Annotated in this window: 104 protein-coding genes, 1 tRNA gene and 1 pseudogene (1 of these 106 running past the window's edge); 53 read left to right on the top strand and 53 right to left on the bottom strand. The window is 66.3% G+C overall.

The features are described 5' to 3' along the window. The 3 genes from Q0Q02_RS08240 to Q0Q02_RS08230 form a co-directional block, all read left to right on the top strand. Positions 1-747, top strand: partial view of an efflux RND transporter periplasmic adaptor subunit gene (locus Q0Q02_RS08240; RefSeq protein WP_293808395.1) — the 3' portion only. Its footprint begins 447 nt before the window's first position; 747 of the gene's 1,194 nt are visible here — the last part of the coding sequence; its start codon lies beyond the left edge, outside the window; its stop codon occupies positions 745-747. Continuing rightward, positions 744-3,878 carry an efflux RND transporter permease subunit gene (locus Q0Q02_RS08235; protein WP_293808394.1) on the top strand — a complete coding sequence of 1,045 codons (3,135 nt, stop codon included), beginning with the start codon at positions 744-746 and terminating at the stop codon, positions 3,876-3,878. Before Q0Q02_RS08240 ends, Q0Q02_RS08235 begins: the two co-directional genes overlap by 4 nt. A 152-nt stretch (positions 3,879-4,030) precedes the next feature. Beyond that, positions 4,031-4,312, top strand: coding sequence for a hypothetical protein (locus Q0Q02_RS08230; protein ID WP_293808393.1), 282 nt, complete (start codon positions 4,031-4,033; stop codon positions 4,310-4,312). 169 nt (positions 4,313-4,481) lie between these two features. On the opposite strand, the gene Q0Q02_RS08225 is transcribed toward Q0Q02_RS08230, so the two are convergent. Continuing rightward, positions 4,482-5,720, bottom strand: coding sequence for an aspartate kinase (locus Q0Q02_RS08225; RefSeq protein ID WP_293808392.1), 1,239 nt, complete (start codon positions 5,718-5,720; stop codon positions 4,482-4,484). A 135-nt stretch (positions 5,721-5,855) separates the two neighbouring features. On the opposite strand from Q0Q02_RS08225, the gene ubiG reads away from it, so the two are divergent. Beyond that, positions 5,856-6,617 carry a bifunctional 2-polyprenyl-6-hydroxyphenol methylase/3-demethylubiquinol 3-O-methyltransferase UbiG gene (gene ubiG, locus Q0Q02_RS08220; protein WP_293808391.1) on the top strand — a complete coding sequence of 254 codons (762 nt, stop codon included), beginning with the start codon at positions 5,856-5,858 and terminating at the stop codon, positions 6,615-6,617. A 210-nt stretch (positions 6,618-6,827) separates the two neighbouring features. Here ubiG and Q0Q02_RS08215 read toward each other — a convergent pair whose 3' ends face one another. After that, positions 6,828-7,265, bottom strand: a complete 438-nt coding sequence (locus Q0Q02_RS08215; protein WP_293808390.1) for a MarR family winged helix-turn-helix transcriptional regulator — start codon at positions 7,263-7,265, stop codon at positions 6,828-6,830. An 86-nt stretch (positions 7,266-7,351) separates the two neighbouring features. On the opposite strand from Q0Q02_RS08215, the gene Q0Q02_RS08210 reads away from it, so the two are divergent. Continuing rightward, on the top strand, positions 7,352-8,284 hold the full coding sequence (locus tag Q0Q02_RS08210) for a cysteine synthase family protein (protein ID WP_293808389.1): 933 nt from the start codon (positions 7,352-7,354) through the stop codon (positions 8,282-8,284). 3 nt (positions 8,285-8,287) lie between these two features. Here the strand turns inward: Q0Q02_RS08210 and Q0Q02_RS08205 are convergent, their stop codons facing one another. After that, positions 8,288-8,590 (bottom strand): hypothetical protein, encoded by a 303-nt coding sequence (locus tag Q0Q02_RS08205; protein ID WP_293808388.1) that lies wholly within the window; start codon positions 8,588-8,590, stop codon positions 8,288-8,290. 200 nt (positions 8,591-8,790) lie between these two features. On the opposite strand from Q0Q02_RS08205, the gene ccrA reads away from it, so the two are divergent. Then, a complete protein-coding gene (gene ccrA / locus Q0Q02_RS08200; RefSeq protein WP_293808387.1) occupies positions 8,791-10,062 on the top strand; it encodes a crotonyl-CoA carboxylase/reductase in 1,272 nt (423 codons plus the stop codon). On the opposite strand, the gene Q0Q02_RS08195 is transcribed toward ccrA, so the two are convergent. Next, positions 10,029-11,615, bottom strand: coding sequence for a methyl-accepting chemotaxis protein (locus Q0Q02_RS08195; protein ID WP_293808386.1), 1,587 nt, complete (start codon positions 11,613-11,615; stop codon positions 10,029-10,031). The genes ccrA and Q0Q02_RS08195 overlap by 34 nt on opposite strands. Before the next feature lie 220 nt (positions 11,616-11,835). Between Q0Q02_RS08195 and Q0Q02_RS08190 the strand changes: the two genes are divergently transcribed. The 3 genes from Q0Q02_RS08190 to Q0Q02_RS08180 all read left to right on the top strand — a co-directional run bounded on the left by Q0Q02_RS08190 (position 11,836) and on the right by Q0Q02_RS08180 (position 15,249). Then, entirely contained in the window at positions 11,836-12,495 is a 660-nt protein-coding gene (locus Q0Q02_RS08190) for a glutathione S-transferase family protein (protein ID WP_293808385.1), read from the top strand. Between the two features lie 103 nt (positions 12,496-12,598). Further along, the gene (locus Q0Q02_RS08185; protein ID WP_293808384.1) at positions 12,599-13,480 is read left to right on the top strand and encodes a DMT family transporter; all 882 of its coding nucleotides are present in this window, start codon (positions 12,599-12,601) and stop codon (positions 13,478-13,480) included. An 80-nt stretch (positions 13,481-13,560) separates the two neighbouring features. Continuing rightward, entirely contained in the window at positions 13,561-15,249 is a 1,689-nt protein-coding gene (locus Q0Q02_RS08180) for an acyl-CoA dehydrogenase family protein (RefSeq protein ID WP_293808383.1), read from the top strand. Positions 15,250-15,251: 2 nt separating this feature from the next. Here the strand turns inward: Q0Q02_RS08180 and Q0Q02_RS08175 are convergent, their stop codons facing one another. Then, complete coding sequence (locus Q0Q02_RS08175) at positions 15,252-15,656, bottom strand: hypothetical protein (protein WP_293808382.1); 405 nt, start codon at positions 15,654-15,656, stop codon at positions 15,252-15,254. A gap of 78 nt (positions 15,657-15,734) precedes the next feature. Here Q0Q02_RS08175 and Q0Q02_RS08170 point away from each other — a divergent pair, with 78 nt between their 5' ends. Beyond that, entirely contained in the window at positions 15,735-16,472 is a 738-nt protein-coding gene (locus Q0Q02_RS08170) for an SIMPL domain-containing protein (RefSeq protein WP_293808381.1), read from the top strand. A 9-nt stretch (positions 16,473-16,481) separates the two neighbouring features. Here the strand turns inward: Q0Q02_RS08170 and Q0Q02_RS08165 are convergent, their stop codons facing one another. The 4 genes from Q0Q02_RS08165 to Q0Q02_RS08150 all read right to left on the bottom strand — a co-directional run bounded on the left by Q0Q02_RS08165 (position 16,482) and on the right by Q0Q02_RS08150 (position 22,505). After that, positions 16,482-17,387, bottom strand: coding sequence for a hypothetical protein (locus Q0Q02_RS08165; protein ID WP_293808380.1), 906 nt, complete (start codon positions 17,385-17,387; stop codon positions 16,482-16,484). Continuing rightward, positions 17,384-18,424, bottom strand: a complete 1,041-nt coding sequence (locus tag Q0Q02_RS08160; RefSeq protein WP_293808379.1) for a hypothetical protein — start codon at positions 18,422-18,424, stop codon at positions 17,384-17,386. The genes Q0Q02_RS08165 and Q0Q02_RS08160 overlap by 4 nt, the downstream gene beginning before the upstream one ends. A gap of 50 nt (positions 18,425-18,474) precedes the next feature. After that, complete coding sequence (locus Q0Q02_RS08155) at positions 18,475-20,415, bottom strand: bifunctional diguanylate cyclase/phosphodiesterase (protein WP_293808378.1); 1,941 nt, start codon at positions 20,413-20,415, stop codon at positions 18,475-18,477. A gap of 134 nt (positions 20,416-20,549) precedes the next feature. Beyond that, positions 20,550-22,505, bottom strand: coding sequence for a bifunctional 2',3'-cyclic-nucleotide 2'-phosphodiesterase/3'-nucleotidase (locus Q0Q02_RS08150; protein ID WP_293808377.1), 1,956 nt, complete (start codon positions 22,503-22,505; stop codon positions 20,550-20,552). 113 nt (positions 22,506-22,618) lie between these two features. On the opposite strand from Q0Q02_RS08150, the gene Q0Q02_RS08145 reads away from it, so the two are divergent. Beyond that, positions 22,619-23,245, top strand: a complete 627-nt coding sequence (locus tag Q0Q02_RS08145; RefSeq protein ID WP_293808376.1) for a glutathione S-transferase N-terminal domain-containing protein — start codon at positions 22,619-22,621, stop codon at positions 23,243-23,245. Between the two features lie 174 nt (positions 23,246-23,419). Here the strand turns inward: Q0Q02_RS08145 and Q0Q02_RS08140 are convergent, their stop codons facing one another. From Q0Q02_RS08140 to Q0Q02_RS08105, 8 genes are all read right to left on the bottom strand, one after another. After that, positions 23,420-24,274 (bottom strand): MaoC family dehydratase N-terminal domain-containing protein, encoded by an 855-nt coding sequence (locus tag Q0Q02_RS08140; protein ID WP_293808375.1) that lies wholly within the window; start codon positions 24,272-24,274, stop codon positions 23,420-23,422. Positions 24,275-24,299: 25 nt separating this feature from the next. After that, positions 24,300-25,445: a CaiB/BaiF CoA-transferase family protein gene (locus Q0Q02_RS08135; RefSeq protein ID WP_293808374.1), complete on the bottom strand. Its 1,146-nt coding sequence runs from the start codon at positions 25,443-25,445 to the stop codon at positions 24,300-24,302. A 371-nt stretch (positions 25,446-25,816) separates the two neighbouring features. Next, positions 25,817-26,941 (bottom strand): zinc-dependent alcohol dehydrogenase family protein, encoded by a 1,125-nt coding sequence (locus Q0Q02_RS08130; RefSeq protein ID WP_293808373.1) that lies wholly within the window; start codon positions 26,939-26,941, stop codon positions 25,817-25,819. A gap of 197 nt (positions 26,942-27,138) precedes the next feature. Next, positions 27,139-27,876, bottom strand: coding sequence for an ABC transporter ATP-binding protein (locus Q0Q02_RS08125; RefSeq protein WP_293808372.1), 738 nt, complete (start codon positions 27,874-27,876; stop codon positions 27,139-27,141). Between the two features lie 121 nt (positions 27,877-27,997). Continuing rightward, positions 27,998-28,741 (bottom strand): ABC transporter ATP-binding protein, encoded by a 744-nt coding sequence (locus Q0Q02_RS08120; protein WP_293808371.1) that lies wholly within the window; start codon positions 28,739-28,741, stop codon positions 27,998-28,000. Next, on the bottom strand, positions 28,738-29,742 hold the full coding sequence (locus Q0Q02_RS08115; RefSeq protein ID WP_293808370.1) for a branched-chain amino acid ABC transporter permease: 1,005 nt from the start codon (positions 29,740-29,742) through the stop codon (positions 28,738-28,740). Before Q0Q02_RS08115 ends, Q0Q02_RS08120 begins: the two co-directional genes overlap by 4 nt. Continuing rightward, on the bottom strand, positions 29,739-30,617 hold the full coding sequence (locus Q0Q02_RS08110; protein WP_293808369.1) for a branched-chain amino acid ABC transporter permease: 879 nt from the start codon (positions 30,615-30,617) through the stop codon (positions 29,739-29,741). Before Q0Q02_RS08110 ends, Q0Q02_RS08115 begins: the two co-directional genes overlap by 4 nt. 163 nt (positions 30,618-30,780) lie before the next feature. Beyond that, a complete protein-coding gene (locus Q0Q02_RS08105; RefSeq protein ID WP_293808368.1) occupies positions 30,781-31,917 on the bottom strand; it encodes an ABC transporter substrate-binding protein in 1,137 nt (378 codons plus the stop codon). A gap of 247 nt (positions 31,918-32,164) precedes the next feature. On the opposite strand from Q0Q02_RS08105, the gene Q0Q02_RS08100 reads away from it, so the two are divergent. Continuing rightward, positions 32,165-33,430 carry an alkyl sulfatase dimerization domain-containing protein gene (locus Q0Q02_RS08100; protein ID WP_293808367.1) on the top strand — a complete coding sequence of 422 codons (1,266 nt, stop codon included), beginning with the start codon at positions 32,165-32,167 and terminating at the stop codon, positions 33,428-33,430. A gap of 169 nt (positions 33,431-33,599) precedes the next feature. Here Q0Q02_RS08100 and Q0Q02_RS08095 read toward each other — a convergent pair whose 3' ends face one another. Continuing rightward, positions 33,600-34,121 carry a DUF4142 domain-containing protein gene (locus tag Q0Q02_RS08095; protein ID WP_293808366.1) on the bottom strand — a complete coding sequence of 174 codons (522 nt, stop codon included), beginning with the start codon at positions 34,119-34,121 and terminating at the stop codon, positions 33,600-33,602. A 139-nt stretch (positions 34,122-34,260) separates the two neighbouring features. Between Q0Q02_RS08095 and Q0Q02_RS08090 the strand changes: the two genes are divergently transcribed. The 6 genes from Q0Q02_RS08090 to Q0Q02_RS08065 all read left to right on the top strand — a co-directional run bounded on the left by Q0Q02_RS08090 (position 34,261) and on the right by Q0Q02_RS08065 (position 46,553). Then, entirely contained in the window at positions 34,261-35,016 is a 756-nt protein-coding gene (locus tag Q0Q02_RS08090) for a hypothetical protein (protein WP_293808365.1), read from the top strand. Between the two features lie 101 nt (positions 35,017-35,117). Further along, positions 35,118-37,130 carry an autotransporter assembly complex family protein gene (locus Q0Q02_RS08085; protein ID WP_293808364.1) on the top strand — a complete coding sequence of 671 codons (2,013 nt, stop codon included), beginning with the start codon at positions 35,118-35,120 and terminating at the stop codon, positions 37,128-37,130. Beyond that, positions 37,130-41,446, top strand: coding sequence for a translocation/assembly module TamB domain-containing protein (locus tag Q0Q02_RS08080; protein ID WP_293808363.1), 4,317 nt, complete (start codon positions 37,130-37,132; stop codon positions 41,444-41,446). Before Q0Q02_RS08085 ends, Q0Q02_RS08080 begins: the two co-directional genes overlap by 1 nt. Positions 41,447-41,852: 406 nt before the next feature. Beyond that, positions 41,853-43,172: a porin gene (locus tag Q0Q02_RS08075; protein WP_293808362.1), complete on the top strand. Its 1,320-nt coding sequence runs from the start codon at positions 41,853-41,855 to the stop codon at positions 43,170-43,172. 270 nt (positions 43,173-43,442) lie between these two features. Further along, positions 43,443-45,785: an OmpA family protein gene (locus tag Q0Q02_RS08070; RefSeq protein ID WP_293808361.1), complete on the top strand. Its 2,343-nt coding sequence runs from the start codon at positions 43,443-43,445 to the stop codon at positions 45,783-45,785. Between the two features lie 9 nt (positions 45,786-45,794). Beyond that, a complete protein-coding gene (locus tag Q0Q02_RS08065; RefSeq protein ID WP_293808360.1) occupies positions 45,795-46,553 on the top strand; it encodes a hypothetical protein in 759 nt (252 codons plus the stop codon). 6 nt (positions 46,554-46,559) lie between these two features. Here Q0Q02_RS08065 and Q0Q02_RS08060 read toward each other — a convergent pair whose 3' ends face one another. The 5 genes from Q0Q02_RS08060 to Q0Q02_RS08040 all read right to left on the bottom strand — a co-directional run bounded on the left by Q0Q02_RS08060 (position 46,560) and on the right by Q0Q02_RS08040 (position 52,814). Then, on the bottom strand, positions 46,560-47,453 hold the full coding sequence (locus tag Q0Q02_RS08060; protein WP_293808359.1) for an alpha/beta hydrolase: 894 nt from the start codon (positions 47,451-47,453) through the stop codon (positions 46,560-46,562). A gap of 75 nt (positions 47,454-47,528) precedes the next feature. Continuing rightward, positions 47,529-47,954 carry a MarR family winged helix-turn-helix transcriptional regulator gene (locus Q0Q02_RS08055; RefSeq protein WP_293808358.1) on the bottom strand — a complete coding sequence of 142 codons (426 nt, stop codon included), beginning with the start codon at positions 47,952-47,954 and terminating at the stop codon, positions 47,529-47,531. Between the two features lie 13 nt (positions 47,955-47,967). Further along, positions 47,968-49,263 carry an MFS transporter gene (locus Q0Q02_RS08050; RefSeq protein WP_293808357.1) on the bottom strand — a complete coding sequence of 432 codons (1,296 nt, stop codon included), beginning with the start codon at positions 49,261-49,263 and terminating at the stop codon, positions 47,968-47,970. Continuing rightward, positions 49,260-50,414: an amidohydrolase gene (locus Q0Q02_RS08045; RefSeq protein WP_293808356.1), complete on the bottom strand. Its 1,155-nt coding sequence runs from the start codon at positions 50,412-50,414 to the stop codon at positions 49,260-49,262. The genes Q0Q02_RS08050 and Q0Q02_RS08045 overlap by 4 nt, the downstream gene beginning before the upstream one ends. Positions 50,415-50,735: 321 nt before the next feature. Continuing rightward, entirely contained in the window at positions 50,736-52,814 is a 2,079-nt protein-coding gene (locus tag Q0Q02_RS08040) for a lytic transglycosylase domain-containing protein (protein WP_293808355.1), read from the bottom strand. A 266-nt stretch (positions 52,815-53,080) separates the two neighbouring features. Here Q0Q02_RS08040 and dapA point away from each other — a divergent pair, with 266 nt between their 5' ends. Together dapA and smpB are read left to right on the top strand one after the other, a co-directional pair. Continuing rightward, positions 53,081-53,974, top strand: a complete 894-nt coding sequence (gene dapA, locus Q0Q02_RS08035; protein WP_293808354.1) for a 4-hydroxy-tetrahydrodipicolinate synthase — start codon at positions 53,081-53,083, stop codon at positions 53,972-53,974. Positions 53,975-54,136: 162 nt separating this feature from the next. Beyond that, entirely contained in the window at positions 54,137-54,610 is a 474-nt protein-coding gene (smpB, locus tag Q0Q02_RS08030) for an SsrA-binding protein SmpB (protein ID WP_047580144.1), read from the top strand. 108 nt (positions 54,611-54,718) lie between these two features. Here the strand turns inward: smpB and Q0Q02_RS08025 are convergent, their stop codons facing one another. The 5 genes from Q0Q02_RS08025 to lepB all read right to left on the bottom strand — a co-directional run bounded on the left by Q0Q02_RS08025 (position 54,719) and on the right by lepB (position 58,612). Continuing rightward, on the bottom strand, positions 54,719-55,354 hold the full coding sequence (locus tag Q0Q02_RS08025) for an NYN domain-containing protein (protein ID WP_293808353.1): 636 nt from the start codon (positions 55,352-55,354) through the stop codon (positions 54,719-54,721). Positions 55,355-55,494: 140 nt separating this feature from the next. Beyond that, on the bottom strand, positions 55,495-56,040 hold the full coding sequence (locus tag Q0Q02_RS08020; RefSeq protein ID WP_293808352.1) for a sugar O-acetyltransferase: 546 nt from the start codon (positions 56,038-56,040) through the stop codon (positions 55,495-55,497). 172 nt (positions 56,041-56,212) lie between these two features. Continuing rightward, a complete protein-coding gene (gene era / locus Q0Q02_RS08015; protein WP_293808351.1) occupies positions 56,213-57,124 on the bottom strand; it encodes a GTPase Era in 912 nt (303 codons plus the stop codon). Then, on the bottom strand, positions 57,117-57,848 hold the full coding sequence (rnc, locus tag Q0Q02_RS08010) for a ribonuclease III (RefSeq protein WP_293808349.1): 732 nt from the start codon (positions 57,846-57,848) through the stop codon (positions 57,117-57,119). Before rnc ends, era begins: the two co-directional genes overlap by 8 nt. Further along, positions 57,845-58,612: a signal peptidase I gene (gene lepB, locus Q0Q02_RS08005; RefSeq protein ID WP_293808348.1), complete on the bottom strand. Its 768-nt coding sequence runs from the start codon at positions 58,610-58,612 to the stop codon at positions 57,845-57,847. Before lepB ends, rnc begins: the two co-directional genes overlap by 4 nt. A 230-nt stretch (positions 58,613-58,842) precedes the next feature. Here lepB and aqpZ point away from each other — a divergent pair, with 230 nt between their 5' ends. Next, positions 58,843-59,556, top strand: coding sequence for an aquaporin Z (gene aqpZ / locus Q0Q02_RS08000; protein WP_293808347.1), 714 nt, complete (start codon positions 58,843-58,845; stop codon positions 59,554-59,556). A gap of 101 nt (positions 59,557-59,657) precedes the next feature. Here aqpZ and acpS read toward each other — a convergent pair whose 3' ends face one another. Both acpS and Q0Q02_RS07990 read right to left on the bottom strand, forming a co-directional pair. Continuing rightward, positions 59,658-60,059 carry a holo-ACP synthase gene (gene acpS, locus Q0Q02_RS07995; protein ID WP_293808346.1) on the bottom strand — a complete coding sequence of 134 codons (402 nt, stop codon included), beginning with the start codon at positions 60,057-60,059 and terminating at the stop codon, positions 59,658-59,660. 81 nt (positions 60,060-60,140) lie between these two features. After that, positions 60,141-60,890: a pyridoxine 5'-phosphate synthase gene (locus Q0Q02_RS07990; protein WP_293808345.1), complete on the bottom strand. Its 750-nt coding sequence runs from the start codon at positions 60,888-60,890 to the stop codon at positions 60,141-60,143. A 237-nt stretch (positions 60,891-61,127) separates the two neighbouring features. Between Q0Q02_RS07990 and Q0Q02_RS07985 the strand changes: the two genes are divergently transcribed. The 3 genes from Q0Q02_RS07985 (at position 61,128) to Q0Q02_RS07975 (ending at position 65,803) form a co-directional block, all read left to right on the top strand. Continuing rightward, positions 61,128-62,840 carry an ATP-binding protein gene (locus Q0Q02_RS07985; protein WP_293808344.1) on the top strand — a complete coding sequence of 571 codons (1,713 nt, stop codon included), beginning with the start codon at positions 61,128-61,130 and terminating at the stop codon, positions 62,838-62,840. A gap of 105 nt (positions 62,841-62,945) precedes the next feature. After that, positions 62,946-63,335 (top strand): DNA-directed RNA polymerase subunit omega, encoded by a 390-nt coding sequence (gene rpoZ, locus Q0Q02_RS07980; protein WP_199092769.1) that lies wholly within the window; start codon positions 62,946-62,948, stop codon positions 63,333-63,335. 257 nt (positions 63,336-63,592) lie between these two features. Next, positions 63,593-65,803 (top strand): bifunctional (p)ppGpp synthetase/guanosine-3',5'-bis(diphosphate) 3'-pyrophosphohydrolase, encoded by a 2,211-nt coding sequence (locus Q0Q02_RS07975; RefSeq protein WP_293808343.1) that lies wholly within the window; start codon positions 63,593-63,595, stop codon positions 65,801-65,803. A gap of 119 nt (positions 65,804-65,922) precedes the next feature. On the opposite strand, the gene Q0Q02_RS07970 is transcribed toward Q0Q02_RS07975, so the two are convergent. Continuing rightward, a complete protein-coding gene (locus Q0Q02_RS07970; RefSeq protein ID WP_293808342.1) occupies positions 65,923-66,762 on the bottom strand; it encodes a LysR family transcriptional regulator in 840 nt (279 codons plus the stop codon). 112 nt (positions 66,763-66,874) lie between these two features. On the opposite strand from Q0Q02_RS07970, the gene Q0Q02_RS07965 reads away from it, so the two are divergent. The 3 genes from Q0Q02_RS07965 to parC all read left to right on the top strand — a co-directional run bounded on the left by Q0Q02_RS07965 (position 66,875) and on the right by parC (position 70,572). Further along, entirely contained in the window at positions 66,875-67,258 is a 384-nt protein-coding gene (locus Q0Q02_RS07965) for a tautomerase family protein (RefSeq protein WP_293808341.1), read from the top strand. A gap of 183 nt (positions 67,259-67,441) precedes the next feature. Beyond that, on the top strand, positions 67,442-68,203 hold the full coding sequence (gene recO, locus Q0Q02_RS07960; protein ID WP_293808340.1) for a DNA repair protein RecO: 762 nt from the start codon (positions 67,442-67,444) through the stop codon (positions 68,201-68,203). Between the two features lie 122 nt (positions 68,204-68,325). Next, a complete protein-coding gene (gene parC, locus Q0Q02_RS07955) occupies positions 68,326-70,572 on the top strand; it encodes a DNA topoisomerase IV subunit A (RefSeq protein ID WP_293808339.1) in 2,247 nt (748 codons plus the stop codon). Positions 70,573-70,726: 154 nt separating this feature from the next. On the opposite strand, the gene Q0Q02_RS07950 is transcribed toward parC, so the two are convergent. From Q0Q02_RS07950 to hemB, 12 genes are all read right to left on the bottom strand, one after another. Continuing rightward, positions 70,727-71,326, bottom strand: coding sequence for a hypothetical protein (locus tag Q0Q02_RS07950; protein WP_293808338.1), 600 nt, complete (start codon positions 71,324-71,326; stop codon positions 70,727-70,729). A 258-nt stretch (positions 71,327-71,584) separates the two neighbouring features. Continuing rightward, entirely contained in the window at positions 71,585-72,607 is a 1,023-nt protein-coding gene (locus Q0Q02_RS07945) for a DUF2336 domain-containing protein (RefSeq protein WP_293808337.1), read from the bottom strand. 155 nt (positions 72,608-72,762) lie between these two features. Further along, positions 72,763-74,124: a PepSY domain-containing protein gene (locus Q0Q02_RS07940; protein ID WP_293808336.1), complete on the bottom strand. Its 1,362-nt coding sequence runs from the start codon at positions 74,122-74,124 to the stop codon at positions 72,763-72,765. 36 nt (positions 74,125-74,160) lie between these two features. Then, the gene (locus tag Q0Q02_RS07935) at positions 74,161-74,529 is read right to left on the bottom strand and encodes a hypothetical protein (protein ID WP_293808335.1); all 369 of its coding nucleotides are present in this window, start codon (positions 74,527-74,529) and stop codon (positions 74,161-74,163) included. Positions 74,530-74,608: 79 nt separating this feature from the next. Then, positions 74,609-75,808: a UxaA family hydrolase gene (locus Q0Q02_RS07930; RefSeq protein ID WP_293808334.1), complete on the bottom strand. Its 1,200-nt coding sequence runs from the start codon at positions 75,806-75,808 to the stop codon at positions 74,609-74,611. Continuing rightward, on the bottom strand, positions 75,805-76,119 hold the full coding sequence (locus tag Q0Q02_RS07925; protein ID WP_293808333.1) for a UxaA family hydrolase: 315 nt from the start codon (positions 76,117-76,119) through the stop codon (positions 75,805-75,807). The genes Q0Q02_RS07930 and Q0Q02_RS07925 overlap by 4 nt, the downstream gene beginning before the upstream one ends. Positions 76,120-76,272: 153 nt before the next feature. Next, complete coding sequence (locus Q0Q02_RS07920; protein WP_293808332.1) at positions 76,273-76,920, bottom strand: RraA family protein; 648 nt, start codon at positions 76,918-76,920, stop codon at positions 76,273-76,275. A 110-nt stretch (positions 76,921-77,030) separates the two neighbouring features. Beyond that, a complete protein-coding gene (locus Q0Q02_RS07915; RefSeq protein ID WP_293808331.1) occupies positions 77,031-77,795 on the bottom strand; it encodes an arginyltransferase in 765 nt (254 codons plus the stop codon). A gap of 115 nt (positions 77,796-77,910) precedes the next feature. Next, positions 77,911-78,384: an RDD family protein gene (locus Q0Q02_RS07910; protein ID WP_293808330.1), complete on the bottom strand. Its 474-nt coding sequence runs from the start codon at positions 78,382-78,384 to the stop codon at positions 77,911-77,913. Between the two features lie 56 nt (positions 78,385-78,440). Then, entirely contained in the window at positions 78,441-79,685 is a 1,245-nt protein-coding gene (locus Q0Q02_RS07905) for a threonine ammonia-lyase (protein WP_293808329.1), read from the bottom strand. 40 nt (positions 79,686-79,725) lie between these two features. Continuing rightward, positions 79,726-81,066: a branched-chain amino acid ABC transporter permease gene (locus Q0Q02_RS07900; protein WP_293808328.1), complete on the bottom strand. Its 1,341-nt coding sequence runs from the start codon at positions 81,064-81,066 to the stop codon at positions 79,726-79,728. A gap of 171 nt (positions 81,067-81,237) precedes the next feature. Next, positions 81,238-82,287, bottom strand: coding sequence for a porphobilinogen synthase (hemB, locus tag Q0Q02_RS07895; protein ID WP_293808327.1), 1,050 nt, complete (start codon positions 82,285-82,287; stop codon positions 81,238-81,240). A 620-nt stretch (positions 82,288-82,907) separates the two neighbouring features. Between hemB and Q0Q02_RS07890 the strand changes: the two genes are divergently transcribed. The 4 genes from Q0Q02_RS07890 to Q0Q02_RS07875 all read left to right on the top strand — a co-directional run bounded on the left by Q0Q02_RS07890 (position 82,908) and on the right by Q0Q02_RS07875 (position 86,846). After that, positions 82,908-83,963, top strand: a complete 1,056-nt coding sequence (locus Q0Q02_RS07890; RefSeq protein WP_293808326.1) for an enoyl-CoA hydratase/isomerase family protein — start codon at positions 82,908-82,910, stop codon at positions 83,961-83,963. Between the two features lie 2 nt (positions 83,964-83,965). After that, complete coding sequence (locus Q0Q02_RS07885) at positions 83,966-84,406, top strand: DUF6163 family protein (protein WP_293808325.1); 441 nt, start codon at positions 83,966-83,968, stop codon at positions 84,404-84,406. A gap of 378 nt (positions 84,407-84,784) precedes the next feature. Further along, the gene (locus Q0Q02_RS07880) at positions 84,785-85,297 is read left to right on the top strand and encodes a winged helix DNA-binding protein (protein ID WP_293808324.1); all 513 of its coding nucleotides are present in this window, start codon (positions 84,785-84,787) and stop codon (positions 85,295-85,297) included. A gap of 304 nt (positions 85,298-85,601) precedes the next feature. Continuing rightward, positions 85,602-86,846, top strand: a complete 1,245-nt coding sequence (locus Q0Q02_RS07875; protein WP_293808323.1) for a L,D-transpeptidase family protein — start codon at positions 85,602-85,604, stop codon at positions 86,844-86,846. Between the two features lie 78 nt (positions 86,847-86,924). Here the strand turns inward: Q0Q02_RS07875 and Q0Q02_RS07870 are convergent, their stop codons facing one another. After that, entirely contained in the window at positions 86,925-87,275 is a 351-nt protein-coding gene (locus tag Q0Q02_RS07870; protein ID WP_293808322.1) for a hypothetical protein, read from the bottom strand. A gap of 158 nt (positions 87,276-87,433) precedes the next feature. After that, positions 87,434-88,645 (bottom strand): MFS transporter, encoded by a 1,212-nt coding sequence (locus Q0Q02_RS07865; RefSeq protein WP_293808321.1) that lies wholly within the window; start codon positions 88,643-88,645, stop codon positions 87,434-87,436. A gap of 68 nt (positions 88,646-88,713) precedes the next feature. On the opposite strand from Q0Q02_RS07865, the gene Q0Q02_RS07860 reads away from it, so the two are divergent. The 12 genes from Q0Q02_RS07860 (at position 88,714) to Q0Q02_RS07805 (ending at position 100,522) form a co-directional block, all read left to right on the top strand. Beyond that, positions 88,714-89,178 carry a helix-turn-helix domain-containing protein gene (locus Q0Q02_RS07860; protein ID WP_293808320.1) on the top strand — a complete coding sequence of 155 codons (465 nt, stop codon included), beginning with the start codon at positions 88,714-88,716 and terminating at the stop codon, positions 89,176-89,178. 122 nt (positions 89,179-89,300) lie between these two features. Beyond that, on the top strand, positions 89,301-90,599 hold the full coding sequence (gene glyA, locus Q0Q02_RS07855) for a serine hydroxymethyltransferase (protein WP_293808319.1): 1,299 nt from the start codon (positions 89,301-89,303) through the stop codon (positions 90,597-90,599). A gap of 41 nt (positions 90,600-90,640) precedes the next feature. After that, complete coding sequence (gene nrdR / locus Q0Q02_RS07850; protein ID WP_293808318.1) at positions 90,641-91,135, top strand: transcriptional regulator NrdR; 495 nt, start codon at positions 90,641-90,643, stop codon at positions 91,133-91,135. Further along, positions 91,128-92,297 (top strand): bifunctional diaminohydroxyphosphoribosylaminopyrimidine deaminase/5-amino-6-(5-phosphoribosylamino)uracil reductase RibD, encoded by a 1,170-nt coding sequence (gene ribD / locus Q0Q02_RS07845; protein WP_293808317.1) that lies wholly within the window; start codon positions 91,128-91,130, stop codon positions 92,295-92,297. The genes nrdR and ribD overlap by 8 nt, the downstream gene beginning before the upstream one ends. After that, positions 92,297-92,944, top strand: coding sequence for a riboflavin synthase (locus Q0Q02_RS07840; RefSeq protein ID WP_293808316.1), 648 nt, complete (start codon positions 92,297-92,299; stop codon positions 92,942-92,944). The genes ribD and Q0Q02_RS07840 overlap by 1 nt, the downstream gene beginning before the upstream one ends. A gap of 34 nt (positions 92,945-92,978) precedes the next feature. Further along, positions 92,979-93,488 (top strand): 6,7-dimethyl-8-ribityllumazine synthase, encoded by a 510-nt coding sequence (gene ribH, locus Q0Q02_RS07835; protein ID WP_293808315.1) that lies wholly within the window; start codon positions 92,979-92,981, stop codon positions 93,486-93,488. Next, positions 93,485-93,952: a transcription antitermination factor NusB gene (gene nusB / locus Q0Q02_RS07830; RefSeq protein ID WP_293808314.1), complete on the top strand. Its 468-nt coding sequence runs from the start codon at positions 93,485-93,487 to the stop codon at positions 93,950-93,952. Before ribH ends, nusB begins: the two co-directional genes overlap by 4 nt. Then, the gene (gene thiL / locus Q0Q02_RS07825) at positions 93,952-94,947 is read left to right on the top strand and encodes a thiamine-phosphate kinase (RefSeq protein ID WP_293808313.1); all 996 of its coding nucleotides are present in this window, start codon (positions 93,952-93,954) and stop codon (positions 94,945-94,947) included. Before nusB ends, thiL begins: the two co-directional genes overlap by 1 nt. 36 nt (positions 94,948-94,983) lie before the next feature. After that, positions 94,984-96,186: an MFS transporter gene (locus Q0Q02_RS07820; protein ID WP_293808312.1), complete on the top strand. Its 1,203-nt coding sequence runs from the start codon at positions 94,984-94,986 to the stop codon at positions 96,184-96,186. Positions 96,187-96,223: 37 nt separating this feature from the next. Then, the gene (gene allE, locus Q0Q02_RS07815; RefSeq protein WP_293808311.1) at positions 96,224-97,024 is read left to right on the top strand and encodes a (S)-ureidoglycine aminohydrolase; all 801 of its coding nucleotides are present in this window, start codon (positions 96,224-96,226) and stop codon (positions 97,022-97,024) included. Positions 97,025-97,237: 213 nt separating this feature from the next. Next, entirely contained in the window at positions 97,238-99,394 is a 2,157-nt protein-coding gene (locus Q0Q02_RS07810) for a sodium-translocating pyrophosphatase (RefSeq protein ID WP_293808310.1), read from the top strand. Positions 99,395-99,592: 198 nt separating this feature from the next. Beyond that, positions 99,593-100,522, top strand: coding sequence for an EamA family transporter (locus Q0Q02_RS07805; protein ID WP_293808309.1), 930 nt, complete (start codon positions 99,593-99,595; stop codon positions 100,520-100,522). Between the two features lie 72 nt (positions 100,523-100,594). Here Q0Q02_RS07805 and Q0Q02_RS07800 read toward each other — a convergent pair whose 3' ends face one another. Beyond that, positions 100,595-101,089, bottom strand: a complete 495-nt coding sequence (locus Q0Q02_RS07800) for an outer membrane protein assembly factor BamE (protein ID WP_293808308.1) — start codon at positions 101,087-101,089, stop codon at positions 100,595-100,597. 137 nt (positions 101,090-101,226) lie between these two features. On the opposite strand from Q0Q02_RS07800, the gene Q0Q02_RS07795 reads away from it, so the two are divergent. The 6 genes from Q0Q02_RS07795 to Q0Q02_RS07770 all read left to right on the top strand — a co-directional run bounded on the left by Q0Q02_RS07795 (position 101,227) and on the right by Q0Q02_RS07770 (position 105,523). After that, positions 101,227-101,772 carry a ubiquinol-cytochrome C chaperone family protein gene (locus tag Q0Q02_RS07795; protein WP_293808307.1) on the top strand — a complete coding sequence of 182 codons (546 nt, stop codon included), beginning with the start codon at positions 101,227-101,229 and terminating at the stop codon, positions 101,770-101,772. Beyond that, positions 101,762-102,319 carry a DUF177 domain-containing protein gene (locus tag Q0Q02_RS07790; protein ID WP_293808305.1) on the top strand — a complete coding sequence of 186 codons (558 nt, stop codon included), beginning with the start codon at positions 101,762-101,764 and terminating at the stop codon, positions 102,317-102,319. The genes Q0Q02_RS07795 and Q0Q02_RS07790 overlap by 11 nt, the downstream gene beginning before the upstream one ends. A 114-nt stretch (positions 102,320-102,433) precedes the next feature. Then, positions 102,434-103,492 carry a phosphate acyltransferase PlsX gene (gene plsX, locus Q0Q02_RS07785; RefSeq protein ID WP_293808304.1) on the top strand — a complete coding sequence of 353 codons (1,059 nt, stop codon included), beginning with the start codon at positions 102,434-102,436 and terminating at the stop codon, positions 103,490-103,492. 12 nt (positions 103,493-103,504) lie between these two features. Next, the gene (locus tag Q0Q02_RS07780; protein WP_293808303.1) at positions 103,505-104,482 is read left to right on the top strand and encodes a beta-ketoacyl-ACP synthase III; all 978 of its coding nucleotides are present in this window, start codon (positions 103,505-103,507) and stop codon (positions 104,480-104,482) included. A gap of 190 nt (positions 104,483-104,672) precedes the next feature. Further along, the gene (locus Q0Q02_RS07775) at positions 104,673-104,987 is read left to right on the top strand and encodes an integration host factor subunit alpha (protein WP_047573001.1); all 315 of its coding nucleotides are present in this window, start codon (positions 104,673-104,675) and stop codon (positions 104,985-104,987) included. Then, on the top strand, positions 104,984-105,523 hold the full coding sequence (locus Q0Q02_RS07770; RefSeq protein WP_293808302.1) for a MerR family transcriptional regulator: 540 nt from the start codon (positions 104,984-104,986) through the stop codon (positions 105,521-105,523). The genes Q0Q02_RS07775 and Q0Q02_RS07770 overlap by 4 nt, the downstream gene beginning before the upstream one ends. Positions 105,524-105,602: 79 nt before the next feature. On the opposite strand, the gene Q0Q02_RS07765 is transcribed toward Q0Q02_RS07770, so the two are convergent. After that, positions 105,603-106,082: a translation initiation factor 2 gene (locus tag Q0Q02_RS07765; protein ID WP_293808301.1), complete on the bottom strand. Its 480-nt coding sequence runs from the start codon at positions 106,080-106,082 to the stop codon at positions 105,603-105,605. Between the two features lie 202 nt (positions 106,083-106,284). On the opposite strand from Q0Q02_RS07765, the gene sugE reads away from it, so the two are divergent. Further along, positions 106,285-106,602, top strand: coding sequence for a quaternary ammonium compound efflux SMR transporter SugE (sugE, locus tag Q0Q02_RS07760; RefSeq protein ID WP_265058878.1), 318 nt, complete (start codon positions 106,285-106,287; stop codon positions 106,600-106,602). Positions 106,603-106,612: 10 nt separating this feature from the next. On the opposite strand, the gene Q0Q02_RS07755 is transcribed toward sugE, so the two are convergent. The 3 genes from Q0Q02_RS07755 to Q0Q02_RS07745 form a co-directional block, all read right to left on the bottom strand. Beyond that, complete coding sequence (locus Q0Q02_RS07755; RefSeq protein ID WP_293808299.1) at positions 106,613-106,783, bottom strand: hypothetical protein; 171 nt, start codon at positions 106,781-106,783, stop codon at positions 106,613-106,615. A 195-nt stretch (positions 106,784-106,978) separates the two neighbouring features. After that, entirely contained in the window at positions 106,979-107,944 is a 966-nt protein-coding gene (locus Q0Q02_RS07750) for a LysR family transcriptional regulator (RefSeq protein ID WP_293808297.1), read from the bottom strand. Between the two features lie 47 nt (positions 107,945-107,991). Continuing rightward, entirely contained in the window at positions 107,992-108,417 is a 426-nt protein-coding gene (locus Q0Q02_RS07745) for a DoxX family protein (RefSeq protein WP_293808295.1), read from the bottom strand. Positions 108,418-108,620: 203 nt separating this feature from the next. On the opposite strand from Q0Q02_RS07745, the gene Q0Q02_RS07740 reads away from it, so the two are divergent. Beyond that, positions 108,621-109,553, top strand: a complete 933-nt coding sequence (locus Q0Q02_RS07740) for a ring-cleaving dioxygenase (RefSeq protein WP_293808294.1) — start codon at positions 108,621-108,623, stop codon at positions 109,551-109,553. A gap of 106 nt (positions 109,554-109,659) precedes the next feature. Next, on the top strand, positions 109,660-110,283 hold the full coding sequence (locus tag Q0Q02_RS07735) for an alpha/beta hydrolase (RefSeq protein WP_293808292.1): 624 nt from the start codon (positions 109,660-109,662) through the stop codon (positions 110,281-110,283). Positions 110,284-110,605: 322 nt separating this feature from the next. Here Q0Q02_RS07735 and Q0Q02_RS07730 read toward each other — a convergent pair whose 3' ends face one another. The 3 genes from Q0Q02_RS07730 to Q0Q02_RS07720 form a co-directional block, all read right to left on the bottom strand. Then, positions 110,606-110,788 (bottom strand): hypothetical protein, encoded by a 183-nt coding sequence (locus Q0Q02_RS07730; RefSeq protein ID WP_293808291.1) that lies wholly within the window; start codon positions 110,786-110,788, stop codon positions 110,606-110,608. A 164-nt stretch (positions 110,789-110,952) separates the two neighbouring features. After that, positions 110,953-111,144, bottom strand: a complete 192-nt coding sequence (locus Q0Q02_RS07725) for a hypothetical protein (RefSeq protein WP_293808289.1) — start codon at positions 111,142-111,144, stop codon at positions 110,953-110,955. 875 nt (positions 111,145-112,019) lie between these two features. Beyond that, a tRNA-Pro gene (locus Q0Q02_RS07720) sits at positions 112,020-112,097 on the bottom strand. Positions 112,098-112,298: 201 nt separating this feature from the next. On the opposite strand from Q0Q02_RS07720, the pseudogene Q0Q02_RS07715 reads away from it, so the two are divergent. Further along, positions 112,299-112,586, top strand: a pseudogene (locus Q0Q02_RS07715) (hypothetical protein); the annotation flags it as partial.

The raw sequence follows: 112,586 nt of genomic DNA, 5'->3' as shown, positions 1-112,586 counted from the left end.
GACCAGGCGACGGCCGACGAGAAGAGCTCCGCCGCCAGCATCCAGGGCGATCACGCGACGCTCGACGCGGACCGGCTCAAGCTCGGCTATACCCGCATCACCGCACCGATCGACGGCCGCGCCGGCTCGGTGCAGGTCACGCCCGGCAACCTCGTCAATGCCACCGGCAACAACAGCGGCACCAGCCTCGTCACCATCACCCAGATGAGGCCGCTGCGTGTCTCCTTCGCTCTGCCGGAGAGCGAGCTGCCGACCTTGCAAGGCGCGCTCGCCGCGGCCAAGCCCGTGCCGGTAACGGCGCGGGTGCCGAATTCCGGCCGCCCGGCGGCCGAGGGCAAGCTCAATTTCGTCGATTCCACCGTCGACATCACCTCAGGCACGATCACCGCCAAGGCCGCGTTCGCCAATGACGATCTCACCCTCTGGCCGGGGCAATATGTCGATGTCGAGATCATCCCGGAGACGCTGTCCGGCGTCGCGGTGATCCCGACCGTCGCGGTGCAGACGGGGCAGAAGGGGCCTTATGTCTTCGTCGTGAAGCCGGATTCGACCGTAGATCTCCGGCAGATCAAGGTCGCGCTCAGCGACGGCGACCGCACGGCGGTGGCCGAGGGCATCGCGCCGGGCGAGCGCGTCGTCACCGACGGCCAGATGCGCCTGAAGCAGGGCACGCAGGTGCGTGAGCGGGCGGCGACGGGCGAGAAGCCGCCGCAGGCCACGCCGGTTGCGGAAGGCGCACGCTCATGAACGTCTCCGGCTTCTGCATCCGCCATCCTGTCGCGACCATCCTGATGTCGGTCTCGCTGGTTCTGGCGGGGCTCTTTGCCTGGCGCTTCCTGCCGGTCGCGGCCCTGCCGCGCGCCGAGTTCCCGGTGATCAACGTTTCGGCGCAGCTGCCTGGCGCCTCGCCCGACACGATGGCGACCTCGATCGCGACGCCGCTGATCAAGCAGTTCGGCACGATTGCCGGCATCGACTCGATCTCGACCATCAACTCGCAGGGGTCGACCTCGATCGCGATCCAGTTCGTGCTGAACCGCAATATCGACGCCGCCGCTGCCGACGTGCAGGCCGCGATCACCCGCACCCAGCGGCAATTGCCGATCGAAATGACGACGCCGCCGAGCTATCGCAAGGTGAACCCGGCCGATGCGCCGATCATCCTGCTGGCACTGAAGAGCGACGTGGTGCCGCTCTCGCAGCTTGACGCCTTCGCCCAGCAGGTGATCTCGCCGGCGCTCTCCACGGTCGACGGCGTCGCGCAGGTGCTGATCTGGGGCAGCCAGAAATATGCGGTGCGCATCCAGATCGATCCGACGGCGCTCGCCGCGCGCGGTATCGGCCTCGACGAATTGCAGGCCGCGATCACCGCGACCAACGCCAATACGCCGGTCGGCACGCTCCAGAACACGGCGCAGCAGCTCACCATCCAGGCGCAGACGCAGCTCGCCAATGCCGCCCAGTTCACCAATGTCATCATCACCACGCGCTCGGGCAAGCCGGTCCGGCTCGGCGACGTCGCCAAGGTGATCGACTCGGTCGAGAACACCCAGACCCGCAGCACCTATGACGGCATGCCGGCGATCGTGCTCGCCGTGCAGCGCCAGCCCGACGCCAACACCGTCGAGGTGGTCGATCGCGTCAAGGCGATGATCCCGACCTTCCAGGCCCAGTTGCCGGCGGCAGCTTCGCTCTCGCTGCTGAACGACCGTTCGACCTCGATCCGTCAGGCGGTGGAGGACGTGCAGTTCACGCTGCTCTTGACCATCGCGCTGGTCATCATGGTGATCTTCGTCTTCCTGCGCCGGATCGCGGCGACCTTCATCCCGGCGGTCGCGGTGCCGATCTCGATCATCGCCACGCTGGCGGTGATGTACATGCTCAATTTCTCGATCGACAACATCTCGCTGCTGGGGCTGACGCTCTCGGTCGGCCTCGTCGTCGACGATGCCATCGTCATGCTCGAGAACATCGTCCGCCATATGGAGGAGGACGGCCTCTCCGCCTACGAGGCCTCGCTGAAGGGCGCGGGCGAAATCGGCTTCACCATCATCTCGATCTCGCTCTCGCTGGTCGCGGTCTTCATCCCCGTGCTGCTGATGGGCGGCGTCATCGGCCGCATCTTCAACGAATTCGCCGTGGTGGTGACGGTCTCGATCCTGGCTTCCGCCTTCGTCTCGCTGACGCTGACGCCGATGCTCTGCTCGCGCCTGCTCTCGGGCTATTCCGAGCATCATCAGGAGAACGCGCTCGGCCGCCTGCTGGAGAAGGGCTTCGACAAGCTGCTCGCCGGCTATGACGCCGGGCTGACATTCTGCCTGCGCTTCCAGCCGCTGATGCTGCTCGCCTTCTTCCTGACCATGGGCGGCAGCGTCTGGCTGTTGCAGAGCGCGCCGAAGGGCTTCTTCCCGCAGGAGGATATCGGCCAGCTCCAGGTCTCGACCGAGGCGCGGCAGGACATTTCCTTCGACGCGATGCTGAAGCTTCAGTCCGAGGTCGCCGACATCTTCCGCAAGTCGCCCTATGTCGCGCATGTCGCCTCGTCGGTCGGCGGCAATGGCGGAGGCGGCAGCGCTCTCAATTCCGGGCGCCTCTTCGTCGAGCTGAAGCCGCTGGACGAGCGCCCCAAGTTGCAGCAGGTCCTCGGCTCGCTGCGCCGCGATCTCAGTCAGGTGGCGGGCATCAACACTTACATGGTTCCCGTCCAGAACCTGAACATCGGCGCGCGCTCCTCGAAGAGCCAGTACCAGCTCGTCGTGCAAGGGCTCGACCAGACGCTGATGAACGATTGGGCCCTGCGCCTGGCCGATGCGATGAGCCGTGACCGCGCGGTCTTCGCCGACGTCACCACCGACCTGCAGAACAACGCCTTGCAGGCGACCGTCGTCATCGATCGCGACAAGGCCAATGCGCTCGGCATCGGCTCCGATATTCTGCGCTCGACGCTCTATTCCGGCTTCGGCGTCCGTCAGGTCTCGACGATCTACACGGCCGGCGACAGCTATCAGGTGGTCGTCGAGTTCAATCCCAACGAGCACTGGACCCCCGAGCGCCTGAACGCCATCCGTGTCCGCACAAAGGGCGGCACGCTGGTGCCGCTCGGCGCCATCGCCCGGATCGAGCGCACGGCCGGCCAGCTCACAGTCAACCAGCTCGGCCAGCTTCCTGCGGTGACGATCTCCTACAACCTCCCGGCCGGCGTCGCGCTCGGCGACAGCGTCCTGCGCATCGAGGCGATCAAGGATGGGCTCGGCCTGCCGAAGTCGATCACGACGACGCTCGCCGGCACGGCCAAGACCTTCCAGGATTCGCTGGCCAACCAGGGCCTGCTGATCGCCGGCGCCATCCTGACGATCTACATCGTGCTCGGCATCCTCTACGAGAGCTTCATCCACCCGCTGACGATCCTGACCGGCTTGCCGTCCGCGGCGGTCGGGGCGCTCGGCGCGCTCAGGCTCTTCGACCTCGAGCTCTCGGTCATCGCCATCATCGGCCTTCTGATGCTGATCGGCATCGTCAAGAAGAACGCGATCATGATGATCGACGTGGCGCTGGTGCTCCGGCGCGAGGGCCTATCGGCGCAGGAGGCGATCCACAAGGCCTGTGTGATGCGGTTCCGGCCGATCCTGATGACGACGCTGGCGGCGCTGATGGGCACCTTGCCGATCGCGCTCGGTGCCGGCGCCAGCGCCGAACTGCGCCAGCCGCTGGGCATCGCCGTTGTCGGCGGCCTGATGATCTCGCAGGTGCTGACGCTGTTCATCACGCCCGTCCTGTTCCTCTACATGGACAGGCTCTCGGAAGGGCTGGTGAAGCTCGGCGGCTCTATCCGAGGCACGAAGCACGCGCCGCCGCCGGTCACGCACCCGGCGGAGTGAACACCATCAACCGACCGTCATTCTCGGGCGGAGTGAAGCTCTGACTCGGGAATCTCATGTCGGAGAGGGCAGGGAGACTTGCGCTGAGAATTCACATGCGTTTCTGTTCAATTGCGGCGCGCGTCAAATAATTCGAGTCGAAGAAGATGAAGGTGGCAACTCTCCTCGGAGGTATCGCGGCGCTTATTGTTTTGATCGTCTTGATTTGGTTGTTGTTCCACGTCGCCAAGAAAGTCGGAAAGGACTTCTCGCTTACGTCCCTTGATGTCGTTCTGATTGCACTCGGGGGAATTCCAATCAGAATTACCAGGTCGTTGCGTGAAAAATCGCGTATGCTAGACCCGATAAAAGAGCATAGGCTTTATCCGATGCTTCTTGGGAGCTATGCTCTCATCGGACTTCATATGCTGACGTGGATGTTCATTTTTATCTGAAATCGCGTGAGCGAAGGGTCTGAAGCCCGCAAAGCGATTTAGCATCTCGTCATGGTCGGGCTTGTCCCGACCATCCACGTCTTCCGCCATCGAACCCAGTGTTCAAGGCGTGGATGCTCGCCACAAGGGCGAGCATGACGTTTCTTGAATTGGCGCCGAGGCATGTGCCTCAGGCGGCGTCGAGCCCGTAGAGCGAATGCAGCGTGCGCACCGCGAGCTCGGTATAGGCGGCGTCGATCAGCACCGAGAATTTGATCTCGGAGGTGGTGATCGCGCGGATGTTGATGCCCTTCTCGGCCAGCGCCCGGAAGGCGCGCGCCGCGACGCCGGCATGCGAGCGCATGCCGACGCCGATCGCCGAGATCTTCACCACGTCGGTCGCGCCCTGGATCTCCTGGTACGAGATCGTGTCGTGCTTGCTCTCGAGCAGCGTCTTGGCGCGCTCGTAGTCCGCCGTCGGCACGGTGAAGGTGATGTCGGTCGTCGCCTGGTCGTCCGAGACGACCTGGATGATCATGTCGACATTGATATTGGCATCGGCGAGCGGGCCGAAGATCGCCGCGGCGACGCCGGGCTTGTCGGCCACGCGGCGGAGGGTGATCTGGGCTTCGTCCCGGGAGAAGGCGATGCCGGTGACGATCTGCTGTTCCACGATGTCGTCCTCGTCGCAGATGAGGGTGCCAGGATTGGGGTTTTCGGGGTCGTCGAAGGAGGAGCGCACATAGGTCGGCACGCGCTGCGTCATGGCGATCTCGACCGAGCGCACTTGCAGCACCTTCGAACCCAGCGAGGCCATTTCGAGCATTTCCTCGAAGGAGACCTTGTCCATGCGCTTCGCCTTCGGGACGATGCGCGGATCGGTGGTGTAGACGCCGTCGACATCGGTGTAGATGTCGCAGCGGTCGGCCTTGAGGCCGGCGGCGAGCGCCACGGCGCTGGTGTCCGAGCCGCCGCGGCCGAGGGTCACGATGCGGTGCGTGCGCGGATTGACGCCCTGGAAGCCGGAGCAGACCGCGATCTCGCGATTGCGGTCGAAACCGGCGAGGATGCCGGCGCCGTCGACGCTCTCGATCCGGGCCGAGCCATGCGCGTCGGAGCCGTAGAGCGGGATCTGCCAGCCCTGCCAGGAGCGCGCCGGCAGGCCCATCTCCTGAAGCACGATCGCCATCAGCCCGGAGGTGACCTGCTCACCCGAGGCGACGACGGTGTCGTATTCGGCCTGGTCGAAGAGCGGCGACGCCTCCTTGCACCAGGCGACGAGTTCGTTCGTCTTGCCCGACATGGCGGAGACCACGACCGCGACCTCATGGCCGGCGTCGAACTCGCGTTTGACGTGGCGCGCCGCGTTCTTGATCCGCTCGACAGTGGCGACTGAGGTGCCGCCGAATTTCATCACCAGACGGGCCATGACGGTCTTTTCGATAGCTGCCCCGGCTATGACACCGGGTCGAAAACTCGCCCTCGCACTTGCAGCGGGGCGGGTGTAGATGACGGGCGACAGGCGCGGTGTCAATGCGGCATCGCATAAGCGAAGGACTGGTTCATGGCGGCTGCGACCCAGCGCACAGGCTCGACGATCGACCCGGCCGAGGTCGCCCGCTTCGATGCGATCGCGCGCGACTGGTGGGATCCGAAGGGCCCCATGGCCGTCCTGCACAAGTTCAATCCGGTCCGGCTCGCCTTTGTCCGCGACGAGGCCTGCGCCCATTTCGGCCGCGATCCGAAGAAGATGCGCGCCCTCGACGGCTTGAGCCTTGTCGATATCGGCTGCGGTGGCGGCGTGCTGTCCGAACCGCTCGCGCGACTGGGCGCGCAGGTCACGGGCCTCGATCCCGCCCCGACCAATGTCGCGGTCGCGCTTAGCCATGCCGAAAAGAGCGGGCTTTCGATCGACTATCGCGAGGAGACGATCGAGGCGGTCGTCGAAACCGGCAAGCGCTTCGACATCGTGCTCGCCATGGAAGTCGTCGAGCATGTCGCCGATGTCGATGCCTTCATCGCCGCCTGCTGCGCGGCGGTGAAGCCGGACGGCCTCTTGGTGATGGCGACGCTCAACCGCACGCTGAAATCCTATGCGCTGGCGATCGTCGGTGCGGAATACGTGCTGCGCTGGCTGCCGAAGGGTACGCATGATTGGGAGAAATTCGTGACGCCAGCCGAGCTTGGCGGCGCCATCGAAGGCAACGGCTTCGCGTTGGGGACGCAGACCGGCGTGGTCTTCAATCCGCTGACCGGCCGCTGGAGCGCTTCGCGCGACATGGACGTGAACTACATGCTCGCCGCCAGCCGGGGCGGCCGAGGATAGTACCTGTTGATTTCGCCCGGTGCCACGCTGTCATTCCGGGGCAGGCCGTAGGCCTGAGCCCGGAATCCAGAGCCGATGCCGTCGTGAAGTGGGGCGACGACCGGGGCGCGGCTTTTTGGAAATGGCATCGGTTCTGGGTTCCGGGCTCTTCGCTGCGCGAAGCCCCGGAATGACGATGTGGTTCCGGAGAAGCACATCAGAATCCAGCTTTCAGTCTTCCTTTCCGCCAAGCTTCTCGCTCGCCGTTGCGATCCGTTCCAGCAGATCGGCCGGAAAAAGCTCCGCGATCCGGGCCTGGGTTGCACGCCAGGCCGGTAGCGCGCCGTGAAGGCGCCTGAGCCCGCTCTCCGTCAGCCAGACGGCGCGGCGCCGCAGATCCTTTTCCACCGTTGCAATCTCGATCAGCCCGTCGCGTTCCAGCCCTCTCAGATTGCGCGATAGCGTCGAGGGATCGAGCCCGGCCCGTGCCGCCAGCGCGGTCATGCGGTCGTCCGCGCTCGTCGCGATCAGCGCCATCAGTCCGACCTGGGCGAGGCTGAGGCCGCTGTCCCTGAGCGCTTCGTCGTGGAGCAGCGTCACGCGGCGCGCGGCGTGGCGCAGGCTCAGGCCCGCGCAGCCGGCAGCCAGTGCCCGCAATTCCTCACGCAATCCGCTTGTCTCCATCATGGCGAATCGGAATTTACATGCAGATACAATAATTGTATATACATGTAATTACCCACTGAGAATCCACTATGCCCATCGACATCCTGAGCCGTATCGGCGGCACGACGCTTCTGCCGCTGCGCCGGGTTGTGCCGGCGAATGGCGCGCGCATTCTACTGAAGCTGGAGAGCGAGAACCCGACCGGCAGTATGAAGGACCGGATGGCGCTTGCGATGATCGAGGCGGCCGAGCGCGACGGGCGTCTGAAACCCGGCGGCAGCGTCGTCGAATATACCGGCGGCAGCACTGGCGTTTCGCTCGCGCAGGTCTGTGCGGTGAAGGGCTACCGCCTGCACATCGTCACCTCCGACGCCTTCGCTTGTGAAAAACTCACTCATATGCGCCTGCTCGGAGCCGAACTGACGATCATCCCCAGCGAATCCGGCCGCATGACCGAGAAGCTGACCAAGGATATGATCGAGGCCGCCCGCGTCATCGCGGCCGAGACGGGCGCCTTCTGGACCGACCAGATGCGCAACACCGACCAGCTCGCGGCCTATGACCGGCTGGCGGACGAGATCTGGGAGCAGATGGGCGGCCGGATCGACGGTTTCGTCCAGAGCGTCGGCACGGCCGCGTCATTGCGCGGGACGGGCGAGGCGTTGCTCCGGCGCGATCCCAAGATCGCCTTGATGGCGGTCGAGCCCGCCGAATCCGCGGTGCTGGCGGGCGGCCCGACCGGCGCGCACAAGATCGACGGCATCGGCGCTGGCTATGTCGTACCCCTCTGGCGGGCCGATCTCGTCGATGCCATCGAGCCGGTCTCGACGGCCGAGGCGACGGCGATGGCGCTGCGCCTGGCGCGGGAGGAGGGGCTGTTCGCGGGTACCTCGACCGGCGGCAATGTCACGGCCGCCTTGCGCCTCGCGGAGCGCCTCGGCTCAGGCGCGACCATCGTCACGCTGATGTGCGATACCGGGATGAAATACCTGAACAGCTACGCCGCCCGGCTTGACGGCTGACCCTCAGGGCCGGATCACGGCAAGGCTGATCAGCAGCAGCAGGCCCGAGCCCGTCGCGATCGCTGCGCGGACGGCCTCGGCCGGAAAGCGCGTCGGGACGCCGTAGCGGTGCCATAGCCAGGCACCGATGAAGGCGCCCACCAGCAAGATGCCGGTGTTGAACATCGTGCCGAAGCCGCTGTCGTCGAGCAGCAGGTCGGCGAGCCAGCCGAGCAGCGCCGCGCCCAGCATGATCATCGTGATGACGAGCATCACGGACAGCAAAGGCATGTCGGGCAGGCCGACCATCTTCAGCAGACCGGGCATCCTCTCTCCTCGGTGCCGCACAGGCCGCCAGCATCGTGGCAAACGATGAACAAAGCGCAAGCGCCCCGAAGAAGAGGTGTTGCGCTGCGGCGTGATTCCTTAGGTTAATGGCGCAGCGCAGCATATGGTGCATGATCGGCGTCCCATTCCGCCGACGATCTCCGGGTTGGGCAACGACGGAAGAGAGCAGGGAGACGACCATGTCGAAGTCGCAGGCCGCCGTGAAGCCGCTCAAGGATCTCTACGAGCTCGACGAATTGCCGCCGCTCGGCCATGTCCCGGAGAAGATGTATGCCTGGGCGATCCGGCGCGAGCGCCACGGGGCGCCGCAGGAGAGCTTTCAGGTCGAGGTCGTGCCGACATGGTCGATCGGCGAGGAGGAGGTTCTGCTCCTCGTGATGGCCGGCGGTGTCAACTACAACGGCATCTGGGCCGGTCTCGGCCAGCCGATCTCGCCCTTCGATGTCCACAAGGCGCCGTTCCACGTCGCCGGCTCCGATTGCGCCGGCATCGTCTGGGCCGTCGGCTCCAAGGTGAAGCGCTGGAAGGTCGGCGACGAGGTCATCGTCCATTGCAACCAGGACGACGGCGACGACGAGGAGTGCAATGGCGGCGATCCGATGTTCTCGGCCACCCAGCGCATCTGGGGCTACGAGACGCCGGACGGCTCCTTCGCTCAGTTCTGCCGCGTCCAGTCGCGCCAGCTCATGCACAAGCCGAAGCATCTCGCCTGGGAGGAGGCTGCCTGCTACACGCTGACGCTGGCCACCGCCTATCGCATGCTCTTCGGCCACGCCCCCCACACCATCAAGCCCGGCGACAACGTCCTCGTCTGGGGCGCCTCCGGCGGCCTTGGCGTCTTCGGCGTCCAGCTCTGCGCTGCCTCCGGCGCCAACGCGATCGGCGTGATCTCGGACGAGACCAAGCGTGATTACGTGCTCGGTCTCGGCGCCAAGGGCGTGATCAACCGCAAGGACTTCAACTGCTGGGGCCAGATGCCCAAGGTGAACTCGCCCGAATACAACGAGTGGACCAAGGAGGCCCGCAAGTTCGGCAAGGCGATCTGGGACATCACCGGCAAGAAGGATGTCGACATCGTCTTCGAGCATCCGGGCGAGGCGACCTTCCCGGTCTCCTGCCTCGTCGCCAAGCGCGGCGGCATGGTGGTGTTCTGCGCGGGCACCTCGGGCTTCAACATCACCTTCGACGCCCGCTATGTCTGGATGCGGCAGAAGCGCGTGCAAGGCTCGCATTTCGCCCATCTCAAGCAGGCGAGTGCCGCCAACCAGTTCGTTATAGACCGGCGCATCGACCCCTGCATGTCCGAGGTCTTCCCCTGGGACAAGATCCCGCTTGCCCATCACAAGATGTGGAAGAACGAGCACGCGCCGGGCAACATGTCCGTGCTGGTCTATGCGCCGCGCACGGGCCTCAGGACCTATGAGGATGTCGCGGAGGCTTTGACGGGCTGAGGTGCCTCAGGCGGCTGTTCCCGCGCGTTCACCGCTTCCATGCGGCGCAGGAACGCTTCGACCGAGGTTGTCAGTGACCCCGCCACCTCGGCCATGATCTCGGCGGCCTGGCGGGCCTTCTCGATCTCGGTCTTCGTCTCGCCGACGGCATTGTAGGCCTGCTCGACGCGCTCGGTCGCCTGGCGGCTGTGGTCCGCGGCGGAATCGATGTTGCTCGACATGGCGGCGGTCGATGCCCGTTGCTCCTCGACAGCCGAGACGATGGCGTGCGTGACCTCGTGGACGTCGAGCACGGCCTGCCGGATCGCCTCGATCGATCGCGTCACATTGGCGGTCGAGGCGCCGATCGCGCCGATCCTGGTGATGATCTCGTTGCTGGCCTCGGCTGTCTGCGCCGCCAGGCCCTTGACCTCGGCCGCGACGACCGAGAAGCCGCGCCCGGCCTCACCGGCGCGCGCGGCCTCGATCGTCGCGTTCAGGGCAAGCAGATTAGTGCGCCCGGCGATCGCCTGGATCATCTCGACGATGCCGGTGATGCCCTGCATTACGCTCGAGAGCTGGGCGATGTCGCTCATTGCGGTGGCGCTGATCGAGACGGTGTCGCTGATCACGGCCCCGGCGCGATAGGTCCGCTCGCCGATCAGCGCGATCGCGTCGTTGAGATGGCCGGTGCTTGCTGCGATGGCATCGATCTCGCCGTTGGCGCTCGCGGCTGCGCTGCGCGCTGCGTCGGCCTGGGTGGCCGTCGTTCTGGCGGTGCCCGAGAGCGACGCCGCGCTGGCGGCGATGCCTTGTGTCTCGCGCCGGACGACGTCCTGGAAACCGGCCATCGACCGGCGGAAGGCTGTGACGACCTCCATCAGTTCGCCGTGCCGACGGCTCGTCTCGTCGCGTTCGGCAAGCGCGCTTTGCTGGAGCTGGGCGCGCTCCCGGCTGCTTTCGACCGCGGCGTTGCGGCCGCGCACGGCTTCCGCGAGCGTTGCGCCATAGGCCGTGACGTGGCGGGTCATGAACACAAGATAGAGGGCGAGCAGAATCGCCACCGTGATGGCGGTGCTGCTGGAAAACGGGGCGAAGGACAGAACCGAGGTCGCGCCGAGCGTGACGCCGTAGATCAGCGCCGCGCGCGGCACGACGACGAAGCGTGTCATGCCGCTGGCGATCATGCCGGCGATGACGAAGCCGATGGCGACATTCTCGCGGGGATCCATGGTCGCGCCGGCGACCCAGGGCAGCACCCCCCAGATCAACCCCAGTATCGGCGCGCGCAGATGCACGATCCGCATCGGCCATGGCGAGCGTTCATAGAGCCTGCTGCGCCAGGCGGCGATGTCGAGCCCCATCGACAGCGAATAGGCGGCCGTCACTGCAACCCAGCCGATCAGCATGGGGACGCGGTCGGGGCGCCACAGCAAGGCGGCTACGGCGACGACGGCGGCGAAGTTCAGGATCGCCGAAGCGAGCGCGTTTCGCGCGAAGGTAGCGAAGCCCTCATGCTCGCTGTTCAGCAGCAGTGGGTTTTCGACGGGGAGGGAGGAAGATTCGTGGAGCATCGCACAGAACGTTCAATCGCGAAAGACACTGCGCGAGCCGTGTTGAGGATTGGTTGACGAAGCGTCAGTGCCGCTTGGTGCTTTTCGTTAACGATTGCGGCGGTCCACGCGGTGCCGGGGGCTCGGCTCCTGGAGTGGAAAGCGGCGTTGATAAATCTGATTGCAATATGCAATCAGTTTATTTATGCGTGTGTCATCGAGGCGCGTGCAGGAGAAACCCGTGTCACTCACGCTCTACGCCCATCCCTTCTCGTCGTATTGTCAAAAAGTGCTGGTGGCGCTCTACGAGAACGCGACACCCTTCGCCTATCGCCAACTCGGGCCGGAAGATCCCGAAGCCGGCGCCGAATGGGCCAGGCTCTGGCCCATGAAAAAGATGCCGGTGCTTGTCGATGGCGAGGCGCCCGTCTTCGAGTCGAGCGTCATCATCGAGCATCTCGACCTGTTTCATCCCGGAGCGGTTCGGCTGGTGCCGGCCGATGCGAAGCAGGCGCTGGAGATGCGGATGATGGATCGCGTCTTCGACAATTACGTGATGACGCCGATGCAGGCGATCGTCTTCGACCATCTGCGCCCGGCCGACGATCGGGATCCCTATAGTGTTGCCAGAGCGCACGAGAAGCTGGACGACGTCTATCGCTGGCTCGACGGAGCCTTGGCCGGGCGGCAATGGGCCTGCGGCGACGCCTTCAGCCTGGCTGATTGCGCGGCGGCGCCGTCGCTGTTCTATGCTGACTGGGTTCACGAGATCGGCGAGACCTTCGGGAACCTGCGCGCCTACCGGACCCGCTTGCTGGCGCGGCCTTCCTTTGCGCGTGCTGTCGAGGAAGCCAGGCCCTTCCGCAAGCTGTTCCCGCCGGGCGCGCCCGATCGCGATTGAGGCATGGCCATCCCGATGGGAGCATGGGCAGGGCGCGTTGGCGCTCTGTCTGCGACTGCCGATCGGCGCTAGAGACGACAAAGCCCGGCGGCTTCAGGTTCCGATGTCCTCGCCTTTCATCCTGCGCGCGATCCCGCTTATCTTCACCTTTCTCTGGTCCTCGGGCTGGGTTGTCGCCGGCTATTCGGCCCGCTATGCCGATGCCCTGACCTTTCTGGTCGTGCGCTTTGCCAGCGCGGCGCTCATCATCTCCTTGTTGGCGCTGGCGACGGGCGCGCCCTGGCCGCGCAGCAGGCGCGCCTTGCGGAATGCCGCCGTCTCCGGCGTCCTGCTGCACGGCATCTATCTCGGCGGCGTCTGGTGGGCGGTGCGCCATGGTCTGCCGGCGGGTATTTCCGGGCTCATCGCCGGTCTGCAGCCGGTGCTGACCGCACTTTTCGCGCCTGCGCTGCTCGGAGAGCGCATCTCCCCGATCCGCTGGCTCGGCATCCTCTGCGGCTTCGTCGGCATCGCCCTGGTGCTGGAGCCGCAATTGGCCGGGGTCGAGCCTGCGGCGCTCTGGGGCGTCCTCGGGCCGATCCTGATCAACGTGATCGGCATGTTCTCGGTGACCTTCGGCTCCTTCTACCAGAAGACGCACATCTCCACCGGCGACCTGCGCACGGTGACGGCGATCCAGTATGTCGCGGCCTGCTTCGTCGTCCTGCCCTTCGCCTATGCCTTCGAGCCGATGCGGATCGAGTGGAACCTGACCATGTGGCTGGTCCTCGCCTGGTCGGCCGTCGTGCTCTCGCTGGGTGGTATCGGGCTCTATTTCTACATGCTCCGGCGCGGCGAGGTCTCGCGCATCGTCACCTTCCTCTATCTTGTCCCGGCCCTCGTCGCGGTCGAGGCCTGGCTGCTCTTCGGGGAAACGTTGACCCCGCTCCAGATCGGCGGCATGGCCGTGACGATCGTCGGCGTCGTGCTCGCCAGCCGCAAATAGGCTTCTCCCCAAAAAGGAGGGTTTCGGTTTCGCTTGATCTCCTCTTATGCTGCGTCGCAACAAAGGGAGGGTCGAAGACCATGAACGCCAATACGGCCGCAAAGGCTGAGAATCGCGTGAATGCGATCGAGTTGATCGCGGCGGCGCTGCCCGGCTTCGAGACCCTGTTCCAGGAGGCCGTTGCCGCGGTGCGGCAGAAGGTGCTGGTCGAGGGCCGCATCTCCTCTGTCCGGCTGGAGGCTGAGCAGCACGCGGCTCACGGCCTGTCCTGGCTCGCGACCTATGTCACCGCTTTGCGCGAGCTCAAGGCCTATGGCGAGCGCCTCGAGGCGGAAGGCCGTTACGGCGCCGTCGAGGACTACGCGCTGCGCATCGGCGCCGGCGAATACGCCGCCCAGATCTTTGGCGGCATTCCGATGAGCCAGGGCGAGATCCTCCGGCTGCCGGCGCTCGGCCTCTCGCAGAAGGCCGTCGCCGCCGCCTGCTCGGACGCTGCCGAGGCCTTGATCGCCGAGGGCAACACCCCGGAGAACCGCGCCCGCTTCGTTGCTTTGTTCAGCCAGAGCGATGGTTCTCACAGCGTCGGCGATCCCGGCCTCGACGAGACGCTGGAGGCGATCCGCTCGGAGATGCGTCGCTTCTGCGCCGTCGAGGTCACGCCCCACGCCCATGAATGGCATCTGGAGAACGAGTACATCCCGATGCCGGTGGTCGAGAAGATGGCCGAGCTCGGCGTCTTCGGCCTGACCATCCCCGAGGAATTCGGCGGCATGGGCCTGTCGAAGGTCTCGATGTGCGTCGTCTCGGAAGAGCTGTCGCGTGGCTATATCGGGGTCGGCTCGCTCGGCACCCGCTCGGAGATCGCGGCCGAGCTGATCCTCTGCGGCGGCACGCCCGAGCAGAAGGAGCAGTGGCTGCCGAAGATCGCCTCAGGCGAGGTTCTGCCGACGGCCGTCTTCACGGAGCCCAATACCGGCTCGGACCTCGCCTCGCTGCGCACCAAGGCAGTGAAGGAGGGCGAGGGGGCTGAAGCAATCTGGAAGGTCCATGGCAACAAGACCTGGATCACCCATCCCGTCCGCGCCGACATCATGACGTTGCTCGTGCGCACCGACCCGTCGGAGCCGGGCTACAAGGGGCTCTCGATGCTGATCGCGGAGAAGCCGCGGGGCAGCGATTCCGATCCCTTCCCGGTCGAAGGTTTGACCGGCGGCGAGATCGAGGTGCTCGGCTATCGCGGCATGAAGGAATATGAGCTCGCCTTCGACGGTTTCGAAGTGAAGGCCGAGAACCTGCTCGGCGGCGTGCCCGGCCAGGGCTTCAAGCAGCTCATGCAGACCTTCGAGGCGGCGCGCATCCAGACGGCGGCGCGCGCCATCGGCGTGGCGCAATCGGCCTTCGATCTGGGGTTGCGCTACGCGCAGGAAAGAATCCAGTTCGGCAAGCCGCTGATCGCCTTCCCGCGCGTCGCCGACAAGCTGGCGATGATGGCGGCCGAGATCCTGATCGCCCGCCAGCTCACCTATTTCGCCGCCCGCGAGAAGGATGCCGACCGGCGCTGCGACCTCGAGGCCGGCATGGCCAAGCTCTTGGGCGCCCGCGTCGCCTGGGCGGCGGCCGACAACGCCCTGCAGATCCATGGCGGCAACGGCTTCGCGCTGGAATATCCGGTCAGCCGCGTGCTCTGCGACGCCCGCATCCTCAACATCTTCGAGGGCGCGGCCGAGATTCAGGCGCAGGTCATCGCGCGGCGATTGGTCGAGGAATAGCCTCAGCCGTAAAGGCGGGCATCTTCACCGACGAGCAGATCGCGGATCGCTGACGGTACGGGGAAGCCGTAGCCTTGGCCGGGTTGTTCCCAATACAGCCAGCCCGAGCGGTGATGGTTGCTGGTATAGATCTCCGTGCCGATGGCCTGAAGCGCGAGCAGGAGTGCTTGCGCTCCGTCCACGCCGTAGCCGAAGCCGCGGCGTGGTTCGCCGGGCCAAACGATCTCGTAAGCGCAGCTCCACTCGCGCTCGCCGCGTACAGGAGCGCATAGGCTGATCATGACGTCACATGCGTTTCCCGGAACGGCATAGGTCAACACGCGCTGAGCAATGATCACGATCGCCTCGATCGTTGAGAGGGAAGGGGCGTCGACGAGCCTGACAGGCAGCATAGCCTCGATCGCCACTGCCTCGTGATAATTTCGACATCATCGGGCGCTTTGGCATCGTGACGGCCGTTCGCCGCAGAATTTGCAGGAGCCATGATGTCCAACCTCTTCGTCCCCGCTTTGGCCGGAGCCGCCCTGATCGCCGCCGCGATGCTCCCGGTTACCTCCGCCACGGCTCAGGAGGATGCCGGCCGGCGTTCCTCGCCGCGCATCAGTGTGATCGGGGAAGGCGAGGTCAGCGTCGCGCCGGACATGGCGATCCTCAACCTCACCGTCCTGCGCGAGGCCGAGACGGCGCGGGCCGCTCTGACGGCCAACAACGAGGCGATGAAGCAGGTGCTGGCGGCCCTGAAGGAGGCCGGCGTCGCCGAGCGCGATCTCCAGACCTCGGGCCTCGGCATCCAGCCGCGCTATGCCCAGCCGGGCAAGGATCGCGCCGCCGAACCGAAGATCACCGGCTACAGCGTCAGCAATGCGCTGACCGTCCGGGTCCGCAATCTCGCCGATGCCGGCGGCATCCTCGACAAGGCGGTCGGACTCGGCGTCAACCAGGGCGGCGGCATCGCCTTCGTCAAGGACGACATGAAGCCGACGCTCACCGAGGCACGCAAGCGTGCGGTCGCCGATGCGATCGCGCGTGCCAAGACCCTGGCCGAGGCGGCGGAGGTCAAGCTGGGCAAGATCCTCTCGATCGAGGAGCAGTCGAGCATGCCGCGCCCGATGCCCTATGGCGGCGCGGTCCGCATGGCAGCCAGCGACGCGTCCGTGCCGCTGGCGAGCGGCGAGAACACCTACCGGACGCAGGTCAACGTGATCTTCGAGATCGCGCCCTGAAGTCCAGATTCAGCCGCGCTCGGCCTGTTCCGGGCGCAGCTTCCTGCCGACTGTCGTCGGCAGGCTGGTGATGACGACGCCGCAGAGAACCCAGAGCCCCGGTAGCCAAAGTTCCGCCGGCGGCAGCTCTGCCAGCAGCAGATAGGCCGCGAGCGTGATCAGCGGCACGCGCAGGGTGTCGGCGCTGCACAGCTGCAGCGGCGAAGCGTGGCGCGAGGCATTGGCGAGCGCGGCCTGCGAGACGAAACCGCCAACGATCAGCGCCAGCACCGTTCCGCCGATCACGGCAAGTTCCGGCAATGCGAAGGCGAGCCGGTAAGGCTGTGACGGCGGCGACCATTGCTCCGGCACGAAGAACCAGAGCAGCAGGTAGAGCGGCAGCTGGATTGCGTGCATCAGCAGCACGATGGAGAGCGTGCTGCGCTGTGCCGCCAGCCGCGCCAGCATGAGATTGGTCGTGGTTAGCACTGCAACCGCGCCGATGGCGATGGCGAGGTCGCTATTGGGCACCGCGTTCAGCCTGAACACCAGGAGCCCGATGCCGGTCGCGAGCACGACAAGCCCGACCGCCGGGCCGGTGCCGGGCCTGCGGCGCAAGGCCAGGAACAGCAGCAGGGCCGCGAAGAGCGGGCCGGAGAATTCGATGGTGGTGACGAGCGCCAGGGGCAGATGGGCCAGGCTCCAGATCAGCGCGAGAGAGCCGGCAAGATGCAGCACGCTGCGGGCGATATCCTCGCGCAGTTTCGCCGGCAGGATTTTGCGGCGCTCTTCGGCTCCACCCGCCCAGACGGCCGAGCCTGCGATGGCCAGGCTGCCGACCGAGCGCAGCAGGCCGATTTCGATGACGGTGAGATAGCCGGCGAGAAGGCGGATGGAGAGGGCGATCGCGAGATACGAGACGAGGTAGGCGCTCATCCACCCGAGGAAGGCCGGAAACCCTCGGCTTGTCCCGTCCAGGGTATTCCCAGCAACATGCGCTCCAGGATGGCCATTCGCATCGGCACGGAAAGCTGGACCTGGCGGAAATAGCCTGCGTTCGGGAGGCTGTCGCATGAGGTGTCGAGCTCCGAGAAGCGCGGAAGGGGGTTGAGGATCAACGTGTCTGAGCGGGCGTCGAGGACCTTGCGGGCGGTCAGGGTGAAGGGTTCGCTCTCTTTTTCCTTGTCGACGGCCTCGTTGCCGAGGGACGCGTGGGCGAATTTGCTCATGTCCTGCATCTGGATGCTGAGCACGTCATGGTCGAGCGTATGGCGGATGTCGTGGACGAGGCCGACCTGTGTGCCGAGATCGGCGAGGACGGTCATCGCTTCGCGCATTGCCGGGTTGATCGGGGTGTTCGGCAGGCAGCACAGCGTGAAACGCTTCGGCGGCGAGAGGCGCAGCATCTTCACGAAGGAGATCGCGAAGCGCGCCCGCGAATCGCTCGACAGGGCGATGCTGAGAGTTTCGATCGGGCCGCGCATCTGGCGGATGGCGAAGATGTCGACCAGGGCTTGGGTCGGATGCTCGTCGGCCCCGTTGCCGGCATTGATGACCGGCAGATAGCTCAGGCGCCCGACGCGATAGGGCATGTCCTCCATATGCGAGCGCACGATCAGCAGGTCGCTATAGAGCTCGACCGTGTGGATGTGGTCCTCGATCGATTCGCCCGTCGCCGTGCCCATCCGGCTGCGATCGGTGTCATAGGCGTCGATCGACTGGTGGCCGAGCCGGGCAGCCGCGGTCTGGAAGCCGAGGCGCGTGCGCGTGCTGCGCTGGTCGAACAGGGTGGCGATGACCTTGGGCCGGCGGCGCGGGGCCGGCGGCTGTTCGGGCAGGGGCAGGCCGGCCTTTTCGAGCTCTTCCTCATGCAGATGCCGCTCGGCACGCTCGATGATGTCGTCGAGATCGAAGCGCGAGACGGCGTCCGCGCTCAGCAGATCCTTCCCGCTCGGATAGTTCGGGCGTTGCATCAGCAGCCTCTGGGCCTCCGGCTCGCGCGGTCGTCTGCGTCCGGGGCGTGTCAGGCGACCTGACTGTAGCGGCCCGGCTTGCGCGAGCCGGAGCGCGAGCGCGCCGACCCCATCCGCCCCGTGGGAACACGGTTGCCGATCATGGGCAGCAAATCGGCCGCTGTCATCGGCCGGGCGAAGATATAGCCCTGAATGCCGTGGACGGCGTGCTTTTCGATGACGGTGAGCTGCTCCTGCGTCTCCACACCCTCGATGATCAGGCGCAGCTTCAGGTCGTGCGCGAGCTGGGCGATCGCGTTCATCAGCGAATCCGCCTTGCGCGAGGTACCGATCTCCTGGGTGAAGGCCTGGTCGATCTTGATCGTGTCGATCGGCAGATGCGCGAGATAGCTGAGCGAGGAATAGCCCGTGCCGAAATCGTCGAGCGCGATCCGCACGCCGAGCGCGCGCAGCGCGACGAGGCGGGACACGACATGGTCGGGATCGTCGATCAGTGAGCTCTCGGTGATCTCGATCGTGAGCCGCTGCGGTTCGATGCCGCTCATCCTGAGCAGCGCCTCGACGACACCGACGATGTCATGGCCATGGTCGAACTGGCGGGCCGAGACATTGACGCTGACGCCGACGCTGCGCGGCCAGGACAAGGCCGTCCGGATCGCCTCGCCGAGCACCCAGGAGCCGAGCACGGTGATGAGGCCGGTCCGTTCGGCCAGCGGGATGAAGATCTCGGGGCTGACCATGCCGCGCCGCGGGTGCCGCCAGCGCAGCAGCGCCTCCGCCATGGTCGCGGTGCCGGAGCGCGGGTTGTAGATCGGCTGGAAGTGGAGTTCGAACTCACCGCGGCGGATGGCGTCGCGCAGCTCCGTTTCCAGTGCCACGCCGTCTTCATGCTCGTTGCGAATGGCGTCGGTATACATGACGAAACGGTTCCTCCCGTCGAGCTTGGCCCGGTAGAGGGCGATATCGACGCATTTCAGGGCCTCGTCGATCGAGGCAGCGCAGCCGGCCGGCGCAATGCCCATGCTGGCCGTGGCGGTGATGTGGCGGCCGCCGATGACGCGTTGGCTCGCGAGCATCATGACCAGGCGGGCGGCGAGCGCGCTCGCGCTCTCGGCATCGCGCGGGGTCGCGACCATGAACTCGTCGCCGCCGGTGCGTGCGGCGATATCGCCGGCGCCGAGCTCGGTAATCAGCGTCTCGCTGAAGCCCTGCAGCAGCGCATCGCCGATATCGTGGCCCAGGCTGTCATTGATGCTCTTGAAGCGGTCGATATCGATCGAGATCAGCGTGACCGGAAGCCCGGAGGCGGCCATCTGCCGGATTTCCCGCATGAAGCCGCGGCGGTTGTACAGGCTCGTGATCGTGTCGTTGACGGCCAGATGCTCCAGTTCGCGCATCGTGCGCAGCCGGGCGAGGAAGATTTCGTGAATCACCTGGGCGCTGGAGAAGGTCAGGACGGTGGTGAGTAGGACCGAGAGCCCGATCACCAGATAGGCCGGGTCCCGCGTCCAAAGCAGGGCGAGGGTGAAAGGCGTTGCAGCCGCCAGCACCTGCACGCGGGTAATCACGGGCCGCGAGCTGTTGCGTCCGGAAATGCCGGCGAGATAGCCGATCGTCTGGGCGATCGCCAGCGCCGCGACGGGTTCGTAGGGGTAGCGCAGGATGGCATAGCTGCCGAAACCCGAGATCAGGGCTGCGGTCGACCAGGCGCCGGCCATGACGAGATTTTCCAGCGTGCCGATCTGGCTCTCATTGGCCGAGGCGAGATGGATACCCTTGTAGTAGCGGTGCGAGAGATAGCGGAACACGCCGAGCGCGACCATGATCGCGGCCATCGCGTGGAAGGCGAGATCGCCCGTCAGAAGTCCGCTCGCAGCCATGACCGCCGCAACCGTGACGGTGCCGATGAAGATCGTTCCGGGCGTGGCATAGAGCGCTGCCACAAGCTCCGATTTCATCGCGCTGTCGTTCTCATGAACGTCGACGATCATCAGGCGTCCCGTCACTATCTATGTCTGCTGGTCGTCTGGCGTGCCTGCTATCCTCGCTAAAAATCTATTAAAGAACTGTATGTCGCTTCGGAGGTTTCGCCGACAAATTATAGCTTGCCGCCCGTGCCGCGCCGTCAGCCGCGCAGCCGGTACTTGGAGAAACCTTCCGGTCCGTCTCCGGCCGGTTCCGCCTTCAGATCGGCAGGCAGCTTGCCGGCGGCCGCGGGCGAGGTCAGGAAGGTTGCATTGACGCTGGCGGGCAAGGAGATGAGCGTCCAGTTGCCGTCGGCTTTCGGGTCGATCGTCTTCTTGCCCAGGATATGACGCACGATCACGTCGCGGTTGAGATCGGGTGCTTCCAGCACCACCGTCGTCTTCGTGCCCGGGAAATTGCCGCCGCCCCCAGCGCGGTAGTTGTTGGTGACGATAAGGAATTCCGCTTTCTCGTCGATCGGTTGGCCCGCGAAGGCGAGGTCGCGGATGCGGTGCGCTTCGGCTGCGACGAGCTTGCCGTCATTGTCGTAGCGCGAGGCCTGCGTGACGTCGATCCGATAGGTCACGCCGTCGATCACGTCGAAATTGAAGGCGGGGAAGGCGGGGTTGATCAGGGGCTGTTCGTCGCTCTTGGTGGGGTCGATGCGGTTGAAGATGCCGGCGGAACGCTCCAGCCATTCCTTTACGTCAGAGCCGCTGACTTTTACGACCTGCACCGTATTCGGGTAGAGATAGATATCGGCGATGTTCTTCAGGGCCAGCGGGCCGGCGGGAATGTCGGTGTAGAATGAAGGGCCGGAGCGCCCGCCCGATTTGAACGGTGCGGCCGCCGAGAGGATCGGCAGGTTCTTCCAGCGCGTCTGCGCCATCAGCGGCTTGGCATAGGCGATCTGCGCCTCGGCGACGATCTGGATCGAGGAATCGTCCGCCACCAGCGCGAAATAGGAATTGATCGGCGCGGCCGTACTGCCGACCGGTTCGCGCATATAGGCCAGCGTCGCCTCGTGGTCGGCCTTGACTGCAGCCAGGATCGCCGGCTCGGCCGTGGCCTTCGGCACGATCTTGCGATCGGGCGTGCGCTCGTAGATCGGCTTCGCCTCGACCTTGAAATCGGCGATCGTCCAGCGCTCGCCGCGCTTTTCCAGCTCGAGGTCGATGATGCCGAGATGCGAGCCCCAGAAACCGGGCTGGCAGGCCGGCTTGCCGTTGAGCGAGCCCTTGACGTTGTCGACGCCGGCGATGCCGTCGAAGGATTTCCCGCCGGGAAAGACCAGATGCTGGTGGCCGGTCAGGATGACGTCGATGCCGTCGACCTTCGACAGGTGCAGCGCCGCGTTCTCCTCCATGCCGCGCCGCGTTCCGCCGGCGATGCCGGAATGGCAGAGTGCGATGACGAGATCGGGCTGGGCGTCGAGCAGGTCCCGCATGTGCTTCTCGGCGGCGTCGACGATGTCGGTCGCGACGATCTTGCCGTCGAGATTGCCCTTGTCCCATTGCATGATCTGCGGCGGCACGAAGCCGATCACGCCAATCTTGAGCACATGTCTGGCGCCAGTCTCGTCCTCCAAGCTCTGCTCGAACAGGCGCCAGGGATCGACCAGCGGATAGCCCCCGATGCGTTCGACATTGGCGCAGACCATCGGGAACTCGGCCTTGGCGAGGCCATGGTCGAGGAATTCCAGCCCGTAATTGAACTCGTGATTGCCGAGCGTGCCGCAGAGATAGGGCAGGGCGTTCATCGCCGCGAGCATGGGATGGGTCTCGCCGGCCTTCAGCCCCTTCTTGTAGGCGATGTAGTCGCCGAGCGAGGAACCCTGCAGGAAATCGCCATTGTCGAAGAGCAGGCTGTTCTTGACCTCGCCCTGGGCGGCCTTGATCAGGCTCGCGGTCTTGGCGAGGCCGACCGTATCGTCGGAGCCGTCGCGGAAATAGTCGTAGGGCACGACATTGACGTGGAGATCGGTGGTCTCCAGCACGCGCAGCTTCAGCTTCGCCGGGGCCTGCGCGGCGGCCGCTCCGGGGAGGGCGGCGCAGGCGGCGATCGCGGCCCCGGCCTTGAGCGTCTCGCGACGGTTGAGACGATGATCCTGTGCCATGGCCGGCTCCCGCTATGCGCTGCGGGACAGGACGTTAGCATTGCGGCGCGGCGGTGACACAGGGAAGATGCCCGGCTAGCCCGACATTCGAAAGATGGTGAACGGAGACCGCGTTGATCCTGATCGGCCAGTATGACTCCCCCTTCGTCCGCCGCGTCGGCATCACGCTCGCGCTCTACGGCCTGCCATTCGAGCACCGGCCCTGGTCCGTCTTCGCCGATGGCGAGAAGGTCCGTGCGTTCAACCCGCTGATGCGCGTGCCGACCCTGGTGCTCGACGATGGCGAGGTGCTCATCGACAGCGCCGGCATGATCGATGCGCTCGACGATCTCGCCGGGCCGGAGCGCGCGCTCTGCCCGCGCAGCGGCTTGGCTCGGCGGCGGACCTTCTTCGTCGTCGCGCTCGCGATGGGGGCGGCCGAGAAGGCCGTCAGCCTGTTTTACGAGTTGCGCCTGCACGAGCAGGTCTCCGCGGTCTGGGCGGAGCGCTGCAGCGGGCAGATCCTGTCGGCGCTCGCCGCGCTGGAGCGCGACCGTGCCGGCCGCACCACGTCCTATTGGTTCGGCGAGACCTTGGGCCATGCCGATATCGCGGCGGCAGTGGCGCTGCGCTTCATCAGCGAGGCGCATCCGGGGCTGGTCGATGCCGCTGGGATACCGGCGCTCGCGGCTCATGCTGCGGGGCTGGAAGCGCTTCCGGTTTTCGGCGAGATATCCCAGCCTTTCGTCGCGCCGGCCTGAAGAGCCAACGCTGAAACGATGATTTGCTGCGTTTCGAGTTGAGACGCGGGGCATCCCGGACGCAGCGCAGCGGAGATCCGGGGTCCATGCCTGAACCCTGATGGCAGGCGCTCCGGAATGGACCCCGGGTCAAGCCCTGGATGACGGCGTGGTTCGGAGTGAAATCGACAGGCGTTACCCCGCGCGGTGGAAGCCTTCCATGCGCACCCGCCCGTCGACGCCCTCGGTCCAGCCCCGGACGCTGCCATCGGCCTGCCGCTTCGCTTTCACCCGGAAGACGTCCCCGGCGATGAGCGGGCTCAAGCCCCGATAGTCGAGCCGGATCGGTGCGCCCTCCGTCAGCGTCGAGATGATGTTGGCGATCAATGTCGCCTGAATCGGCCCGTGCACGACGAGCCCGGCATAGCCCTCCGTCCCCGTCGCATAGGGAAAATCGTAGTGGATGCGATGGCCGTTGAAGGTCAGCGCCGAGTAGCGGAACAACAGCAGCGGGCTTGCCTCGACCTCCCAGATGAGATCGGCAGGCTCGCCATCGCTCGCCGGTCCGGGCGCCCCGGCCGCTAATGCGCCGGGCTGCGCCGCCTCGCGGTAGACGATGTCGTGCCGTTCGCGCAGGGCGACGCCGCGCTCCGTCGCATAGTCATGGTGGATGGCGACGAAGCAGAGCGGGCCGCTGCGCCCCTCCTTGTAGGCGATGTCGCCGATGCGGGAATGCCTGATGACGCGATCCCCCTCGCGCAGCGGCGACAGCGTCTCGATCCGTCCGCCGGCCCACATCCGCCGCGGCAGCGGCACCGGCGGCAGGAACTCGCCCTTGGCGGCATGACCGTCAGGTCCGCAAGCCCCGATGTCCGAGATCGGCGGCGCCAGGCACCAATGCAGCGCCAACGGCGCCTCGCCCGCACCGTGCGGCGCGAGATGGCGGCCGAAGGTGGCGGCGAAGCTCTGCATGAGACGCGGCGTGACCACGTCCTGCGCCTCCTCGGTCTTGCCGGTCCAGGAGGCAAGTTGGGCGATATCGATGCTCATGAGGGGCTTTCCTTGGTCGTTCCGCTCAGGCTTGCTTCGCTTCGGTCTGGCGAGAGAATTCGGCGCGCAACGCCGCATCGTGCTGGCCGAGTGACGGCACCGGCCGCATCGCGACGCGCTGGCCATCGACAACGGCCGAAGGAGCCAGCACCTCGATTGGGCCATTGGGCGTCGGGACGGGTAGGGTCGTCGCGGCCGGGTGGTCGATCAGCCCACCGACGGTGGAGACGGTGCCATAGGCGATCGCATGGCGATCGAGTGCGGCAGCGACATCCGCGAAACGGCGTCGGCCGAGCCGCGCCTGCACCTCGTCGTCGAGCAGGGCGCGCTCCTTCACCCGCAGCACATTGGAGGCGAAACGCGTATCGCCGGCCAGTTCCGGGCTTTCCAGCACGTCGCGGGCGAAGACCTGCCATTCCCGCTCGCTCTGGATCGAGACCAGCACCTCGCCGTCGAGCAGGGAGAACACGCCATAGGGCGCAATCGAAGGATGGGCGAGCCCGACTCGCGCCGGTTCGATACCGCCATAGCGGCGCGTGAGATAAGGCACGTTCATCAGCTCGGCCAGCGTGTCGAACAGCGAGAGCGCGATCGCCGAGCCTTCGCCGGTCCGCGCCCGCTTCAGCAGCGCTTCGAGGATCGCGGCATAGGCCGCCTGTCCGGTGGCGATGTCGGCGATCGAGACGCCGATGCGCGAGGGACCGGAATCGGCGGTGCCGGTGATGGCGGACAAGCCCGATTCCGCCTGGATCAGCAGGTCATAGGCCTTGCGCCGCTCATGCGGCGTGCCCGACGCATAGCCCGAGATGTCGCAGGTGATCAGCCGCGGATGGCGCCGCCGGAGCGTCGCACTACCGAGCCCGAGCCGGTCGGCGGCGCCGGGCGCCAGGTTCTGGATGAAGATGTCGGCTGACGCGATCATCGTCTCGACCAGCGCGAGGTCATCAGGTCGTCGCAGGTCGACCCGGCAGGATTCCTTGCCCCGGTTGATCCAGACGAAATAGGACGACTGCCCCTTGGCGAAGCCGTCATAGCCGCGCGCGAAATCGCCTTCCGGCCGCTCCAGCTTGATGACGCGCGCGCCGGCATCGGCGAGCTTGCAGCTCGCGACCGGCGCAGCCACCGCCTGCTCCAGCGCGACCACGACGATACCTTCCAGCGCATTCGACATCGGCATTCCCTCGATAGGCGGGAGAGGAAGAGCGGTCGGGCACGGCCGAGTCAAATAGATTCTGGCGCGGCGCCGCTATGCGGTGCCGCGTTTTCCCGGAACTACCCCGTCATCCCGGGCTTGCCCCGGGATCCATCGTAGAGCGCAGGACTCCACGATGGATTCCGGATCGGCGCTGCTGCGCAGCTTGTCCGGGATGACGGCGAGGTTCCGGAAAGCTCGAATCGGGCGCTTCCACTTGCCTCTCTGGAGCGAGGGGAAGCGAATCTGTTCGGATGCTGGCTCAGGTTGAATCGGCCTGTCATGAACGGGCGCCATGCCCTTGGCGGATCAGAGAAATCATTTCTGGCGCAAGCGCTGGGGGAGGCGCCTCACATCCTGACGATGTGGCGGATCGTGCGGCCCTCGTGCAGAGCGGCGAAACCCTCGTTGATCTCGTCGAGGCTGCCCGAGCTGGTCCAGAGCTTGTCCACGGCGAGCCGCCCGCGCTGGTACAGTTCGATGAAGCGCGGGATATCGCGCGAGGGCACGCAGGAGCCCACGTAAGACCCCTTCAGCGTCCGCTCCTCCGCGACGAGCCTGACCGGAGAAAGCGAGAGCGTATGGGCGGGGTTGGCGAGGCCGGCGGTCGTCGTCGTGCCGCCGCGCCGCGTGATCTGGTAGGCGAGGTCGAGCGCCTTGACCGAGCCGGCCATCTCCAGTCCGTGGTCGACGCCGCCCTTGGTCGCTTGCCTGATCGCCTCGACCACATCGGGCGTATCGGCCTTGAAAGCATCGGTCGCGCCGAGCGCCAGCGCCAGATCGAGCTTGTCCTGCGCGAGGTCGACGGCGATGACGCGCGAAGCGCCGCAGGCGATGGCGCCGAGCAGGGCCGAGAGCCCGACGCCGCCGAGCCCGACGACCGCCACGGTCTCACCGGCCTTGATCCGCGCCGTGTTCACGGCTGCGCCGACGCCGGTCAGCACGGCGCAGCCGAACAGGGCCGCGATCTCATGCGGGATATCGGCCTCGATCTTGACCAGCGAGCGGCGCGAGATCACCGCATGCTCGGCGAAGGCGGAGACACCGATATGGTGATGCACTGGCTGGCCATCGACCGAGAGCCGTCGCCCGCCGCCGAGCATCTCGCCGCGGCCATTGGCGGCGTTGCCGGGCTCGCAGAGGGCAGGGCGGCCCTCGGCACAGGGCGCGCAATGCCCGCAGGACGGCACGAAGACCATCACGACGCGGTCGCCGGGCTTGAGGTCATCGACGCCTTCGCCGGTTTCGACGACTTCACCAGCGGCCTCATGGCCGAGCACCATCGGCACCGGGCGCGGGCGATTGCCGTCGATCACCGAGAGGTCGGAATGGCAGAGGCCCGCAGCGCGGACCCTGACCAGGACTTCGTCGCGGCCGGGCGGCGCGAGGTCGAGTTCCTCGATCCGCAGCGGACGGCTCTGCGCATAAGGCGCCACAACCGGGCTTGCGTTCAGGACGGCGGCGCGAATCTTCATGGGTGGGCTCCGGACTCGGTATCCGCCGCCATCCCGACAGGAGAGGGCGCCGCTGTCAAAGCGGAATGGCGCAATCCTTTGCCGTCATTCCGGGCAAGCGAAGCGCAGACCCGGAATCCATCGTAGAGTGAGGTGCCCTTCGATGGATTCCGGATCGGCGCCGCTTCGCGGCTTGTCCGGAATGACGAAGGGGTTTTTCAGGCCACCTCGCTCAGCGTGCCGCCGAGGAAGAGCTGGCCGATGCGCGGATCGGCCAAAATCTCCGCCGCCGGTCCCTGCATGCGGGTGCGGCCAAGTTCAAGCACCAGCCCTTCGTCGGAGATCTCCAACGCCGAGCGGGCATTCTGCTCGACCATCAGGATCGAGACGCCTCTGGCACGAAGGTCCTTCAAGATACCGAAGGTCTCCTGCACCATCAGAGGCGAGAGGCCGATCGAGGGCTCGTCGATCAGCACGAGCTTGGGGTCGAGCAGCAGGCCGCGCACGATTTCGAGCTGCTTCTGCTCGCCGCCGGAGAGTGTCGAGGCCTGTTGGCCGGCCTTGGCGCGAAGCGCCGGGAACCGGTCGAGCGCGGCCTCCAGCCGCTGCGGCATGTCGGTAATCCCCGAGCCGGCAGCGACCGTGCCGAGCTCGATATTGTGGCGCACCGAGAGCTCCGGGAAGATGTTGCGCCCCTGCGGCACATAGCAGATGCCGGCTTCGAGCAATTTGCGCTGGTTCCAGCCGGTGATGTCCCGCCCGTCGAAGCGGATGCGGCCCTCGCGCAGCTTGATGAGGCCGAAGATCGCCTTGAACACCGTCGACTTGCCGGCGCCGTTCGGCCCGATCACGGTGGTGATCGCACCGCGCTTCACGGCAAACGAGGTGCCGTTCAGGATGGTCATGGCGCCATAGCCGCCGACCACGCCGTCGAGTTCGAGGATGGGGGTGGTCATTCCGCGTTCCGTCCCTTCCGCGTCATTCTCGGGCGAAGCGTAGCGCAGACCCGAGAATCTCATCCCGGAAGAGGCGCCTTCTCGTCCTGAGATGCTCGGGTCAAGCCCGAGCATGACGTGCCTAGTGTCCCAGATAAGCTTCGATCACCGCCGGATTGGCGCGCACTTCAGCCGGTGTGCCTTCCGCCAGCACCTTGCCTTCCGCCAGCACGATCACGCGGGTGCAGAGCGACATCACGAAATCCATGTTGTGCTCGATCACCACGAAGGTCGCGCCCTGTTCGGCGTTGATCGCGCGCAGACGCTCCTTGAGATCACCCAGCATGGTGAGGTTGACGCCGCCGGCCGGCTCGTCGAGCAGCACGAGGCGGGGGCCGGCCATGAAGGCCATCGCCGCATCGAGCAGCTTCTGCTGGCCATAGGAGAGGCCGCCGGCCTTGGCGTCCGCGAGATGGCCGAGCTTGAAGAAGCCGATCATCTGCTCGGCCTTCTCCGACAGTCCGGCATCGCTCGCGCCGAACAGGCGGCCGAGCATCGAGCCTTGATGTTCTTGGCCCGCCAAGATCAGGTTCTCGCGCACAGACAGTTCCGGGAAGACCTGCAGCAGCTGGAAGGTGCGGCTGACGCCGAGCCGGTTGAGCGCGGACGGGCGCATGTTGGTGACATCTAGGCCGTCGAGCTTCACCGCGCCTTGCGATGGCTCGAGCTGGCCGAGGATGCAGTTGAACAGGGTCGACTTGCCGCAGCCATTCGGGCCGATGATGCCGAGGATCTCGCCCTCTTGCACCGAGAACGAGACACCGTTGACCGCTTTGATGCCGCCGAATGCCTTGTGCAGGTCGTGGACTTCGAGGACCGGGCTCATCGCGCGCCTCCGGTCTTGCGCCGGAGCGCATTCCAGCCGCGTTCGATCAGGCCGCAAACGCCCTGCGGGCAGATGACGAGGAGCGCGAGCACGATCGTTGCGAAGATGATCAGGTAGAGCGACCCGGCGAAGCGCAGCCATTCCGGCAGCACGACGCCGAGCAGCGCACCGACGAAGGGGCCGAGGAGATAGCCGGAGCCGCCTGCGACCACCATCAGCAGCAGGAACAGGCTCTGCGACAGCGAGAAGGGCGAGGGATCGATGAACTCGACCAGCGGCGCATAGAGCGAGCCGGCAAAGCCGCCATAGGCCGAGCCGATCGCGAAGGCGAGCAGCGTGTAGGCGCGGGTATCGATGCCGAGGCTCGCGGCCCGGACCGGGTTCTCGCGCAAGGCCGTGAAGGCGCGGCCCCAGGGCGAGCGGACGAGCCACCACAGCTTCAGCGACAGGATCAGTGTGACGACGACGACGAAGCGATGAAACTCCAGCGCGCCGAACAGCTTGATGCCGAAGAAATCGGGTCGGTTGATATTGGAGATGCCATAGACGCCACCGGTCAGCCACTGCTCGTTGCGGATGAGCAGCCAGATCAGCGTCGAGAAGGCGAGCGTGACGAAGGCGAGGTAATGTGTTCGTACCCGGAGCGCCGGGAAACCAAGGAGCAGGCCGACCGCGAAGGTCAGCAGGCCCGAAAGGGCGAAGGCGGCGTACCAGCTCACCCCGTATTTCGTGGTCAGGATCGCGGTGGCATAGGCGCCGAGCCCCGTGAAGGCGGCCTGCGCCAGCGAGCTCTGCCCGGCATAGCCGAGGGTGAGGTTCAGCCCCATCACGCCGATGCTCATGACGAGCCAGAGCGAGAGGACATAGGTGCCGTAGCGGCCCATCCCGACCGGTGCGAACCAGAGGATGACGGCACCGAGGACGAGCGCGACCAGCGCGGCATCGATCCGGCGGGCCGGGAGACGAGAGGCTGTGGAATTCTGGACGGCAGGGGCGCTCATACGCGGCGCTCCTCCTTGCGGCCCATCAGCCCCTCCGGCTTGACCAGGATGATGGCGACGAGCAGCACCAGCGGCACGGCCAGCCGATATTGCGTGGAGATATAGGCGGCGGCGAGCGAATCCGCGACGCCGATCAGGAGGCCGCCGACGAGCGCGCCGCGCACCTGGTTGAAGCCGCCGACGATGGCCGCGATGAAGGCGAACAGGCCGATGGTCTCGCCATTTGAGAACTTCGCCAGATAGATCGGCGAGATCAGCAGCGAGGCGATGACCGCGAGTGCGGCATTGAGCAGGAAGGTCAGCAGCACCATTCGCTCGACGGGGATGCCGAGGATGCGCGCCACTGTCGGGTTCTGCGCCGTCGCCTGCATCTGCCGGCCGAGCCGCGTGCCGCCGACGAACCATTGCAGCAGGCCGATCGCCGCGAAGGCGACGACGATGATCGCGAGATGCTGGAGCGAGATCGAGGCGCCGAGCAGGTTGATCATGTCGGTCGGCACCAGCGAGGGGAAGCTCTGCGCCTCCGCCGAGAAACCGTCCTTGGCGCCTTCCTTCATGATGGTCGATAGCGCCATGGTGGCGATGGCGAGCGGCAGCACGCCGTGCCTGATCATCGGATCGACGACGACGAGCTTGAAGCCCGCGCCGAAGATCAGCAGGAAGACCGCGATGCCGAGCAACCCGCCGGCCCAAAGCGGCAGGCCGAAGAGCTTGACGGCGAGCAAGATCAGCACGGCGGGCAGCATGACGAACTCGCCCTGGGCGAAGTTGATCGTCTGCGAGGTCTGCCAGACCAGCGTGAAGCCGATCGCGGCGAGCGCATAGATCGCGCCCGTGGCAATGCCGGCGATGAGATAGGCGATGAATTCGGCCATGCGATATGCGCTCGGTTGGAGAGCGTTTCGTGTTCAATCAGCGCGCGTCATCCCGGACGCAGCGAAGCGGAGTTCCGGGATCCATCGTAGAACGCCGCGCCCTTCGATGGATCCCGGGTCGAGCGCTGCTCGCCCGGGATGACGTTGAGGATATACGGGTTGCTTACGGCTTGATCCGGGGCAGGGTGGTGTTGATCACCTGCTTGCCGTTGACGACCTCGGCCAGGAAGCTTTCGCGGTCGAGATCGCCGTTCTGCTCGATCACCGTATCCATCAGGATGCCCGGCTCCTCGCTCGCCTTGATGGTTGCGCCGCGCAGCGTGTCGGCGACGCCCTTCTTGTCGAGCTTCTTCTGCTTCTCGGTCGCCCATTTCACCATGAACACGGCCATGTAGCCCTTCACGCCGTTATGATCGGAGGAGAAGCCGTATTTCTCGCGATAGCGCTTGCCGAAATCCTGCAGGGCCGGGATCGGCGCATCCGTCGAGAGGCCGACATGGCCCTTGACGCCATTGGCGGCATCGCCCGCGAGTTCCAGCACCTTGGCGCCGAGCAGGGTGGTCTCGCCGATCATCGGCTTGGTGATGCCCTGCTGCTTGGCGGCGCGCAGGAAGCGGGCGCTTTCCTCCTCATTCAGGTAGACGAAGACGGCGTCGGCATTGGCGTTCTTCACCTTGATCGCGTCGGCGGTGAAATCGGCCTGGCCCTGCTCGGTGGAGACGTCGGCAGTAACCTTGATGCCGGCCTTCTCCAGTTCGGGCAGGATGGTGTCGCGCCCGCCCTTGCCGAAGTCGTTATTGACCCAGACCACGGCGATCGAGCCGGCCTTGACGGTGTCCTTCAGGTATTTGGCGATCTTCGGCATCGCCGCCGCCTGGCTGATCGAGGTGCGGAAGATGTAGGGGTTGCCCTGGCGGGTGAAGCCGGCCGCCTCGCCACCGACGATCTGGGCGATCTCGGCGCGCTGCGAGATCTGCATGGAGGCGCCGATCGGCCCTGAGAAGATCGGGCCGAGGATGGCATAGGCGTTCTCGTCGATGGCGCGCTGCACGGCGGCGCGGGTGTTACCCGGATTGGTCTGCGTGTCGTAATGGACGATCTCGACGGGCTTGCCGAGGATGCCGCCCTTGGCGTTGATGTCGGCGGCGGCCATGTCGGCGCCGTTCTTCCAGTTGGTGCCGGCGGCAGCGCCCGCGCCCGACAACTCGATGACGTCGATCAGCTTGACCTTGTCCTGCGCCTGCGCCGGCAGGCTGAGCGCGGCGCCGAGCGCGGCGGCCATGACCCAAAGCGATTTCATGTCCCGTTTCCTCCCGGACGTTTCTTGTCGCATGCGCGGTCCTGGATGGCCGCAGCGTCCGCCCGCTTCTTGCCGGGCTTTGGGGCGGGATGTCCAGAGGCGAAGGGGCTGGGCGGGGCAGGCGTTTCCGCTTTACCGGGATGGTGCCGGTTGAGCCGCTGACGCCGGCTGTCAGCATGCGAACAGGCGGGCCTGTCGCCTGCGATCGATGGTGCTAAAGAGGGGAGGCTTTGCCGGAGGAGCCCGCATGAAACAGGACCCGTTGTTCGAGCGCCTCTGGGATGGCTCCGCCGCGATGGAGGAATGGACCGCTGCGGTCTCGCACGGCGCGATCACGCAGGTCGACGACAACATCATCACCGTCCACACGACCTATTTCTGCGGCAGTGTGACGGCGATCCGCACGCGCGAAGGGCTCGTCCTGATCGACACGGCCAAGCCGGACACCGCCAAGCAGACGCTCGATGTCATCCGCTCCTGGGACGATGGGCCGATCCATACCGTGATCTTCACGCACGGCCATATCGACCATACCAGCGGCATCAAGGTGATCGACGAGGAGGCGGATGCGCGAGGATGGCCGCGCCCGCGCATCGTCGCGCATCGCAATGTCGCCCGGCGCATGCAGCGCTATATCGACTCGCACGGCTTCAACAGCCTCGTGCAGAGCCAGCAGTTCAACATGCCCGGCTATGTCTACCCGATCGGCCAGCGCCGTCCCGACGAGGTCTATGACGACACCCTGTCGCTCACGATCGGCGGAGAGCGGCTCGAACTCTTCCATGGTCGCGGCGAGACGGATGACGCGACCTTCGTCTGGCTGCCGGAACGACGCGTGCTGGCGAGCGGCGATTTCGTGATCTGGGTGTTCCCCAATGCCGGCAATCCCCGCAAGGTCCAGCGCTTTGCGGCCGAATGGGCGCAGGCGTTGCGACGCATGGAGGAGCTCAGGCCGGACATCCTGATCCCTGGCCACGGCCCCGTCGTCTTCGGAGCGGAGCGTGTCGCGCGTATGCTCAGCGACGGCGCCGAGGCGCTGGAGCATCTCGTCCACGAGACGCTCACGCTGATGAATTCGGGCGCGACGCTCGAAGACGTCCTGAACAAGGTCAAGGTCCCAGCGAGCTATCTCGCCAAGCCCTATCTGCTGCCGAAATACGACGATCCGGAGTTTTTGGTCCGCAGCATCTATCATTTCTACGCGGGCTGGTTCGACGGCAACGCGGCCCATCTGAAGCCCGCCCGCACGACCGAACTCGCAGCCGAACTCGCCGAACTCGCCGGCGGCGCCCGCAAGTTGGCCGAGCGTGCGGAAGCCCTGGCAGGGCAGGGGCAGAACAGGCTCGCGGTGGCATTGGCCGAGCTCGCGGCATCGGCGCTGCCGGACGATCCTGGGCTCCAGGCCATCCGCGCCGCGACGCTCCGCAAGCTGATCGATGGTGAATCCTCGCTGATGGGCAAGGCCTTCCTCGCCGTCTATGAGCGCGAGGCGGAAGGCTGTTCGAAGGGCTGAGCGTACTGGGCGGGCGGAGGGCCCTCGGAGCCCTGAAATGCGGGTCATCCCGGACGAAGCGAAGCGTAGATCCGGGATCCATGCCTGAACCTCGACCGGAGGGGCTCTGGCATGGATCTCGGGTCAAGCCCGGGATGACGGCGCGGGGCCACTGAAAATCGGCTGGACCTTAAGGCTCGACCGGCAATGCGCGCGACTTCCGGTCGAGTTCACGGAACACCGGCAGCGACTGCGCGGCGAAGCTTTTCAGCTCGGGATCGTCGCCCTCGCCGGCATAGCGCTCCATCAGCAGGACCGCCTCGTGATGCATGCTGCGCTGGGCCTCGACATAGGCCTTGTCGAAGGCCGCGCCCTGCTTGTCGGTGAGGTCGCGCAGCAGGTCGAGATGGCGCGTGTCCGGCCGGTCGGGCAGGGCGATGTCCGAGCGCTTCGCGACGATGCGGCGCAGGCCGCTGGTCACGGCACCTTGCTGGCTGGCGAGGTCATGCGCGAAATCCTTGATCAGGGGTGAACTGCTCTTGTGCAGCGCCAATGTCGCCGATTCCATGCCGAACATCTGGGCAGTGGCGGTCTGGCGCACGAATTCGGCGGCCGGAACAGATGATTGTGCCGCGGCGGCGGAGCCGAACAGAACGACCCCGGAGAGCCCCTGAAGAAGGCTCCGCCGAGTACGATGAGTGATCTCGATCATCCTCGGGGAACCGCAAAGCCGCCGTGAGGTTCCATGGGCCGTATGCCGGGTGCCGGTGCGTTCAGCCGCCTTGTCGCATCTGGCCGGCTGCGATAGCAGGACCCTGTACGCTTGCCTGTCCGGATGCAGAGGACCTCCCATGCCGACCACCGTCGAGACCGTGCGCGATGCGCTGGTGAAGGCCCGCCGCGACCGTTCGCTGGCCGAGATCGCGAGCCTGCCGGTGCCGGCGACCCTGTCCGAGGGGCTCGTCGCGCAGGCGGCGGTCGGCAAGGCGCTCGGCCTGCCCGAAGCCGGCTGGAAGGTCGGCATCGCCGAGGACGGCACGGCGGTCGCCGGCCTGATGCCTGGCCCCTATCTGGCGCCCGGCGATGTCTATGAGGGGGCGATCGGTGCGGAATTGCGCATCGAGATCGAGCTCGCGCTCCGGCTGGCGCGCGACGTGCCGTTCCGCCCGGCTCAAGCCTATTCGCGCGCCGAACTACTCGCCTGCTGCGACAAGGCTTATCTCGGCATCGAGATCGTCGAGAGCCGCCTCGCCAACTGGGCCGGCAATGTCGCTTTCCCGCTCTGGCTCGCCGACGCGATGGGCCATGGCGGCTATGTCATCGGCCCGGAGATGGACATCGCCGCGCTGGATGACTTGACCGGCCTCGGCTGCTTCATCTCGCTCAATGGCGTGACGATTTACGACCAGCCGGCCGTGCATGGAAACGGGGACCCGATGACGCCCTTCCTCGCCTGGGCGAACCGCCAGAGCGACGATCTCGGCAGCCTGAAGGCCGGGCAGATCGTGACCACCGGCAGCCTTTGCGGCGGTGTGCTTTCGCCGGGCAAGGGCGAGGTCGTGACCCGGTTGTCGCCTCTCGCGACCGTGACCTTAACGCTTCGTTAGAAGGAACGGTCGAGTCCTTGAGCATTGCGCGAGCCTGTCGCCTGCCTATGATGGCGGCGGGCATGGGCACTGTTTGAGTGTGGGGGTTGCTTGGAGGGCGGATGCGGTTTTGGCGTAGGGCAGGGCATGCGGTCGCGCTGAGCGGCGGCTGTGCGTTTGCCACACTGCTGAGCCTGCAGGCTGAACCTGCCCGGGCTTTCGATCTGTCGTCGCTCGACGTGTTCGGCCTCTTTGCCAAGAAGGACGAGCCACCGGCGCCGAGCGCTGCCGCCTTGCCCTACAAGCTTGAATTCGATCTCGGCGAGGCCGACGATGCCAAGGCGTTGACGCGTTCGCTGCAGGACGCCTCGCTGCTCTATCGCCTGCGTCAGGACGCCCCGCCCGACGGCGAGAGTCTGTCGCGCCGGATGGCGACCGATCTCAACCCGATGCTCGATGCGCTCTGGTCGCAGGGCTATTTCAACGCCGAGCTCGCCATGGTCGTCGACGGCACGACATTGACGCTCGGCGTGGAGCCCAACGCGACGCTGATCCGGGCTCTGGAAGCGCATCGCAACCGGGACGCCGTGCCGATCACGATCAAGGCCCGCCCCGGCAAGGTCTTCGGGCTGCGCAGGATCGATGTCGTCGAGCAGGGCGAGGATGGGGCGCCGGCGATCGCCGATCCGCTCAAGGTCTCCCGGCTGAAAGCTGGGGATGCGGCCACCACGGCTACGTTGAAGGCCGCGCAGGCGGCCCTGGTCGATTACATGCGCGCGCAATCGCGGCCGCTCGCCAAGGTGGTCGAGCTGCGCCCGGTCGTCGACCACGCCGCCGGCATCATGGACGTGACCTATGTGCTCGCGCCCGGTCCGCTCGCCGGCTTCGGCGACATCACCATCGGTCAGACCGACGAGATCCCGCCGGCGGTCGTGCGCTCCTTCATCTATCTCGAGCCGGGTGATCCCTATTCGCCGAAGGCGCTGGCCGATACCCGCCGCTCGATCGCAACGATCCCCGCTGTGGGTTCCGTCCGCATCCGCGAGGGCGACAAGCTCGACGGCGCCGGCAACCTGCCGATCTTCGTCGAGGTGACCGAGCGGCCCAAGCGCCTGCTCGGCTTCTCTGCCCGCTATTCGACCATCGACGGCCCGGCGGTGAAGACCTACTGGGAGCACCGCAACCTGTTTGGCGGGGCCGAGCGCCTGCGGCTGGAGGCGAGCATCTTCTTCGCCCCGCGCATCGACGGCACCAAGATCCAGCGCTTCGGCGATTTCAAGGAATCCGATCTCGGCGGCCGCTTCGCCTTCAGCTTTATGAAACCGGCGCTTGGCGGCAGCCGCAACGACCTGCTGGTCGACGGCGTCGCGACGCGCGAGCGCGTCGGCCTCAACCGCTATGGCGGCTACACCGCTCGCTACGCCAACGCCACCACGGCGATCCGCCATCGCTTCAGCGATACCTTCTCGGTCCAGGCCGGGATCGAGGTCGAGCGCGGCCAGACCAGCGACGTGCTCGGGCAGGTGGATTACACCCTCGTCGGCATTCCCCTCTCGGTGAAATACGATTCCACCGACAACCTGCTCGATCCGACGCGTGGCTTCCGGGCCGCTGCTTCCTTCGCGCCTTATCCGACCTTCCTTGGCTCGACGGTCGGCATCTACCAGACCAAGGCGGCCGTCTCCGCCTATTATGCGCTCGACGAGGACGCCCGTTACGTTCTCGCCGGCCGTGTCGGCTTCGGCTCGGTCGCCGGCGCCAGCCTCGCCGACATCCCGGCGACGCGGCGCTTCTATGCAGGTGGCGGTGGTTCGGTGCGCGGCTATGCCTATCGCAGCCTGTCGCCGCTCGGGCCGTACGGGCAGATCATCGGCGGACGCAGCCTGCTGGAACTCTCGGCCGAGGCACGCATCAAGATCACCGATACGATCGGAATCGTGCCCTTCTTCGATGCCGGCACCGCCTTCGAATCGAGCCTGCCGGACGGCAAGCAGAAGCTGCAGATGGCCGCAGGTCTCGGCTTCCGCTACTATACCGGCATCGGGCCGATCCGCGTCGACATCGCCGCCCCGCTCAATCCGCGCAAGGGCGACAAGCCGGTCGCGCTCTATGTCAGCGTCGGGCAGGCCTTCTGATGCGCGGGATCCTCACCATACCCCGTCTCGCGTTGTTCGCCCTGCTGATGACGGCGGGCTTCCTCTTTTCGGCCCATTTCGGCGGCTTCGCCCAGAATGCCCAGACCGATCGCGGCGTCATCGCCGACCTGATCTCCAAGGTCTTGTCGAGCGATACCAGCCAGGTCTCGATCGGCCAGGTCAACGGCGCGCTGTCCTCCGATGTCGAGATCCGCGACATCGTGCTCTCCGACCGCGACGGCGCCTGGCTGCGGCTCGACCGCGTCCGCCTGATCTGGACCCGCAGCGCCCTGCTGCTGCGCCGGCTCGATGTCGACCGGCTCGAGATCGGCAAGCTCGAGATCCTGCGCAAGCCCGCGCCGCAGCCGGCCGGAACGGCGCGGCCGAGCAACGAGCCGATCCTGCCCGAGCTGCCGCTCAAGGTCATCATCCGCGCGCTCCAGCTCAACGAGCTGGCGCTCGGCGAACCCGTGCTCGGCGTCGCCGCCCGGCTGAGCGCCAACGGCGGTGCCCGGCTGGGGCCACCCAACGAGGGGCTCGACCTCAAGCTCGAGGCCAAGCGGCTCGACATGGGCGGGCTTTTCGACGTCAGCCTGTCCTTCGTACCCGAAAGCACGCGCCTGCAGCTCGCGGCCAAGCTCGACGAGCCGGCGGGTGGCCTGATCTCGAAGGTCGCGGGCCTGCCCGGCGAGCCGCCGGTCAAGCTCGACGTGACTGGCGACGGCCCGCTCGATGCCTTCCGCTCCAGCCTCGTTTTCACCGCCGGTCCGACGATCGGTGCCGACGGCTCCGCGACGCTGTCGCGCTCGGGTGCCGAACGCCAGCTCGCGCTCGCGCTCGATGCCCGTATCGAAGGGCTGATGCCGCCGCCGGTGGCTCCGGTCTTCGCGGGTTCCACCCGCCTCGACGGCTCGGTCGGCTTCCGCGACGATAGCGGCATCGACATCCGCAATCTCGCGCTGGTCTCGGCACTGGCGCGTCTCGACGTGCTCGGCCGTTACAATCCCGACAAGACGCTCGACCTGCGCGTCACGGCGGCAGCCCGGCCCAATGCCGATGGCCGCACGGTCGCGTCCGGCACCGAGATCGGCAAGCTCGCCTTCGACGCGACGATCCGCGGCCCGGTGGCCGGACCGACCGTCGTCGCGAAGCTCGACGCAAACGACGCCAAGCTACCGGCGGGGCAATTTGGCAAGCTCGCTCTTTCCTTCAACGCGACGCCGACCGGCACGATCGGCGAGCCCGGCACCCGTATCGCCCTGACCTCGGACGGAGAGGCCAGCGGCATCGTGCTGGCCGACAAGGCACTGATGCGCGCGGTCGGCGACAAGGTCACCTTCACCTTGCGCGGCACCGGGCAGGATGATGCTACGGCCGATTTCGAGATGCTGAAGCTCGCGCTCTCCGGCATCGAGCTCGACTATCGCGGCAAGCTCGGCCAGGCGCGCATGCTCGGCCAGTTGAAAGCCGTTCTGCCCGATCTCGCCCGCTTGAGCGGTCTCGCCGGGCGCCCGCTCGCGGGCAGGGCGGATATCACTGCCGATCTCGACGCGACGCCCCGCCAGAACAACTACACGGCGACGCTCGCGGGCAAGGCCGAGCGGCTCGCCACCGGCGAGGCCGCTCTCGACCGCCTGCTCGTCGGCAACCTGACGCTCGCCGGCCGCGTTAATGCCCTTGCCGGCAACTACACGGTGAACGGCCTGCGCGTCGCCGGCCAGCATGCGGCCTTCACCGCGGACGGCTCGATCGGCCAGCAGGAATCCGACCTGAAGCTCGCGCTGAACCTGCCCGATCTCAAGCGCGCCGATCCGCGCCTGTCCGGCCGTGGCGATATCACCGCCCGGATCACCGGCCCGCAGAACAAGCTCGATGCCACCGCTCGCATCGCCGTCGCTAACGCGACCGCGCTCGCCCGGCCGATTCCGCGCCTGACCATCGACGCCGTCGCGAAGGACCTGCAGGGCGCGCTCGATGCCAGCGTCACCTTGGCCGGCGAGGTCGATTCCAAACCGGCGACCGGCTCGCTGCGCGTCGCCCGCCAGCCCGACGACGGCTGGAACCTCTCGACGCTCGATTTCGCGCTCGGCTCCGTCCGCTTGAACGGCGGCCTGACGCTCGACACGGCGAGCCGCGCCGCCGGCCGCCTGACGCTTGCCGCCCGCAATCTCGACGATCTCTCCGCGCTGGCGCTGACCAAGCTCGGCGGCCAACTCGATGCCGATATCATCCTGGCGGCGCCGGACGGTCGCCAGGATATCGACCTGACCGCCCGTGGCTCGCGACTCGCCGGCCCTTCGCTGACCATCGACAAGCTCGATGCTCGCGCCAATGCCCGCGATATCTACGGCCGCCCGATGCTCGATGCGGCGATCGCCATCGACCGCGCCGTCGCGGCCGGCGAGGCGATCAGCGGCATCCGCTTCGATTCGAAGGGCGCGCCTGATGCCAGCGCCTTCACGCTCAGCGCCAATGCGCGCGGCTTCGCGCTGAAGGGCGCTGGTCGCCTCGTTCCGGGCGAGCCGTTGAAGCTGGAACTTGCCTCCTTCGACGCGCGTCGCGACGGGCGCGCGATCACGCTCGCCAATCCCGCCGCGTTCAGCTTTCCGGCCTCCGGCGTCGAGATCGCCAATCTCGCCCTGCTGGTCGACAAGGGGCGGGTGACGCTCGATGGCCGCGCCGGGCAGGCGCTCGACCTGCGCTTCGCCGCCCGGGACGTGCCGCTTTCCGCCGCGAGCATCGCGGTTCCCAGCTTGAAGCTCGGTGGCACGCTGAATGCCGAGGCGCAGATCAAAGGCAGACCGGGCGACCTCTCGGGGCCCTGGAAGCTCAGGATCGCCCAGCTCGTCACGCCTGAAACCCGCCAGGCCGGCCTGCCGCCCGTCGAGATCCAGGGCGAGGGCACGCTCAAGGGGGCTGCCGCCAGTATCTCGGCCACGGTGAACGCCGGCAAAGGCGCCAGCCTGACGGTGCGCGGCACTGCGCCGCTCAACGCCAGCGGCCCGCTCGACCTTTCCGCGCAAGGCCGCGTCGATGCCGCGCTCGCCAACACCATACTCGGCGCAAGCGGACAGCGCGTCACGGGCGTGGTCGCTCTCGACATGCGCGCCGGCGGAACCGCTGCCGCGCCGCGCCTCAGCGGCAACGCGACCCTGACGGGCGGCAGCTTCACCGACGCCCTGCAAGGCATCCGCCTGAATGCCATCGAGGCGCGGATAGCCGCCAATGGCGACAACCTGACGATCGAGCGTGCCTCGGCGAGCACCGTGAACGGCGGCACCATCTCGGCGAGCGGCCAGGTCCGGATCGATCCGGCCGCGGGCTTTCCCTGCACTATCCGTATCCGCGGTGATCGCGCGCAGTTGGTGTCGAGCGGCCTGGTCACGGCCGTAGCCGGCCTGAATCTCGAGATCACAGGCCCGCTGGCGCAACGCCCGCGTCTCGGTGGCCGGATCGACATCGCCTCGCTCGAGGTCTCGGTGCCGGACCGTCTGCCCGCCACGCTCCGGCCGGTCGATGGCATCAAGCATGCGAATGCGCGCGGCACGGCGGCGGCCCGCCTCGCCGCAGCGCGCCGGGCGCAGATGGCCAAGGGGCGCGGCCGCCCCGCCCCGGCTTTCGACGCGACGCTTGCCCTGACCGTTTCCGCGCCTGCCCGTGTCTTCATCCGCGGCCGCGGTATCGATGCCGAGCTCGGCGGCGAGATTCGCGTCGGCGGCACCTCCTCGGCGCCCGCTCTGGACGGCGGCTTCGAACTGCGTCGCGGCCGGCTCAGCGTCCTGACCCAGCGGCTCGATTTCAGCCGCGGCCGGCTGACTTTCGCCGGCGGATTGATTCCCGATCTCGACTTCGTCGCGCAGACCAGCGCCGGTGATGTGACGGCCAAGATCGTCATCAGCGGCCCCGCCGATCAGCCGGTCTTCGCCTTCACCTCACAGCCCGAGCTGCCGCCCGACGAAGTGCTGTCGCGGTTGCTCTTCGCCCGTGCCTCGGGCTCGCTCTCGCCGTTCCAGGCCTTGCAGCTCGCCCAGGCGGCGGCGCAATTCGCCGGCGGCGGCGGCGACGACACCTTCGAGCGGCTGCGCAAGTCTCTGGGCGTCGACAATCTCGACATCCAGATGGGCGCGGGCGGGCCGACGGTCGGAGCCTCTCGCTATATCAGCGACAATATCTCTGTGGGCGTGAAGGTCGGCTCCAAGCCGGAGGACAGCGGCGTCTCGGTCGGTATCGACGTGACCAAGCGCCTGAAGCTCCAGGCCGAGACCGGGGCGGACGGTAGCGCCGCCGTCGGAATCGGAGCCGAGTGGGAGTACTGAGCCCGTGCCGACGGGAATCAGGCTCTGAAGAGATTCGACCCGAGGTCCGTTCTCCGCGGTGCGATTCCCCCGTCTTTGCAAGGCAAAAACCGGTTGTGCGGTGCCGTTGGAGTTAATGCTTCGTGAATTTCGCCGGTCAAAGCGTGGCTCCCTTGCAACACCGGTTTCCAAAGCACCCCATTCCCCGGTCCGGGCGGATGATCGTGGTTGATCGGCGGGGCGCCTTTCGTATGGTGGGAATGCGTCGGGACGTTCCCGGTCGCTGTTTTTCGCCTTCGCCTCCGAAATAGGTCGGTGACGCAGGCGAAAGACCGGGAATAGGCAGGTTCTGCGATCAGGCTAGAAAGCTTGGGGCGGGGGGCAGGCTGAAGCCCGAGGGTCTCGAAACTCTTTTGGAGGTTACCAAATGAAGCTCGTCAAGAGCCTCCTCCTCGGTTCCGCCGCCGGCATCGCCGCGGTCGCCGGGGCTCAGGCCGCCGACCTTCCCTCGCGGAAGGCCGCTCCGGTCGAATACGTTCGTGTCTGCTCCGCTTTCGGCGCCGGCTTCTTCTATATCCCGGGCACCGACACCTGCCTCCGCGTCGGCGGCCGTGTCCGCGCTGAGTACCTCGTCCAGCAGCGCTTCAACGGCATCGGCCTCGACACGCAGGACCAGTACGGCATGCGCGCTCGCGGTCGTATCTACATCGACGCTCGTAACCAGACTGCCTATGGCACGCTGCGCACCTTCGTCCGTGTCGACACCACCGTCTCGAACGGCTCGTATGGCCAGGGCGTGAACTCGACCGGCCCGCAGTACACCGCCACTCAGGGCGGCGCTGGCGGCACCTCGGTCGGTCTCGATCGTGCCTTCATCCAGTTCGGCCCGATCACCGCTGGTCGTTCGCAGTCGTTCTTCGACTTCTACGCTGACGCTCTGAACTACGGCCCGATCCGTGGCTCGGACAACGGCGTCAATCTGCTCGCCTACACCGCCACCTTCGGCGGCGGCTTCTCGGCCACCCTGGCCCTCGAAGACTCCAACGAGCATCGCGTCGCCAACGGCAACTTCGTTCAGGGCGGTTCGGACTATCCGGATCTCGTCGGTTCGTTGAACGTCGCTCAGGGCTGGGGCTCCGCTCAGCTGTCGGGCGCCGTGTTCCAGCGCAAGACCCTCGCCAGCGTCGGCGTCGGCTCGGGCGACAAGACCGGCTTCGCCCTGCAGGCCGGCGTCAAGATCAACCTGCCCATGCTCGCCGCTGGCGACGAGCTCTGGCTGCAGGCTGCTTACGCCGAAGGCGGTCTCTCCTATCTCGGCTACGGCGGCAACAGCGCCGGCTCGACCTGGGGTGCCAACACGAACGTCGGCCGTCTGCTGATCACGAACTCCGACGCCAACGTCAACACGCTCGGCTCGGTCAAGCTGACCAAGGGCTACGCCCTGACCGCCGGCTTCCTGCACTACTGGACCCCCACGATCCGGCAGGCCGTGTATGGTTCGTACTCGAAGCTGGACTACGCCAACGGCATCGGCGCGGTCAACGCCGTCGGCTTGGATCCGGTCGAGTGGCGCGTCGGTTCGAACCTGATCTGGTCGCCGGTTGCCGGTCTCGACATCGGCGTCGAGATTCTCTACGCCAACGCCCGGGTCAAGAACTTCGTTCAGGCGGCTGGCCGTCCGGTCGGCGTCATGACCAAGTCGGACGACGCCTGGAGCGGCCGTCTGCGCATCCAGCGCGACTTCTGATCGGTTTCCGATCTTTAGTCAGGAAGCCCCGGGGAAACCCGGGGCTTCTTTTTTATGTGGGTTGTCCGGTCTCGCTGTTGACGGCCCCCCATTGCCTTCGGTCATGATCTCGCATGAATGCTCCGGCGACCGTTCCGTCAGTGGAATGGCGCCGAGCCTTCGCTGAATCGATATCTGCGGATCGCTCGATAAGCCTTTGAAAAACCGAGAGCGCTCCCAATCGTGAGTGCCGCGTGAAACCTTCGGGTCCACGCAGGCGGGGGGCTGTGCATGTCTCAACCGGCGCGTTGGCTCTGGGGGCTGATCCCACTGGGCTTGCTGTGGGGAGCTGGAAATCTCGCGCTCGATACCGCGATCGAGCGCGATGTCGGCTTGCGTGCCGAACAGGCCGTCGCGGCGGCTGCCGGCACGGCGCCGGGCGCACGCCCCATCGTGGCTCAAGTCGATGGTCGGGATGTCACCATCGGCGGCGAGGTCCTGTCCTCCGACGGCGCGAACAAGGCGATGGCCCGCCTGCATGGTGAGTTTGGCGTGCGCCGCACGCTCGGCGGCCTCTCGCAGGTCGTTGCCCAGAAGCCCTATTCCTGGTTCGCCAACCGCCGATCCGACATGGTGACGCTCGGCGGCTTCGTGCCGGATCTCGATACGGCGGCGGCCAACGCGGCGGTGGCATCGGCAGCCTTGCCCGGCCTGCGGATCGATGATCGCCAGGCGGTCGCCTTTGGGGCGCCGGAGGGCTTTGCTGCGATGGCCGTGGCGATGCTCGCCGAATTGCCGAAACTGGCTTCCGGCCGGGTCTCGCTCGACGATGGCCGCTTCTGCATCGAGGGGAAAGCCGCCAGTTCGGATTCGTTCCTTGATCTGGAAGCTGCACAGCCGCGCGCAGAACGTCCGGGTTTCCGCGCGGTCAAATGCGATCTCGAACCTCCGACCGTGACGCCCTATCGCTGGAGCGTCGAACACGAGGCGGGCGGCGGGCTGGTGATGCGTGGCCTCTATCCGGATCGGGAGGCCCGCGAGCAGATTCTCGCGGCGGCGCGGCTGGCTTTCGGTGCGGGGACGGCCCTTCGCGACGAGATGAAGCCGGCGCTCGGGGCGCCCTCGGCTTTCCTCGCGAAGGTGACGCGCGCCCTCGGGGATCTGGCGCGGCTGCGCGACGGAAAGGCCGAGCTCGACGGCGGGGACTACGCCCTGACGGGAAGGGGGCCGCAGGCCTATGATGCCTGCTTGGCCTTGCGACTGCAGATCGCCCAGATGGATGGCCCGGATTCGGTCGCGCGCGCCACGATCGAGTGCCCTCCGGCGCCCCCGCCGCCGGTGCCGGTCGTCGTGCCGATGCCCGAGGTGCCGGGATTGATCCTGAACGATGTCCTGCCGGCTTCGCCGAAGCCGGAAGGTTCTGCTCCAGCGCCCGCGCCGGCGCCGCCGCAGGGCGCAGCCGCCAACCCGCCGGCAGGTGCATCGGTGGCTGCCCCACGCGCGGTGGCGCCGGTTCCGCTGGAGTGGAGCGCGACCCGTAACGAAAGGGGGGTCCGCCTGAACGGAAAGCTGCCGGACGAGGCGGTGCGCAGGGATGTTCTGGCCACGGCGCGCCGCATTTTCGGCGAAGTGTCCGTCGAGGACCTTGCGGCGATCGAGCCGGCGCTGCGATCCGAGCTCGACCTGCGGGCTTCCACCGGTTTTGCGCTGGAGGCGCTGTCCAAGCTGCGGGCGGGGTCGGTGTCGATCAGAGAGAAGGCTTTCGCAATCGCGGGTGAGATGGCGGATGCCGCGAGCCTTGCGGCCTTGCGCGATCTTCTCGCGAGCCGTGCTCCGGCCGGTCTGGCCTTGGCTGCCATGCCGGACAACGTCGTCGTGCGGCCTTACGGCCTGTCGCTATCGGCGGACCGCACCGGCCTGCGGCTCTCGGGATATCTGCCCGATCAGGCGATGCAGGGAGTGTTGCAGGCTCTGGTCGCGGATTCTCCTCTTAAGGGCCGTTTCGAGGATGCGACGACGCTGGTTCCCGGTGCCCCGGCTGGCTTTGCCGAAGCGGCCCGCGCCGTGCTCGCCGATCTGCTGCGCCTCGACCTCGGCTCCGCATCGGTGGTGGACGACCGTGTCACGCTGCGCGGATTGACCTGCCGCGACCTGATCAAGAGCGAGGTCGAGACCAGCGCCGCTACCGGCCTGCCGCCCGGTTTCAAGGTCGATGCGGTCGTGGAGCTGCGCCAGACCGGCTGCGTGGTCGACCCGCCTGCGAGCTGCCAGAACGATCTCGACGGCTTGACCAGGCGCAACACGGTGCTGTTCGGCCAGGGGACCTCGGTCGTCGAGCTCGATGTCACGACCGAGCGCGTCATCGGCGAGGCGGCGGCCATCCTGAAGAAGTGTCCGGGTTCCCCGATCGTCATCGAGGGACATGCCAACCGAGACGGAGAGCGGCGCGGCTTCGACAACATGGACCTGTCGCTGCGCCGGGCCCTGCGCGTGCGCGACGAGTTGGTGCGGCGCGGCATCGAGCCCGGCAAGCTTGCGGTCAAGGGCTATGGCAGCACGCGCCCGCTCGTGTCGTATGAGGCGCCGGAAGCGCGCGCGATGAATCGCCGTGTTCAGTTCACCGTGGCGAAGTAGGAGGCGGACATGCTCTATCTCGCCAGCCAGTTTCTCTGGTTCCTGCTCGCCGCCTTCGGCCTGGGCTTCGCCATGGGCTGGATCAGCCATGACGGCGGCAAGGCCCGGTTCTGGAGCGGCGCCTGGACCGTTGTCGCCGTGCTCTGGGCAATCGGTGCAGCGCTAACCTGGCTCCAGTTCCTGAACGGCATGGCGGCGACCTGGGTCGAGACGGCGCTGCTGTTCACGGCCGTCTACTGGGCCGGATGCGTCTGCGCCGGTCTCCTGCGCAAACCGAGAGCTTCGCAGACGGCTGCCGAGCCCGTGACGGCGCCGCAGGCAGCGGTCGCCGCGAGCGCTCCGCTGGCCTCGCCGCCTGCAGCCGGACTGCCGCCGGTCGAGAACGAGGCGGACTTGCCCGGACAGCGCCCGGCCGGGCTTATCACCGCGCGCGACGACAAACCCGATGACCTGAAGCTCATCAAGGGCATCGGCCGGCAGAACGAGGGGCGCCTGCACGGCCTCGGCATCTGGCATTTCGAACAGGTCGCGGGCTGGACGCCCGCGAATGTCGAATGGGTCGGCGGCTACCTTGCCTTTCCCGGCCGGATCGAGCGCGAGGACTGGGTCGGGCAGGCCAAGCTGCTGGCGGCCGGGGCCGAGACGGAATTCGCGAGGCGCGCCAAGGCAGGCGAGGTCGAAACCTCGCGCGACGACGGCTCGGGCGGGCAGGACAATGTCGCGGCGATTACCACGGAGAAGGCCAAGGCCAAGCGCCCGAAACCCTGACCCGGATCAGGCCGCGCGGCGTTCGGCCCGGGCGATCAGCTTGGCGATCCGCCGGATCATGTCCTTCGAGCCGAGCAGCGGGGCGTGGCCCTGGCCGGGCGCGGTGTAGATCTCGCAATCGGGATGGCGCTCCGCCATCTCCTCCAGGGTCTTCTCGGCCAGCAGGTCGGAATTGCCACCGCGGATCGCCAGCATCGGCACGGCCTTGAGCGCGTCGAAATAAGTCCAGAGCACCGGCAGCGGCGCCTCGAGATCGAGCTCCTCCAGCCCCTTCATCAGCCTGACATCGTAATCGGGCCTGAGCGCGCCGTCGCGGTCCGTCCAGGTGCGGCGCGCCATCATCTCCCATTCCACCTCGCCCAGCGCGGGAAATTGCTGGTCGGAGAGCCGTTTCAGGATCTCCGCGCCCTCCTGGAAACTGCGCGGCACCGGCAGCTTGCCGACATAGCCGCGGATGCGCAGCAGGCCGCGCGCGTCGATCACCGGGCCGACATCGTTGAAGACGACGCCACGGATCGGGGCCGGCCGCGCCGCCGCCAGCGCCATGGTCAAAAGGCCACCGCGCGAGGTGCCGACGAAGACAGCCTGCTCGGTACCGGTCGCGACCAGAACCTGGACGAGGTCGTCGAGCTCGATCCGGATATCGTAGTTCTTCCAGTTCTTGTCGTATTCGGAGAGCCCACGACCGCGATAGTCGAGCGCGAGTACGCGCCGCGGCTTGGTCTCGTCGTCGGCGAGCGCCAGCGCCACTTCATGGAAATCGGCGGCAGTACGGGCGAAGCCGGGCAGGCAGATCACCGGCAGCGCAGTTGCCGCGAGCGGGCCGTAATCGCGAAAGTGCAGCTTGAGCCCGTCGCTGGCGCTGACGAAGCGGGAGGTAAAGCCGGATTCGGACGTCATGGCGGACTCAAAGGGCAGGCGCGGCGGGAGCGCACCTAACCATGGGCGGAGCGCTGGCGGAAGCCGGCTCCCGGTTCAGGGAGCGCCCCAGCGGCGCAGCTTGTCGATGCAGCGGTTGAACAGGTCGAGCTCTTCCGGCGTCAGCACGGAGAGGAAATCGCGTTCCATATCCTCGCCGAGCCGGTCGGCCTCTTCGCGGATGGTGTGGCCCTGCGCCGTCAGGTGCAGGGCCACGCGCCGCGCATCGGTGCTTTCCAGCGCGCGCTGGACGAGGCCGGCATCGACCAGCTTGCGCAGATGCTTCGAGACCAGCGTCTGCTCGATGAAGGTCGCTTCCGACACGGTCCGGGACGACAAGCCCGGTTGGTCGCCGATGGCCCGCAGCACCCGCAACTCGCGGATATTGAGGCCGACCTGCTCCCTGTAGACCTGCGAGGCCTTCGCCATCGCGGTCTGGCTCAACTGATCGAGCCGGAAGGTCAGGAACGAGTCGCGGGCCATCTTGCTCCCTTGCTCAACCTTGCGTGCGCTTCCGGTTCGCCAGGCTCAGCGCGAGCAGGGACAACGCCGTGCAGGCGAGGAGGTAATAGGACGGCACCATATCGGAACCGGTCTTGGCCACGAGCCAGGTCAGGGTGAAGGGCGCGAGCCCGCCGAACAGCAGCACGACGACATTGTAGGCGATCGACATGCCGGTCGAGCGCACCTGCGTCGGGAACATGCCGGCGAGGAGGCCCGGTGTCGGCGCCCAGATCGCGGCGATCGAGAGCGCGCAGATCGCCTGCGCGGTCAAAAGCCGCTCGAAGCTCGGCTCCGCCACGACATAGGCCAGCAGCGGGTAGGAGAGCAGCGCGAAGCTCAGCATGCCCGCGAGCCAGACGCGGAAGGCGCTCCAGCGATCGGCGAGATGGCCCATGATCGGCACGAAGATGAAGAGCAGGATGCCGCCGATCAGCGAGCTCAGCATGGCGCTGGTGAAGGGCAGCTTGAGCTGGCGGATGACATAGCCCGGCAGGAAGATGAACCAGACATAGTTCGAGGCCGTGCCGGGGATCATGATGCCGAAGCAGCGCAGCAGCGCGTTGCGATGCTCTGCGAGCACGGCGCGGAAGGGCGTGTGGCCTTCGCCCTGCTTGGTCTCCTTCTCGTATTCCGGGGATTCGTCGACGAAGCGGCGGATATAGAAGCCGAGCGGCGTGATCAGCGAGCCCAGCAGGAAGGGAATGCGCCAGCCCCAGCCTTGCAGGTCCGCGGGCGAGAGCAGTGTCGCCAGCGCGTAGCCGGAGAAGGCCGCGAGCGCGAGTGCCAGCGCCTGCGAGCACATCTGAAAGCTGCCGAACATCATCTTGCGGCCGGGCGGAGCATATTCGACCAGCATGGCGGTGGCGGAGGCGAACTCGGCGCCGACCGAGATGCCTTGCAGGATGCGCGCGATGATGACGAGGATCGGCGCGAGGATGCCGATCGCCGCATAGCCCGGTGTCAGGCCGATCAGCACGGTCGAGAACCCCATGATCAGGATCATCACCGTCAGGATCGGCTTGCGGCCGAAGCGGTCGGCATAGGTCGAGAGCAGTACGCCGCCGGCCGGCCGGACGAGGAAGGAGATCGCGAAGGTCGCCGCTGTGAGCAGTGTCGAGACCAGCGGATCGGAGGTCGGGAAGAAGACCTGCGCGATGATCGTGGCAAAGAAGCCGTAGACTAGGAAGTCGTACCATTCGAGGCCGTTGCCGATCACCGAGGAGATCACGGCACGGCGGATCATGGCGGAGGAGCGCGGCTCGGCGCCCTGGATCGCGGCGGCGGTCATGCGTTGGCTCCGGTCTGGCGCTCGACGAGGCGGCACAGGATGCTGGCGCCGACCGGCAGCAGCCGGTCATCGAAATCGAAGGTCGGGTGGTGGCACATCGCGCCGGGCTGGCCGAGGAAGATATAGGCGCCGGGCCATTGCCGCAGCATCAGCGCGAAATCGTCGGAGAAGGGCAGGGGTGTGAGGTCGGTCTGCACATTGGCCTCGCCGAGAACCTGTCCCGCCGCGGCGGCTGCAGCCGCGGCGGCGCGAGGATCGTTGAGGCAAGGCGGGCAATTCGCCTTCCTTGTGCAGGTGATCGTGCAGCCTGATAGCAGCGCGAAGCCGCGGCAGGCCGCATCGAGCTTGTCGACGATGCGCGCCTCCGTCTCGGGATCATAGGTGCGGATCGTCCCGCTGAGTTCGGCCGAGTCGGGGATGATGTTCGAGGCCGTGCCGGCGATAAGCTTGCCGAGGCTGATCACGGCCGGCTGCATCGGGTCGACATGGCGGCCGACGATCGAGGAGATCTCGGTCGCCAGCCGCGCCGCCACCTGCAGCGGGTCATTGGTCGTATGAGGCGCCGCGCCGTGGCCGCCCTTGCCCTTGATCGTGATCTCGAACACGGTCGTGCCGCTCAGGGTCGGGCCGGGACGCACCGCGGCGGTGCCTTCCTCATAGAGCGGGATGGTGTGGAGCGCGTAGACCTCGGAGCAGGGGAAGCGCTCGAACAAGCCATCGGCGATCATCCGCTCGGCGCCCTGGCCGATCTCCTCGGCCGGCTGGAAGATCAGATGAACCTTGCCCCGCTTCGGTGGATTGGCGGCAAGATGGCGCGCCGCGGCGAGCAGCATCACGGTATGGCCGTCATGGCCGCAGCCATGGAACTGGTTCTTGGTGGTGGAACGGTAGTCGAGCCCGGTATCCTCGTCCATCGGCAATGCGTCCATGTCGGCGCGCAGGCCGATGGCCGGCCCTTCCGCCGCGCCCTCGATGACGCCGACGAGCCCGGTGCCGCCGAGCCCGCGATGCACCTCGATGCCGAAGGAGGCGAGCGTCTTCGCGACGAAATCCGACGTTCGGAATTCCTGGAAGGCGATTTCGGGATGGGCATGAAGGTCGCGGCGCCAAGCCTCAAGCGTGGGCGCGAAATCGGCAATGTCCTGCAGCATCGAAATTCCTCCGCTGCCGGCGAAAAGTAATTGAAAGTTTCAAATATTGCAATTGGCAGGAACGATCGTTGCCTGCGGGATGGCCGTAGCAACAATGGTCGGTGCCGAGAGATGAGCATTCACGCGTAGGCGATGCGGCGGAAACAAGCGTCAGCTATCCCCTCTCCCCTTGCGGGAGAGGGTTAGGGTGAGGGGTCGCGCGATGCTGATCGAGGGCCCGGTTCTGTATGCTCCGAAACGTTCAAGGACTGCGCGACCCCTCATCCGGCCCTACGGGCCACCTTCTCCCGCAAGGGGAGAAGGGAAGAGCGGCCCGGCTTTTCAGTCCCGCTTGCCGCCGCGCTTCAGGTCGTAGTCGATCAGATAGGCGGTGCGCTGGTTCAGGCGCTCGCGATAGACCTGCAGGTTCTCCATCACGCGCTGGACGTAGTTGCGCGTCTCGGAGAACGGGATGCGCTCCACCCAGTCGACGGCGTCGACCTCGGGATCGCGCGGGTCGCCATAGGCGGCGATCCATTTCTTCACATTGGGCGAACCGGCATTATAGGCGGCGAAGGTCAGGATATAGGAACCGCGCCATTCCTTGAGCAGGTCGTTGAGATGGGCTGCGCCCATCCGCGCCGCATAGAGCGGGTCCTTGCCGAGCTTCTCCCAGTCGAAGGGCAGGCTCGCGCGCCGCGCCGTCTCGCGCGCCGTCGCCGGCATCATCTGCATCAGGCCGCGCGCGCCGGCGCCGGACATCGCCGTGGGATCGAAGGCGCTCTCCTGCCTGGCAATGGCATGGACGATGGCGCGCTCCATCGGATCGCCAAGCACGTCGAAATCCGGGATGCCGTTGACGGGATAGGCGGTCATGTCGAGCGGGAAGCCGCGTTGCAGCGCAGCCTTCCCGATGCCGACCTGCGCGCGTGCGTCCGTCTCGCGCCGGGCGATGGCCGCGATCGCCTCCAGCGCCTCGGTCGTGTGCAGGCGCTGTGCGAGATCGTTCAACATCAGCGTGGCGAGATCGCGCTCGCCGATGCGGTAGAGCAGGCGCACGGCGCGGTGCCCCGGAAGCGTCTCGAGACCGGCGGCAACCGTACGCCGCAGCGGCAGGCCGGACAGGCCGAGCTTGGCCCTCGCCAATTGCCCATAATAGGCGACCGGCTGCTCCGCGGCTTTGCCGAAGGCGGCCCTGGCTTCCTCCACCTTGCCGAGATCCTCATAGGCGCGGCCCTGCCAATAGGCGGCACGCGCAACCGAGATCGGCGTCTCGGCGATGCCGGCAGCCGCATCGAAATGCTTGAGCGCCACGTCCGGCTTCTTGAGGAAGCGCAGCGCGATGAAGCCGGCATGCCATTCGGCCTCGATCCGCTCGGCCGCATCCTCGGCGCCGTGGCCGGACGAAACCTCATAGGCTTTCTGCGGCTGGCCGGCATCGAGCAGCTTGCGCGCGATGATGCGCCGCTCCTCCCACCAGCCGTCGCCATCGCCGAGCAGAGCCGGATCGCGCGGGATAGCGGTCAGGGCCTTCACGGCATCGTCGAGCTTGTCGCCGCGGCGCGCCTGCTGGGCTTGCAGGAAGGCGAAGGAGACATCGCCGCGAACCGAAGTCGGCACGGCCGAAATCAGCTTCTCGGAGATCGGCCGGCGCGCCTTGGCGCTGGCGAGCCGCGCCTTGGCCAGCACGATATAATCGGCCGAGACGCGGGCAGCGTTGCGCAGGGCCGCCTCGCCGTTCTCGCGAAACAGGAAGCGCTCGGCGCGCAGGCGGTGATCGTCCTTGGTTAGTACCGTCTCGAATCCGCCGAGCGCGATCTTTTCGAGCGACTGCCCGAACGGGTCCTTGCGCCAGGTCCGGCGGATGAGGGCGTTGGCCTCCTCGGTCTTGCCTTCCTCCTTGAGCGCGATGGCCAATGCGATCCGCCCGGACGGCGAGACCGGTTGCTGGCCATGGAAGAAGGTGCGCACGATCGCCGGGCTCTTCTTCTCGGCGATCAGCGCCTCCTCGGCGCGGCGTCGAAAACGGGTCGTTGCCGGATAGTTCGGATGCTCGCGCAGGAAGGCGTCGATCCTGATGAAGGGCACCGCGCCGGCATTGGCATGGATCGCGACCCATTCGAGCAGCGAGCGCACCGAGCGATCGTCGATGCGCGCGGCGAGCTCGTCACCCTCGTTGAGCGCGCCACGGCGATAGGCGGCGACGGCCGCCTTTACGGCTTCGACATTGACGGGGGTCTCGCCGCGCAGCGCATCGGAAGGGTAGGGCGGCAGGGCGCTCGTGGTCTCGGCATCGCCGAGCATGGCGAGCTTGCGCTGGCTTGCGAGCATGCCGTCGTCTCCCGCCAGCGTCGTGGAGGCGGAGAGCAGTGCAGGCAGCAGCAGGCCGATCAGTCTCCTCACGGCGGCAGGCGAGGCCATGGCGGAACTCCAGGCTAGCCATCGGACCGAAAAGTGGAACCCACTTTTCGGAACAATCCGATGCTGAACAAAGAGCCAGATCGCCTTTTTGCGCCCGTAGGCGCTTGGCGATCTGGGATGGACATCGGGGAATGGTCGGGGAAGGCGGTTTATGAACGCTTAACTATGAGGCCACGCATTTTCATGGCTTGCCGGCTTTGCCTTGGCGAGACGACGGTTTATGTGTGGCGGCCCTGTAACTCGCTTTTCGCCCTAGGATCGTCCTCATGACCAAGCACATTGCCTTCACCGGCTCGATGCCCGCTCTGGTCACGCCGTTCAAATCCGGCAAGGTCGATGAGCAGGCGTTGCGCGCGCTGGTCGAATGGCAGATCGGCAATGGCTCGACCGGGCTCGTGCCCGTCGGCACCACCGGCGAGAGCCCGACGCTTTCCCATGACGAGCACAAGCGCGTCGTCGAGATCGTCATCGACCAGAACAAGGGCCGCGTCCCGGTCATCGCCGGCGCCGGCTCGAACAACACGATCGAGGCGATCGACCTCGCCGTCCATGCCGAGAAGGCTGGCGCCGATGCCGTGCTCGTGGTCACGCCCTATTACAACAAGCCGACCCAGGAGGGCATGTACCAGCACTTCAAGGCGGTGAACGATGCGATCGGCATTCCGATCATCATCTACAACATCCCGCCGCGCTCGGTGGTGGACATGTCGGTCGAGACGATGACGCGGCTCTACGAGCTGAAGAACATCGCTGGCGTGAAGGATGCCACCGCCAATCTCGCCCGCGTCTCGCAGCAGCGCCACGCCATGGGGCCGGACTTCATCCAGCTCTCCGGCGAGGACATGACCGCGCTCGCCTATATGGCGGCCGGCGGCCATGGCTGCATCTCGGTCGTCGCCAATGTCGCGCCGCGGCTTTGTGCCGACCTGATGGAGGCCGTCCGGAAGGGCGACTATGCCGGCGCGCTGAAAGTACAGGATCGGCTGGTGCCACTCCATGACGCGATCTTCAAGGAACCCGGCCTCGCCGGCGCCAAGCACGGCCTCGCGCTGCTCGGCCGCATCGAGGAGGAAGTCCGCCTGCCGCTGATGCCTGTGACCCCGGCGACGGGCAAGGTGATCCGCGAGGCCATGGTTTTCGCCGGGCTGTTGAATGCTTAAGTGGGTAGGTGACCGCGCCACACAGGCGCGGTCATTCGCTTGCCGATGAAGCAAGCGGAAGGATGATAAGGCTGGCCTTTCCAGGAGCTTGGGTGCCGATCCCGAATCGGATTCTCAAGCTCTGATGGCGTCGGTCGCACAGCATGGATTCAGCGGGACGGCATGAAGAAACCCGATCCGGAGCGCTATCGTCTGGCGGCGGATAACCGCAAGGCGCGCTTCAATTACGAGATCAAGGAGACGATCGAGGCCGGCCTTGCCCTGCAGGGCACGGAGGTCAAATCGTTGCGCGGTGGCCGCGCGACGATCGGCGAGAGCTATGCCGGCCCGATGGGCGACGAACTCTGGCTCTTCAACTCCTATATCCCCGAATATCTCGAGGCGAACCGCTTCAACCACGAGGTCCGTCGGCCGCGGAAGCTGCTGCTGCATCGCCGCCAGATTCATAAGCTGATGGGCGCGATCCAGCGCGAGGGCTACACAGTCATTCCGCTGAAGGTCTATTTCAACGAGAAGGGCCGGGCGAAGATCGAGCTCGGCCTCGGCCGCGGCAAGAAGCTCCACGACAAGCGCGAGACCGAGAAGACCCGCGACTGGAACCGCGACAAGCAGCGGCTCTTGAAGACGGGCGGGTAAATTGGGCCGTCATGCTCGGGCTCGACCCGAGCATCTCGGAAACCAGTGCCTTCGCGTCATGAGATTCTCGGGTCTACGCTTCGCTTCGCCCGAGAATGACGGCCGCTGTTACCCCTCAGTCGGCTCGTCGCCCTGGCGGATGCCGTAGCGGCGTTCCAGCGACGGATTGCCCGGCGTGACCGGTGCTGCTGCTGGGCCGCTGCTGCGGCTGGCGCGTTCGGCCGGGTCGCGGCCGATCTTCTGCATCAACTGGGCAAGGTCGACGAACTCGTCGCATTGCCGGCGCAACTCGTCCGAGACCATCGGCGGGTTGGTCGAGATCGTCGAGACGACCGAGACTTTGACGCCCTTGCGCTGCACCGCCTCGACCAGCGGGCGGAAATCGCCATCGCCGGAGAACAGGTAGATCTGGTCGAGATGCGGCGCGAGCTCGAGCATCTCGATCGCCAGCTCGATATCCATGTTGCCCTTGACGCGGCGTCGGCCGGTGGCGTCGGTGAATTCCTTCGCCGCCTTGGTGATGACGCGGTAGCCGTTATAGTCGAGCCAGTCGACCAGAGGCCGGATCGAGGAGTATTCCTCGCTCTCGACCAGCGTGGTGAAATAGAAGGCGCGGATCAGGTTGCCGCGCCCCTGGAACTCGCGCAGCAGGCGCCGGTAATCCATGTCGAAGCCGAGCTGCTTCGAGGTCGCGTAGAGATTGGCGCCATCGATGAAAAGCGCGATGCGCGGTGCGCCGTTCATGGCAATCACTCCTGCTGAAATGTCTTAAGGCTTAAAAATGGAAGCAAAATGCGTTCTAACAAGGTCGTTTCGTGACTGAAATTTGACAAGTTACAAGGGGGTAACGTGTCATCCTGACGCAGCGTGCAATGCCTTTTTCGTCAGGGGCGCAGACGCGCCGGATTGCCGACCGCAGTGCTGCCCGCCGGAACGTCGCGCGTGACCACGCTGCCCGCGCCGATGATCGCGTCGTCGCCGATCGTGACACCTGGCAGGATGATCGCGCCGCCGCCGATCCAGACATTGCAGCCGATCACGACCGGGCGCCCGAATTCCAGCATCTGCCGGCGCTCACCGGGGTCGCGCGGGTGGTCGGCGGTCAGAATCTGCACGCCGGGGCCAATCTGCGTGCCGTCGCCGATCGTGACTGCGACGACATCGAGGATGATGCAGTTGAAGTTGAGGAAGACGCCGTCGCCCAGGCTGATGTTGTAGCCGTAGTCGCAATGGAAAGGCGGGCGGATGGTGACGTCGCGCCCGACATGGCTGAAAGCCTCGCGCAGCAGTGGCAACCGCGCTTCCGGCGTAGCGCCGGTCGCGTTGAAGCGCTCCATCCAGGCGCTGATGCGGCGGTTGTCGGCGATGAGCTCGGGGCTGTCGGCGCGGTAGAGTTCGCCCGCCAGCATCTTGTCCTTCTCGCTGCGCATCGCGGCGCGCCTTCCTGATCTGTTTCCGAACCCGCGCCGTCATCCCGGGCGACCGCAGGGAGACCCGGGATCCATGCCGGAACCTTTATCGGCAGCGCTCCGGAATGGATCCTGGATCGGCGCCGCCAAAGGCGGCTTGTCCGGGATGACGGACAGGGGAAACTGCGAAGTCTCAGCCCTTGGGGAATTCCAGCCCCATCTCGCGATAACGTTCCGGATCGTCGCTCCAGTTCTCGCGCACCTTCACGAACAGGAAGAGATGGACCTTGGCCTCGGCGGCTTCTGCGATCTCGACGCGCGCCTTCTGGCCGATCGCCTTGATCGTCTGCCCGCCTTCGCCGAGCACGATCTTCCGCTGGCCCTCGCGCTCGACATAGATCGTCTGCTCGATGCGGACGGAACCGTCCGGCTTCTGCTGCCAGCTCTCGGTCTCGACGGTGGAGCGATAGGGCAGTTCGTCGTGCAGCCGCTCGAACATCTTCTCGCGGGTGATCTCGGCCGCGAGGAAGCGCAACGGCGCGTCCGAGATCTGGTCCTCCGGGTAGAGCCAGGGGCCGAGCGGCAGGCGTTTTTCCAGCCAGGTCAGGATGTCCTTGACGCCATACCCGGTCAGCGCCGCGACCATGAAGGTCGTCTCGAAGCTGCCGCGCTCGTTCACCTTCGCGGTGATTTCGAGCAGCTTCTCCTTCGGCACCGTGTCGATCTTGTTGAGGATCAGGAATTTCGGCTGCTTCAGCTCGGCGAGCTTCTCGAACAGCGCCGTGTTCTCCTCATGGTCGAAGCGCGCGACATCGACGAGGACGCCGATCAGGTCGGCATCGGTGGCGCCGCCCCAGGCGCTCGTCACCATCGCGCGGTCGAGCCGGCGCTTGGGCGCGAAGATGCCGGGCGTGTCGACGAAGATGATCTGCGCCGTGCCCGAGAGCGCGATGCCGCGCACCTGCGTGCGCGTCGTCTGCACCTTGCGCGAGACGATCGAGATCTTGGCGCCAACGAGCTGGTTCAGCAGCGTCGACTTGCCGGCATTCGGCGCGCCGATCAGCGCGACGAAGCCGCAGCGCGTGGCTTGATCGGGTTCAGACATTTTCGCTTTCCGGGTTGTCGCTCCACAGGCCCTCGCGCCTCAGGAACGTTTCGGCGGCGGCCTGTTCGGCCAGCCGTTTGGAGGGGCCGCGCGCCTCGGCGTCGGCCAGCCCCGTGATCTTGGCAGCGACGACGAAGACCGGCGCGTGGTCGGGGCCGGAGCGGCCGCGTTCGCTATAGGTCGGCGTCGGGTAGCCCTTGCCTTGCGCCCATTCCTGCAATGCGGTCTTGGCGTCACGCAGCGGCCGGACCGGTTTCAGCATGCGCTCACCGAAGGCGCGCTCGACCAGTGCACGTGCCGCCTCGTAGCCGCCGTCGATGAAGACCGCGCCGATGATCGCCTCGCAGGCATCGGCCAGGATCGCCTTGTTCTTGCGGGCGCCGCCCAGAATCTCGCCTTCGCCGAGCCGCATGAACTGGCCGAGATTCCAGCTCTGGGCGACCTCCGCGCAGGTCTCCTTGCGCACGAGATCGGCGAGCCGGCGCGAGAGATTGCCTTCCTCCGACTGCGGAAATTGCCGGAACAGCAGGTCGGCGACCGACAAGCCGAGCACGCGATCGCCGAGGAACTCAAGGCGTTGGTAGCTCGCCAGCCGCGATTCCTCGGCGCTCATATGGGTGAGCGCCGTAGCGAGAAGGGCGGGATCGGCGAAACGATACCCCAGCGCGGCTTCGAGCCGCGCCGTGTCCGGGGCCTTGCGCCCGCTGTCGTTGGCCTTGCTCACTTGATGGTGCTGAACAGACGGTTCCAGCGAACCGTGGAGGGCCATTCCCAGATCCTCCAGGCCGAGGCGCCGTCCTCGATCGAGAAGAAGATGATCTCGGCCCGCCCGACGAAGTTCTCGAACGGCACGTAGCCGACGCTGCGGTCGCGCGAGTCCAGCGAGTTGTCGCGGTTGTCGCCCATCATGAAGAAATGGCCGGCCGGCACGATGAAGACCTGCGTGTTGTCGAAGGTGCCGGTATCGCCCTCGCGTTCGATGATCTCATGGCTGACGCCGTTCGGCAGCGTCTCGCGATAGCGGATCACCGGGACGCTGCGGCCCCAGTTGTCGGCGGTCATGTAGTCGGCGATGCGCTCGCGCTTCACCGGCTGGTTGTTGATGTGCAGGATGCCGTCGATCATCTGGATGCGGTCGCCCGGCAGGCCGATGACGCGCTTGATGTAATCGGTCGATCCGTCACTCGGCAGCTTGAACACGGCGATGTCGCCGCGCTTCGGCTCGGACGCCCAGACACGGCCCGAGAACAGCGGCGGGCTGAACGGGATCGAGTGCTTCGAATAGCCGTAGGTGTATTTCGACACGAACAGGTAGTCGCCGATCAGCAGCGTCGGGATCAGCGAGCCCGAGGGGATGTTGAAGGGCTGGAACAGCAGGGTGCGAATGACCAGCGCGATGAGCAGCGCCTGGACGACGACCTTGATCGTCTCGAAAACGCCGCCTTCTTCCTTGGCCGCCTTGCTCTTGCTGTCGACGTCGTTGGCCACGCGGGCGCTCCTGAGGCTGTAGTCCAGCGCGGTCTAGCCGACTATCGGGCCTGCGACAACGCGCAAGAGCGGTAAGGGGGGAGGGGCGCCAAGGAATCGTGGAGAAGGGTCGCGCGCGACTCGCGGCCGGAAAAATGGCGGTATGAGGGCGGCTTTGGCCCCGTAGCAGATTGACGGCCCCTATTTTCGCCAACAGCATCACAGTCGCGCGACACTTGAGGGAATCACTCATGAGTACGAAGAAACTCGTCGCCGAAGCCATCGGCACGTTCTGGTTGACCTTTGCGGGTTGTGGCAGTGCGGTGATCGCCGCAGGATTTCCGAATGTCGGTATCGGGTTGCTCGGCGTTTCGCTGGCGTTCGGCCTGACGGTCGTGACGATGGCCTATGCCATCGGCCATATCTCCGGTTGCCATCTCAATCCGGCGGTGACGGTCGGCCTCGCGGCCGGCGGGCGCTTCCCGGCGGGTCAGGTCGTTCCTTATATCATTGCGCAGGTGATCGGCGCGGTCGTGGCGGCGGCGGTTCTCTACCAGATCGCCAGCGGCGCTCCGGGTTTCGATCTCGCCGGCGGCTTCGCCTCGAACGGCTATGCCGAGCATTCACCCGGCAAGTACAATCTCGTCTCGGCCTTCCTCATGGAAGTCGTGATGACCATGATGTTCCTCTTCATCATCATGGGCTCGACCCATGGCAAGGCTCCGGCCGGCTTCGCTCCGCTGGCGATCGGCCTCGGCCTCGCCCTGATCCACCTTGTCAGCATTCCCGTGACGAACACCTCGGTGAATCCGGCACGCAGCACGGGGCCGGCGCTCTTCGTCGGTGGCTGGGCCATCCAGCAGCTCTGGCTGTTCTGGGTGGCGCCACTGATCGGCGGCGTGCTCGGCGGCGTGATCTATCGCTGGCTGGGCGACGAGCCTGAGAGCGAAATCACCGGCCGGTGATCGGCTGAATGAGACGGTGGCACTGAAGCCGCTGTCGTCCCGGGCGCACTGCCGTGCAGTGCCCCGGAATGGCGGCGGTTTCTGCTTGAAGAGACAGCGTCTCAGACGATCGGCCGCGCCTCGATCACCACGAAGGCCTGGGCCAGAGGGGGGTCGTCCGTCAGCGAGACATGGACGAAGACCTCATGGCGCGGCGGCGTCATGGCTTTCAGCCGCTCTGCTGCGCCGCCGGTCAGCCGCATGGTCGGGCGCCCGCCCGGCAGGTTGACGACTTCCATGTCGCGCCAGAACACGCCTTGGCTCATGCCGGTGCCCAGCGCCTTCGAACAGGCCTCCTTGGCTGCGAAGCGACGCGCATAGGAAGCGGCGCGCGTTGCGCGGCGATCCGACTTCGTCCGCTCGCCTTCGGTGAAGACGCGATGCGTGAAGCGCTCGCCGAAGCGGTCGAGCGATTTCTGGATGCGCGTGATGTCGCAGAGGTCGGAGCCGATGCCGAGGATCATTCCGGCGATGTAGCGCGCTTTTCACGCGACAGGAACTGCTTCCGGAGCCTGGACGAGGTTGTGTGAATTCGGGGAGCGGGCTCAGCGCCCGCTTCGGCCCTCGTCCATCGCCTGCCGCATCCGGCGGATCGCTTCTTCGAGGCCGATGAAGATGGCCTCGCCGACCAGGAAATGGCCGATATTGAACTCGACGAAGGCCGGCACCCGGGCCAGTATGCGTGCCGTGTCGTAGTCGAGACCATGCCCGGCATGGACCTCGAGCCCGAGCCTTGCACCCAGCGCCGCACCGTTCGCCAGGCGGTTGAACTCCGCCTCCGCCTTGGCCGTATCGCCATCCAGGACGGCATGGCACCAACTGCCGGTGTGGAGTTCGATGACCGGTGCGCCGAGCTTCGCCGACATGGCGATCGGCGCCTCGTCCGGCTCGATGAACAGCGAGACCCGGCTGCCGGCGGCCTTCAGGCGGGCGATGGCGGGCTTCAGATGGCTTTCCTGCCCGACGACATCGAGCCCGCCTTCGGTGGTGCGCTCCTCGCGCTTTTCCGGCACGAGACAGGCTGCATGCGGCTTCAGCCGCTCCGCCAGCGTGATCATCTCTTCGGTCGCGCCCATCTCGAAATTGAGTGGCTTCGTCAGTTCGGTGGCGAGGCGCTCCATGTCGGCGTCGCGGATATGCCGGCGGTCCTCGCGCAGATGGGCGGTGATGCCGTCGGCGCCGGCCGCGATGGCGAGATGCGCCGCCCGGACCGGATCGGGCAGGGTGCCGCCGCGCGCGTTCCGCACCGTGGCGACATGGTCGATATTGACGCCCAGACGCAGCCGATCCGCCATGATGCATCCCCCTTGGTTCTTGCGACCTGCTTAGACGAAAGCGGCGCCTCGGCTCAATGCAGGGATTGTGATGCCGGGCTCACGAATTGTGATCGGTGCCTCCAGCACAACGCGGAGGGCTCTCAGCCCGCCGATTCCTTACGATTCGTTGAAGCGGAATGGCGGCGCTTTGTGAAGGTAATCGTAACCGGACCTCCGTAACGTCGACTGACGACATCACAGAGTTTCACTTGGCCGATGCAACTCCCACTGAAGAACGCGGCTTTCCAGACCGATGTCCTGCCCGACAGGCGCGAGGCAAGCCAGCCGCCGGAGCGGGCGCTCGGCCGCGTTATTGCCTGCGACGGTTCGCGGGCCACGATTCTCAGCGCGGTCTCGACCGGAAACTGGCTGGCGGGCGATGCCTGGACGATCGGCCGGATGGTGTCGATCAACCTGGGTTCGAGCCGCATCGTCGCGCTGGTCTACAAGCTGCATGCCGTCGAGCCGGCCTGGAGCGAGTCCGAGGAGAACCCGATCCAGGTCGAGGTCGAATTCCTCGGCGAGGTGCTGGAAAGTGCCGACGGTCGCATGCGTTTCCAGAGCGGCATCAGCACCTTTCCGCCGATCGGCGCGATCGCCCACCGCATCCGTTCCGGAGATCTCGCACTCGTCCATGATCTCGGCGATCGTTCCGGCGTCGAGATCGGCCATGTCACGCAGGATGCGAGCATTCCCGCGACCGTCAGCGTCCAGGACATGCTGTCGCGCCACTTCGCCCTGGTCGGCACCACCGGCGTCGGCAAGTCCAGCGCGGTTGCGCTGCTGTTGCGCCGGGCCGTCTCCGTGCGCCCGCGGCTGCGCGTGCTCATCCTCGATCCGCACAACGAATATTCCAGCGCCTTTCCCGATCTGGCCCTGACCATCGACGGCGACAGCCTCGATCTGCCCTTCTGGATGTTCAGGCAGGAGGAGCTGGCCGAGGTCGTGTTCCGGGGGCGCGCCGTCCTCGATGACGAGCCGGATATCCTGCGCGAGGTCGTCGCGGCGGCGCGCGCGCGTTATCGCATGCCCGGCAACGGGCAGGAGCTGGCCCGCGATCTCGGCTCCAGCCTGTTGAAGCGCCCGCTCGATCTCGGCGTCTCGCGCCAGCCGGCCGATGCGACGCAGGCCGGGACGGTCGATGCATCGACGCCCTATCGCCTGAAGGACGCTTTTGCCGTCATCGACGAGATGATCGGCCTGCACGAGCTGCGCTGGCCGCGGCACGCCCTGCGATCGCTCAAGGTGCGGCTCGAATCGCTGCATGCCGATCCGCGTTATCGCTTCATGTTCGGCCGGGCCAACATGTACGAGACCGTCGCGCCGATCCTGGCCCAGGTCTTCCGCATTCCGATGCATGGCCGGCCGATCACGGCTTTCCAGCTTGGCGGCCTGCCGGGCGAGGTCGTGAACGCGGTGGCCTCGGTGCTGTCGCGCCTGGCTTTCGATCTCGCCAGCGCGAGCCAGGGGGCCTACGAGATCCTGGTGCTCTGCGAGGAAGCGCATCGCTACGTGCCGTCCGACACCGCGCTCGGCTTCGCCCCGACGCGGCAGGCTTTGGCCCGCATCGCCAAGGAAGGCCGCAAATATGGTGCCTATCTCGGCATCGTGACGCAGCGCCCAGGCGAGCTCGATCCGACCATCCTGTCGCAATGCTCGACCGTCTTCGCGATGCGGCTGGCCAACGAGCGCGACCAGCAGATCATCCGCTCGGCGATCTCCGACGCCTCCGCCAGCACGATCAACTTCCTGTCCTCGATCGGCAATCGCGAGGCGATCGCCTTCGGCGAGGGCGTCGCCACGACGATGCGGATGCGCTTCGCCGAGCTCAAGCCGCACGAGCTGCCGGCGATGGGCGCACGCGGCGGCGATGTCGCAGGTCGGCTGGAGCCGACGCTGGACGACATGGTGCGCCGCATGCGCGCCTGAGGCACCAGGCCGGGTGAGGCGCGAATTTCTTGCATCGCGGTGGCTTTGCCTGTAAGGCCGTGCTCAATCCATTCCCTGCATCGCTGAGATCGGAAGAAGCCGGCCATGGCTCGCGTTACCGTTGAAGACTGCATCGACAAGGTCGAGAACCGCTTCGAGCTGGTGCTGCTCGCCAGCCACCGCGCGCGGATGATCCAGTCGGGCTCGTCGATCCTCGTCGCCCGTGACAACGACAAGAATCCCGTTGTCGCGCTGCGCGAGATCGCCGACGAGAAGCTCAAGCCCGAAGATCTCAAGGAAGACCTGATCCACTCGCTGCAGAAGCATGTCGAGGTCGACGAGCCGGAGCAGGAGACCGTTCCGCTGCTCGCCAGCCCCACGAGCGCCGCGACGCCCGACAGCGAAGTCCAGTTCGACCGCATGAGCGAAGAGGATCTGCTGCGCGGCCTCGACGGCCTCGTGCCGCCGACCGAGAGCGCCGACGACGAGGATTGATCCTTCAGCATCGGCCCGAAAAGTGGCACGCGGTTTTCGGACAAAGCCGATGCAAAACCAAAGCGCCCGAGTATCGGGCCGAGAAATTCGGTGCACCGATCAGATGTGAATCGATTGTTCACCGTTTCGCAGTAAAGCCCGGCAGCGCCGGGCTTTTTTCATGGCCCTCATCCGGAAAACGCCTTGCTGCCGCCCATGCCTGAGCAAATAATAATGCGTTGCAATGATTGCAGGATGAGGTTGGGGCCCGCATGGGCATGATGCGGCAATATGAGCTCGTTGACCGGGTCAGGAGCTATAATCCGAACACCGACGAGGACCTGCTCAACCGGGCCTATGTCTATGCCATGCGCGCCCATGGCACGCAGAAGCGCGCTTCCGGCGACCCGTTCTTCGCGCATCCGCTCGAAGTCGCGGCGATCCTGACCGACCTCAAGCTCGACGATGCCACCATCGTCGCCGCTGTCCTGCACGACACGGTCGAGGACACGGCCGCGACGCTGGAAGAGATCGAGACCATGTTCGGGCCGGATATCCGCCGGCTCGTCGATGGCCTCACCAAGATCAAGAAGCTCGACCTCGTCTCGAAGAAGGCGGCTCAGGGCGAGAATTTCCGCAAGCTGCTGCTCGCCATCGCCGATGACATCCGCGTGTTGCTGGTCAAGCTCGCCGACCGCCTGCACAACATGCGCACCCTGCATTTCGTCCCGCCCGAGAAGCGCCTGCGCATCGCCGAGGAGACGATCGAGATCTACGCGCCGCTCGCCGGCCGCATGGGCATGCAGGAACTGCGCGAGGAACTGGAGGAACTCTCCTTCCGCCATATCAAGCCCGAGGCCCACGCCACCGTGACCAAGCGGCTGGAGGAGGTGACGGCGCGCGAAGGCAAGGTCATCGGCGAGATCGAGGAGGACCTGAAGGGCAAGCTCGCCGCCAGCGGCATCCAGGCCGAGGTCTTCGGCCGGCGCAAGCGCCCCTATTCGATCTGGAAGAAGATGGAGCGGAAATCCGTTTCCTTCGAGCAGCTTTCCGACATCTTCGGCTTCCGCGTCATCGTCGAGAAGCCGGAGGATTGCTACCGCGTGCTCGGCATCGTCCACATGACCTGGCCGATGGTGCCGGGCCGCTACAAGGACTACATCTCGACGCCGAAGCAGAACGACTACCGCTCGATCCATACGACCGTCGTCGGCCCCGGCCATAGCCGCGTCGAATTGCAGATCCGCACCGACAACATGGACCGCATCGCCGAATTCGGCATCGCCGCCCATGCCCATTACAAGGATGGCCGCGCCGGCGAACCGATGGGACTTGCCGACGAGAGCCGCGCCTATCAATGGCTGCGCCGCACCGTCGATCTGCTGGCCGAGGGCGACAGCCCCGAGGAGTTCCTCGAACACACCAAGCTCGAGCTTTTCCACGACCAGGTCTTCTGCTTCACGCCGAAGGGCAGGCTTATCGCCCTGCCGCGCGGCGCGACGCCGATCGATTTCGCCTATGCCGTCCATACCGATGTCGGCAACAGTGCCGTCGGCGCCAAGATCAACGGCCGTATCGCGCCGCTCCTGACCGAATTGCAGAACGGCGACGAGGTCGAGATCACCCGCGCCGACGGGCAGGCTCCACCTGCCGCCTGGGAATCGCTCGTCGTCACCGGCAAGGCCCGCGCCGCCATCCGCCGCGCTACCCGCGCCGCTGTCCGTCGCCAATATGCCGGCCTCGGCCGCCAGATTCTCGAACGCGCCTTCTCGCGTGCCGAGCGCGCCTTCTCCGACGACAAGCTCAAGGCCGCGCTGAAGCGCCTCGCGCGCAACACCGTCGACGACGTCCTCGCGGCCGTCGGACGCGGCGAAATGTATTCCGGCGACGTGGTCAAGGCGGTTTATCCGGACCTTGAACCCGAGAAGCGCGGGTCCGCCGATGGCAAGCCAGGCGCTGCCGCCGACGGCAAGGGCTGGTTCGAACTGCGCAAGGGCGAGAACCTCAAGTTCAAGCTGCCGGGCGAGGAACCGGATACCGCGATCCCGATCCGCGGCCTCGGCGGCGACCTGCCGGTGCGCTTCGCGCCGCATGGCGGGGCTGTGCCGGGGGACCGCATCGTCGGCATCCTGACGCCGGGCGAGGGGGTGACGATCTATCCGATCCAGTCGCCGGCGCTCGCCGCCTTCGACAACGAGCCGGACCGCTGGCTCGATGTCCGCTGGGACCTCGACGACAAGGCGCCGCAGCGCTTCCCGGCGCGCATCGCCCTGAAGTCGATCAACGAGCCCGGCTCGCTCGCCCAGATCACCACCACGATCGCGGAGCACGATGGCAACATCGATTCCGTCTCGATGAACCGGCCGAACCAGGACTTCACCGACGTCACCATCGACCTGACGGTCTGGGACCTGAAGCACCTTTCGGCGATCATCAGCGAACTTCGCGAGAAGCGGGTGATCAGCCGCGTCGAGCGCGTGGTCGGGTAGGGCAAAGTCGAGCCGTCATGCTCGGGCTTGACCCGAGCATCTCGGAAACCAGCTCCTTCTGGTCATGAGATTCTCGGGTTGCCGCTGCGCGGCGCCCGAGAATGACGCTGGGGTAGAAACTACCCCCGGAACGCCGCCGCCAGTTCGCGCACGAAAGCTGCCGCGCGCGGCGTCGCGACGTTGCTTCGGAGCACGACCTGCGATCCGCCGAGCGAAGGCAGGCGCCAGTCCGGGCCGATATCGACCGTGCCTGCCGGCGCGATCCGCACGGCCAGCGGCGAGACGCCGAGTCCGACCTGCACCGCAGCCGCGACCGCGGCCATGCCGCCGCCGACGAAGGCCTCGCGCCAGGCGATGCCGGCGCGGTCCAGCGTATCCATGCTGTGCCGGCGCAGGCGGCACTCCGCGACGAGACTGACGAGCGGCACGGGCGCATCGGCTTGCCTCACGAGGTCAGGCGCCGCGAACCAGCCGACCGGATCATCACGCAGCACCTCGCCGGTCCGTCCCGCTGCGAGCCGGCGGACGATCACGACATCGAGCTCACCCCGCTCGAACGCCTCTTCCAGCATGCGCGACGGCTCGATCCTGAGATTGATGACGAGGCCGGGATCATGCGCCGTCAGGCGCGCCAGCACGGCCGGAATCTCCGCGCCGACAGCCTGCTCGCTGATGCCCACCGCGATATGCTCGGGCGCGACCGCGAAGGCCGCGAGGGCCTTGCCATGGGCCGCCAGCAAGTCGCGCGCGGCCGGCAGGAAGCGCTCGCCCTCGGCCGTCAAGCGGACGAGCCGGGGATGGCGCTGCAAGAGCAGCCGGCCGAGCCCGTCTTCCAGCCGCTTCACCCGCGTGCTGACCAGCGATTGCGTCGTGCCAAGCGCCTCGGCGGCGCGGGTGAAGCTCTTAAGCTCCGCCGCGCGCAGGAAAGAGGCGACCGCGTCGATGTCCAGAGTGTTCATAAATCATAATACCATATCATTGATATCATCATAGATGCGATTTTCGGATCGTAGAACGCAGCCTATGGTGCTCTTCGAAGGGCGCGGTTGCGCCTCGACACGGAGACGAACCATGCCCCTGATCAGGATTTCCATGCGCCGCGGCCGTCCGGCTGCGGAGCCGGCCGCCATCATCGACGGCGTCTACAAGGCGCTGCGCGAAACCTTCGAGGTGCCGGAAAAGGATCTCTTCGCCGTCGTCCACCAGCACGATGCCGACGAGTTCGTCTTCGACGCCAATTATTTCGGCTTCAACCGCAGCGACAGGCTGGTGATCATTCAGCTCACCGTCGCCAATACGCGTGGCGTCACGCAGAAGAAGAAGCTCTACGCCGCGATCGTCGAGAACCTCATGAAGGAGCCCGGCCTGAAGCCGGACGACATCTTCATCAACCTCGTCGAGGTCAAGCGCGAGGACTGGTCCTTCGGCGGTGGCATCGCGCAGTATGTGGCGTGAGGCTCGCCCCGACGTCACCAACCGCGGCGTCATCCCGGACAAGCTGCGGAGCAGCGCAGATCCGGGATCCATCATAGAGCGCTGTAGTCCTACGATAGATCCCGGCGCTCCGCTTCGCTGCGGCCGGGATGACGGCGCGCATGAAATTGCAGCGCCGCGCGTCACGCCCTAAATCCTGTCTTCATGGAATGGACCGACGAGGGCACGATCATCGGCCTCAAGGCTCATGGCGAAAGCGCCGTGATCCTGGAGGCGATGACGCGCGAGCACGGCCGCCATCTCGGCCTCGTCAGGGGCGGGCGCTCCGCCAAGGCGCAAGCCTCGCTCCAGCCCGGCAACAATGTCTCGCTGACCTGGCGCGCCCGGCTCGACGAGCATCTCGGCGAATACAAGGTCGAGCTGCTGACATCCCATGCCGCGCGCCTGATCGCCGCCCCGGTCGCGCTCTATGGGCTCGGCACCATCGCCGGCCTGCTGCGCCTCTTGCCGGAGCGTGATCCACATCCCGGGCTCTATGAGGGGCTCTCCGTCCTCGTCGCCCATCTCGACGAGGCCGAGATGGCGCCGGCCCTGATCATCCGCTTCGAACTCGCCATGCTCACGGAGCTGGGTTTCGGGCTCGACCTCGCCCGCTGCGCCGTCACCGGCTCGCCGGACGATCTCAGCCATGTCTCGCCGAAATCCGGCAAGGCCGTCAGCCGGCGCGCGGCTGAGCCCTATCTCGATCGCCTGCTGAAGTTGCCTTCATTTCTCGTCGAGGGGCAGGGCGGGCGTCGCCCGTCGCCGGCCGATATCCTCTCAGGGTTCGCCCTGACGGGCTTCTTCCTGCGCCGCCATATCCTCGATCCCCGCGGCCTGCGCGAGCCGCCGGAGCGGGCGCGCCTGGTCGAAATGGCGATGCGGGCCGCGGCGAATGCGCCACCTGCCGAATCATCCACCGGCTAAGCGTGAAAGGGCGCTCCCGGCGTTTGCGCGGGGGCTGGCGTACCTGCATTGTTCTGGCGGGCTGATTCGTGCTGTGCCATAGAGCATGCGCGAGTTTTTGACGAGACGAGGGCTGACGCAGCATGGGCAAACCGGTCGATCCGCCGCCGGAAGATGAAGCCGAGCGCATCGATCTGAAATCGGCGCTCGAAGAGCGCTATCTCGCCTATGCGCTGTCCACCATCATGCACCGCGCCCTGCCGGACGCGCGCGACGGCCTGAAGCCGGTCCATCGCCGCATCCTGCACGCCATGCGGCTGCTCCGACTCGATCCGGGCCAGGTCCACAAGAAATGCGCCCGCATCGTCGGCGACGTCATCGGTAAGTTCCACCCGCATGGCGACCAGTCGGTCTACGACGCGCTGGTGCGCCTCGCGCAGGATTTCGCCCAGCGCTACCCGCTCGTCGACGGGCAGGGCAATTTCGGCAATATCGACGGCGATAACGCCGCCGCCTACCGCTATACCGAAGCGCGCATGACCGAGGTCGCGCGCCTGCTCCTCGACGGCATCGACGAGGACGCGGTCGATTTCCGCGAGACCTATAACGGCGAAGACGAGGAGCCGGTCGTGCTGCCGGCCGCGTTCCCGAACCTGCTCGCCAACGGCTCGCAGGGCATCGCGGTCGGCATGGCGACCTCGATCCCGCCGCACAACGCGGCCGAGCTCTGCGACGCCGCGCTCTACCTGATCCAGCATCCGGAGACGACGTCCGAGCAGCTCATGACCTTCGTGCCCGGTCCGGATTTCCCGACCGGCGGCATCATCGTCGAGAGCCGCGCCTCGATGGCGGAGACCTACCGCACCGGCCGCGGCGCCTTTCGCACCCGCGCGCGCTGGCATGCCGAGGACCAGGGGCGCGGCACCTGGCTCGCGGTGGTCACCGAGATCCCCTACATGGTCTCGAAGGGCCGGCTGATCGAGAAGATCGCCGAGCTGCTCAACGACAAGAAGCTGCCGCTGGTCGCGGACCTGCGCGACGAGTCCGCAGAAGACATCCGCATCGTCATCGAGCCGCGCGCCCGCAATGTCGATCCCAACCTGATGATGGAATCGCTCTTCCGGCTCTCCGAGCTGGAAGCGCGCATTTCCATGAACATGAACGTGCTGACCGGCGGGCTGGTGCCGCGTGTGCTGGGCCTCGCCGAGGCGCTGCGCGCCTGGCTCGACCATCGCCGCGAGGTGCTGCAGCGTCGCTCGCGCTTCCGCCTCGGCCAGATCGACAAGCGCCTCGAAATCCTGCGCGGCCTGCTGATCGTCTATCTCGATCTCGACCGGGTGATCAAAATCATCCGCGAGGAGGACGAGCCGAAGATCGAGCTGATGAAGGTCTTCGACCTCACCGAGGTCCAGGCCAACGCGATCCTCGACACGCGCCTGCGGGCGCTCCGAAAGCTCGAGGAGATGCAGCTCAAGACCGAGCTCGACGAACTGACCAAGGAGAAGGAGCAGATCGAGACGCTGCTCGGCTCCGAGGCAACGCAATGGAAGACGATCGCCTGGGATATCCGGCAGGTGAAGAAGACCTTCGGCCCGGAAACCGCGATCGGCAAGCGCCGCACCGATTTCGCCGATATGCCGGAGACCGCCGATATCGACCTGACCCAGGCCATGGTCGAGCGCGAGCCGATCACGGTCGTGATCTCGAAGAAGGGCTGGATCAGGGCTTTGAAGGGCCATGTCCAGGACAAGTCGAGCTTCTCCTTCAAGGGCGACGACGCGCTCCAGACGGCCTTTTTCACCGAGACGACGGCGAAGGTGCTTGTGCTCGCCTCGAACGGCAAGGTCTTCACGCTCGATGCGTCCAAGCTGCCGGGCGGGCGCGGCTTCGGCGATCCGATCCGCCTGATGATCGAGTTGGAGGAGACGGCCGAGATCGTCTCTGCCTTCCCCTACAAGCCGGGCACGAAACTGCTGATGGTGTCGAGCGAGGGCAGGGGCTTCGTCGCGCCCGCGGACGACGTTGTCGCCAATACCCGCAAAGGCCGTCAGGTGCTCAATGTCGACGGCACGCATGTCGCGATGCTGGCGGTGCCGGCTGATGGCGACCATGTCGCGATCATCGGCCAGAACCGCAAATTGCTCTGCTTCCCGATCTCGGAAGTGGCCGAAATGGGCCGCGGCAAGGGCGTGCGCCTGCAGCGCTACAAGGATGGCGGCCTCTCCGACGCCAGGACCTTCAACCTCGCGGACGGCCTGACCTGGCTCGACACTTCCGGCCGGACCTGGACGGTGACGCAGGCCGACCTCCTGGAATGGCTCGGCCACCGCGCCGAAGCCGGCCGCCTGCCGCCCAAGGGCTTCCCGAAGAGCAATACCTTCGGCGGGTGAGGACAGGCACCACGTCATGCTCGGGCTTGACCCGAGCATCTCGGGACCAGCGCGCTCTCGGCATGAGATTCTCGGGTCAAGCCCGAGAATGACGCCAGATCAAAGGCTTGCCGGTAAAAGCGGAATCAATTTCGCAACCGCTTGAATCAAATCCTCAGCGGATTTCCTGCCCGATGACGGCGGCTTCGAGGCCGATCGTGAGCTTGTCGGTGACGGCCCAGAGCACGCCCGCGCGCGCCTCGGGCCGCACGGCGATATCGCTGCGGCTGAAGGGCGTCGAGAAATTGGTGGCGCCATAGCGCCAGGTCTCGTTGGCCGCGCTCAATCCTGCCGAGGTGTAGAGCAGGACGTCGGGCGTCACCAGGACGCCGGCCTGGACCCTGAAGGCGCCGGCGATGTCGCGCGTGAAGGCGGCATTGCCGAAGCTCGGATAGCCGTAGCCGCCGATGGCAGGCGCGTAGTCGATCGCGCCGGCGATGCCATAGACGAAATTGCCTTCGCGCCGCATCGTCCCGGCTTCCAGCCCGATGGTCGGGCCGGCGCTGGTGCGGACATGCTTGCCGCTGGTGACCTGGAAGCCCGAGGAGATACGGGCATAGGACCCTTCCCATTTCGGCGAGAGGCTGGGGCTGTCCCAGGCGAAGGAGGGCAGCGGTGCGAAGCCGGACAGGGGCAGGAAGGTCTGCGCCTGCGCCGATGCGCCCGCGCCGAGCAGGGTGGCGAGCGTCATTGCGGATAGAAGCGGAAATCTCACGTCGAAAGCATCCTCGCGACAGCGCACCCCATCGGAAGCTAGCATGGAGCGAGGCGAATGTCGCGGTTTTGTGGCTGGAGCCTCTGCCGCAGCTCGGAGCCGGTTCGGAAACTCAGCCCTCATCCTGAGGAGCCGCGGAAGCGGCGTCTCGAAGGGTGCTCCAGATGATGCGCGAGCCTCCTGAAGCATCCTTCGAGACGCGATCCTCACTGATCGCTCTTCAGGATGAGGGCTCAAGGAGCAATCCCGAACAGATACTCAGCTGATCTTGGTTCTGAGCTTGAGGAAGCGCAGCGTCCGCTCCGCCGTCGCGAGGTCGAGCTTGGCATAGGCATCGACATCGTCGTCGACGTCGCGCGACGAGAAATAGAGTCGCCGCGCCCGCAATTGCAGGATGGCGCGGAAGGCGGTGGCGCCGATGCCGAGCGAGCGGCAGGCGACGGCGATGCCGCTGGCATCCCGCTGCATCAGCACGCGCAGCGCCTGCTCTATCGAGATGCCGCCGATCTCGGCCAGCACCTGTGAGAGATGATAGGCGCGGTCCTCGTCGGCCAGCATGGTGAGCACGTCGTCGACCTCGCGCACCTTGGCGGCGAGGTCGGAGAGCAGGAGCTTGACCTCGAGGCGCTGCTGGCGGGCCTGCCGGGCGAGCGAGACGCCCGCTTCCGTGGCCGGTGCCGAACCGCCGCCATCGGAGAACTGCTCGACGATCCGCAGCACGCGCTGCGCCCGATTCGGCGCGAGGTCGGAGCGGCCGGCAAGGGCTCCGGTGATGCTGGCATCGCCCTTGCCGCGTTCGAGCAGCCGGTCGAAGCCGCGATCCGAGAAGGCGGCGCCTTCATTGGCGCTGACGGTGTGCAGAACCTTCTGGTCGCCGCGCTCGACGAGGATGTCGGTGACGCTTTCGGACAAGCGCGCGCGCTCGGCGATTGCGACGAGATGCTGTTGCGACTGGCTGACGGCAATGGCGGCAAGGTCGGTATCGGTCAGGACCGGGGAGAGCGACAGCACCAGCCTTGCCACCTCGACATTGCTGTCGGCGCCGAGGGTCACGGCGACATTATGCGGCAGGGTCGGTATGGCGGCGACGCGGTCGGCATAGCCCTTGCGGTCCTCGTCGCCGAGATGGTTGAGCGAGCCGGTCGCGATCTCCCCGTAATGCTCCTTCACCGCCTCGTTCGGGTCGTGGTCGAGCAGGAACAGGTCGGTAACGGCGTGGAGAAGCTGCCGGCGCGAATCCGACGACATGTCCGCCGGCATTCGGGTCAGGTTACGCAGCATGAGGCCCCCCACGGCAAAGCAGTGTCTATACTCTTTGCAGGTCCGGCTTGATTTACTCTTAAGGCGGCAGCGCTGTTTCCCGAACAACGGGGTGATGGCGCCCCGTTGTTCGGTTCGTGGTGAACCTGCCGCCCGCAAGTGGCGAATGATGCAGTTTATGCACCTATAGGCTGCTCTCTCCTTGCCAGGGCGCTGTCGATCGTCACCATGGCAATCAGCGACAGCCCGACCAGCGGGAAGATCAGGCCGCCGATGGCGAGCAGGGCGACGACCACACGCAGCGTCGCTTTCTCCGCCGGCAATGGCGGCACGCCGAGCGACCCTTGCGGGCGACGCTTCCACCACATCACCAGCGCCGAGACGCAGAGCAGGACGATGGCGAGGCAGGCGGCGAGCATCACGAACTGGTTCGCCAACCCGAATTCCTGCCCCATATGGACGTTGATGCCCCATTCCAGCGCTTTGCCGAGCGGGCCGTAATCGGCATAGCTCATGTCGATCAGGGGCTTGCCGCTATACTGGTCGAGATGGACGACGCGCTGGAGCGCCATGTCCTTCGGATAGACCGAGCCGGTATAGACGCCTCCCGGACTGCCCGGGAGATTGACGGCATAACCGCGCGTGAGGCCCAGCCGATCGAAGGCCGCGACGGCGGCATTGAGGCCGATCGGCTCGCCGGCAGCGGCCTGCGATGCCGGCAGCTTCGCCTGTTCGAGGGACCACGTCGTCGGCGCGATATGCGCGAGATGCTCATCCGACATCGGCACGGCGACGCGGACCCCGGCCGGGTAGCCGAAATTATGGCCGTTGGCCCATTGATTGACCTTGGCGCCCCAGAGTACCGACCAGGGCATGCCGGTGATCGCCAGGAACAGGACGAAGCCTCCGGCGACGAGCCCGGTCACGGCATGGAGATCGCGCCAGAAGATGCGCTGGCGCGGCTTGCCTCTCACCGTGACCACGCCACCGCCCTGCTTGCGCGGCCACCACAGGTAGAGCCCGGTCAGCACCAGCAGGATCGCCCAGCCGCCGGCGATCTCGATCGCGCCATTCGCGATCGGCCCGAAATAGGCGAGGCTGTGGATCTGCCGGATCACCCACATCACCGTGCCCTTGTCCGGAATCTGGCCGAGCACGCGGGCATCGTAAGGGTCGACATAGACCACCATCCGCGCTCCGGCTGTGTTGCGGATCGTGACCTCGGCGGAAGCGGTCGCGGCTTCGGGTGGGATGTACTTCACGGCCTGGCCGGGGAAGGCCTTCACCGCCTGCGCCACGATCTCGCTGGGCGGTCGCTCGCCGGTTATGCGGGCTTCGACTCGCTTGACGTCGCGATGGATCAGGCCGTCGATCTCGGCCCGGAAGAGGTACAGCCCGCCGGTTACCGCCAGCAGGATGAGGAAGGGCAGGGTGATCAGGCCGGCATAGAAATGCCAGCGCCAGACGGCGCGATAGAGGGACGCGGCTGGCCGGCCCGCGCGCTCGGGCGCGGCCGCTACCGTTGAAACGGTTGTCATCGGAGAATCCTGGTCTGAGCTGAAGGAAGAAAGGCTTCAGGCCAGGAAGGGCGGAGCGCGGGCGCCGAGCGGGTACACCTGCGCAGCCGGCACCCGAACCTGTTCCGCCGGCAGGTTGCGGGCGAAGGAGAGGGCAGGCTGGCGCGCAAGGAAGACCGCAACCGGCGATGGCGGCGGCAACGCGATCGCTGCGGACAGGCAGAGCGTCGTGCAGCATTCCGGCAGCTTTGCGCCGCCGCTATCGGGGGCGGGATCGACCGGTGCGGTCTGGCCGGGCGTACAGAGCGGATGGACAAGGCCGGGTGAAGGCTGTGCCGACAATCCGGCCGTGAGCGCGATCAGCGTGGTCTGCAGGATAAGGACATAGACGGCGACGAGCGCGATCGCACTCCTCCGCCAGTTCATCCGTCCTGTCGCTCCCATCATGAACCGAGGCTTAGCCAATCCGCTTGGCCGGCGGAAGCGGGCGCCGTGACGCGCCTGTCTATGCCGCCGGCAGGCAGGCCGGGCCGAGCGGCTCGAAGCTCTTGTAGGTCAGGATGAATTCCTGGTGGCCGAGCTCTTCCGACTTCGTTCGACCGCCCTGGCCGAGCGAGACGACGAGGTCTCGGATCTCGGTGCCGACCTCGTCGAGCCCGGCGCGGCCTTCGAGGATGCGCCCGGCATCGACATCCATATCCTCGGACATCCGGCGGTAGGTTTCGGGATTGGCGCAGATCTTCACCACCGGTGAGATCGCCGACCCCACGACCGAACCCCGGCCCGTCACGAACAGCACGCAATGCGCGCCGCAGGCGATCAACTCTGCGATCTCGGCATTGTCGTTGATATTGGGGAAACCGAAGCGGACCTCGCCATCCGGCACGACGTCGAGCAGGTAGAGCCCGCCATGCGGCGGCACGTCGCCGGGCTTGATCAAGCCGGAGATCGGGGAAGCGCCGGACTTGGCGTAAGCGCCCATCGATTTCTCCTCGATGGTCGAGAGCCCGCCCTCGGCATTGCCGGCCGCGAAGGAGCCGTAGCCCAGCGTCGCATAGTAGCGCGCAGCCTTGGCGACGGACTTCTCCAACTCGGTGCCGAGCTCGGGCGTGATCGCGCGCGCCGCCATGATGTGCTCGCAGCCGATCAACTCGCCGGTCTCCTCGAAGATGCAGGCGGCGCCTTCCGCGATCAGTTGGTCGAAGGCGCGTCCGGCGGCCGGATTGCCGGTGATGCCGGAGGTGCCGTCCGAGCCGCCGCAGACCGTGCCGACCACAAGTTCGGAGACCGCCATCGGCACCGTCTCCTGCGCGTCGAGCAGGGCACGTTGCTCCTCGACCCAGGCTCGGCCCTCGCGAATCGAGGCGCGGGTGCCGCCGGTGCCCTGGATGACGATCGTCTTCACCGGCCGGCCGCTGGCCCGCACCACCCGCTCCAGCGCGTATTTGTTGAAGCTCTCGCAACCGAGCGAGACCAGCAGCACGGCGCCGACATTCGGATGGGTGCAGAGCTGCTCCATCATCCGCTCGGCATAAGGGTTCGGGTAGCAGCCGGGGAAGCCGATGGCGTGGACGCCTTCCTCACGCCAGGGCAGAGCGATCTCGCGTGCGACATGGTGGGCGCATTCGACGAGATAGGCGACCGCGACGGTGTTGCGGATGCCCTTGCGCCCGTCGGACCGGAGATAGCCGCGCATCGTGTTCATGCCGAGGCTCCCGCCTTGCGTTCGTCTTCGAGATGATGGGTCGGCGTGTAGTCGCTGCGCATGTTGTGGACATGGACATGCGCGGCGGGCGCGATCGCCTCGGTCGCGACGCCGATCGGCGCGCCGTATTTGAGGATCTTCTCGCCGGCCGCGATGGCGCGGCGGGCGACCTTGTGAGCGAGTGCTATATCCCGGTCAAGCGCGGCCGGGCCGGCACCGGTATCCACTGTCTCGCCGGCTTTCAATCGCACTCGCGCGACGAAGACATTGTCGCGCGGATCGAGCAGGATGAGGCGCGGATCGTGGGTCATGGCATCGGCCCCTCTTGAAGCGGAGCCCTCATCCTGAGGAGCCATTCCCTTGGGAATGGCGTCTCGAAGGATGCTTCAGGAGGCTCCGAAACCATCTGGATCATCCTTCGAGACGCCGCTGCGCGGCTCCTCAGGATGAGGGCTGCAACTCTTTCAGAACTTGCCGTATTGCAGATAGGCCTGCTGCGGGTCGGTGCCGGCGAGGATCGCGGTGCGGACCTTGTTCTCGGCCGAGATCGCGGTCTCCGACTTGTCCAACACGTCCTCGATGATCTCTACGGGGATGCGGACGACGCCGTCGCGGTCGGCGAGGATGTAGTCGCCGGGGCGGATCCAGACCTCGCCGATCTTGATCGGCTCGTCGACCGCCTTGGGCAGCCAGGCGCCGACGATGTCGCGCGGCGTATAGGCCTTGAAATAGGCCTGGAAGCCCATCTCGACCATGAATTCGGTGTCGCGCGAGAGCCCGTCGATGACGCAGCCGCGCACGCCCTTGTTCTTGAGCGTTTCAGCCGAAAGCTCACCCATCAGCGCGATCTCGTTGGTGTTGGGCTGGCAGACCCAGACATGGCCGGGCTTGGCGGCCGAGAGCAGTCCGGTCCAGCCCAGCAGCGTCTCATGCGCGTCGAACTCGCCGGTCTTGCCCTCGACGGTGAAGGCCGGGCCGGCGAGCTTCTGGCCGGGCAGGAGCGGGCGCAGTTCCGGCGGCAGGACGAAATCCTTCAGGCCCATCGCTCGCATCGTGTCGTGGATGATGCCGGTATAGCAGCGCTCCAGCCTGTCGGTCAGTTCCTGGCTCATCATTCCTCCGGCTCGGCCACTGTCATGCGCATCTGCCGCGGGCCCTTGTGCCAGAGTGTCGGGAGGAGAGGGGCGCGGCAAGCGCGTTTTCCGCGTGTCGCTGATGCGTTTCAATCGGTTGAATCGTTGCGGTCCACCCGCTCCCAACCCTGCGGCATCAGGCGCTCCTGCGGCAGGAAGCGCGACTTGTAGGCCATCTTCGGCGAGCCCTCGACCCAATAGCCGAGATAGACGTAGGGCAGTCCCAGGCGCCGCGCCCGGGCGATGTGGTCGAGCACCATGAAGGTGCCGAGCGAGCGCAGCTCCAGTCCGGGGTCGTAGACCGAATAGACCATGGAGAGCCCGTCGCTCAGCGTATCGGTCAGGGCCATCGCGAACAGATCGCCTTCGCCCCGCCCGGTGAAGCCGGTATCGGGGCCGCGGCGGCGATATTCGATCAGGCTGGTCTCGACATGGGTGTCCTCGACCATCATCGCGAAATCGAGCGCCGACATCGTCGCCATGCCGCCGTCCGGATGGCGTTCGTCGAGATAGGAGCGGAACAGGGAATAATGCTCGGTGCGCGGCCGTGGCGGCAGGGCCTCGCCGATCAGGTCGCTGTTGCGGGCGAGCACGCGGCGGAAGCCGCGCGACATCCGGAAATCGTCGACGCAGACCCTGACGGAGACGCAGGCGCGACAAACCTCGCAGGCCGGGCGGTAGGCAATGCTCTGCGAGCGCCGGAAGCCCCCCTGCGAGAGCACGTCATTGAGTTCGCGCGCCCGCGAGCCGACGAGATGCGTGAATACCTTCCGCTCCTCGCGCCCCGGCAGATAGGGGCACGCGGTCGGTGAGGTCAGATAAAATTGCGGGGCATCCCGCAACGGGCGCGTCACGTCGGCTGGCTCCCCGGAAGCTTCCGACTCTCAATGTACCACCGGCCGCACCGGCAACAAGCGCGGCGCGACCGATCAGAGGTAGATTCGCGGTCTTTTGACCTGGCTCAACCGGTCAGGCGCGAACGATCACGAGCCCCGTCAACAGGTCGTGGCCCATGCGCCGGTCCTCGCGGGCGAAGCCGCAGGCGACGTCGACGAGCCAGAGCAGGAAGGTGCCAGCGGCGACGTAGAACAGGAGCGCGTGCACGGCCGCGGTCAGCCCGTCCGGGCGCCCGCCGCTGGCGGTCTCGACCCGGAGGCCCGCGATGCGCATGCCCCAGGTCGACTGCTTTCGCCCGCCGATCGTCAACGCGGCATAGCCGAGCGCGGTAGCGACGGTGGCGATCGGAATCAGCAGCCAGGTCGCGCCGAAGGTGACGACGCCGAGCACGGCGAGCAGGACAAGGACCAGCCAGCCGAGGAAGAACAGCACGACGATGTCGACGAGCCAGGCGAACAGTCGCGAGCCGAGAACGCCGCTGACGTTCTGGTAGGGACGCGGCTCCAGCGCCGTGATCGGCGGCTGGCCATAACGGGTATCGCTCATCGGGACTTCTATCCTCCAACGGCGCACGGAAACTGGCGCCGGGAGATAATGTTTGTTTAGCGGGCCGGTTCCGCAAGACCGCGCGGCAGAATCCGCCGCGGCGCGAAGCCGTTCTTGGCGAGCGCATCCTCGATCGCGCGCGAATGTGTTGGCCCACGCGTTTCGACCGTGACGTCGAGCGTGACGCCCTTGGCGGGCACGTCGAGGAAGAGCCGGCCATGGCTGACCTCGAGAATATTGGCGCCTTCCTCGCCGAGCAGGCTGGCGATCCGGCCGAGCAGGCCGGGACGGTCGCTGGTGGTCAGGCGGAAGGCGACGATGCGGTCGTCGCGCTCCAACTCGCGCACCATGATCGCGGCGAGCAGGCGCGTGTCGATATTGCCGCCGGTGAGCACGAGCCCGACCTTGCGGCCGGCATAGCGCTCCGGTTCCTTCAGCATGGCGGCGAGGCCGGCCGCGCCGGCCCCTTCCGCGAGGCTGTGCTGAAGGCTGGCATAAGTGTTGACGGCGCGCTCGATCAGGTCCTCGCCGACGAGCACGATATCGCCGACGAGGCCTGCGATGATCGGCAGGGTAAGTTGGCCGACGGTCTTGACCGCGATGCCCTCGGCCAGCGTCGGTCCGCCGATCGGCTTGTCCTGCTTATGGATAGTATTGAAGAACGAGGGATAGAGCGCGGCTTCGACGCCGATCAGCTCGATGCCGGGCTTGATCGCCTTGGCCGCGACCGCGTTGCCGGCCATCAGACCGCCGCCGCCGAGGGGGATGATCAGCGTATCGAGATCGGGCGCATCGGCCAGCATCTCGCGCGCGAGCGTCCCTTGCCCGGCCATCACGGCAGCATCGTCATAAGGGTGAACGAAGGTGAGCTTCTCGGCTCCGGCGAGTTCATGCGCCTTCTGGCTGGCCTCGGACAGCGTCTCGCCATGCAGCACCACGCGCGCGCCATGGGCGCGCGTGTTCTCGACCTTCACCAGAGGCGTCGTCTCCGGCATCACGATCGTCGCAGGCGTGCCCAAGCGCCTGGCGTGATAGGCGACGGCCTGGGCATGGTTGCCGGCCGACATCGCGATGACGCCGCGCCCCCGCTCGGCCTCGCTCAGCGAAAGCAGCTTGTTGACCGCGCCGCGCTCCTTGAAGGAGGCGGTCGCCTGCATGTTCTCGTGCTTCACCAGCACGGTTGCGCCGGTGAGTTCGGAGAGACGCGGCGCTGGCACCAGGGGCGTGCGCAGCACATGCCCGGCGATGCGCACGGCAGCGGCGTCGATATCCTCGGGGGTGATCGCGAAGCTTTCGCTCATGCTCGGGTCTCGATTTCGTCGGCAGGCGAAGGAGAGGGCCCTACACCCGTCGCGGCGTCAATTCGCCATCGCCGAAAAAGCCGCCGGGGCGCCAGATCAGCACGATCGCGAGCAGGGAATAGACAGCGAGATCGCGCTGTTCGATCGGCAGCGTCGCCGACCAGATCGCCTCGAAGGCGGCGATACAGAGGCCGCCGAGCGCGGCCCCGCTGACAGAGCCGATGCCGCCGAGGATTGCCGCGACGAGCGCCTTCAGGCCGAGCGAGAAACCACCCGCGAAGCCCATGCCGCCGTAGATCGCGGTGACGATGACGCCGGCGATGCCGCAGCAGGCGCAGGCGATGATGACGGCGACATCATGGACCGCGCGGGCATCGACGCCGAACAGCGCGGCGGTCTTGGCGTCGTCCGATACGGCCCGCCAGGCGCGGCCATACGCCGTGCGGCGGATCAGCAGGACCACGCCGAGCGTAGCGCCGAGCCCGATTGCCGCCAGCGCCAGCGCGAGCGGGTTCAGCGTGACCACGAAATTCCCGGCATGGGCCAGCGCGATCGGCGTATTGAACACTGGGGGCAGCCAGCGCAATTCCGGCCCCTGCGCGAGCCTGAGATATTCCGACATCGCGATGGCGAGTCCGATCGTGGCGATCAGCATCTGCTGGCCGGTGCCGCGTTCGAGATGCCGCAGCACGAAGCGGCCCATCGCGAAGCCATGCAGGGCGCAGACGGCGATCGCGATGGTGAAGGCGACGGCCAATCCCGATAGCGGCGTGGAGACCGCAAGCGAGAGCAGCAGCGCGACCCCGACGACGGAGGCGAGCGCCCCCAGCGCCGCGAACTCGCCGAAGCTCAGGATGATCCGGCCGGTCAGGCCGTAGACCAGGGCGTAGGCCGCCGCGAGCATGCTGTAGATCGCAGCCGAGGGCAGGGCGCTCAGGCCCTGTTGCAGGCCATAGGCAAGGCCTGCCGGGATCGCTGGCAAGGCCTCGGCCGAAGGCTCGGCCGGGTCCGGCGGCGGTGAAGCCCGGTCCTCCAGATAGAAGCGTCGCAGCAGGTAGAAGCTCGCATCGGCCATCGGCCGCCCGTCCGAGGCGATGCCGATGAGCGCGCCGCGACTCGGTCCGGTTCCTTCGCTGGCGAACAGGCAGTCGATGCTGCGGTGGCGCGAGAGGCCGTCGCCGAGCTGGACTCGGTAGAGCAGCCTGAGCGCGCGCGGCACCGGCCCCTTGCTCGTCCGTTCGATCTCGATATGGGCATTCGGCGGATTGAGCGGCGGGATAGCCTGCCGGCAGAGCCGCATCTGATCGGTATCGAAATCGGCGCCACAGCCCGCGAGGGCGAGCGTGACGACGGCCAGAATCGACAGGAGGAGCGGGCGCATGCGAGCGTGACGGTAGCGCTTGCGGGGGCGCGATGTCATCCCGTGCGCGGTGCAGCGCGAAGCGGTGCGCCGCAGACACGGGACCGTCAGCAGAAAAGGGCGCCCTTCCCGGAGCACGATCCCGCATCTGCGCCGCGGCATTGCATGCCGCAGCGCGTGCGGGATGACGCGTTACGCGCCGGCCTTCAGCTTCTTCGCCACGCGTGGCGCGAAATAGGTCAGGACGCCGTCAGCGCCGGCGCGCTTGAAGGCGAGCAGGCTTTCCAGCATCGCCTTGTCGCCATCGAGCCAGCCATTATTCGCGGCGGCCATGATCATCGCGTACTCGCCGGAGACCTGGTAGGCGAAGGTCGGCACGCGGAAGTGATCCTTCACCCGCGCCACCACGTCTAGATAGGGCAGGCCGGGCTTGATCATGACCATGTCGGCGCCTTCCTCGAGGTCGAGCATCACCTCTGCGATCGCCTCGTCGGAATTGGCCGGATCCATCTGGTAGGTGCGCTTGTCGCCGACGAGCGTGGCATTGGTGCCGATCGCGTCGCGGAACGGGCCGTAGAAGGCCGAGGCGTATTTCGCCGCATAGGCCATGATCTGCACGTCCTCATGGCCCTCGCCGTCGAGCGCCGCGCGGATCGCGCCGATGCGCCCGTCCATCATGTCGGAGGGCGCGATCACGTCCGCTCCGGCATCGGCGAGCGCCAGCGCCTGCCCGACGAGGATCTGCACGCTGGCGTCGTTGAGGACGCGCTCGCCCTCCATCACGCCGTCATGGCCATGCGAGGTATAGGGGTCGAGCGCGGCGTCGCAGATGATACCGATCTCAGGCACCTCGCGCTTGATCGCGCGCACGGCGCGGCACATCAGGTTGCCGGTATTGAGCGCCTCGGAGCCGGTAGGATCGCGCAGGGCCTTGTCCACATAGGGGAAGGGCGCGATCGCGGGGATGCCGAGGGCTGCCGCTTCCGCCGCCTGGCGCACGGCTTCCTCGATATTGAGCCGGTCGACGCCGGGCATCCATTCGACCGGGGAGCGGGCTTCGCTCGAATCCATCAGGAAGATCGGCCAGATCAGGTCGTCTGTCGTCAGCGCCGATTCCCGCACCAGCCGGCGCGACCAGTCGGCCTTGCGGTTGCGGCGCATGCGGCGAGTCAGGCCGAGCGACGGTGCCTCGTCCTGACGGGACTTAAGGGTGGGGAAAGGCCGCACGACCCGGGATTCCATGGCAATTGCCTCAAGCGATGAACGATATGGGCGCGGTTGTCGTCATGCGGGCGAAACCGGCCGAGGGTTTCTTTATCACATCGGAACGATTCCAATACAGGGCGCATGGTCGCAACTTTGCCGGCGTCCTTGCGTGGGGTCGCTATCGACCCATTGCGGACCATTGCGGCGTCCCCTGCCGACTCGCGGAAACCCCACGATCCATCTCAGCTTTTTCGAGCGAAAAACCTGAAAGCAAGGACATATATCGCCACCCAAGATAAGAAAATTGCAAACAAATTCAAAAATGAAGAGCTCGTATTCAAAACAAATACGAATGGATATGCTATTGCTAGGTTTATAGGAATTGACAATATCATGGCCTTTAGGATCGCGGTGTCATTTTTGCTCATTAAAATTCCTCAGGTTCATTGCAAATTTATACTGATCTGAAAAGACCATACCATATTTCTATATGGCACAATGAATATTCTACAGGGTGTGCTGTTAAAAATCGTCAACGAAGCACGTTCTAGCGGTAGGTTCCGACCCCAAGCTGACATCCGCATCGACACGTGCCTCGCGTTGACAAGCCATGCCCCGCCTTCCAGAACCGCTACCCATGGAAGCGGGATCGGGCCATGACTGAGGAACGCGAGATCATCTGCGAGATTCGCGGCGCGGCCGGCGTCGTCGTGCTCAACCGGCCGAAGGCGCTGAATGCGCTCAGCCTCGGCATGGTTCGCGAACTCGCCCGCGCCCTCGATGCCTGGGAGAACGATCCGCAGGTCACGCGCGTCGTCGTCGTGAGCACGAGCGAGAAAGCGTTTTCGGCCGGCGGCGATATCCGCTGGTTGCATGATTGCGGCAAGGCGGGGCGGTATGACGAGATGCTCGCCTTCTGGGGCGAGGAATACATCCTCAACCACCGCATCAAGACCTATCCGAAGCCCTATGTCGCGCTGATCGACGGCATCGTCATGGGCGGCGGCGTCGGTATCTCGCTGCACGGCAGCCACCGCATCGCCGGCGACCGCTATCTCTTCGCCATGCCGGAGGTCGGCATCGGCTTCTTCCCGGATGTCGGTGCGACCTATGCTTTGCCGCGTCTCGAAGGCGGCTTCGGCGGCTTCCTGGCGCTTACCGGCGAGCGGGTCGGCGCGGCCGACGCGCTGGCCGGCGGGCTTGCGACCCATGGCGTTCCCAGCGAGCGCATGGCGGAGCTCACTGATGCGCTGACGAAGCCCGGCTCCATCGACGACATTCTCGCGGGCTTCACCGTGCAGCGCAGCCCCGGCCCGCTGTACGCCGAGCGGGCAATGATGGCCGAGGCCTTCACCGCCGGGACCTTGCCGGAAGTGATCGCGCGCCTGCGCCAGGCTGCCGAAAGCGGCAGCGCCTTCGCGGGCAAGCTGCTGCAGACCATTGCCGCGAAATCACCGACCAGCGTCGCCATCGCCTTCGAGCAGATGCGGCGCGGCGCCGGGCTCGATTTCGCCGAGGCGATGCGCACCGAATACCGCATCGTCTCGCGCATCGCCCGCGGCCATGATTTCTACGAGGGCGTGCGCGCCGTGGTGATCGACAAGGATCAGGCGCCGCGCTGGCGGCCCGCGACGCTGGATGACGTCCGGCAGGCAGATATCGATGCCTATTTCGCGCCGCTCGGCACCGACGAACTGAAGCTGGAGGGCTGAGCTTGGGTCTTGGCGGAGACGGCGAGGCCCTGCGCGGCGCGCGGACGGGGGAGGACGAGGGCAAACCGACGAATCGCTGGCGGATCGTCCTCGTTTGGTTCCTGCGCCTGCTGTCGGCTTTCTGGCTCGCCAAGGGGCTGACGGCCTGGATGGTGATCTTCGGCCTGCCCGGCAATCCGCAGCCGCCCTTCGAGAGCCGCCTGCTGAGCTACCAGGCGATCATCGTCTACTTCGCGGTGATCGATCTCGTCGCCGCCGTCGGCCTGTGGCTGACCTCGACCTGGGGCGGCGTGCTCTGGCTGCTCGCCGCGATCAGCCAGATGTTGCTGGGCTTCTTCTTCCCGCGCTTCGTGCCGATGACGGCCTGGCTCGTCGGCCTCTATATCGCGCTGATCGCGGTCTATTTCCTGGCGACCTGGGCGGCCGAGAACGAGGCCGAGTAAAGTCTGGAAGAGCGCTGAACCCGCTCCGTCATTCCGGAGCGGGCCGAAGGCCCGAGCCTGGAATCCAGAACCGCTGCTGCTGCCGATATGATCGATCGCCCGGCCGCACCCTTCATAGCAACGGCATCGGTTCTGGGTTCCGGGCTCATCGCTGCGCGATGCCCCGGAATGACGTTCCCGACCTCTCGATTGCGTCGAGTCATGGTAAGAATCGCTTTAGCTTAAGCGTTTCTGGTTTCACTTACGATTCACCCAAAGGGGTAAATCCCTGATTCATCCTGATATTTAAACTCGTTTTCATCCGGGCCAGCATATGGTGTGTTTCAGAAGCGGACCGGGAGAAAAATCCCGGCCGACACACAACAGGCGGGATATACCATGAAAGCGAGCGTCAAGACTTCGGAAGTTGCCAAGACGAGCGACGAAGAACTCAACGTGAAGCCTCTTTATCTTGAGTCTCTCACGCTGGTGGAGCGGCTGCATCGCCGTCTGCTCGACGTCATCAAGGACGAGTTCGAGCGCCGTGGCCGGGATGACGTCAACAGCGTGCAGGCCCTGCTGCTCTACAATATCGGCGATGCCGAGCTGTCGGCCAGCGAACTGCGCACCCGCGGCTACTATCTCGGCTCGAACGTCTCCTACAACGTCAAGAAGCTGGTTGAGCTCGGCTATCTCCACCATGCCCGGTCGCGCATCGACCGCCGCTCGGTCCGCATCAGCCTCACCGAGAAGGGCTCTGGCGTGCACGATATCGTGAAGGGCGTCTACGACAAGCATGTCCGCACGGTCGAGCAGATCGGCGGCATCGCGGCCGACGACTTCGAGCGGATGAACAACGCCCTGCTGCGCCTGGAGCGCTTCTGGACCGACCAGATCCGCTACAAGCTCTGAGATATCAGCCGGTTTCCGGCGTCTGCAATTGCCCGCCTTGCAGGGGCGCGACAGGGATCATATCCCGGTCGCGCCCGTTTGCTTTCGTTCAGTCGCCATCTCGACTGTGGTTTTGCTGCCATGCATCCGGCAAAACGTTGCCATGCCCTAAATTCGCCTCTGTCATCACGCCTCGTTAACTGTGCTAGGACACCGTCCATCGCCGAAAGGTCGTCCGTCGCGTCATTGCGTCGTCAGCGTCGCCCGTCGAGGCGGCGTTTTCTTGTGGCCTGCGTGCATGCGTGAAGTCTTGAAGAGGGAAGAGATGTCGCAATTGAGCCTGACCCGCCGCGAAACCGTGCTGGCCCTCTTGTCGGGCGTTGCCACGGCTGCCGCTGCACCGGCGCTCGCCCAGCAGGCCGAGTGGCGCCAGAGCTACGATGCCGGTGCGCGCAATGCCGTGGCGCGGTCCTCGACCCCGATGCTGTCGGCCGAAGCGCTGCAGGCGACCGAGCAGGCGATCGTGGCCTATCGCGACCTCGCCGCGCGTGGCGGTTGGCCGCAGGTTCAGTTGCCCGATCGGATGAGCGTCGGCGCCAAGGGGCCGGGCGTGGTGGCTCTGCGTCGCCGCCTGATCGTCACCGGCGATCTCGATGCATCCGCCGGCGAAAGCGCCATCTACGATTCCTATGTCGAGGCGGGCGTGCGCCGCTTCCAGTCCCGCGTCGGCCTGTCGACCACCGGCGCGATCAACCGCGCCACCGTCGTCGCCCTCAACGTGCCGATCGACCGCCGCATCCGCCAGCTCGAGACCAATGTCGTCCGGCTGCGCAGCTGGTCCGGTAATCTCGGCGGCCGCTATGTCGTCGCCAACATCCCGGCCGCGATGGTCGAGACTGTCGAGAACGGCCATGTCGCGACCCGTCACGCGGCCGGCGTCGGCAAGATCGACCGTCAGTCGCCGCTGCTGCAGACCAGGATTCCCGAGATCAATTTCAACCCGACCTGGACGGTTCCCGCTTCGATCATCCGCAAGGACCTGATCCCGAAGATGCGCAAGGAGCCGAGCTACCTGACCGAGAACAAGATCCGCATCATCTCGCCGAGCGGCGGCGAGATTTCGCCGGCCAGCGTCAACTGGAACTCGGACGAGGCGACGCGCTACACCTTCCGGCAGGATCCGGGCGGCGACTTCAACTCGCTCGGCTTCGTGCGCATCAACATCCCGAGCCCGCACGGCGTCTACATGCACGACACCCCGTCGAAGGGCATCTTCGGCGACGACTACCGCTTCGTCTCGTCGGGCTGCATGCGCGTCCAGAACGTGCGCGACTACGTCGCCTGGCTCCTGAAGAACACGCCCGGCTGGGATCGCGCCAAGATCGACGAGACCATCCAGTCCGGCCAGCGCGTCAACGCGCGCATCGCCGATCCCGTCTCTTGCTACTGGGTCTATGTCACCGCCTGGGCGACGCCCGATGGCGGCGTGCAGTTCCGCGACGACATCTACAACAAGGACGGCCTCGGGCCGGAGCCGGTCGCCGCGCTGCAGGGCGATCAGGACATCTGAGGCTTCAGCGTCGAGCGCGTTTTGAAAAGCCCGCCGGTTTCCGGCGGGCTTTTTCGTGACTGGGACACGCCGGAAACGTCAGCGCGTCAGCCAGGACGGCATGACGTATCCGACGCAGCGCGCTTCCCCCGGCCCCGGATTCACGACTTCGAAGGCCGGAACGGGACAGTTGTTTCCGGGGGCAGGATTGTTGAGCTTCGAGATTCTGCCGGCACCGTCCGGAATCCGGCGAAAGACCGCGGTCGAGCCGCCCGGATAGTATTGCCGGGTTATCTGCAATCCCTCGGCGGCGGCATTCTGGCTCAGCAACGGCATCGACAGGACCAAGGCGCTCGCACCGCCAAGAAAAGCCTGCCTGATCTGCGTGGAAATCGGTCGAGCCGAATCTGGAACGCGGCTCGCGTTCTGTTTTGGAGCGTTCTGTGTCATCGAGAGGCATCCAGCATTGCGTTGGGTCAGACGCAGCAAGCCGCAAGCCATAAATTGTTAACCATAAAGGCGGCTGCGGGATGGTTCTCGCGGCGCCATCCGGATTCAGCTCCATCGATGCTGGTCGGGAGCGGCGCCGGTCCCGGATGCCGAGACGATCACCTGTTCGCGCGGAAGACCTTCATCGAGCGAGTGATCATGGCGGCAAGCGCCATGACGGCCAGCAAACAAGCTGTGTCGCGAAACAGTTCTCCGTAGCCATGGATCGCGATCAGGGGCGTGCTGGCCAGCGGCGAGCAGAACTGGCCGATGAAGATCGACGCGGTCAGGACGCCTCCGGCCAGGCCCCGGGACCGCCGAGGCGCCAGGTTCAGCGCCAAGGCGACGAAGCTCGGCGAGACCAGCGCATAACCAGCCCCGATGAATAGCGCCGCTGCGAGCAGGGATGGGACCGAGGCCGATCGGGACAGGATCAGGAAACCGAGCGCCATCGCGCCATAGCCAGCCGCGAAGATGCCGGCGGAGCCGATCGTCCGCTGGGCGCGCCGATAGAGCAGGGCGCTGCCGCCGCCCGAGATCATCAGCAGACCGAGGACCGTCCCGGTCATCACCGCGCTCTCATAGCCACGTGCTTCCAGGAAGAACGCGATCTGCGTCGGCATCAGGAAGAAGATCATGTTCGTCACGCCCTGGAGCAGGACGAGTACGGCGAGCAGGTTGCGCCAGGACGGGTGCCCGTCGCGATCGTTCGCCGGTGCGCTCCCGGCCGCCGTGCCGATGCGGGGTGGCTCGACAATGGCGAGCCACATCAGCGGCAGGAAGAGGGCGGCCAATCCATAGATCGCGAAGGGCAGGCGCGGCGACAGGGTTGCTGCCCAGCCGGCCAGAAAAATGAAGACCAGGCCGCCGAAATTCCTGGCCGAGATCTGCAGCCCGGTCAGCGCCTTGCGGTCGTCGCCGGTGTAGTAATCGCCGATCAATGCGGTCTGGGCTGTCATGATCAGTGCGACCGCGATGCCGAGTACGAGGCGGCTCGCGAAGATCGACGGCAGGTCAGGCAGCACGAATCCGGCGCAGCCCGCGACCACGAACAGCATGACGCCGGCGAGCAACATCATCCGACGGCCGATGCGGTCGGCAGCAAGACCTGCGAGCGGAGCGAACAGGGCGACGCTGAGCGATGGCGCCGGCACCAGGAGCCGCGTCAGCAACGCCGCGTTCGGGTCGTCCGCGAACAGGCGCTCGATGCCCGGCAGCGCGGGGCTGATCGTCGCGTTAGCCATGGTCGTGAGGGATGCCGCGAGCAGCAGAGCGGCGGCGCGCGGCTCCTGCCAGATCGGCCTTTCCTGTGTTGATACAAGGCGTTCCATGATTTTTCCTCTTGCCGATTTCATCCGTTCGGCAGAGCCTACGAATTCAAGTCGACTTGAGGTCAAGCATGCTGTTTCTGGATATCGGAGAGGTCGCGGAGCGCTCGGGCGTGCCGGCCTCGGCCCTGCGCTATTACGAGGAAATCGGCCTCATCCGTTCGGAGGCACGACGCGGCCTGCGGCGGCAATACGATCCCGATGTCCTGCTCAGGCTGTCGCTGATCGGGCTGGGCAAGACCGCGGGCTTCTCGCTGGAGGAGATCGCCGCGATGTTCGGCGCGGACGGGCAGCCGAACATTCCGCGCGAGCAGTTGCGGGCACGCGCCGATGACTTGCAGCGGCAGATGGTCGGGCTCAGGACGCTGCGCGATGCGCTGCGCCATGTCGCGGATTGCCGCGCGCCGACTCACCTGGAATGCCCGAGCTTCCGGGCACTGTTGAAGACGGCTTCGCGCCGGCCGCTCGTCTACCGCCCGTCCCGTCCGGAAACGGAGAAGAAATTGCTGCCGAAGCGGCGAAAGTCTGGTCTCTGAAGACATTGGCGGCAGCGCCAAGCGCTTGCGGCTATCTATCGCTTGGACAGCCCCCCGCCACATGATAGGGGAGCCGCGACGGAGCCGGGCGCCCACCGGCCGTTGAACTTCAGGAGCCGGACATGACCGACGCCGCGCTGAACAAGCACCTCTCGAACTCCTTCTTCGGCGCTTCGCTGCATGATGCCGATCCCGAGATCGCCCGCGCGATCGACCTGGAACTCGGTCGCCAGCGCGACGAGATCGAGCTGATCGCCTCCGAGAACATCGTCTCCCGCGCCGTGCTCGAGGCACAGGGCTCGGTGATGACCAACAAATATGCCGAGGGCTATCCGGGCCGGCGCTATTACGGCGGTTGCCAGTTCGTCGACATCGCCGAGAAGCTCGCGATCGAGCGCGCCACGCGCCTCTTCGGCTGCACCTATGCCAATGTCCAGCCGAATTCCGGCTCGCAGGCCAACCAGGGCGTCTTCATGGCGCTGATGCAGCCTGGCGACACTTTCATGGGCCTCGACCTCGCCGCCGGCGGGCACCTGACCCATGGCGCGCCGGTCAACCAGTCCGGCAAGTGGTTCAACGTCGTCTCCTACGGCGTCTGCGTCGTCGACCAGATCATCGACTACGACGCGATGGAGCGCCTCGCGGTCGAGCACAAGCCGAAGATGATCGTGGCCGGCGGCTCCGCCTATGCCCGTCATTGGGATTTCGCCCGCTTCCGCGAGATCGCCGACAAGGTCGGCGCCTATCTCTTCGTCGACATGGCGCATTTCGCCGGCCTCGTCGCCGGTGGCGCGCATCCCTCGCCGTTCCCGCACGCCCATGTCGTCACCACCACGACGCACAAGACCCTGCGCGGTCCGCGCGGCGGCATGATCCTGACCAATGACGAGGCGATCGCGAAGAAGGTCAATTCGGCGATCTTCCCGGGCATCCAGGGCGGCCCGCTGATGCATGTCATCGCGGCCAAGGCGGTCTCGTTCCACGAGGCGCTGCAGCCCGAGTTCAAGAGCTACGCTCATGCCGTCGTCGCCAATGCCAAAGCGCTGGCCGAGACGCTGAAGTCGAAGGGTTTCGACCTCGTCACCGGCGGCACCGACAATCATCTGATGCTGGTCGACCTGCGCTCCAAGAAGCTGACCGGCAAGGCGGCTGAGGCCGCGCTCGGCCGCGCCCACATCACCTGCAACAAGAACGGCATCCCCTTCGATCCCGAGAAGCCGATGACCACCTCCGGCATCCGCCTCGGCACCCCGGCTGCGACCTCGCGCGGCTTCGGCATCGCCGAGTTCAAGCAGGTCGGCGAGTTGATCGCCGAGGTGCTGGACGGGCTCTCCGCCCATGGCGAGGAGGGCAATGCGGCGGTCGAGCAGGCGGTCACCGCCAAGGTCAAGGCGCTCACCGCGCGCTTCCCGATCTACTGAAGCATTGTTGAAGGGGCTCTGAGAAAGGCTGGCGAACCGGAATGCGCTGTCCCTATTGCAGCTCCCTCGACACGCAGGTGAAGGACTCCCGTCCCACCGACGATCACGCCTCGATCCGCCGCCGCCGGGTCTGTCCCGATTGCGGCGGTCGCTTCACCACTTTCGAGCGCGTGCAATTGCGCGAACTCACCGTCGTGAAGCGCTCGGGCCGGCGCACGCCCTTCGACCGCGACAAGCTGGAAACCTCGATCGCGCATGCCTTGCGCAAGCGCCCGGTGGCGCCGGAGCGGATCGAGCGCATGGTCAACGGCATCGTGCGCCAGCTCGAAAGTTCGGGCGAGGCGGAAATCCAGAGCTCGGCCATCGGTGAGCTGGTGATGGAGGGGCTGAAAGGCCTCGACGACGTCGCCTATGTCCGGTTCGCCTCGGTCTACAAGAATTTCCGCGAGGCCAAGGACTTCGAGGAACTGATCGGACAGCTCGGCACGATCGAGGAGGAGGGCGTCTCCGCCCCGCCGCGCCGCGCCGATGACTGAACCCAAGGCGCTTTCGGGCGTCGAAAACGCGTCCGAACGAAAGCGAGAGACCGACCGCATCTTCATGCGTCAGGCGCTCGCCTATGGCGCCCGCGGCCTCGGCACGACCGCGACCAACCCCTCCGTCGGCGCCATCATCACGCGCGATACGCCCGATGGCCCCGTCGTGGTGGCGCGTGGTCATACCCAGCCCGGCGGCCGCCCGCATGGCGAGGCGCATGCTTTCTCGCGGGCCGGAGCGGCCTCGATGGGCGGCACGCTCTATGTCACGCTCGAACCCTGCTCGCATCGCTCGGTGCGCGGCGGCATCCCTTGCGTCGAACACACCATCCTCTCGGGCGTGAAGCGCGTGGTTTCAGCGATGTCCGACCCGAACCCGTTCATTGCCGGGCTTGGCCATGCCTTGCTGCGTACCGCTGGCATCGAGGTCACGGTCGGAGTGCTGGAGGAGGAGGCGCGGCAGGCGCATCGCGGCTATCTCACCCGCATCACACAGGGCCGCCCGATGGTGACCTTCAAGATCGCCCGGACTGCCGATGGTTATGCCGGCGGGGTAGGGGGCGTCCCGCTCGCGGTGTCTGGCCCAGTCGCCGGCGGCTGGGTCCATCTCCAGCGCGCCCATCACGACACGATCATGCTCGGCATCGGCTCGGTGCTCGCGGACGATCCGCAGCTCACCGTGCGTCTGCCCGGCCTAGCGGATCGCTCGCCCATCCGCGTCATCCTCGACACGCATCTGCGCCTGCCCCTGACCTCGAAGCTCGTCCGTACGGCCCGTGAGGTTCCCGTCTGGGTGATCGCCGCCGAAACGGCGCCGATCGAACCGGAGCAGGGGCTGGTCGCAGCCGGCGTCGAGGTCATGCGGGTCTCGCTGGGGCCCGACGGCCATCTCGATCTCCGCGAGGCTCTGACGCTGCTTGGCACGCGCGGCATCAACCGTGTCTTCTCGGAAGGCGGGCCACGCATCGGCGAGAAGCTCGCGCTTGCGGGGCTGGCGGACGAGGTCATCGTCTCGACCTCTCCGAAAACGCTGGGGCAGCCCGGCGTCGTTGCCGTGCGTCCGGGCCTTGCCGGGCAGTTGGCCGACCCCGATCTATACGCCCTTGTCGAGGCCGGTCAGATCGGCCAGGACCGTTTCGAGCATTTCACGAGGAGAGGCTGATGTTCACCGGCATCGTCACCGCCATCGGCGAGGTCGTCGAGGCCGAGCGCAAGGGGCCGAGCCTCAAGCGCCTCGCCATCGCCTGCCCCTATGAGGCGGAAGGCATCGCCATCGGCGCCTCGATCGCCTGCGCCGGCGTCTGCCTGACCGTGACCGCGCTGCGTCCGCGCAGCGATGGCGAGCCCGGCTGCATCTTTCAGGTCGAGGCTGCCGCCGAGACGCTGGCAAAGACGAATGTCGGCGCGTGGGAGCCCGGCACGCGGATCAATCTGGAGCGCTCGCTCAAGGTCGGCGAGGAGCTGGGCGGGCATCTCGTCACCGGTCATGTCGATGGCGTCGGGCGCATCCTCAAGATCGAGGCGATCGAGCCCGACCCGGACGAGCCCTGGGGCGCGACCGCGCGATTCCATATCCGCGCGCCGCAGGGGCTGCCCCGCTTCATCGCGACCAAGGGGTCGATCTGCCTCGACGGCACCTCGCTCACGGTCAATACGGTCGAGGATGATGTCTTCACCGTTCTGCTGATTCCGCACTCCTTCGCGGTCACCACCTGGGGCCAGCGCAAGGAGGGCGACCCCGTTCATGTCGAGGTCGATCTGATGGCACGGTATGCCGCGCGGCTTGCGGAGGCGCGTCCGCAAGGGTAACGAGCCCGATCACATTCCAAGAAGGACAAAAGAAATGGCCGGACCCCGGCAGACCTCGGCCGAAAAGGCCGCAACTCCTGCCGTCGAGATCGACGGCGCCCGCGTCCTCGTGGTCGAGGCACGCTTCTACGACAAGTACGCCGATGAATTGCTGGCGGGCGCGACCGCCGCACTGGAAGAAGCCGGCTGCCGCGTCGATGTCGTCACCGTTCCCGGAGCGCTCGAAATTCCCTCGGCGATCGTCATCGGTCTGCGCGCCGCCGACGAGGCCGTCGACCCCTATGAGGCCGTCGTTGCGCTCGGCACCGTCATCCGCGGCGAGACCGGCCATTACGATATCGTCGCCGGCGAAAGCTCGCGCGCGCTGATGGATCTCTCGGTTGCCTTTGCCCTGCCGCTCGGCAACGGCATCCTCACCGTCGAGAACGAGGCGCAGGCCTGGGCCCGCGCCAACCGCGCGGACATGAACAAGGGCGGTGGCGCTGCCGAAGCCGCGCTCGCGGTTCTGCGCTACAAGCGCTCCCTGGCGGAGTCGTCACAATGAGCCGCGCCGAGAAGCGGCGCGGCGCGCGGCTCTCGGTCGTGCAGGCGCTCTACGAGATGGAAATCGGCGGCCGTGGCGTCGTCGAGGCGATGGCCGAGTTCGAACATTTCTGGATCGGCAAGGAGGTCGAGGAGATCGAACTGCCGGCGGCGGAGATCGCCTTCTTCCGCGATATTCTCAGTGGCGTCGTCCGCGAGCAGCGTCTTGTCGACCGCACCGTCGACGAATTGCTGGCCAAGGACTGGCCGCTGAAGCGGGTCGAGGCCGTAGTGCGTGCGATCCTGCGCGCCGGCGCCTATGAACTCGCCTTCCGCAAGGACGTGCCGGCCCGCGCCGTGATCTCCGAATATGTCGCGGTCGCCCGCGCCTTCTACGAGGGCGACGAGATCGGCATGGTCAACGCCGTGCTCGATCGCATGGCCCGCGACTTCCGCACCGACGAGTTCGATCCAGCCAGCGCCTGATGACCGAACCGACCCGCCCCGGCGAATTCGAGCTGATCGCCCGCTATTTCGCGCCGATCGCCGGGCCGGGCGGGCTTGGCCTTCTCGACGATGCCGGGCTGCTGCGGCCGGGCCGTGGCTATGAGGTCGTGGTCACGGCGGACGCCCTCGTCGCGGGCGTCCATTTCTTCCCCGACGATCCGCCTGATGCGATCGGCTGGAAGGCGCTGGCCGTCAACCTCTCCGATCTCGCCGCCAAGGGCGCGAAACCCGAAGGCTTCGTCCTGACGCTTGCCCTGCCGCGCGGCTGGACCGAACCTTGGCTCGCCGGTTTCGCGGCCGGCCTTGCGCGCATGGCCGAAGCAGCCGGCTGTCCGCTGATCGGCGGCGACACCGTCTCGACCTTGGGGCCGCTCTCCCTCTCGATCACCGCCTTCGGCACGGTCCCGGCCGGGCGGATGGTCCGGCGTTCCGGCGCGAAGCCGGGCGACGTCGTGCTCGTCTCCGGCAGCATCGGCGACGGCGCGCTCGGCCTCAAGGTCCATGGCCCGGACAAGCCGGACTGGGTCGCTGCGCTCAGCGCCGAGGATCGCGCCTTCCTTGCCGATCGCTACCTGCATCCGCAGCCGCGCCATGCGCTCGCCGAAGCGCTGCAGCGCCATGCCTCGGCGGCGATGGACGTCTCCGACGGGCTTGTCGGCGATCTTGCCAAGCTTCTGAAAGCCTCCGGCGTCGGCGCCGAGATCGATCTCGATGCCATCCCGCTTTCGGGCCCGGCCCGCGCCGCGATCATGGCTGTTCCCGCGTTGGCGGAACTGGCCTGGACCGGCGGAGACGACTACGAAATTCTCTGCACGGCCTCGGAAAGGGAATATCCTGCTCTGATCGCGGCTGCAGAAGGAACGATGCTTTCGCTGGTCCCGATCGGGCGGATCTCGGATGAGGCCGGCGTGGTGACTTATCGCGGGAAGGGTGAGGCGCGCAGCTTCGCGCAAGGCTCCTTCTCTCATTTCTGACAGCGGCGCATCGCGGCGACCGCGAGGCGCTTTGTGATGAACCAGCATTTCTCGGCTATCGACGGCGACAGGCTCGCAAAGCGCAATGCGCTGGTCCTCGCTGGCGCGCAGGCGCTCGGCGGCGCCAATCCGGCTATCATCGTCTCGCTCGGCGGCATCGTCGGCGCCCAACTCGTCTCCGACCAGGCTTTCGCGACCGTGCCGGTCAGTCTGCTCCAGCTCGGCATCGCCTCGGGCGTCATCCCGGCCGCGATGATCATGCGCCGGCTGGGGCGGCGCAGCGGCTACCTGATCGGAGCGCTCGTCGGCGCGACGGGCGCGAGCCTTGCGGCCGGCGGCGTTTCACTTCGCCTGTTCTGGCTGTTCTGCCTGGGCACTTTCGTCTGCGGGCTCTACGGCTCCTTCGTCCAGAGCTACCGCTTCGCCGCCGCCGATACGGCGACCAATGATTTCAGGCCCCGTGCGATTTCCTGGGTGATGATCGGCGGCCTCGCTGCGGGCGTCATCGGCCCGCAATCGGTCTACTGGACGCGCGACCTGACGCCGGCTGCGCCCTTTGCCGCCAGCTTCGTCGCCCAGGGCATGCTCGCGCTGATCGCGATCCTGATCGTCTCCCGCCTGCGTGCGCCGCCGGTCTCGGCCGTCCGTTCAGGCGGCGGGCGGCCGCTCGGGGTCATCATGCGCCAGCCCAAGTTCATCGCTTCGGTCACGGCTTCGCTCGTCGCCTATGGCCTGATGAGCTTCGTCATGACGGCTGCGCCGATGGCGATGGTCGCCTGTGGCCATTCGGTCGGCGACGCGACGCTCGGCATCCAGTGGCATGTGCTCGCGATGTTCGGGCCGAGCTTCTTCACCGGTCGGTTGATCTCTCGTTTCGGCAAGGGCACGGTCACCGCGGTCGGGCTCGGCCTCACGGCGCTGGCCGCCGTCGTTGGTCTGACCGGCCTCAGCGTCGGCCATTTCTGGCTGGCCCTGATCCTGCTTGGGCTCGGCTGGAATTTCGGCTTCATCGGCGCGACTGCCCTGGTGACCGACTGCTACCGGCCGGAGGAGCGGGTGAAGGTGCAGGCCGCCAACGATTTCCTGGTCTTCGGTTCGGTCGCCATCGCCTCCTTCTCGTCGGGCGGCCTGCTCAGCCATGGCGGCTGGAATGCCGTGAACTGGCTGGTCTTCCCGCCGGTCGCGATTGCCCTGATGCTGGTGGCATGGCAGCGCTTCCAGCGGCCAGCTACGGCCTGAGGCCGGCGCCCGGCAGACTCGGAATCGGAGCGAAGCCATGAACAACCGCGCCTTCCCGCCTGCGACCGGCCGCGTTCCGCCCGGCGCCATCGGGCATAATCGTGGTGTCGTCTGCTCCAACTACGCCTTCATGCCGCCCGAGGGCGTGCTGGTCAGCCGCCTGCCGCAATACCGGGACACGATCGCGCGTATCCTCACGGGGCCAGTCATGGGCGCGGCCTTCGCCCAGTACGTGCTCGAGATCGCGCCCGGCGGCGGCACGCCGGCTGCCTTCAGCGAGGGCGGCATCCAGCATTTCTTCTACGTCCTCTCCGGCGAGGTACAGATCGCGATCAGCGGCGGCGCTGTGCAGGAACTCAAGGCGGGAGGCTTCGCCTATCTGCCGCCGGCCACGGCTTTCACCCTGCGCAACGAATCGGCGAAAGGCATCCGCGTGCTCGCCTTGCGCAAACGTTACGAGGCTGCGCCCGGCCTGGCTGTGCCGGAGCCGTTCGTCTCGCATCGCGACGCCGTGCCGATGACCAATCATACCGGCATGGAGGGGCGCGGCTTCCAGTTCCTGCTGCCTTATGGCGACATGCGCTTCGATTTCGAGATGAACCTGATGTGGTTCAAGCCGGGTGTCTGCTTCCCGGCCGTCGAGACCCATGTCATGGAGCACGGGCTGTACATGCTGGAAGGGCAGGGGCTCTATCTGCTCGGCGCCGACTGGCACGAGATCTGGGAGCGGGACTTCATCTGGATGGGCGGTTTTTGCCCGCAGCAATTCTATCCGACAGGCTATGGCGATGCCTGCTACCTGCTCTACAAGAACGTCAATCGCGATCTCGCGCTCTGAGCTTTCGTAGATCTGTCTGACATTCGACCAAATTTGTAAGCCGGGGCGTTTGCGCTCCTCGCTGAAACTTGCCACAAATTCGCCTGACACTGGCGACGCGGAGCGGGCCTCGAGTCTTTAGGGCCCGTTTTTTCGCTGCCTGACGTCCAATGCTGCAACAATGAGGAGCGACAGCGCTCCCGCCGACTGCAAGCTCTAGGGTCAGGAAATCGAATGTCAGCTCTGCTTCTCATCATCATATTGAGTGCGCTTTCCATAGCCTACGGCGTCTGGGCCTATGGCGATGTGATGAAGCGCGATGCCGGCAACCAGCGCATGCAGGAGATTTCCGGTGCGGTCGCCGAAGGCGCGCAGGCCTATCTCAAGCGTCAGTACATGACCATTTCCATGGTCGGCGTCGTGCTTTTCGTCGTGCTCGCCTGGCTGCTCGGCAAATGGGTGGCGATCGGCTTCCTGATCGGCGCAGTGCTTTCGGGCATGGCCGGCTTCATCGGCATGAACGTCTCGGTGCGCGCCAATGTCCGCACGGCCCAAGCCGCGATGCAGTCGCTGGGCGAGGGCCTTGACGTCGCCTTCAAGGCGGGCGCCGTCACGGGCATGCTCGTCGCCGGTCTCGCGCTGCTTGGTGTCGCCGTCTATTACGGGGTCCTGACCTCCTTCCTCGGCTTCGAGGCCTCCAGCCGCACGGTGATCGATTCGCTGGTGGCGCTCGGCTTCGGCGCTTCGCTGATCTCGATCTTCGCCCGTCTTGGCGGCGGTATCTTCACCAAGGGCGCCGATGTGGGCGCCGATCTCGTCGGCAAGGTCGAGGCCGGCATCCCCGAGGACGATCCGCGCAACCCGGCGACCATCGCCGATAACGTGGGCGACAATGTCGGCGACTGCGCCGGCATGGCCGCCGACCTGTTCGAGACCTATGCGGTGACGCTGGTCGCGACCATGGTGCTCGCCGCGATCTTCTTCGCCGGCCAGCCCGTGCTCGGCACGATGATGCTCTACCCGATGGCGATCGGCGCGGCCTGTATCGTCACCTCGATCATCGGCACCTTCTTCGTGAAGCTCGGCGCCAACCAGTCGATCATGGGTGCGCTCTACAAGGGCTTCATCGCGGCCGGCGTGCTCTCGATCGGCGCTATCGCCGCCGTCAATTACGCGATGTTCGGCGGCTTCTCCGCCGCCTTCAAGACGGTGCAGGGCGTCAGCTTCACCTCGGGCGGGCTCTTTGCCTGTGCGCTGGTCGGTCTCGCCGTCACGCTCTGCATCGTCATCATCACCGAATACTATACCGGCACCGGCAAGCGCCCGGTGGTCTCGATCGCCCAGGCTTCGGTGACCGGCCACGGCACCAACGTCATCCAGGGCCTCGCGGTATCCCTGGAATCGACGGCGCTGCCGACGATCGTCATCATCGCCGGCATCATCGCTTCCTATAGTCTCGCCGGCCTGTTCGGCATCGCCATCGCCACCACCGCCATGCTGGCGCTGGCCGGCGTCGTCGTGGCGCTCGATGCCTTCGGCCCGGTCACCGACAATGCCGGCGGCATCGCCGAGATGGCGGGTCTGCCCAAGGAAGTGCGCAGCTCCACCGACGCGCTCGATGCGGTCGGCAACACCACCAAGGCGGTTACCAAGGGCTACGCGATCGGCTCGGCCGGTCTCGGCGCGCTCGTGCTCTTCGCCGCCTATACCTCGGACCTGAATTTCTTCATCTCCGAAGCCAACAAGGCCGGCTCCACGGCGTTCCAGTACTTCAAGGGCGTCACGCTCGATTTCTCGCTGTCCAACCCTTACGTCGTCGTCGGCCTGCTGCTCGGCGGCCTCATCCCCTTCCTCTTCGGTGGCATGGGCATGACGGCGGTGGGCCGCGCGGCGGGCTCCGTCGTCGAGGAGGTCCGGCGCCAGTTCAAGGAGAAGCCGGGCATCATGGAAGGCAAGGACCGGCCCGATTACGGCCGTGCCGTCGACATGCTGACCCGCGCCGCGATCAAGGAAATGGTCGTGCCCTCGCTGCTGCCGGTGCTGGCGCCGATCGTGACCTATTTCGTGATCTACTGGATTGCCGGCAAGAACAACGCCTTCGCAGCGGTCGGTGCCATGCTGATGGGTGTTATCGTCACCGGCATCTTCGTCGCGATCTCGATGACCTCGGGCGGCGGCGCCTGGGACAATGCCAAGAAGAGCTTCGAGGACGGCTTCGTCGATAAGGACGGCGTGCGCCATCTCAAGGGCTCCGACGCGCACAAGGCCTCGGTGACCGGCGACACCGTCGGCGACCCCTACAAGGACACGGCGGGCCCCGCCGTGAACCCGGCGATCAAGATCACCAACATCATCGCCCTGCTGCTGCTGGCGATCCTGGCGCATTCCTGATCGCAGGCGCTGTTGAAATGCTTGAGAACCCGCGGCGAAAGCCGCGGGTTCTTCTTTTCAAGCAATGGCTTGCGCCTACGATTTGAATCAAGCCGGCAAGCTGTTGAATCAAGTTCGCAAGCTACGGCCGGGAACGTAGTGTTGCCGCATGCCGTCAGCCGAAAGTGCTGGCATGGTCCCGCCGACCAAGGAGGCACCATGTCCACGCAAACGCTCGACACCGCATCGGCAACCCCGAGCCGCCTGACCGAAATCGCCCTGCTGCTGGGGCTCGCCACGCTCTGGGGCGGCTCCTACACTTTTATCAAGCTCGGCGTGGAGACGATCCCGCCATTGACCCTGATCGCGGCGCGCACCCTCATCGCCGGGTTGATCCTGCTCGCGGTCATTCGCTGGCGCGGCTTGCGCCTGCCGCGGGATCTCCTGGCCTGGAGGCGCTTTCTCACGCAAGCCCTGCTGAACAGCGTCGTGCCCTTCACGCTGATCGCCTGGGCCGAGCGCAGCGTCGACGCCGGTCTCGCATCGATCCTCAACGGCACCACGCCGGTCTTCGTCTTCCTGATCTCGCTGGCATTGATGCCCGGACGGCGGCCAGACTGGCGCAAGGGCCTCGGCGTCGCGGCCGGCGTTGCCGGCATCAGCCTGATCGTCGGCGTCGATGCCTTCTCGGGACTGGGTTCGCAGGCGGTTCCGCAGCTTGCCATCGTCGCCGCGACGATCGCCTATGCCTGCGCGGCCCTGTTCGGTCGGCATTTCACCGGCATGGACCCGCTGCTGCCGGCCGCCGGTTCGATGCTGACCGGCACGGCACTGCTGATTCCGGCCGCGCTCGTCGTCGACAGGCCCTGGACGCTGGCGCCTTCGCAGCAATCCGTGCTGGCGCTGCTGGCTCTCGCGGTCTTCTCGACGGCGCTCGCTTTCGCCATCTATTTCCGCCTCATCCGCACGCTTGGCTCGGTCGGGACGACGGCGGTGTCCTATCTGCGTGTGCCGGTCGGCGTCGCGATCGGCTTCGTCTTCCTGGGGGAGCGCTTGCAGCCGACCGCCTGGGGCGGGCTGGCGCTGGTCGTGCTGGGTGTCCTGGCGATGACCATTCCGGAGCGGAAGACCGCTGCAAGCGGAGCGTGAGCAGGCCTGCAAAAGCAAAACCCCGCGGCGGTGCCGCGGGGTTTGTCGTTTTCCGATAGGCGTCGCGCCGGCTTACGAGCCGAGCGGGTTGAACTTGGTGACGCCGCGGAAGAGATTGCGCAGGAAGCTCTGCTCCTCGCCGCCCGAAGGCGTGGTGCGGCTGATGAAGTCGAAGATCACGCCGTCCTGCAGGCCGTAATGGGCGATGCGCTCGACCTTGAAACCCTTGTTGAAATAGACCACCAGCACCTGCTGGTCGATGATGGCGGGGTCCTGGAACTGGAACCGGCGGCGCATCGTCTGGCTGATATAGTAGAAGGTGCGGTTGCCGACCGTCGAGGTGGTCGAGGGAGTACCGAGCGTCGTCAGCACCGCCTGCACGTCCATTCCGACCTTGACCTGCGCGATCAGCGCCTCGTCCATCACGAAGCCGCGCTTGAATTCCTCGTTGATGCCGGCGGAGGTTGGCAGCACGAAGCCGCCGACATCGGGACCGCAGCCGGCAAGCACAAGAGAGGTGGTCGCGAGGGCTCCGAGCAGAGCCGTGCGGCGGGTGATCTGCGTCATGCGGGCACGATCCGAAGGCGAGCACGGCCGGGGACGATCCCAAGCCGCTTGTCAAAAGGGTAAGGGTTGGCGTAACGCCCGAGGATGGCTTTGGCAAGGCGAGGACGCCCCGGGCAGTTGCGGGCGGGAGCAAACAGTTGATTTTCGGGTTGTTCGGCAAGCGCAGCAATCGGCGCTCTCCTGTGGACACGCTGTTCGGGCGGGTCGCGGAGGCCTCGCGGCTGCCTGCGCTCTATATCGAGGGCGGTATTCCCGACAGCTTCGAGGGGCGCTTCGAATCGCTGACCTTGCATGTCCTGCTGGTGTTGCGCCGCTTGCGCGAGTTGCCGCCGCCGGCCGCCGAATTGGCGCAGGAACTGGTCGATGCCTGCTTCGCCTATCTCGAGCTCGGCTTTCGCAATGGCGGAATCAGCGACATCGCCGTGCCCAAGAAGATGAAGAAGATCGGGCAGATGTTCTATGGTCGCGTGCAGGCCTATGAGGCCGCGCTGGCGGCGCCCGACCTCGACGCATTGGTCGAGACGCTGGGGCGCAATGCCTGCGAGCCGGAGGCGGCGCCTGCGCTGGCGGCTTATGTCCGGGCTGCGCAGGACGCGCTCGCCACTGCCGATCTCGACGGCATCATGAACCGGGAAGAACTCTTCCCCGTCTTCACGGTCCGGGAGGCTGCCCATGACGCATGATCATCCGCCGGCTTTGCCGCTCAGGCATCCGATCCGCGTCGAGGCGATCCGCCCCCGCGGCACCGAGGTCGTGATCCGGGCGGAGTCGGAGCAATTGCCGGCCATCGCGACGCTGCTCGGCCTCGTCTCCATCGAGGCGCTGGAAGCGCGCTATACCCTGACGCGCAACGGCGAGCGTGCGAAGCTCGACGGCCGCATCACGGCCCGGTTGCATCAGGCCTGCGTCGTGACGCTCGATCCGTTTCCGGTCCAACTCGACGTGCCGGTCCAGCTCGACTTCGCTCCGGAGGAGGATGTCGCGGCCTTCGCCCGGCGCAACGACCGCGACGATGCCGAGATCGATATCGAGGTACTGCTGAACGAGGATGACCCCCCCGAGCCGATCGTCGACGGCGTCATCGATCTGGGCGGCATCACGCTCGAGTTCCTGGCGCTGGCGCTCGATCCTTATCCACGCAAGCCCGGTGTCAGTTTCGAGGCGTCGGCAGGCGACACCGGCACGGAATCGCCCTTCGCGGCGCTTGCAAAGTTGAAACGCGGTGACTGAAGCGCTCTGCGGCCCTTGCGCTGCTTGCGGCATTGGCCCAAGTCGCTATTGTCCGGCCGGCATTGAGCCGTCCCGGATCGAAGGTCGGCCATTCCCGGGACACGCCAGAATTCCATGACAAGACCGGTTACAATTGCGCTCGATGCGATGGGCGGGGATCACGGCCCTTCCGTCGTCATTCCCGGCGCAGCCCTGATGCTTGAGCGCCGCCCGGATGCCCGCTTCGTCATCTTCGGCGACGAGAAGCAGGTTCTGCCGCTGATCGACCAGCATCCGAAGCTCAAGGCGGTCACGGCCTTCCACCACACCGAGGTCTCGGTGAAGATGGACGACAAGCCGAGCCAGGCCCTGCGCTATGGCCGCTACAAGTCCTCGATGTGGCGCGCGATCGACGCGACCAAGACGGGGGAGGCGGATGTCACCGTCTCGGCCGGCAATACCGGCGCGCTGATGGCGATGTCGAAATTCTGCCTGAAGTCGATGCCGCAGGTCGACCGACCGGCGCTCGCCGGCCTGTGGCCGACGGCGCGCGGCGAGAGCATCGTGCTCGATCTCGGCGCCACCATCGGCGCCGATGCGCGTCATCTCGTCGACCTCGCGGTGATGGGCGCGGCCATGGCCCGCGTCGTGCTCGATCTCGACCGGCCGACGGTCGGCCTGCTCAATGTCGGCGTCGAGGAGATCAAGGGCGTCGAGGCTGTCAAGGAAGCCGGGCGCATCCTGCGCGAGAGCAACCTGCCGCATTTGTCCTATCACGGCTTCGTCGAGGGCGACGATCTCGGCAAGGGCACGGTCGACGTCGTGGTCACCGAGGGCTTCACCGGCAATATCGCGCTGAAGACCGCCGAGGGCACGGCGCGTCAGGTCACCGACTATCTGCGCGCGGCGATCAGCCGTTCGCTGATGGCGAAGATCGGCTACCTTTTCGCCCGCGGCGCCTTCGCGGCGCTGAAGGACAAGCTCGATCCGCGCAAGTCGAACGGCGGCGTCTTCCTCGGTCTGGAGGGCATCGTCGTCAAGAGCCATGGCGGCACGGATGCGATTGGCTTCGCCAGTGCGGCCGAATTGGGCTATGAAATGGCACGCGAGGACCTGATGGCGAAGGTCCGCGAAATGGTCGCCGCGAGCACGCGCCCGGATTTGACGGCTGCGCAGCCCGCCGAGACCGAGTAAGGAACAACCTCCTTGTCCATCCTGCGTTCTCAAGTCGTCGGCTGCGGCTCCTATCTGCCCGCGCGCATCGTCACCAATGCCGAACTCGCCGCGCGCGTCGATACGAGCGACGAATGGATCGTTCAGCGCACGGGCATCCGCCAGCGGCATATCGCGGCCGATGACGAGCCGACCTCGGTCGTCGGCCTCAAGGCGGCGCAGGCGGCGATCACTGATGCCGGCATCGACCCCTCCGAGATCGACCTGATCATCGTTGCGACCGCGACGCCGGACCACACCTTTCCGGCGACCGCGACGCAGATCCAGGCGGCTCTCGGCATCAACGGCGGCGCGGCCTTCGACATGCAGGCGGTCTGTTCCGGCTTCGTCTTCGCGCTGGCGACGGCGGACAAGTTCCTGACCACGGGCGGCGCCCGCGCGGCCCTCGTGATCGGCGCCGAGACCTTCTCGCGCATTCTCGACTGGGAGGACCGCGCCACCTGCGTGCTGTTCGGCGACGGCGCCGGCGCCGTGGTGCTGAAGGCGGTGCCGGGCGAGGGCACGCTCGCCGATCGCGGCATCCTCACCACCCATATCCGCTCGGACGGCCGCTACAAGGACAAGCTCTATGTCGATGGCGGCGCCGGCTCGACCAAGACGGTCGGTTTCCTGCGCATGGAGGGCAAGGAGGTCTTCCGCCACGCCGTGACCAATCTGGCCGAAACCGTGCGCCACACCTTCGAGCAGACCGGCCTGTCGGGCGCCGATATCGACTGGTTCGTGCCGCACCAGGCCAACCGCCGCATCATCGATGCCACCGCCGACAAGCTCGGCATCAGCCATGACCATGTCGTCGTCACCGTCGACCGCCATGGCAACACCTCAGCGGCTTCGATTCCCCTCGCTCTGGCCGAGGCTCACGCCGATGGCCGCATCAAGCCGGGGCAGCTCGTCCTGGTCGAGGCGATGGGCGGCGGCTTCACCTGGGGCTCGGCCCTGATTCGCTGGTGACGTTGCGGTAGAGAATTCCCGAAAATTGTCATGAAACATCGCTATTTCGGGTCAAATCCGGCCTGAGGCGGCATATTGGCCGTGCTTGAGGATTGACCCACGCGACGGGGGAGCCTAGCGTCCGCCGTCCGTAATGGCGAAAGGCCGGCGGTTTTCCGCCGCTGCCTGCAATACGCCTTGGAGGATATGAATGGCGGGGCAAACGGTCACTCGCGCGGATCTGTGCGAGGCTGTCTACCAGAAGATCGGCTTGTCGCGGACGGAGTCGTCGAAACTCGTCGAGGCAGTGCTCGACGAGATCTGCGACGCGGTCGCGCGCGGCGAAAATGTGAAGCTGTCTTCGTTCGGTTCTTTCGTCGTACGAGACAAAGGCGAGCGAATCGGGCGTAATCCCAAAACTGGCGTTGAGGTGCCCATCGAGCCGCGTCGCGTGATGGTGTTCAAACCCTCGAACGTGATGAAGGCCCGCATCAACGGGCAGACGGGTGAGGGTGAGACTGAGTGAACCTGGAGTTCCACGCCGGCGATACCGAGGCCGAATTGGACACCAAGAGCCCAGATGCCTTCCGAACCATCAGCGAGGTCGCCGAAGACCTCGACATACCCCAGCATGTGCTGCGATTCTGGGAGACTCGTTTCAACCAGATCAAGCCGCTGAAACGTGGCGGCGGACGCCGCTACTACCGGCCAGACGACGTTGCCCTGCTCAAGGGTATCCGGCGCCTGCTCTACGGCGAAGGCTATACGATCAAGGGCCTCCAGCGCATCCTGAAGGAGCAGGGCCCGCGCCACGTCCAGGCGATCGGGCGCGGCGCGCCGATCGCTGCCATGAGCGGCGCTACCGCTGCGTCGATGCCCGGTGGCGCGGCGCCTGTGCCCAATGACGTCGCCGACGGCACTGCTGAGCGGCAGCAACCTTACCGGCAGCCCGTCCCCGAAGGGCTCGACGACGTCTCCATCCTGACGGCGGTGATGAAGGAGCTCGGCGAGTGCCGGCGCATCCTCGAGCAGGCTTTGCAGCCGGCGCCCGACGCGGCCTGACGGAACGCAGCGGTGCGGCCGCGCTCCGCGCCATAGTCGGGGCTGACCCTTTTGTCCGCGTCGGGACGTGTGCTGGCGGTCAGCTCTGCGGTGCTTCATCCGTTGCGATGCGCGGAGCCGGCCCGCGGCGGACGCCGGGCTTGTGTTTTCCGCGCCCGTGCGAGCCGGCCTTCTTGAGCGGCACGAGGCTGGCGAGCACCGGATTCGGGAAATGCTCGAGAGTCGAGCCGGTGGCGGCATCGACGCCCATCCCGACGAGCCCACCGATCAGGATGTTTCCGGCGAACCCGGCAGCCCCGGCTCCCGCGATGCGCGTCGAAACGGGCACCTGCATATCGGCGTAGCCCTCTTTCGAGAAGGTGACGACAAATTCCGACCTGCGGCTGACTTCCCAGGTGCAGGGTGTGGCGGTGCAGGCGTGCCCCAGCGACGAACGGGCTTCGGCGCCTCCCGGTTCACTGCTGATGGAGATTTGATTGGTCGTTCCGCGCGTGACGGTCGCGCACCCACCCAGCGCCGCAGCCAGTGCGACCGCGCCAAGAACTCGAATTATCAGCATGTTACGCCCCTTTTCCCGAGAACCAGCTAGATTCTCTCGTGGCGAAAGGGCAAGGCGAGCATGCGCGCGAGCTGTGTACAACTTGCATGCGCGCCAGATTCGCAACCTTGATGTCTCAATGCCGCCACATAGCTTCGTGGGCGCCGAAAGCGATCTCAGACTTATGAGGCGCGAACCCCCGCGCTCTCTCAGGAGCGCCGGCATGGCTTGGCTCTATTTGTTCGTCGCGGGTTTGTTCGAGGTCGGCTGGGCCATCGGCCTGAAATATACGCAAGGCTTCACCCGGCTCGTCCCGACGCTGTTCACCGGCATCAGCATGGTCGTCAGCCTGGGCCTGCTCGGCCTTGCCTTGAAATCGCTGCCGGTCGGAACGGCCTATGCGGTGTGGACCGGCATCGGCACGATCGGCACCGCGATCCTCGGTATCGCGTTGCTGGGCGAGCCTGCGGGCGCCCTGCGATTGGCCTGCATCGGGTTGATCGTTGCTGGCATCGTCGGGCTCAAGCTCGTCTCGGCGTGAAAGCGGAGACTCAGCTGCGGCGCCAGGATTCCGGCCAGTAGCCGCCGCGCTCCAGCATCACGATCAGGACGATGATCGCCAGCGTGACCACGACGGTCATGAGCTTGGCGTTCCAGGGTACGCCGCGACCGATCAGCCAGATCAGGCTGAGGCCGATGATCAGGGGAACGATGATCTCCATGGCGCCAGCCTAGCCTGCCGAACCAGAAGGCTGCAATCGCTGGTGGGCTCGTCGTCCTCCGAGGGGACCTCACCGTCATCCCAGACAAGCTGCGCAGCGGCGCCGATTCGGGATCGATCGTAAGGCTCTGCGCTCTAGGATGGATCCCGGGCCAAGCCCGGGATGACGGCGTGATTTGGAAGACCGCTCAGCCACCTAGGCGAGCGCGGAATCTGCCGAGGAAATCTCCGCCTCCGCGCTCCTGCCGATGGGGCGATCTCCCTCGACCAGCGGTTTCAACCGCCCGAGCTCGACCGCCAGGAAGTCGAGGAAGAGCCTGACGCGGGGCGTGTGGCGCATATCCGGGTGGGTCAGCAGCCAGAGATCGGCGGCAAGGTCGGGATCGGGATCGCTGAGCCGCCTGAGGGTGGGGCGCGTGTCGCCGATGAAGCAGGGCAGGAAGCCGACGCCGATCCCGGCCTCGACCGCCTCGGCGAGGCCGAGCACGGTGTTGAGCCGGTAGACGACGCGCTCCGGCGCGACATGGCGGGCGAGATAGCGCACCGCGCTCAGCATGGTGAACTGGTCGCCAAGCGAGACCCAGCTGCGCTCCCACAGGCTTTCACGGGACGGCGGCTCGGCCTCGGGGAAATCGGCGGCGCGGCCATAGAGCGCCCAGGCGATCCGGGCGGGCTTGCGGCCGACAAGCGCCTCCGGCGGGTTGTCGGTGGCGCGGATCGCGACATCGGCGTCACGCTTAGAGAGATTGGCCGCCTGGTTGCCGATCAGGATATCGAGCCGGATGTCCGGGCATTGCACGAGGAACCGCGCGAAAAGCGGCGTCAGCAGGTCGACCAGCAGCGAGTCGTTGGTGGCCACGCGCAATTCGCCCGCCGGCTTGATCTCCTGCCCGGCGAGCTTGCGGGCGAAGGCGGTGATGTCGTCGTCGACCCGGGCGGCGAGCTGGATCATCTCCTCGCCGGCCGGCGTCGCGACATAGCCGCTGCGATGGCGCTCGAACAGGCGGGTGCCGAGCGCCTCCTCGATCTGGCCGAGGCGGCGGAACACCGTCGAGTGATTGACGCCGAGCGCTGCCGCGGCGGCCGGCAGCGCCCGTTTGTCGGCGATCGCCTTGATCAGGCGGAAATCGTCCCAGGCCAGAGGCTTCGCGGCTTGATTCATCCGCTCAGTCTCGGCCAAGGCGGGCGCCCCTTCAAGGCGGGTTCGCGTCACGCCAGCGCCGGCTTGGCGGCGGCCGGGGAGCGCGAGCCGGTGACCGCGAACGCACCGTCGCCGATCAACACATGCGCGAAGGCGGTCAGTGCAAGGAAGGCGGGATATTCCCAACCGCCGTTCGGTGCGTTGAAGACCCAGCCGTTGCCGGCGTGGACCGAGAGTGCTCCGAGCAGGATCGGGATCAGCGCCAGCGAGACATAGCGGCCATAGAAGCCGACGAGGATGGCGAGGCCGCCGAGAAGCTCGGCCAGCATGATCGGCCAGGCGAGGAAGCCAGGCAATCCGACCTGCCCGAGGAAGCCGGTGAAGCCGGCAGGCGTGAAGATGACGAGCTTGAGATAGGCATGGGCGATGAACATCACGCCGAGCGCGATGCGCAGGCCGAGAGCGCCGTAAGGGGCGAAGCGATTGTCGATCATGGGACGTCTCCTGAAACGGGACCGGTTGGTCTCGGGGCAGAAGATCGAGCAGCTTCTATCGCAAATCAAATTGTCAATTGACGATCGAGACATTGCGTAGATGCAATGAAATGCCTCTGGCGTTCGGCCGCTTTCGTACCGATCTTCCGGCCAACAGGGCGGATGACCGCTCATCATGATCAAGACAACGGAGGACCTTCGCCATGCAGATCAACGGCCTTCACCATGTCACCGCCATCTCCGGCCCGGCGCGCCGCAACCTCGACTTCTATGCCCGCGTGCTCGGCCTGCGCCTCGTCAAGAAGACGGTCAATTTCGACGATCCCGGCACCTACCACCTCTATTTCGGCGATGTGGACGCCGCGCCCGGCTCGATCCTGACCTTCTTCCCCTGGGAGCATGCCGCTCCCGGCCGCCTCGGCATCGGCGAGACGCAGGAGACGGTTTTCCGGGTTCCGGAAGGTTCGATCGGGTTCTGGGCGCATCGCTTCGTCGAACAGGGCGTGCCGCATGAGGTGCCGGTCAAGCGCTTCGGCGAGACCGTGCTGAGCTTCCGCGATCCGGACGGCATGAGGCTCGCCCTCGTCGGCCTGCCGGGAGTCGAGAAGGAACCGGCCTGGGCCGAGGGCGGCATCCCCGCCGAGCATGCGCTGCGCGGCTTCCACAGCGTCAGCCTGCTGCTGGCCGATGCCGCGTCGACGGGTGCCATCCTGAGCGACGTCTTCGGCTTCGCGGAGATCGGCCGCGAGGGCGCGTTGATCCGCTATGCCGCGAAGGGCACGGCGGTCGGCGGTGTCATCGACCTGCGTGTTGCCGGCGGCTTCCTGCCGGCCCGGCAGGGCGCGGGCTCGGTCCACCATATCGCCTTCCGGGCGGCCGATGACGCCGCGCAGGAGGAGATGGTGCGCCGTCTTGTTCAGAACCATGGCATCAGCCCCACGGAGCAGCGCGACCGCAACTATTTCCGCTCGGTCTATTTCCGTGAGCCCGGCCATGTCCTGTTCGAGATCGCGACCGACATCCCCGGCTTCGCGGTCGACGAGCCTGCGGCCGAACTCGGCCGTTCGCTGAAGCTGCCGCCGCAATACGAGGCGCATCGCAAGGAGATCGAGGCGGTCCTGCCCGACCTCGGCTGACGAGACACGCCGCCCGCCATCGAGGCGGGCGGCGGAGCGATACCACGATGCCTTGCCTGCTTATCGCAAGGGGCAGGGTGCTTCCGCTTGTTCGAGGGAGACGACCATGACCGCCGCGCCCGCCGACACCGATTTCGTCCATGTCTTCGAGCCCGGCAGCAACCCGGCTCGCCGGCCGCTGCTGCTGCTGCACGGGACCGGGGGGGACGAGCGCGACCTCCTCTCGCTGGGGCGCACCGTCGCGCCGGGCGCGTGCCTGCTCTCGCCGCGCGGCAAGGTTCTGGAAGGTTCGGCGCCGCGCTTCTTTCGCCGCCTGGCCGAAGGCGTCTTCGACGAAGCCGATCTCAGGCGTCGCACGGATGAGCTGGCGGAGTTCGTGCTGTGGGCGCGGCGGCGCTATGGCTTGCCGGCTCCGATCGCGCTCGGCTTCTCCAACGGCGCCAATATCGCGGCGGCAATGCTGATGCAGCGGCCCGATATCCTGGCTGGCGCTACGCTTCTGCGCGCGATGGTGCCCTTCGTGGAGCCGCCGCGCGCCGATTTGACGGGCAAGCCGATCCTGATCCTGTCGGGCGCGCTCGATCCGATCGTGCCGAAGGCCAATGCCGAGACGCTGGTACGGCAGCTGGGTGAGAGCGGCGCTGTCGTCGAGCATCGCGTGCTGCCGGCAGGACACGGCCTCGGGCAGGCCGATATCGGCCTGATCAAGGACTGGCTGGCGCATAATTGATCGATGGCGGCATCGCGGAGAAACTCTGCGGTGCCGCTGCGCTGCTAGTCGATCAGAGGCGTCAGGACGGCCATCGTGATGGCCAGAAGCACAAGCACGCGCAATAGAACGGCGCGGTGACTTGAAATCGGAATATCTACCGAACGCGACAGAGCACGCATCCCCGACCTCCCAATCGACGCTACGTCAGGTGATCGTGAGACCAGACGAGGCATCTGGCAAGCCGGCTGAAGATTCAGAATCGTGGACAACTCTGCTTGCAATGATCGATATGTGCGCCAAGCTGCGGCAAAGGCGTCCGGAGCCGTTCGATTAGGGGCCTCTAAGCTCCCGCCAGCACGCTCCCGACCGGGTCGGCGACGATGACGCGGCGAGACTTGCGGACCTGCTCGGCCATCAGGGCCTGGTCGACCCGGTGGCGATACTCGGCCCAGGAGCCGAGGCTCAAGCCGCAATTGGCGCAGGAGACGACGCTCGCATCGCTGAGCGCGTGCGGAATCGACACGCCCGGCGAACCGCAATCCCCACAATGAAACCCGTCTTGTCTCAACGCGATACCATCCGTGCTCATTGTTGCCGCGGCGGCAACAGGTGTGCCGCGGCGGCATCAAGGGCCATTGCAGATGACTATGGGCTGAATGCGCGGTTCAGGATCGGAAGCGCGGGCGGCTACTCGACGTGCGAGGCCGGCTCGCGATGATCGGCTTGCTGATCCCGGTCGACGTCTTCACCGCCCGAGATCACCAGGCGCAGGGCGGGTCTGCCGATAGGTTGGGTCGAGGAGGAGTCCTTCCGATGGGCGGCCGCGCGGCGAATCTGGGCGCGTCGCGCGATAAGCGACATCTGCTGTGTGTGTTTCATGACCGAGTTACCTGGAGCCGCAACTCGATCGTCGCCCCAGTCCGGGGACTCCTGCACCCCCCATTTGGGGGAAGCGGCTGCAAAGGCGCGTGAATTTCAAAAAAAGTCAGATCACGAGCAGGAAGATCAGCGCCGCGACCCCGTTGATCGCCGACAGCAGCCAGTGCGGCACGGCGATGCCGGTGGCCGTCGCCGCGTCTTCGTCCCGATCGAGCATGAGGCCCTCACCCGAATGCCCCGACGGAAGCGGAATTCAGAGTCCGGAGCACCTCCCATTTGGGGCGAGAGTTGCCTGTCTGCGCAGCATGGTTGGCCGTTTTCGAGGGCTTGAAGCGATTCCGGAGGCAAGGGCGGCCCTGTCGAGCGTTCCGGTTGTAGACCTCGCCGACCGTGAACTCGGCGTCGCATCGCTTGGCGAAGGAGCGCAGCGGCTCTCGACCTTTCGATTTCGGCGCGTCCGTCTGTTCGGCGCCCTGCGTTTGAGCGGGGCACGCCGATGATACGCCCGTCGATGTTGGCGACGGTCATGCACGCACCGTCCAGCTTCTCGCAGACGATGACGCGATCCCCCTTGCGGGGCTTTTCGAGGCAGATGCGCGCTTGCCCTTCGTGGACGTGCCAGCCCCCCGGCCCCAGCCTCGACTGGGGCAGATGACCGATCGATCCGTACGCTTTGCCGCCGAGCGGCTTCGTCGCCCGCTCACCCACGGCCAGCCCTCGGGGGAGAGGGCGCGCAGAACGTCAGGCGAGCATCTGTCGGGATTCTGTTGGGACTTTTTATCCCGCTCTGACCGATTCCGTCCCTATTGGTACCGATTTGTTCTTCGGCGTCAGAAAATGGGTGGCTGTCAAGCCATTGATTTTCTTGGATTTTATGGTCGGAGCGAGAGGATTCGAACCTCCGACCCCTTGTCCCCCAGACAAGTGCGCTAACCGGGCTGCGCTACGCTCCGACGGCTCGGCTTATAGTGGCGAGGCGCGGCAGATGCAATGCGCTTCGATGCAATCATGAACAGTCTAATCATTGCGGCCATCGCGACGACCACCGACACGGGCTTCGCCTCGTTAACCGTTGATTCATCCTGTCGTTGCGGTGCGCTTGCGGCGCGGCCATTGTCGCCGGGGACGGGGGGCATTCAGAGGCGGAAGTGAGCATGTCCATGGCGAGCCTTGCGATCACGGGTGCCGGGCCGGGCCGCCAGACGACGGCGCGGCCGGCCAGCTCGCTCTCGGGCTTCTTCGATGAGGTCAGGCCCGACTGGCATTCGCAATGGGCCTGGGATCACTATGAGGCGACCATCCTCGGACTGGCGCACCAGTTCGGCCTGCACAGCGTCTGCGAGATCGGGGGCGGTCGCGATCCGCTCTTCACGCAGGAAGAGGCCGCCCGCAACGGCATCGAGCTCATCGTCAACGACATCGATGCCGGCGAACTTGCCCTG

It is taken from the genome of uncultured Allobosea sp. (assembly GCF_945956895.1).
GTDB lineage: Bacteria > Pseudomonadota > Alphaproteobacteria > Rhizobiales > Beijerinckiaceae > Allobosea.
The sequence above is the reverse complement of the archived record's forward strand: the minus strand, read 5'-3'. Positions and strand labels throughout refer to the sequence as shown.

Coding starts and splice junctions, on each gene's coding strand:
- Q0Q02_RS07970 (WP_293808342.1), bottom strand. CDS start 66,762: ATGAACACTCTGGACATCGACGCGGTCGCCTCTTTCCTGCGCGCGGCG.
- Q0Q02_RS08050 (WP_293808357.1), bottom strand. CDS start 49,263: ATGACCGCCGCCGCGATCCAGGGCGCCGAGCCGCGCTCCTCCGCCATG.
- Q0Q02_RS08210 (WP_293808389.1), top strand. CDS start 7,352: ATGCCCATCGACATCCTGAGCCGTATCGGCGGCACGACGCTTCTGCCG.
- Q0Q02_RS08120 (WP_293808371.1), bottom strand. CDS start 28,741: ATGAGCCCGGTCCTCGAAGTCCACGACCTGCACAAGGCATTCGGCGGC.
- Q0Q02_RS08075 (WP_293808362.1), top strand. CDS start 41,853: ATGAAGCTCGTCAAGAGCCTCCTCCTCGGTTCCGCCGCCGGCATCGCC.
- parC (WP_293808339.1), top strand. CDS start 68,326: ATGGGCAAACCGGTCGATCCGCCGCCGGAAGATGAAGCCGAGCGCATC.
- nusB (WP_293808314.1), top strand. CDS start 93,485: ATGAGCCGCGCCGAGAAGCGGCGCGGCGCGCGGCTCTCGGTCGTGCAG.
- Q0Q02_RS08130 (WP_293808373.1), bottom strand. CDS start 26,941: ATGAAGATTCGCGCCGCCGTCCTGAACGCAAGCCCGGTTGTGGCGCCT.
- Q0Q02_RS08020 (WP_293808352.1), bottom strand. CDS start 56,040: ATGCGCAGCGAGAAGGACAAGATGCTGGCGGGCGAACTCTACCGCGCC.
- Q0Q02_RS07735 (WP_293808292.1), top strand. CDS start 109,660: ATGACCGCCGCGCCCGCCGACACCGATTTCGTCCATGTCTTCGAGCCC.
- Q0Q02_RS07740 (WP_293808294.1), top strand. CDS start 108,621: ATGCAGATCAACGGCCTTCACCATGTCACCGCCATCTCCGGCCCGGCG.
- Q0Q02_RS07900 (WP_293808328.1), bottom strand. CDS start 81,066: ATGCGCCCGCTCCTCCTGTCGATTCTGGCCGTCGTCACGCTCGCCCTC.
- Q0Q02_RS08095 (WP_293808366.1), bottom strand. CDS start 34,121: ATGATCGAGATCACTCATCGTACTCGGCGGAGCCTTCTTCAGGGGCTC.
- Q0Q02_RS08170 (WP_293808381.1), top strand. CDS start 15,735: ATGTCCAACCTCTTCGTCCCCGCTTTGGCCGGAGCCGCCCTGATCGCC.
- ribD (WP_293808317.1), top strand. CDS start 91,128: ATGACTGAACCCAAGGCGCTTTCGGGCGTCGAAAACGCGTCCGAACGA.
- Q0Q02_RS07945 (WP_293808337.1), bottom strand. CDS start 72,607: ATGCTGCGTAACCTGACCCGAATGCCGGCGGACATGTCGTCGGATTCG.
- Q0Q02_RS07930 (WP_293808334.1), bottom strand. CDS start 75,808: ATGAACACGATGCGCGGCTATCTCCGGTCCGACGGGCGCAAGGGCATC.
- dapA (WP_293808354.1), top strand. CDS start 53,081: ATGACCAAGCACATTGCCTTCACCGGCTCGATGCCCGCTCTGGTCACG.
- Q0Q02_RS08185 (WP_293808384.1), top strand. CDS start 12,599: ATGTCCTCGCCTTTCATCCTGCGCGCGATCCCGCTTATCTTCACCTTT.
- glyA (WP_293808319.1), top strand. CDS start 89,301: ATGACCGACGCCGCGCTGAACAAGCACCTCTCGAACTCCTTCTTCGGC.
- Q0Q02_RS08040 (WP_293808355.1), bottom strand. CDS start 52,814: ATGGCCTCGCCTGCCGCCGTGAGGAGACTGATCGGCCTGCTGCTGCCT.
- Q0Q02_RS07750 (WP_293808297.1), bottom strand. CDS start 107,944: ATGAATCAAGCCGCGAAGCCTCTGGCCTGGGACGATTTCCGCCTGATC.
- plsX (WP_293808304.1), top strand. CDS start 102,434: ATGACAAGACCGGTTACAATTGCGCTCGATGCGATGGGCGGGGATCAC.
- aqpZ (WP_293808347.1), top strand. CDS start 58,843: ATGAGTACGAAGAAACTCGTCGCCGAAGCCATCGGCACGTTCTGGTTG.
- Q0Q02_RS08195 (WP_293808386.1), bottom strand. CDS start 11,615: ATGCTCCACGAATCTTCCTCCCTCCCCGTCGAAAACCCACTGCTGCTG.
- Q0Q02_RS07975 (WP_293808343.1), top strand. CDS start 63,593: ATGATGCGGCAATATGAGCTCGTTGACCGGGTCAGGAGCTATAATCCG.
- Q0Q02_RS08085 (WP_293808364.1), top strand. CDS start 35,118: ATGCGGTTTTGGCGTAGGGCAGGGCATGCGGTCGCGCTGAGCGGCGGC.
- Q0Q02_RS07805 (WP_293808309.1), top strand. CDS start 99,593: ATGTCCACGCAAACGCTCGACACCGCATCGGCAACCCCGAGCCGCCTG.
- Q0Q02_RS07940 (WP_293808336.1), bottom strand. CDS start 74,124: ATGACAACCGTTTCAACGGTAGCGGCCGCGCCCGAGCGCGCGGGCCGG.
- Q0Q02_RS07755 (WP_293808299.1), bottom strand. CDS start 106,783: ATGGAGATCATCGTTCCCCTGATCATCGGCCTCAGCCTGATCTGGCTG.
- Q0Q02_RS08155 (WP_293808378.1), bottom strand. CDS start 20,415: ATGATCGTCGACGTTCATGAGAACGACAGCGCGATGAAATCGGAGCTT.
- Q0Q02_RS08100 (WP_293808367.1), top strand. CDS start 32,165: ATGAAACAGGACCCGTTGTTCGAGCGCCTCTGGGATGGCTCCGCCGCG.
- Q0Q02_RS08205 (WP_293808388.1), bottom strand. CDS start 8,590: ATGCCCGGTCTGCTGAAGATGGTCGGCCTGCCCGACATGCCTTTGCTG.
- Q0Q02_RS07920 (WP_293808332.1), bottom strand. CDS start 76,920: ATGAGCCAGGAACTGACCGACAGGCTGGAGCGCTGCTATACCGGCATC.
- Q0Q02_RS07860 (WP_293808320.1), top strand. CDS start 88,714: ATGCTGTTTCTGGATATCGGAGAGGTCGCGGAGCGCTCGGGCGTGCCG.
- ubiG (WP_293808391.1), top strand. CDS start 5,856: ATGGCGGCTGCGACCCAGCGCACAGGCTCGACGATCGACCCGGCCGAG.
- ccrA (WP_293808387.1), top strand. CDS start 8,791: ATGTCGAAGTCGCAGGCCGCCGTGAAGCCGCTCAAGGATCTCTACGAG.
- Q0Q02_RS07990 (WP_293808345.1), bottom strand. CDS start 60,890: ATGGCGGATCGGCTGCGTCTGGGCGTCAATATCGACCATGTCGCCACG.
- Q0Q02_RS08115 (WP_293808370.1), bottom strand. CDS start 29,742: ATGAGCGCCCCTGCCGTCCAGAATTCCACAGCCTCTCGTCTCCCGGCC.
- Q0Q02_RS08180 (WP_293808383.1), top strand. CDS start 13,561: ATGAACGCCAATACGGCCGCAAAGGCTGAGAATCGCGTGAATGCGATC.
- Q0Q02_RS07800 (WP_293808308.1), bottom strand. CDS start 101,089: ATGACGCAGATCACCCGCCGCACGGCTCTGCTCGGAGCCCTCGCGACC.
- thiL (WP_293808313.1), top strand. CDS start 93,952: ATGACCGAACCGACCCGCCCCGGCGAATTCGAGCTGATCGCCCGCTAT.
- Q0Q02_RS07775 (WP_047573001.1), top strand. CDS start 104,673: ATGGCGGGGCAAACGGTCACTCGCGCGGATCTGTGCGAGGCTGTCTAC.
- Q0Q02_RS07890 (WP_293808326.1), top strand. CDS start 82,908: ATGACTGAGGAACGCGAGATCATCTGCGAGATTCGCGGCGCGGCCGGC.
- Q0Q02_RS07870 (WP_293808322.1), bottom strand. CDS start 87,275: ATGACACAGAACGCTCCAAAACAGAACGCGAGCCGCGTTCCAGATTCG.
- sugE (WP_265058878.1), top strand. CDS start 106,285: ATGGCTTGGCTCTATTTGTTCGTCGCGGGTTTGTTCGAGGTCGGCTGG.
- Q0Q02_RS08060 (WP_293808359.1), bottom strand. CDS start 47,453: ATGACGTCCGAATCCGGCTTTACCTCCCGCTTCGTCAGCGCCAGCGAC.
- Q0Q02_RS07745 (WP_293808295.1), bottom strand. CDS start 108,417: ATGATCGACAATCGCTTCGCCCCTTACGGCGCTCTCGGCCTGCGCATC.
- recO (WP_293808340.1), top strand. CDS start 67,442: ATGGAATGGACCGACGAGGGCACGATCATCGGCCTCAAGGCTCATGGC.
- Q0Q02_RS07875 (WP_293808323.1), top strand. CDS start 85,602: ATGTCGCAATTGAGCCTGACCCGCCGCGAAACCGTGCTGGCCCTCTTG.
- allE (WP_293808311.1), top strand. CDS start 96,224: ATGAACAACCGCGCCTTCCCGCCTGCGACCGGCCGCGTTCCGCCCGGC.
- Q0Q02_RS07925 (WP_293808333.1), bottom strand. CDS start 76,119: ATGACCCACGATCCGCGCCTCATCCTGCTCGATCCGCGCGACAATGTC.
- acpS (WP_293808346.1), bottom strand. CDS start 60,059: ATGATCCTCGGCATCGGCTCCGACCTCTGCGACATCACGCGCATCCAG.
- Q0Q02_RS08160 (WP_293808379.1), bottom strand. CDS start 18,424: ATGCAACGCCCGAACTATCCGAGCGGGAAGGATCTGCTGAGCGCGGAC.
- hemB (WP_293808327.1), bottom strand. CDS start 82,287: ATGGAATCCCGGGTCGTGCGGCCTTTCCCCACCCTTAAGTCCCGTCAG.
- nrdR (WP_293808318.1), top strand. CDS start 90,641: ATGCGCTGTCCCTATTGCAGCTCCCTCGACACGCAGGTGAAGGACTCC.
- Q0Q02_RS08110 (WP_293808369.1), bottom strand. CDS start 30,617: ATGGCCGAATTCATCGCCTATCTCATCGCCGGCATTGCCACGGGCGCG.
- Q0Q02_RS07725 (WP_293808289.1), bottom strand. CDS start 111,144: ATGAAACACACACAGCAGATGTCGCTTATCGCGCGACGCGCCCAGATT.
- Q0Q02_RS08055 (WP_293808358.1), bottom strand. CDS start 47,954: ATGGCCCGCGACTCGTTCCTGACCTTCCGGCTCGATCAGTTGAGCCAG.
- Q0Q02_RS08065 (WP_293808360.1), top strand. CDS start 45,795: ATGCTCTATCTCGCCAGCCAGTTTCTCTGGTTCCTGCTCGCCGCCTTC.
- Q0Q02_RS08025 (WP_293808353.1), bottom strand. CDS start 55,354: ATGAACGGCGCACCGCGCATCGCGCTTTTCATCGATGGCGCCAATCTC.
- Q0Q02_RS08135 (WP_293808374.1), bottom strand. CDS start 25,445: ATGTCGAATGCGCTGGAAGGTATCGTCGTGGTCGCGCTGGAGCAGGCG.
- Q0Q02_RS07820 (WP_293808312.1), top strand. CDS start 94,984: ATGAACCAGCATTTCTCGGCTATCGACGGCGACAGGCTCGCAAAGCGC.
- Q0Q02_RS07905 (WP_293808329.1), bottom strand. CDS start 79,685: ATGAGCGAAAGCTTCGCGATCACCCCCGAGGATATCGACGCCGCTGCC.
- smpB (WP_047580144.1), top strand. CDS start 54,137: ATGAAGAAACCCGATCCGGAGCGCTATCGTCTGGCGGCGGATAACCGC.
- Q0Q02_RS08235 (WP_293808394.1), top strand. CDS start 744: ATGAACGTCTCCGGCTTCTGCATCCGCCATCCTGTCGCGACCATCCTG.
- rpoZ (WP_199092769.1), top strand. CDS start 62,946: ATGGCTCGCGTTACCGTTGAAGACTGCATCGACAAGGTCGAGAACCGC.
- Q0Q02_RS08225 (WP_293808392.1), bottom strand. CDS start 5,720: ATGGCCCGTCTGGTGATGAAATTCGGCGGCACCTCAGTCGCCACTGTC.
- Q0Q02_RS07765 (WP_293808301.1), bottom strand. CDS start 106,082: ATGCTGATAATTCGAGTTCTTGGCGCGGTCGCACTGGCTGCGGCGCTG.
- era (WP_293808351.1), bottom strand. CDS start 57,124: ATGTCTGAACCCGATCAAGCCACGCGCTGCGGCTTCGTCGCGCTGATC.
- Q0Q02_RS08045 (WP_293808356.1), bottom strand. CDS start 50,414: ATGCTGCAGGACATTGCCGATTTCGCGCCCACGCTTGAGGCTTGGCGC.
- Q0Q02_RS07935 (WP_293808335.1), bottom strand. CDS start 74,529: ATGAACTGGCGGAGGAGTGCGATCGCGCTCGTCGCCGTCTATGTCCTT.
- Q0Q02_RS08140 (WP_293808375.1), bottom strand. CDS start 24,274: ATGAGCATCGATATCGCCCAACTTGCCTCCTGGACCGGCAAGACCGAG.
- Q0Q02_RS07910 (WP_293808330.1), bottom strand. CDS start 78,384: ATGAGCGATACCCGTTATGGCCAGCCGCCGATCACGGCGCTGGAGCCG.
- Q0Q02_RS07865 (WP_293808321.1), bottom strand. CDS start 88,645: ATGGAACGCCTTGTATCAACACAGGAAAGGCCGATCTGGCAGGAGCCG.
- Q0Q02_RS07880 (WP_293808324.1), top strand. CDS start 84,785: ATGAAAGCGAGCGTCAAGACTTCGGAAGTTGCCAAGACGAGCGACGAA.
- Q0Q02_RS08165 (WP_293808380.1), bottom strand. CDS start 17,387: ATGAGCGCCTACCTCGTCTCGTATCTCGCGATCGCCCTCTCCATCCGC.
- Q0Q02_RS07810 (WP_293808310.1), top strand. CDS start 97,238: ATGTCAGCTCTGCTTCTCATCATCATATTGAGTGCGCTTTCCATAGCC.
- Q0Q02_RS08070 (WP_293808361.1), top strand. CDS start 43,443: ATGTCTCAACCGGCGCGTTGGCTCTGGGGGCTGATCCCACTGGGCTTG.
- Q0Q02_RS07965 (WP_293808341.1), top strand. CDS start 66,875: ATGCCCCTGATCAGGATTTCCATGCGCCGCGGCCGTCCGGCTGCGGAG.
- Q0Q02_RS08090 (WP_293808365.1), top strand. CDS start 34,261: ATGCCGACCACCGTCGAGACCGTGCGCGATGCGCTGGTGAAGGCCCGC.
- Q0Q02_RS08105 (WP_293808368.1), bottom strand. CDS start 31,917: ATGAAATCGCTTTGGGTCATGGCCGCCGCGCTCGGCGCCGCGCTCAGC.
- Q0Q02_RS07790 (WP_293808305.1), top strand. CDS start 101,762: ATGACGCATGATCATCCGCCGGCTTTGCCGCTCAGGCATCCGATCCGC.
- Q0Q02_RS08080 (WP_293808363.1), top strand. CDS start 37,130: ATGCGCGGGATCCTCACCATACCCCGTCTCGCGTTGTTCGCCCTGCTG.
- ribH (WP_293808315.1), top strand. CDS start 92,979: ATGGCCGGACCCCGGCAGACCTCGGCCGAAAAGGCCGCAACTCCTGCC.
- Q0Q02_RS08125 (WP_293808372.1), bottom strand. CDS start 27,876: ATGACCACCCCCATCCTCGAACTCGACGGCGTGGTCGGCGGCTATGGC.
- Q0Q02_RS07840 (WP_293808316.1), top strand. CDS start 92,297: ATGTTCACCGGCATCGTCACCGCCATCGGCGAGGTCGTCGAGGCCGAG.
- Q0Q02_RS07985 (WP_293808344.1), top strand. CDS start 61,128: ATGCAACTCCCACTGAAGAACGCGGCTTTCCAGACCGATGTCCTGCCC.
- Q0Q02_RS08150 (WP_293808377.1), bottom strand. CDS start 22,505: ATGGCACAGGATCATCGTCTCAACCGTCGCGAGACGCTCAAGGCCGGG.